This window comes from Moritella sp. 5, from assembly GCF_018219455.1.
Classification (GTDB): Bacteria; Pseudomonadota; Gammaproteobacteria; order Enterobacterales; family Moritellaceae; genus Moritella.
This window is the reverse complement of the sequence record NZ_CP056122.1, coordinates 2,824,596-2,939,938: the sequence shown is the minus strand read 5'-3', so window position 1 is coordinate 2,939,938 and position 115,343 is coordinate 2,824,596. Positions and strand designations below refer to the sequence as shown.

Genomic DNA, 115,343 nt, shown 5'->3' with positions numbered 1-115,343 from the left:
ATAAATAGGCTGTTTAGTCGTGTGGTAATTGAAGAATATTATTAATAAATTCCAACATAGAATGACTGTTATGGAGATGGGTAGATATGAGAAAAGTTAAGTTTAATTGGAGTCTGAGCAAGATATTCCAGCGTCGAATATTAGAAAATAAAGATGACCAGGTACTTGATACAAGTGGCATTGTGGCGGAGTTAAATGATGACCCTCATATCACTCGATATCTCATTACTGTTGATAGTAATGGAACAACTCTGCAGACGATGAATGTAGAGGGTAAGTCGCTAATCGATTCTGAAGCGGCAAGAAACCTTGTGCGGGATATGAATCAAATGACAGGGCGCATGAATGAAATGGTTAGACGTATGGGTGTTTTGAATGGTGCTTGTAATACCGAGCGTTTAGATAAGTCGATTGATTAGACCTGGTGAACAGTTTTAGATGTGTAATAGCAAACCCTCATAACCCAGTTTTGCTATTACAACATTGAAAGCTTCTGCTTAAGTTCTTTCTGCAGACTGGGATCGAGTGATTTCAGCATTTCAAAGGCCAGCTTACCTGAACTTTTTGCTGACGGGCTTAATGTGTGACTAAAGCTTAGGTTCATTACAAATGAATGGCCGCATTCTGGATTAGTACAGCTGCAATATAAATCTGTGTATTCAATCGAAATTCGATTCGTTTTTTGTATACGGCTTTTATCGCCACACTCAGAACAAAGTACTCGCATAAAACATCCACTTAACTAACATACAGGTGTGTAAATTATACAGCATTACACTGTGTTTTTATACAGTTGTATAATGGCGCTATATACTTGCCAAGGTGAAAGCTGTTGATAAATGATTTGGGAGTCGTGGCTGCTAATTTTCTGGCTGGTTATATGGTAGGGATGTCGATAACCTAAGGCAGATTTGCCCCAAAGTGTAGAGTATTTAATCAGACTAATATAGGTTTACCATATATTCTTTCATGTGAGGGATTTGTTACATCACGACAGCACATTCGCTTTTGTCCCTGTAGCGATTTGTATTCTAAGATCAAAAAATCCTCCAGTTAGGAGGACAATTTCAATGAACCACAACAACCACTATAGTAGTGGTCAACTAATTAGTTTATCGATAGTTGTGTTTAGTTTAATTAAGCCAAAAAACTCTACTTACATAGCGCTCTTAACTCACTATCCACTTGATCAAGTCTGTCGTATAATCCCTTAGGTTCAGACATTATTTTTTCTCTATATTGACCTATGGAAATCCGATTAGTTTCATCCCATTTATATGGTCGGCCATCCAATTTAGCCAAATATATGTGCCAATCGGCTAATAAAAAATACACCCTGTTATCGCTATATTTACTCTTTGCTACAAAGCCCACGTTTTTCCATTCACTTTTTTGACCAATTTTATTAATCCAATTACTAATGTGAGTGCTAGTAAATTCGTTTAGTGCAATATCAGTAATATCGCCATCCTTTAATGTAGTAATACAGCTGTCAATTTCATATTCATATTTTTCCAAAGACTCGGTGATACTTTTATTTATTTTACGGCTTATAAAATCAACTAAGTTGGTCTTTGCTTCCACCATAAAATCATACATTTCTTTTTCTTCGTCTAGAGGTAAATTTAAGCTGTAGTCAGATAGGGTCATAATTTTTTTCCACGATTTATTTTTATTTATTTTGCTAATGATTAGCTGATATTCAATAAAAGCATTTTTGACATTCGTTTTATTACAAGAGGCACTACAATTACCAACCCAGGCATCGATCCCTTCTTTAGCGGGAGAAATCGTTGAAAAGTAGGGGTAATGATAGAAGGGGATTTCCACTTTTCCTGATAATGAAAGATTACATTTATGTAAATCCACGTTAGTCTTTTGCCATACCAAAATATCTTTTTCTAACTTAAAACCCTTATAGCTTTGAGGTTGTGGAACAGTATTTTTTTTTGATAAATAGATGACCGAAATTCTAGTACTCATTTCGCTATCAGGAATGTTAAACTTTTCTTTAACTGCGGTGATATAACGAGAAATTTGATGCTTTCCATCTCCCGCATTCAACTTATTTTCTATGATCATAAAATGGTTATTATCATGAATAAGTAAGTCTATATTATCTTTTTCTATTAGCACCTCGGCATCTGTTAGATTAATAAAGCCACATAGTTTCGGGTGTTTAATTAAGTCTAGAAAATGATTAAGGAAAGAATGACCACAATAGTGCAAACTTTTAGGGTTTATCATTGAATAGATAAAGCGAGTATGTAGCCTTACTTCATCATTTACTTTTAGTAGGGAATTAATTAAACTGTAATCATTGGCTCCAAGTCCTTTCAGTTCTTGTCTTTTTTCATTGAACGTCGAATAAATCGCAAGTGACTTTTTCCATCGTTTATTCCTCGTTGTGTCTGTCATACTTTTCCTTTTGATAAGTTTAGAACTGTTGTCTCAAATATGTTGTCTTATGTAAAGCGTAGGATATTATATGTGGCATAGTTTATTTGGTCACAGCTTTGAAATTTCCAATACAAAACCTAATCTGAATAACCATAAATTGAATAGATGATCTAACAAGGTCTTGTCCAAGAATGAACTAGGATGACTAAATAAAGGTTCATTCTCTACTTCCGTTCCACTGCGTATAACGCTCGTTTAAGATTAAGCACAGAAAAAATAGTTCGCTACGTGAAATCTAGTGAGTTAACACCTCCCTCCAATCATTATTTCAGGCGCGTAGCTGTCGACCATCAAACATCCCAATGAGATATTTCGTTGTCACAATAGAATAAACCTGTTGCATACTTCACTATTCCACGACAAGAATCAGTATTTAAAATAAGTATATTCCATATGAATATTTACTTATAAAAAAATTCTATAAATAAATATTTGAAAAAAGATCGCTTTATTATATAAAATAATTCCTAAGAAGAGCGTTTCATTGAAAGGAATAATGTTTCACTGAAAGTCTCTCTTTCAACACCCTGGTTTATTTTATATTGCTTCTTTGGAGGATATATTATGAATACTATCGATTTAACTCCGATTTATCGCAGCACTATTGGCTTTGACAGATTTGCTCCTTTATTTAGTAGTCTATTAGGTGACGATAACAAAGTACCAAATTATCCACCTTATAACATTGAAATTCATGGCGAAGATAAATATTCAATTACTATAGCTGTCGCAGGATTTTCTGAGCATGAACTAGATATTAATGTAGCAAAAGGTGTCCTTACTGTTTCTGGAGATAAAGGATACACAGACGATAATGATAAAGATAAACACAAATTTCTTTATCAAGGCATTGCTAATCGGATGTTTAAACGTAAGTTTAATCTTACCGAAAATGTAGAAGTAACCGGTGCGAGTCTTAATCATGGGTTATTAACGATAAATTTGGTTAAAAAGATACCAGAAGCTATTAAGCCTAAGAAAATAGCCATCAATCAGGAGGTCGAACTTATTAATGATAAAACTAAAAAGGCCGTTTGATTTAGTATAAGGGCAGCTAAGGAGCCCTGTTTATCTAAGATGTTTCGTAAAGCATATGTTCGCTACGTGAAATCTAGCGAACTCATACCCATCAAAAACATGTATTGGCTAGTAGCGTGACACCGTCATGCTACTAGCCAAATTTTTTCTGTCCCATTGTGTCTGTTATGCGCGTTATCACCTTTATATTCAACAGACCGCATATTGACGATTTTATCTTTAGGAAGTTATCTAACGCGCTTCTGTCCAGAAGTAAGATAGAACTGAGTCATCAAGATTGTGATCACCAAGCGACTTTGTCGTTTTTATAATTACCAAGGGAAATTGACGGATCTAATCATTATTTTCTTGTAAAGATGACGAAGAGCGTTCAGCACTTTACTCTCGGTATATCCTGCCAGTTGGTTGTATATTGTGGTGTAAGCATTTTACGTCGCATCGCCCATTTTTTCTCTGTGCCTTGGGCGCCTAAAAATACGGTATTATTGCCATATCTCTGATTGAGCTTATCGAATACCTGCATCAGGTCTTCGTTATTCTGCTCAGAGTTGAACAAATCTTTTTGTTCATGTGTACCATTAACTAAATCAATCAGTCCGACACCTATCTTGTAATACCTTACATCTTTATGGAACAGCTCTTTTGCTAATTGGGTTGCAGCTTTCGTTATTTGATCCACATCTGCAGTCGGGTATGGGAAATGATGAATAGCGCGGTAACTCGCGGGTTTGTCATCAAACGGTGAGCTTGCCGCAAAGCACAGCATTACTTTACACAATGAATGTTGCTTACGTGCTTTTAGCGATGCAATGCCTGCATGCTGGCTTAGCGCTTGTTGTAGTGTACTGAGTTCTGTAATTCGTTCGCCGACACTGCGTGTAGAGTAAATTTGTTTTTTATCAGCCCTGGCTGTATCCCAATTTTTACAAGGTAGCCCATTGAGTTCTCGTATTGTGCGTTCAACTTCAATATTGAACTCTTTGCGCGCTAAACTCGCAGGGTATCCAGCAAGGTCTAATGCGTTATTCAATCCCATCACTGTCATGATCTTTGATAGCTTTCGACCGATTCCCCAAACATCACTGATACTCATTTTTGCAAGTACCTTTAATCGTTCTGCGTCATTGTCGAGTACGCAAACGCCATTATAGTGATGTAATTTCTTTGCTGCTTGGTTAGCTATTTTAGCAAGAGTCAGGGTAGGGCCAATTCCGACACATACAGGTAACCGGCACTCTTTCCATACTGCACGCCGAATCTTAGCACCATGGGTTAGAAGGCAAGGTATTGCGGGATAAGTTTTTTTAAATGACAAGAAAGACTCATCGATACTATAGATGTGCTGTTCAGGTGCAAAACGACCAATGACTTGCATCATCTTTGCCGAGAGGTCTGAATAAAGCTCGTAGTTAGAAGAGAGCGCAATAACGCCTTTTTTTTCACATAAGTTTTTGATCTGGAAATAAGGCTTAAACTTTGGAACACCGGCTTCTTTTGCTTGCCTGTTTGCGGCAACGATACATCCGTCATTATTAGACAAAACCACAATGGGTTTATTACGCCAATCTGGGCGAAACACTTGCTCTGCACTGCAATAGAATGAATTAGCATCAACGAGGGCAAACACTAATTATCATCCAATAGATAGCTAGGGCGATGGCAACGAATAGAGCGTATAACAACCCCTTCAATGCTAAAAGAATCTAAATCATGAATGAACACAGGTTTAATTTTATCATTTGCAGACACTAGCATACGTTGGCGAACATCAAGTAACTTACAAACGAACTCTCCATTTAAATTAGCAACAATAATATCGTGCTGCCTGGGCGTAACATGCCTATCAACAATCAATAAGTCACCATCAAAAATACCAACACCTTCCATTGAATCACCACAGGCTTTACCAATGAAAGTGGAGCTTGGGTGCTCGATAAGAATTTCGTCTAAGGTACATCTAAGCTGGCTATATTCAGCTGCAGGACTTTCAAAACCAGTGATACCAGCACTTGCAGAGATTGGAATTATATTCATAAATAAACACTGTTGTTATATACAGTGTTTATTTTAGGCCAGTTATAAGGAAAACTCAAGAAGTGAGGTTTATTCCACCATTTGATTTGAACTCCTCCTGGGGGAGGGTGAGATTAAATCTTATGGCTAAACTACCGATAAATTCACTCCTCTTCGCCTACCGCGTTTTCGCAATTTTTTCACGTTTTGGACACAACGATGGACACGCTACTATAGCTCAAGCCTTGCCAGTAAAGGATCGAGACGATCATTTAAAGATCGTTAATGTCAAAGTTGTGACACCTTTTGACACAAAGTGACAAGCTTTCAGGATTATCTAAGAGATAAACATCATTCATCCTAATCAGCTAAGTGATGTTAATTTTATGAAGTTTTTAACGAAAGATTTAGAACTAGCATAATGAACGGGTCTGTCTGTTATGAGTGGAGTTATTGAGTTTGAAAGTGAGTATTTTTGTATCTTTTGAGATTAGATCATAAATTTTACTATTAATAAAAAGATAAGTTGTGACGCTTGGTTTTTTCGTGTCTAATTACTTTGATTTCAAATATTTAGGTATTAGTTATGAAGGATTTGTCACCATCAGATTTAAAAAGCATTTTACATTCTAAACGCGCAAATGTGTATTACCTCGAATATTGCCGTGTTATGCAAAAAGACGGTCGGGTTCTGTATTTAACTGAAGCTAAGCATGAGAATAATTATTTCAATATTCCTATCGCTAATACTACGGTTCTTTTATTGGGTAATGGCACTTCTATTACTCAGGCGGCAGTCAGAATGTTAGCTCAAGCTGGCGTACTTATCGGATTTAGTGGCGGTGGTGGTACGCCGCTATATATGGCGAACAATGTTGAGCATGCGATTGAATGGATGACACCGCAAAGTGAATACCGGCCAACCGAATACCTGCAAGGCTGGATGTCATTTTGGTTTGATGATTCTAAGCGGCTGGATGCCGCAAAACAATTTCAGCAAGCGCGTATTGAATATTTGCATCGTATTTGGGGGAAAGACCGAGAGTTACGTCTTGAAGGATTTACCACTGATGATGCAAGTATACAGCAAGCTCTGGAACGGTTTGATGAACGAATGGCTACAGCGTCTAAACCATCTGATTTATTACTGATTGAAGCACAGCTTACTAAGCAACTGTATAAGTTCGCCGCCAATATTACCAAAACGTCCAATTTTACTCGTCAGCATGTATCGACCGACAAAGCTAATGACTTTTTAAATCATGGTAATTACTTGGCCTATGGGTTGGCCGCGACAACGCTGTGGGTATTAGGTATTCCTCATGGTTTTGCAGTGATGCATGGCAAAACTCGCCGTGGTGCATTGGTATTTGATATTGCGGATTTGATCAAAGATGCAATTGTGCTGCCGTGGGCATTTGTGTGCGCCAAAGAAAATATGACCGAACAAGAATTTCGGCAACAGGTACTACAAGCCTTTACCGATCATAAAACGTTAGATTTTATGTTTAATCAAGTTAAGAAAGTCGCATTGCAGGAGAAAGAGAATAAGGGTGATGCAGGTGAAATCACATGATGGTCACTTTTGTTTCTCAGTGTGAGAAGAATTCGTTAAAGAAAACTCGACGTGTACTCGACGCCTTTGCAGATCGTATTGGTGATAATACCTGGCAAACACTCATTACCGATGATGGATTACAAACCGTTAAACGCATGTTGCGTCAAACGGCGAGTAAGAACACTGCGGTAAGTTGTTTTTGGATCCGAAGTCGTTCTCGTAGCCAGTTTTTATGGGTCGTTGGTAACAAAGATAGATTTAATGAAAGAGGGTTAGTGCCAGTTAATCGAACGAGTAAACAGTTAGTGAAAGATGATAATTTTCATTTGAATAAAGAAGTGATTGCGTTGTTATCTTCTTTGGCTGGTTTTTTTCATGATATTGGCAAGGCCATGGTGCTATTTCAAAATAAATTAAAACCTAATTATGATGGAAAACGTTTTGAGCCTTATCGGCATGAATGGGTTTCGTTACGGTTGTTTCAAGCTTTTGTTGATGGAAGAAATGATACAGACTGGTTAAAAGCGCTTGAAAATGTAAATAATCAAACTGAAGAAGATGTTTTAAAAAAACTGGAACACTTAAAAGATGGAATTAGTAGTAATATTGTTAATCCGTTTAAACAATTTCAACCTGTGGCTAAAGTTGTTGCATGGTTAATTGTTTCTCATCATCGTTTACCACAATCTCCAAAAGGGATCGATAATCCACCGTCATTAGATAAAATGAACCTTTGGTTAAGTGAATCGTTTGAAGCAAGTTGGAATTCTCCTCAATGTTGTAATGACGATTGGAATCATGAAACATTAAATAATAATTGGAATTTTGGCGAGCATGGAACTCCTTTTAAAAGTGTACTTTGGCAAACTCAAATAAGTATTATTGCGAGAAGAACGCTTAAACATGATCGTATATTTTTATCTGATTGGTTGGGGCAGCGATTTACATCTCATTTATCTAGATTGTCACTAATGCTTGCGGATCATTATTATTCTTCTAAAAAAGAAGTGACAAAAGAGTGGCAAGATCCAAATTATCAGGCTTATGCAAATACTGATAAAGATAATGAAACTGGTGTTCCATATCTGAAGCAAAAGTTAGATGAACATAATATTGCAGTAGGACTCAACGCTGGTGAAATAGCAAGAAAAATACCTTACCTAAAACAAGATCTACCAAGTCTAACACCGAATAAAAGTTTTACAGATAAAGTTGAAAAAAATGCTCAACCAGATTTTGGTTGGCAAGATCACGCTTTTAAAATGGCAAACGAATTAAAAAAAATAAGTAAAGAATGTGGTTTTTTCGGTATTAACATGGCTTCTACGGGTAAGGGGAAAACACGTGCAAATGCTCGGATAATGTATGGATTATCAGATTATAACCAATGTCGTTTTAGTGTCGCCTTAGGGCTAAGAACTCTGACATTACAGACTGGAAAGGCGTTACATAAGCATCTTAATATTGCTAAGGATGAGTTAGCTGTCTTGATTGGTTCTCAAGCAGTAAAACAATTGCATCAATTGGAGACAATATTAGAACAAACTGAACAAGAAAATTATGGTAGCGAATCGGCTGAGTCTTTACTAAAAGATGACGTGACGTTAGCTCATAATCTTCCTCATTATAGTGGTATTTGTTCTGAGTGGTTTAAACATGATGATAAGATTTTAAAATTACTACAAGCGCCAGTACTTGTCAGTACTATTGATTACCTTATTCCTGCGACGGAAGGTTTACGAGGCGGGCGGCAAATAGCGCCTATGCTGAGGTTATTAACTTCGGACCTTGTACTTGATGAACCTGATGACTTTGGTCTGGAAGATTTGCCCGCATTATGCAGATTGGTTAATTGGGCTGGTATGCTTGGTTCTAGAGTATTGTTATCGACAGCAACAATTTCACCTGAATTAGCGAGTGCCTTATTTGACGCTTATCAACAAGGGCGAAAGCAATATGTCGAGGTAAATGGGGAGGGGAGTAATATAAATAAAATTTGCTGTGCATGGTTTGATGAATTTAAAAAACCAGTTAATCATAGTGTTAATTCATTAGATGAATTTCAACACGTTCATGGTACGTTTGTCGAGAAGCGTATTCGTAAGCTTAAAGAAGATGAACAAGGTTTAAGGAAAGCGAAAATAATACCTGTTCTTAAGAAAGGAATAGACAAGCCGAGTAAGGTTTTTGCTAATGCGATAAATAAGTCGGTTATAGAATTACATCAAACAAACTTTGTTCAGCACCATACTGGAAAGAAAGTATCTATTGGATTAGTTAGAATGGCTAATATTAACCCACTAGTTACAGTGGCCAAACAACTATATTCAATAGATCCTCCAGCTGACACTCAGATTTATTATTGTGTCTATCATAGTCAATATCCATTAGTCATGCGCTCTAATATTGAGGCTAAATTAGATTTAGCTCTTACTCGCCATAATGAAACAAAATGGTGGGAAGATAGTGGTATAAATGAACTGGTTACGAATAGTGATATAAAACATCATCTTTTTGTAGTTTTAGCTACATCTGTTGCTGAAGTCGGACGTGATCATGATTATGACTGGGCCATCGTTGAACCGAGTTCAATGCGTTCGATTATTCAATTAGCCGGACGAATTCAGCGACACAGAAAATGTGTTCCTCAAGATTATAATATTCATATATTAGGCAAAAACTTTAAAGTACTAAAAGGTGAAAAACCTGCTTATTGTCGTCCTGGATTTGAAAGTTTAAAACTACAGTTTAGCGATTATGATTTATCCAGCTTGATTGAGCAACAGGAGCTCTCCTGTATTAATGCAATCCCCAGAATACAAAAAGTGACGGAATGGGGACGGTATTTAGATACTAAAACAAGTCCACCTAAATTTAAATCTTTTAATGCGTTAGAGCATATGGCTCAAGCTATCAGACTTATGGGAAGCCCAAAAGAAAAAGATGCAGCAAATCTTTGGTGGAATAATGATGTGTCTTGGTGTGGTGAAATACAACGAAATCAGCCTTTCCGATATTCGCCGCAGGCAATGGAGGATTACAATATTAACCTGTCATACGATCAACGTATTATTTGGCAAAAGAAAAAGCAAGGAGAGTATCCTGCACAGTTTAATAAAACGAATGATATCGAATTGATCAAAGAGCATGATTTAATTCTAGCTGAAGGTAATTGTTCGTGGTTTGAAATATCAATAACAGACAGTGTTGACCTATTGTCTAGTCGCTTCGCAGAGTCGGTTGATTACACGTACAAAAAATTCACACACTTACAACTAAGACAAAATAACAATAATGATATGTCTCGGTGGTTGTTCCACCCTAATTTAGGTGTATTTAAATATTTGAAAAAGGATAAATATATTGATGGAAAATAGAATCGATGCCGACAGTATGGCTAATGAAATTCGATTTTTTATTTCTTCGCGTAGAGATAAAAAAGAAGAAGTTTTATTAAAAGACAAGCCTAAAAAAGGAGTGGGAGGGATCAATGCCAGGCTACTTTCTTTTGCTGAAAGTCGATTAAGTAAGTCACTTGATGATTTAGATGATATAAAAAAAATTAAGAAAGATAAAAAACAAACAGCACTTAAATTTCAGCAAGATAAATATCAAAAATTTATTAATTTATTAACTGATTATCAGTTAGATAGTCAGTTGTTGGGAATTATCAGCGAATATAAAGAAACTTTGTTGAAGCTTGAAGAAAAGCATAAACCAAACGTTTGGTTAAGTGAACATGCAATTAAAGCAAAAGACATTAGTTTTGCAACACATGTTGGTAAATTAACTCATTCTAGCAGTAAAAGCTCTAGTGTTTATGACAAAACGTCATCAATAAACGACTTATATTTAACAACAAATACCTTGATTGATTTTTTTGTTGATACAGCAGTGTCCAATGCAGCTTCTGCACCAGCAGGTGAAATATTAACAATTAAAGTAGGTACTAAATCATTATTAGATTTTATAAAAAATGATGATTCATCCCCTTTTTCATTATTATCAGATAATTTGGATGAAGTTAATTTTTGGATGACTGGATTTAAACAGGCTTATGATAGTGATAGAAAATCCAGTCATTTTTTAGCTAAGCAAATCTACTACCCAGTTAATAATGATTATCATTTACTAATGCCTTTAGTATCATCGTCAATAGCACATGAGCTATTTTCTAGGTTTAGATTTAGTGAGGATAAAAAATTAATTTATAAGCAAAAAGATGTTGATAAATATCATCCTGATTTATTCATTTTTTATCCAAATAAAGCCACTTTGAATGTTACAGGGAGTAACCATTCAAATGCATCGTCATTGAATGGTAAGCGATTGGGAAAGTTAGCTTTACTTTCTTGTGCCCCACCTAAATGGAAATCAAAAAATAAATTTTCACTCGAACAAGTCAGCTTATTTAATCGTTCTTTAAATTATAAGTTAGCGGACGAGATTAAAAATTTACAACGTTTATTACTTATCATTAAATCAAAAGAAATTAGCCCTAAAAATCCCGATATGCATCGTGCTATTACTAAAAATATAAATGAGCTAGCAGATGCCTTTTTTGATGAAGTGCTGATTATTAACTCTTTAGGCTATGACAAAGGTTGGACGCAACATTCGAGTTTAGATATTCACCAGCAACTCATATTAGAGGTTGATCGCAATGATGAGGAGGCCGTAGCTGAAAAACTCAGTAAACAGTGGTTATTAAAATTAGCAGACGAATTTGCTTATTGGTTGAATGAGAGGTTAAACGAACATCAAAATCTAGATTTAAACACGACACATCAAGCTTTATGGCAAGCTCTCTTTAAAGAGCCATTACGAGAATTTGTAGCGCTACAGGAGGATAACTAAATGAGCCAATATATAGTGCTAAATAAAGTTAAGGTACAAAATGCAAATTGTATTGCAGGCTTTACGTGGGGTTTTCCTGCCATTACAAACTTTCTAGGCTTCACTCATGCTTTACAACGTAAGCTATCAACTGAATATGATATTAAATTAAGCGGTTGTGCTGTTGTTTGCCATGATCATCAATTGCATGTGTATAAGCCCAAAAAAAATGCTGATTTTGAATTTATACAAAGTAAGAACCCACCTGTACTTGCTAAGCATAAAAAATCTTCACCGCCAATTATTGAAGAAGGAAAAATGAATGTAACTCTTTCTATCATTATTGAAGTTGCAACAGTATTAACCGTAACGAATGACGAGTTAAAGCATTTTGAAAAACGTGTATTAGCGACTTGTTTAACTAATCGGCTAGCAGGTGGCACAATACTAGATATTGGTAAAATAAAGCTGCTGTCAGCTTCAACAGATGATCAAGAGCAAGCGTTAAATCGTAAGATTAAAAAGCTAATGATGCCAGGTTTTGTTTTACAAGATCGCTCAGATTACCTTCAAACTCACTTCGAATGCTTAAAAAACAAAGACCCTCAAGCGAAATTGATTGATGCTTGGTTGGATTTTTCAGCCATAAAACATCAAGCGATACCTGTTGAAGAAGATAAAAACACTCCTCTTACTTTCGAAACGAAAGCAAATTGGAATATATTAAAACGCCCTGTATCAAAAGGTTATCTAGTTCCTATTATGACAGGTTATAAAGCGATTAGTGAATTATTTTCAGCTGGTGAAGTTGAAGATACAAGAGATGATTTAACACCAACTCGTTTTGTTGAGGCTGTCCATACAATTGCGGAATGGAAAGGTATACACCGTGTAACAGATATCAATGAAATGATTTGGAGATACCAAGGTAGAAAGAATAATGAAAGTGATTGGTATTTATGTACGCAAACAAAAAATGAAATTAAAGAAGAACAATCAACAAATAGTGAAAATATTATTACTAATTTTGCAAGTGCATTAGCACAATTTTAAGGATTGAATTAAATGACAGAACTAAAAATGCCATCTGTATTATCTTTTGACCGTAAACTCGAACCCTCTGATGCTGTAATGCATTCTGGAAATTGGACTGACATAGATAAAGCTTCGAAATGGTCTGCGATTAAATTATTTGACCGCCGTAATCGTGCAGTATTTAGTAACTTTACTAAAGAAGAACTCGATAATGAAGTATTACTTAAAGATAAAATGGGTAAACCAAACCTGTCTTGGGGTGATGATGCATCATTACCTTTTGATCAAGATACGTTAAAGTTAAGTTTTAGTTTACGTGTTCTTGGCGGTATTAAAGAACCATCAGCTTGTAATAGCAGAGCTTATCAAGATAAGTTTACAGATGTAATTAGTGAGTATATCAGTGAGTTTGGGGCTGCTGAACTAGCTAATCGTTATGCTTATAATATTGCGAATGGACGTTTTTTATGGCGTAATCGTGTTGGAGCACAAGACATAGCCATTTATGTCAAGCATCCGAGTTTAAGTGAAGCGCTGGTGTTTGATGCTTATGATTATCCCTTGAAAAATACGACAGCGGCAAATGAAAACGTAATTATTTTGGCTCAGTTGATTGAACTAGGGCTGACAGATAGAGAAAATGTTTTAATTGAAATTGAAGCGTATGTGAATATCGGGAAAGGGCAGCGTGTATGGCCTTCTCAAGATATGGTGTTAAATATACCAAAAGGTGATAAAAGTCGTCATCTATTTTCGCTAAATGTTAATGGAGAAGCTATTGCCGCAATGCATTGTGAAAAAATTGGTAATGCTTTACGAACGATTGATGATTGGCAAACTGATCTAGAACAACCTATTGCAATTGAAGCTTTTGGTTCGGTAACTCAGCGCGGAGTCGCTTGTCGTTCTAGTCGAAATGACTTTAAAACCCTTATAACTAAGTGGATGACAGATAAAGATATTAGTATTGAAGATAAGCATTTTGTTATTGCGATGATTATTCGTGGTGGAGTATTCAGTGACGGCGATAAATAGGAGTGGGAATGAAATATTATCTCGATATTACCTTATTACCAGATGCTGAAACTAGTTTAGGGTTTCTTTGGCATAAGGTTTATCAACAGGTGCATATAGCGCTTGTTGAAAATAAAGTCGCTAAGAACCAATCTGAAGTTGCGGTATCCTTTCCTGAATATGGAAGTAAGTTTCCGTTAGGGGCTAAGTTACGTTTATTAGCCAACACGAAAGAAAAATTAGAATTATTAAATGTTGGTAAATGGTTGAAGCGATTGACGGATTATGTGCATTGCACATCGATCAAAGATGTTCCTGATACTGTTTCATCGTTTACATGCTTTAATCGTTTTCAAGTTGCACCGAATAAAGAGCGTATAGCGCGTCGTAGAGTTAAGCGTCATGGTGGTACATTGGATGAAGCGCTTGCATATTTTGAAAACTATGAAGAGCATTTATCAAAATTGCCTTTTATTAATATGAATAGTTTGTCTGAAAGTAAAAAGTTTAAACTATTTGTGAATAAGATTGATGTTAGTGGTCAATGTAATGGTGATTTCGATTGTTATGGGTTGAGTAAGGTTGCAACAGTACCTTTATTTTAACCATTTTTACCAATGAAAATTGTTCTTTAACAAGGTGCATTAAAAATCAATAGGTTACAACTTCATTTGAAAACATTGGTAAAAACACCAAAAAGTTATTAAGTGATTGTTGTAACTTATTATTTTACTGATATTCTATTGTTCACTGCCGAATAGGCAGCTTAGAAAAATAAACCGAATACCAAGCGAGAATTTATTAAGTTCACTGCCGAATAGGCAGCTTAGAAATATTGTTAAAACGACTCTAAGCAGTCGATATAGTTCACTGCCGAATAGGCAGCTTAGAAAATGGTGAAAGCGGTTGTTTTGCTCATTACACAGTTCACTGCCGAATAGGCAGCTTAGAAAGAGTCAAAAGCCGATACACACATTTGTTTTTTGTTCACTGCCGAATAGGCAGCTTAGAAAAGGTTATCGAGCGTCACGTCATCACCGATAAAGTTCACTGCCGAATAGGCAGCTTAGAAAATGCAACACAACACATCTAGTCACTAAGATTAGTTCACTGCCGAATAGGCAGCTTAGAAAAGCTTGCGGCTTTGCGTCAAATTCGCGCTGATGTTCACTGCCGAATAGGCAGCTTAGAAAGATAACGGCTTAACGTGGAATTCATTTACTCCGTTCACTGCCGAATAGGCAGCTTAGAAAATGCGGCGAAAGCATCCCGTAAGCAGCTAAGTGTTCACTGCCGAATAGGCAGCTTAGAAATCTGTATGCATAAATCATCACTACAAGCAGCCGTTCACTGCCGAATAGGCAGCTTAGAAATGAAATGATTATCTTTTTAAATCCGTATTTAAGTTCACTGCCGAATAGGCAGCTTAGAAATTATAGTGCCTGTCAGTTGAAACATGCTTTTTGTTCACTGCCGAATAGGCAGCTTAGAAATTCGGTATCATGCAATGTAAACGTCGCTGGGTGTTCACTGCCGAATAGGCAGCTTAGAAAAACGTCATCAACATTTCTACCGTAACCAATTGGTTCACTGCCGAATAGGCAGCTTAGAAATCCACACCGAAATTCCGCACTACAATAAAACGGTTCACTGCCGAATAGGCAGCTTAGAAAGTTAATGGCGCGGGATTCTTCACGAACCAGTGGTTCACTGCCGAATAGGCAGCTTAGAAACAGGTGTAATAAAAGACAACTGGGGTAAATTAGTTCACTGCCGAATAGGCAGCTTAGAAAACCTACAGTTACAGACGTCTCAACCATATAGCGTTCACTGCCGAATAGGCAGCTTAGAAAAGCAGTCAATAGATCAAATCTAAATATACCAAGTTCACTGCCGAATAGGCAGCTTAGAAAGTCAACTGCATTTGTAACTGTCAGTAATTCTTGTTCACTGCCGAATAGGCAGCTTAGAAAGACAACGGCACGAAAAAACAAGAAAGTTGATAGTTCACTGCCGAATAGGCAGCTTAGAAAACTAACACCAGCTAAACCCGCGTACAACCCAAGTTCACTGCCGAATAGGCAGCTTAGAAAGGTGCGAAGAATCCAACGTCACCCACCTTGATGTTCACTGCCGAATAGGCAGCTTAGAAAGTTAATTGTGACGGTACCATCATCTGACATATGTTCACTGCCGAATAGGCAGCTTAGAAATCACCATGATTTGATTACGCTGTGATTGTGATGTTCACTGCCGAATAGGCAGCTTAGAAATTGAATTGCCCAGGACCTTCACATGCCTGGGCGTTCACTGCCGAATAGGCAGCTTAGAAATTATCGTCAGATTTTCGTTTTGAAATTGCTTTGTTCACTGCCGAATAGGCAGCTTAGAAAACTGAAAGACATAGCAAGAATCGACACGACTGGTTCACTGCCGAATAGGCAGCTTAGAAATTCAACAGATAATTCAAGCGATTTAATCAATAGTTCACTGCCGAATAGGCAGCTTAGAAAAGCAATGAAGAGGTTGTAAGCAATTGAACCCAGTTCACTGCCGAATAGGCAGCTTAGAAAGAGAAACAACTGTAAACGCGTCTTAACTGTCTGTTCACTGCCGAATAGGCAGCTTAGAAAGTTGCTGGTGGCACTGCAATCTGACCCCGTTCGTTCACTGCCGAATAGGCAGCTTAGAAATTAGTAGAATGAGGGCTAAAAGTTATCAGTCTGTTCACTGCCGAATAGGCAGCTTAGAAAAGTTGGTGAATATTGGCAAGATGCAGATAACGGTTCACTGCCGAATAGGCAGCTTAGAAAATTAGCGGGCAAATACTCGCGCCAGTGCAAACGTTCACTGCCGAATAGGCAGCTTAGAAAACCGCCAGAAGAGGCAACATCTACTGTAAAAGGTTCACTGCCGAATAGGCAGCTTAGAAATTACGTAAAGGCCGCTGTGTTATTACAAATGTGTTCACTGCCGAATAGGCAGCTTAGAAACGATCATTGTAGAGTCAGTGCTTGTTGTTCGCGTTCACTGCCGAATAGGCAGCTTAGAAAAACTGAAATAATCCTTACTATTAGCGCGATTAGTTCACTGCCGAATAGGCAGCTTAGAAAATCATGATACTTAACCCAGTAGTACGCGAATGGTTCACTGCCGAATAGGCAGCTTAGAAATGTTACATATTTAAACTTACTATCACCACGGTGTTCACTGCCGAATAGGCAGCTTAGAAATATTGGCGTCAACTCTGGTTTTGAGCCTTCTTGTTCACTGCCGAATAGGCAGCTTAGAAATTGTGATTATGCAGGTTACTTACCGGGTAACGGTTCACTGCCGAATAGGCAGCTTAGAAACATAAACATCAGGTTAGAATACTGTAAGGCAGGTTCACTGCCGAATAGGCAGCTTAGAAATGATGGTTCAATCGATGAATTTGAATTAACTAGTTCACTGCCGAATAGGCAGCTTAGAAATTCAGACCTTCCTTGTCTGCCTGGGCTAACATGTTCACTGCCGAATAGGCAGCTTAGAAAAAGAAGGGAAAAAACAGCGAGTTCTACCGATAGTTCACTGCCGAATAGGCAGCTTAGAAAATGAACAACAAATTAGAATACTGTAAGGCAGTGTTCACTGCCGAATAGGCAGCTTAGAAAATTCCGCCAAGTGTGTCACCGCCAAATGAACCGTTCACTGCCGAATAGGCAGCTTAGAAATGACATTATCACGCCGAGATTATCGCCGGATAGTTCACTGCCGAATAGGCAGCTTAGAAAATGACAAACCATTTAATCTGAAGAAAGTATTCGTTCACTGCCGAATAGGCAGCTTAGAAAAGCAGCGTAATCACCAGTGAATCCGGACTCAGGTTCACTGCCGAATAGGCAGCTTAGAAAGCATAGATGGCACTGTTGAAGCTGGTAGGCCTGTTCACTGCCGAATAGGCAGCTTAGAAATGACCATCCACCCAATCAGAGAAATGTTTGTAGTTCACTGCCGAATAGGCAGCTTAGAAAATCAAGTGCGCTCCATTAGGGTACGCACTAATGTTCACTGCCGAATAGGCAGCTTAGAAACACAAGCCCAAATCCAACGCGGAGCCACTCACGTTCACTGCCGAATAGGCAGCTTAGTAATTGTATATTGTGATGAACATATTCAATCCATTTTTCTGAGTCCTATTAATTGGTTTGATTGGCGCTATTCCTGCGTTCCATATTTATAATATAATCGGTATTAGCTCAAGCAATTGCTAATGCAGTTGTTGATGAGATCACTGCTAGTGCGGAAGTTGGCGTGACAGGTGTGAGTTCAAAGGGACTGTATAAGGTAAGTTAAAAGACAGTGTAAACCATCGCCACTCTATCGCCATCTTTAATTTGACTGACTTTAAGTTGTTGATTTTAAGTTGGTTTAATTTGTATTTATATTGAAACCGGTAATATAAACAGTGAAGGGCACTACACTTGGATAGACCTAGAGTTGGCTTGATTATTAGTGTTTGTGCTATTTAAATCAAAAAGCTATTGATAAAATATATTATATTCAGACACTTAATAATTTTATGATGCGTTGTAAAAGTTGGATGACACGATTTTATGGTGTTGGGACTGGCTATATGGAATATTATATTGCTTGGTTTATCTTTATGGAAAACAAAGCGTCTTGCGAAAACAAAACCAGGCTTAATGGAGCTCTTGAATAAACCAACACTAAAAGGGAACAGAGCCGTTTTTATACAGCACTACCGCTGTGATACATCGCCGGCCTCCATGTAATCACTTTGAGGTAACATATAATGTAAAAACATACTTAACCTATTGCAATATAATAACTTATAGTTTAAAGTTCCCTCAAACCAAATCGTTACAATTAAGTCTAATCAACTTAAAATCGCTGCAATTTTTTTATTCAATTGCGGGCTTATTATGAATGCACGTTACAAATTTATACTTGGTTCTGAATTATCCAATGATGAACTAGCGTATAAACAATCCCCTGAAGAAGTCATCAGAACGCTTTCGCGTGAGCGAAATGCAACAGTGTGGCTAAATACCCTTCCTTCACGACTGAAGCGAATTCTTTTGCTCTCAGGTGAAAAGCAGGCGTTAAACACACTCCGTCGATTACTCTCTAATGGACAGTGGGTTGCGGTTAACGCTCAAAATCAGCACGGCCAAAATGAAAACAAACCGACTTTTACAAACGCTTATTATAAGCGCGTTGTCGATGACGTGGTGCTGGCACCTGAATCCACCTACGAGCCTGTTGAGCCAACGGCGGCGTTTGAATATTCCATTGAAATTACATGCGCTCAAGATGAATTAAATAAATATAATGTCGGTGACTTTTCATTACAAAAAACCGAAAAAGAAGTGTCGCGATTGTCATGGAAGCGCTCCCAAACACAAGACGGTTTTACGCTACTCACTGCGAGCGTCAATGTTAATGAGCCGAAAACGCTCGTTAGGGAATTATTCGCATCCTGTGGTGGTGCGTTAATATTTCATGATGTGGAGCCAGTGAATGCGGGCTCAGGCTCTCACGCAGAATCGTTTATCCCTGTTAAACCCGCTGTTCAGGTAGGTGAGCTACTTGGCTGGCCTACTGAAGGGTTCTTTTACCACTTTATCGATGATGCACTGACACATGAATATCAGTTACTGGGCGAGGGAAAGTGGGCATTTCAAGCTACATTATCAGATGCCGACAAGCTCTCCGATGAGTTACTATCAAAGCAAACATACAGTTTTATTCTGTTGCCTTGGAAAATCAACCGCACTGCGGTTGCTCGCCAGCACTTACTTTACCTTCCCCAAAAGATGACTGCGGCGCAATTTGGCGACTTAACACCGGCTTGGCTTGATGAACATGCGTGTTTACTTGATGTCGATTCAATTGCCAAAACAAAGGGAGATGAAAATATCCTCCGTGAAGAAGCGCTTGATGACCAAAGTAATCAACCTGGGGATGCTCAAACAAATGATTCAAGGCATACGGTAAAAACAAGCATTGACACGGGAAAGGCTGAAACGTGGGCTGACATTGCCACGCAGCATGGATTAGCCGACAAGGTCTTGTTAAACCTAAATCCAATACTTGACCAAGCCCCTTGGCTATTGCAGGTCGGTGATGTGCTGTTGGTCAGTAAAGAGAAAGACCAGGCAGCCGTAACAAAGCAAGACTTATTACCGCCGCAGGCAATTGAAAGCGTCGGCCAAGCCATCCGTTTTGCGAATGCTTATGCGAGCCAGGTTAAAGATAGACAATTACGCCATAACATCGTCGCGGTACTGCAAGACAGTGGCATTCCGCAAAGTGCGCCCATTATTAATATTCATAAAGTAAAGCCTGAGCGCACGTTGCGTATTGGTGTATTTTTTGATGGTACAGGGCAAAACAATCCCAATGATGCTTATAAAGAAAGATGGGGTAATAAGTCGCGTACCAATGTTGCGCGATTGTTTGAGGCCTACCCTGAACAAGAAGGTGAGTCATACGCCATTTATGTGTCAGGTGTGGGTACTGTGGATGGTATCCAGCCGGTTCCTGAAGGGGAAGAGAGCCCCGTCATAGATGCAGGTGATGATGAAAAATCATTATCGCAAGCTTTTGGTGTTTTTGATGATACCGGTGCGTTCCGTAAGTGGCAGTCTTTGCTTAAACGTTTAAGCGATATTTTAAAAGATTTAGACGAAAAAGACGTCTACCAAAAAATTGAACACATTGAATTTGATGTATTCGGCTTTAGTCGTGGTGCGGCGTTAGCGCGTCACTTTATCAACGCGGCGCTTGAGGGGATACCGGATTATTCCAATCAAAAAAGAGGGCCTAACACTGTTGATATCTACCCAAATTTATTGGGGAATGAATCGCACCCTATGTTTGATAATGTCTACAAGGATTTCTACCAGAAAGATGAGACCCGCCGTGTCTCTGTGCGTTTTGTTGGATTATTTGATACGGTTGGTTCGTTCTATTGGGCGGGTAATGATGATGAGGGTAACTTCGAGTTGGGGCTTAAGGAGGATGCGGCTAAAGCTGTGTTCCAAATTTGTGCGAGCCATGAATATCGAGATAAATTCCCGCTGACGGCATTGGATGGCGGTGGTGAAATGAAAGCATTTACCGATGGCATCTTCTCTCAGGAAGTATTCCCTGGTTGTCACACGGATATTGGTGGTGGTTACCCATCGAAAAATCAGTATGGGCGTACCGATTTACCTGAGCGACTAAATCAACCTGTTAATTCAACCTATAATCGTAAGCTGATTAAAACTCATGAGTATAATGAACGAGAGTTTCACGGGGATTCGAGGCACTTTGCAAGTTGGCTGAGGGTAAGGTTAAAGGAAGAGCGTGTGGTTTGGGAAGAAGCGTGTAAAGAAGTTCATGGCGAAGTTAAATTAGATAATAATACACTGTACTATTATCATTTCATCCCGATTAGCAATGCCTTATCTGGTTTGACTTTTAAGCGTATGATGCAACAAGGTGAAGCGCACGGTATTGCATGGGATAAAGATAACTTATTACCACTTCTTGATTATGAAGAGAAAGGTAATATAGCGGAATCATTATGGGAAAGTATAAGAGTTAAGAAGCTTGGTGAGATATCTGCGTCTCATTGGAAGAAGGAAGAGACGCAGTTGTTAGAGAGTTACATACACCGCCCCCATGATACGGTAATTAATCCAGGGTATTGGTCACCGATGGAAGCCATGATAAATGGCATTACACGGGATGATGACGACAACCCAAAACGTCAGGTATTTAGTAATGAAAAAAGGTAAATTTGGTCTTTTACTGTTATTGGCATCATCAATGTTTGGCTGTACATCGGAGCCTTACTCAGTAAAAGTCGGTTACAATAATGGCAGTACAACGGGGCGACATATCGTTTCAAGAATGGTGGTGGGAGGCGTTGATTTTTCGATGGGCTCTGTTGGCACCTATCCAGGTAAGGCTTCAACCGGTGGCCGAATGTGGCCGCCCACGCATATTGAGGGTGATTGGGCGAAAGGGAACCCAACTCCAAGCAGTGGGTTAATATCCTACCACCGCATATCGATGGATATACCCAAGGATGCGGAAGCAAAAATGAAGCTTATGGATAATTATTATCAGAATCTTGATAAGGATTATGGCTCTATGCAGGTCATTGTCGATGGTCCTCGGGTGAGGGTGTTTTATACTAAAAATTGTTTTTCTAAATTTGATGATTGTACGCCCAAACAAAGTATTGACCCGAATGGTTGGGTAATAAAATCTCCTAGTGGTACAACTGATGTGGTGAAGCTGTTTGATGGTATTGGTGAGTCATCTAAAACACCTTTTCCTAACACCCGCTTTGCTGAGAGAGAGAGGCTCAAAAAACAGAGGCTCAAAAAAGTGGAATGATTTGTTACCATTAATGACTTTCCTACTCATCATTAGCTCAGAGCAATTTATTACCAGGTTATAAAATGTTCTGAGCGCAAGCCTGTTGCATGCTTCACCATTCACATATGACGCTACGCGAAATCGAACTAAATTACACGTGATAATAACGATAACCCACAACGTCAGGTATTTAGTAATGAAGAAAGGTAAATTTGGTCTTTTATTGTTATTGGCATCATCAATATTGGGCTGCACACCAGAGCCTTATTCAGCAAAAGTTGGTTATAACAATGGCAGTACTTCAGGTGCACATTGGGTGTCTAACATGGTTGTAACAACTGTATCTGGTGGCGCTGTAAGCTTTTCTATGGGGGCTATCGGCACTTATCCTGGTAAAGCCTCATCCGGTGGTCGCATGGATGCTCCTGCTCATGTTGAAGGGCTTTGGGTTAAAGGGTGGGACTATCCATTTGAGTCCTACCACCGCATTTCGATGGATATCCCCAAGGATGCGGAAGCCAAAATGAAGCTCATGGATAATTATTATCAAAATCTTGATAAGGATTATGGCTCTATGCAGGCTATTGTTGATGGCCCTAGGGTGAGGGTGTTTTATACTAAGGGTTGCTATAAACACCGGATGGACTGCACACCGAAAAAAGGCATTGATCCAAATGGTTGGGTGATAAGATCTCCTAGTGGTACAACGGATGTGGTGAAGCTGTTTGATGGTATTGGCGAGTCATCTAAAACACCTTTTGCGGATACCCATTTTGAAGAAATAGATAAGCGCAAGAAAATGGAATAGCATCTTTACAATTAATAACATCGTTACTCATCATTAGCTCAGAACAATTTATTATCAGATCATAAATTGTTCTGAGTGCAAGCTTGCTGTAGTGTACTGAGTTCTGTAATTCGTTCACTGACACTGCGTGTAGAGTAAATTTGTTTTTTATCAGCCCTGGCTGTATTCCAATTTTTACAAGGTAGCCCATTGAGTTCTCGTATTGTGCGTTCAACTTCAATATTGAACTCTTTGGGCGCTAAACCCGCTAGGGAATTCTGCAAGGTCTAATGCATTATTCAGTCCCACCGGCTTTTTTTGTTTGTCTGCTTGCGGCAACGATACACCCGTCATTATTAGACAAAACCACAATGGGTTTATTACGCTAGTCTGGGCGAAACATGCCTATCAACAATCAATAAATCACCATCAAAAATACCAGCACCTTCCGTTGAATCACTACAGGCTTTATCAATGAAAGTGGAGCTCGGGTACTTGATAATAATTTCGTCTAAGATGCACGTAAGTTAGCTATATTCAACTGCAGGACTTTCGAAACCGGTGATACCAGCACTTGCAGAGATTGGAACTATATTTACAAATGGTGTTATATACAGTGTTTATTTTAGGCCAGTTCTAAGGAAGCTTAAGATGTGAGGTTTATTCCACCATTTGATTTGAACTCCTCCTGGGGAGTGTGAGATTAAATCTTACGGCTAAACTACCGGTAAATTCACTCCTCTTCGCCTACCGCGTTTTCGCAATTTTTTCACGTTTTTGACACAACGATGGACACGCTACTATAGCTCAAGCCTTGCCAGTAAAGGATCTCGACGATCATTTAAAGATCGCTAATGTCAAAGTTGTGACACCTTTTGACACAAAGTGGCAAGCTTTCAGGATTATCTAAGATATAAACATCATTCATCCTAATCAGCTAAGTGATGTAAATTTCATGAAATTTTTATCAAAAAGTTTAGAATCATAACTGCGACCCAATCTACTTTTTCAGCTAACTAAAGTTGGCAACGAGAACATTAAATCGCCTTGGTTGAGAACCTCACCAGAAAATAATGCAGTCATGCTCAATGACTAAGCAAACTAACTACATTAAAGGTAATTAGCATTGTTAAGTTGCTCTTTTAATAAAACTTGTTATTATGTGCGCATATATAGTCGGGGGGCCTTTTAGGCTGAGATTGCATTTTGCAAGACCCGTTGAACCTGATTCAGTTAATACTGGCGTAGGGAACTAGTAAGTCTTGCTTTGTATGATTTGATCCGCCAAGTGTCATAAAATTTTAGCTCGATAAAGTTCCTATACGTTAGCCTTAGGAACTTTATGTCAAACATTACCGCAATAAATAAAAACCAAGTTTCATTTACACCTATCGTACTCACGATCGCGGGCTCCGATAGTGGTGGCGGCGCTGGTATTCAAGCCGACATTAAAGCGATGTCTGCAACGGGCAGTTATGCCTGCTCAGTGATCACCGCAATTACTGCTCAAAATACCCTCGGCGTGTCAGCCATTTTCCCAATACCCCTTGAACATGTCGAAAAACAACTTGATGCTGTTTTTACTGATCTGAATATCGTTGCAGTTAAAGTCGGTATGCTGGCCGATGATGACATCATCAAAATAGTCGCGGCCAAAATAAAACAGTATCAACCTGCATTTCTAGTTGTCGATCCCGTCATGGTCGCGACCAGTGGCGACTTATTGATACAAGAATCTGCGATCAGCACGCTCAAAGCGGAATTACTGCCGCTTGCCGATATCATTACGCCAAACTTACCTGAAGGTGCTGCGCTTATTGGTAGTGAAATACCGAGCAGCGAAGCAGACATGATCACCATGATCACTGGCCTTCGGCAACTGGGTGCAAAAACAGTACTACTCAAAGGTGGTCACTTAGAACAAGATGAAAACAGTAACGATCTGCTCATTTTCCCCGAAGATGTCCACCACTTAACAGCAAAACGTATCAACACGCGTAATACTCATGGCACTGGTTGCACGTTATCTTCGGCTATCGCATCCTATCTGGCACAAGGTCATGATCTGTTGCGGGCTGTGCAACTGGGTAAACAGTATATCTCACAGGCCATTGCGCATGCCGATGAATTAGAGATAGGTAAAGGTCATGGACCGGTAAATCATTTCTTCAGTGGTCACGCTAATGTCTGCTAATACATTGGCTATATCTGCCAACAAAAATGCTGTCAGTATCGATATATCAGGTGGCTACCTGCGTTATCACGACAGTACTGAAGTGACTGTAGCTGGACTTGATATGCATATTCCCGCAGGGCAGTGGACATGTATTTTGGGGCGAAGTGGTTGTGGTAAAAGCTCTTTACTGCGCTACCTTGCTAACTTGCTTGACGATAAAGTGGATTGGGCTGGTGAACTCTCCACGCAACCTCAATGTGACATCAAGGATAATATTGCTTATATGGCGCAGCAAGATCTGTTGATGCCTTGGTTGTCGGTGTTAGATAACGTTATGTTAAGCACTCAATTTGGCGGTGCGGATTATCAAACAAAGAAAACACACATTCAGTTTGATAAAGCGCACTCGTTATTACAAAAAGTGGGGCTGGCGGATAAATCAAATTACTTGCCGCAGCAACTATCCGGAGGCATGCGTCAGCGCGTGGCGCTGGCGAGAACGCTCATGCAAGACAAACCCATCGTATTAATGGATGAACCATTCTCTGCGTTAGATGCAGTAACACGCTATCGCCTGCAAAACCTTGCTTACCAATTACTGCAAAATAAAACGGTGGTATTTATCACCCACGATCCACAAGAAGCTATTCGCTTAGCAAACCGACTTTATATTATGCAAGGAAAGCCTGCTTATGCAGAATCGTTGCTCGTTCCCGCCTCAGTGACGCCTCGTGATTTTGATGCAGAGTGTGCTGAACTTCAGCGCACCATTATGGCTCGCTTGGATCAAGATTATGAGTGATTTAAATCAGGTAGACGCAATCCAAGTTAATACAGTCCAAGCAGATTTAATACCATGCAAGGTGAAAAGTAAACCACGTGTAGTTAACCCACTGGTTCGCATGGTGATTAGCGCTGCGGTGATTATCGGCTTGTGGCAAGCTGTCGTGATTATCTTTGAGATGCCCTCATTCATTTTACCCAGCCCTGTGGATGTATTCGAAAGATTGCTTCAAAGACACACTGTCTTACTTAAACACGGTTGGGTCACCGCGCAAGAGATCGTACTTGGTTTACTGTTCGGTTTAACGATGGGGTTGTTATTCGCACTACAAATGCTGCTGTTCAATCCAGTTAAACGTTGGTTATTGCCTATTTTGATTGCCAGCCAAGCCATTCCCGTGTTCGCTATCGCACCGATATTGATGTTGTGGTTAGGTTACGGTATCTCATCCAAAATCGTGATGGCGGCGTTGATCATCTTTTTTCCTGTTACCACCTGTTGTTACGACGGTTTACGAAATACTCCCGTTGGTTATCTTGATCTGGCAAAAACAATGGGCGCGACCAAGTGGCAAATGTTGCGTCATATTCAATTTCCAGCGGCTTTACCAACGCTTGCTTCGGGGATCCGTGTGGCGGTCGTTATTGCGCCAATTGGTGCAGTAGCGGGAGAATGGGTCGGGTCAAGTGAAGGCTTGGGTTATCTTATGTTGCAGGCAAATGCACGCATGATGATAGATGAAATGTTTGCCGCGTTATTTATATTGTCAGCCTTGTCTATCACGCTTTATTTTGTGGCAGATAAATTGTTAAAAAAACTGATCCCTTGGGAAGTTTGATCGGAATTTAAGGATGTTTAATGAAAAAAAATATTATTTTTAGTGCTTTGGCGCTTACTGCGACTCTGTTACCTGACTTTGCTCATGCAGAAACGAAAAAGCTGACCCTGATGCTGGATTGGTTCGTGAATCCGAACCATGGCCCTGTCGTTATTGCGAAAGAGCGTGGTTATTTTAAAGCTCAAGGTCTTAATGTTGACATTCAAGAGCCTGCTGATCCAAGTATGCCACCAAAACTGGTTGCAGCGAAGAAGGTCGATTTAGCGATCTCTTATCAGCCTAATTTGACGATTAATGTCGCTGCTGGTTTACCATTGATCCGGTCGGGAACCTTGATTGCGACACCTTTAAATACCTTGATGGTATTAGACAATAAAAAGATCAATGACTTGTCTGATTTTAAGGGTAAAACAATTGGTATAGCGTTTTCCGGTAATGAAGAAGCAACGATAGGGACTATGCTGAAAACAGGTGGCGTGAGCTATGACGATGTTAAAATTATTAATGTAGGGTGGGCGCTTTCTTCTTCACTGGCATCTGGTCGGGTTGATGCAATCTGGGGTGGATTTCGTAACTTTGAAGGGAATCAACTTGCCCTTGAAGGTTTTAAAGCAAAGGCATTTTTCCCTGAAGAGCACGGTGTACCAGCCTATGACGAGCTGATCTTTGTTGCGAATGCAAATACCTATGACAAAGCAGCGATTACTGGATTTAATAAGGCCATAGAGCAAGCGACGACTTATATTGTTAATCATCCGCAGCAAGCGTGGAAAGAGTTTGCGGCGTACGCACCAGACACATTAAATAATGAGCTTAATAAACGCGCTTGGAACGATACTTTGACACGTTTTGCTATGCGTCCTTCAGCGATCGATCTGAAGCGTTATGATGATTATGCTCAATTCATGTATTCGCAAAATATCATCAAGTCTTTACCGAAAGCAAAAGATTATGTACCTGTGCTGTAATCGGTTGTAATTCTTTTTTTTAATCAATAAAAATAAATTAATGAGTTGTTATATGAATCATCAAGATTTAATCAATGCCTGTCGTCAAGATTGGGATGCATACACCAAACATACTTTTGTTCAACAATTGGCAAAAGGCACGTTAGCACAACCATGTTACTTGCATTACCTAAAGCAAGATTTTTTGTTTCTAAAACAGTATGCGCGCGCTTATGCGTTGGCTATTTACAAAGCGAACACGTTAGCTGATATGCGTCAAGCACTGCCTAGTGTGAATGGATTACTGAGTTCAGAAATTAGCCACCACGTGAGCTATTGTAGTCACTGGGGTATGACTGAATCTGACTTGGAAGCGGAAGACGAAGATTTTGGTACTGTCGCCTATACACGCTATGTACTGGATGCCGGTATGAAAGGAGATATTGTTGATTTATACGTAGCGTTAGCGCCTTGTTCTTTTGGTTATGCAGAAATAGGACGCAACCTTATTGCAGATGAAAATACCAAGCTGGAAGACAATCAATTTAAAGACTGGATCACACTCTATAGTGGTGATGAATTTCAGCAAGGGGCCCTTCGAGGTATGGAACACATCGATGTGTTATTAGCTGAAATTGATTTGCACAGTCAGCGTGGGCGAGACTTGATCACAGTATTTAGAACCGCGACACGAATGGAAATTGCTTTTTGGCAGCAAGGATTAGACATCATCTCTGAGGGCAAAGCATGAATCAACCATTAGGTTTAAATATCAATATGATTGTGACCGCGTTAAATGCACTGCGTGAGCAAAAACCACTGGTGGTGAATATTACTAACTATGTGGTGATGAATAATACCGCAAATGTATTGCTTGCGATTGGTGCGTCGCCAATCATGGCGCATTCCCGTGAAGAAATGGCTGAAATGATGTCTTTTGCTGGTGCGCTCGTTATCAATATTGGCACTTTAGATAGCCAGTGGACACCGCGTATGGTGTTTGCGGTTGAGCAGGCAAATATAAATAACAAGGTGGTGGTACTTGATCCTGTCGGATGCGGTGCTAGTGCATTGCGAACCGAAACATCACGTCAAATAGCGCAAGCCGCGAATAAGTTAATCATTCGTGGTAATGCGTCTGAAATCATCGCGCTGGCTGGCGAAAAAGGCCAGAACAAAGGCGTTGATGCGCTGGATAGCAGCGATACGGCGATTGGTGCTGCGCGTTATTTGGTTAACACTTATCAGTGCAGTGTTGTTATTTCTGGTGCGATTGATTTTGTGATCACAGCAGAGGGGCAAGTTCAGTTGCAAAATGGCCATGCAATGATGCCGTATGTCACCGGTATGGGTTGTTCATTGAGCGCGCTTACCGGTGCCTTTGCCGCGGTAGGCGAAGAAACTGGATTAGCGGCTACCGCGATCTTCGGTGTGGTCGGTGAAATTGCCGCAGAACAATCAAAAGGTCCTGGTAGCTTACAACTTAATTTATTGGATGCCTTGTATCAATTGGATGAAGATACACTGATTCAACGCTTGAAATTATCGTGAGACAACATGAATCCATACCGTTTATATTTAGTTACTGATGATAAACAAGATCTTGCTACATTGACTTATGTGGTTAATGAAGCCGTTGCTGGTGGCGTGAGCATGGTACAAATACGAGAAAAGCAGGGGGATGTGCGCCGTTTTATCGAAAGAGCGCAGGCAGTGAAGGCTATCTTGCAAGGGACAGGCGTGCCATTGATCATTAACGATAGAGTCGATGTTGCGTTGGCTATTGATGCTGATGGCGTACACCTTGGCCAATCGGATATGCCAGCAGCAACAGCGCGTCGATTGATAGGTAAAACTAAATTACTTGGTCTGTCGATTGAAAATGAACAACAACTTATTGAAGCAGAGTCATTGCCTGTGGACTACTTAGGCTTGAGTGCAATTTTTGCTACGCCAACAAAAACCAATATTAAGAAAGAATGGGGCATTGAAGGACTGGCTAAGGCAGTTGCTCAAAGTTCTTTCCCTATTGTGGCGATAGGAGGTATTAATGCTGCCAATCTTGATGCTATTATCGCCACAAATGTGGATGGTGTTGCGTTAGTATCTGCGATTTGTCATGCAACATCCCCCAAAAATGCCGCAAGAGATCTTTGCTCATTGATGACAAGGGATTCATAACGTAAGTTGTCTGTGCGATTATAAGCGATAGTCGCGCAACTGTTTCTTGCGACGACTATCATGCGAGTACCCGTTATCTAAGTTATTTACTTAAGTTAGCTATCGTTGCTATGTTTTATAGGCTAGATGTAATCACACTTTTAATTATATCTTTTAACTGATCATCTTGCGTCAATTCACCATGTGAAGGGATGAGTGTCGTGGGATTATCTTGCTCCAATTGATTTAAAGACCATGTTTTAAAAGCTTGCTTATTATTAATAATTAACCATTTAACAACCTGACTCATCTTCAACCCTGGTGCCGCGCCTAATATTTTTTGTAAAGTACGGGCAATAGGCTGATTAGAGAGTCGTTCATAATTTAAGAAACTGTCACAAGTGATCCAAGTACTCGTATCATCTGAGGTTTGTTTTTTTAACCAAACATCACCAGCGCGGTGTCCAGGTGGAAATAAAAGTTGGTAACATTCTGGTAACGGTGGTTGTTTTTGCTGTAAAGCAACAATATCCTGATTTTCTGAGAATGCTTTTTTCGCAATGAGTTTAGCTTTCGCTAATTCACTGGCGTATAGCGTATGATTATGAAAGGCGGCTTGCCACGCAGATACGCCCATAAAGTGCCAAGCATTAGGCATGATAATATGTATTTTTGTATCAGGTTTGCGCCACTCTTTCGGCCAATTCTCTAGCAGAGATGCTCCAGGGCTGACTAGAATAAATTCATTATCATTAACTTGAATAGCCACAGAATTAGAAACAAAGTTAGGCACTATATATTGCCCAACTAAGAGTTCTGGGTGTGAAGCAACTGGCAACCAGGTGTTTTTTTTCATATCACAAGTATCAAATTAATTAAAGTTAGCTCTATTGTAGGCTGACTTTTATTTTGTAATCAACAACTAAAATTAAATAAGTTGTTACTGATACGTTTAAAAATACAACAATATTATTGAACTGAAGTGGTAGGGTGATTACTCAGTTAAAATTTATCAAATGCTCTTACATATGATTACTTTTGGGGTATTTTGGCGTGGTATTATAGATCACAAAAATAAATTGCTATTCACTGCAGGCCTCTACAATTTACCTCCACTAACGCTTGAGAATTACAGTCAGTATAAGCCATCCTTTGCCTTAGGAGGTCTCGCTAGACTGACCTTACCCACCGGCGAGTACGACGAGGAACAGTCCGCTAACTTAGGCAGTAACCGTTATTCTCTGCAGTTAGGTAGCCTCATTACTTTCGGGTTTGGTGAGAGCTTCTTGGACCCACAGCTTACAACGATCGATTTTCTTCCCAGCATAACCTTCTTTGGTGATAACGATGATGCTTTTAATGCGGACACCATAAAGCAAAAACCCTTATTCAAATTGGAAAGCCATATCACACACAATTTCAATCCTGGCTTATGGTTATCAATTGATGGCGTTTATTCTTACGGTGGCGAGACTAAAACTGATGGCAGATCTAACGATAACACACAACGATCCTTAAATATGGCTGCTACCCTAGGGCTTCAATTTTCGAAATCTCTTGGTCTGAAACTTAGCTATGGTGAAACCATCGAGCGTAACGACGATGGTCTAGATGGTGAATTCACCCGGTTAACATTGATTTATACTCAGCTCTAAAAGGGATGACCAAAGCTGCTGATATTAAGTGGTTAAATTACAATCTTTGTAATCCCTTGTTAATTAGTAATTCATTAATTGTGTATCTAATGTAATGCATCGGTATTAGCTCAAGCGATTGCTAATGCCGTTGTTGATGCTCACGGCAAATGCAGACGTTGGCGTGACAGGGGGGGGTGAACGTGATTATTGTTGGTAACCTAGGTTTTTATCAAGAAAAAAGCGATCATTAACACAGGTTTTACTAAATACATGTCGTTTTGAGGGATAAAAAGAGAAGATTAGCTATAAATATAAATATAAATATAAATATATTTATACTTTATGGTGATTTTTTCAATCAACCGCTTAATTTAATAATGGATAAATAACATGTTATTTAAAATTATCCCGTTTTTATTTTTAACGATACTCTCATTCTCCCTTGCCGCTAATCATGATTTATTCAATGGGATTCCTGCATACAATAAAGATAATGACATTAAAGATAATTACATTGAAGCGATCCCTCTTTTAAAAAAAGCAGCAGAACAAGGAGATGTATATGCACAAGGTAATCTTGGGTTTATGTATGCCAATGGATTAGGTGTCGCCAGAGATGATAAGCAAGCTGCTATCTGGTATAGCAAAGCAGCGGAACAGGGCGATTCAAATGCACAATTTAATCTTGGATTTATGTATGACGAGGGGATAGGTGTAGCTAAAGATGATAAACAAGCTGTTATTTGGTATCTGAAAGCAGCAGAGCAAGGAAATATATATGCACAAGGTAATCTTGGGTTTATGTATGCGAATGGACGAGGTGTAGTTAAAGATGATAAGCAAGCTGTTTTCTGGTATCGAAAAGCAGCAGAACAGGGGAGTGCATATGCACAAGGTAATCTTGGGTTTATGTATGAGAATGGACGAGGTGTAAATAAAAATGAAAAGCAGGCATTAACTTTGTATAAGAAATCAAATACAAGTTGGTCAAAGAAAAAATATCTGACATTAAAAAAGCAATTGGATTGCAAAGCAAATAACAAAACTAAGCTTTTTGGCGTATTCGTAAAATGTACTAATCGTGATACTTTAATGGCTGCAGTTAAACTGGCTGGAGCTAACGTTAAGAGCGAAGATAAACGTAAATGGGTTGATACCTACTACACCAAAAACTTGCTTAAGGGATCGAGTGAATTAAGAATAGACTACACGGTCGATGATTATTTTGCTAAAGCAGCATATACATTTCCAAGTAACATGGATTCAAAGCAAGTGACTCATATTCGTGACCTTGTTGTAAATAAATATGGTGAACCAGATTATTCAAATGGTCGTGCTGCGTTAGGTGATGTGACGTATAAGTGGAACTTAGAAGATGGTATTGAATTAAAAGTGGCACGAGGTTGGCCTAACACAACAACTTATCTTTCTTTTACTTATCCTAAAAATTACCAAGCGATGATGACTGAACAAGAAAAGCAAAAAAAAGCGCGTGAAACAAAACAGTATGAGGCACAAAAGAATGCTTTTTAGTTGACCCTTTAACTAAGGGCCTTAAATAGAATGATGCAAGCAGTCGCTATTTGTCAAAAGACAGTCAGGTTTATCTTGTCTCGCCTGTGTATATTTCTATTTCTTCATGTCATCGAATTCAGTTAAATCGACACCACGTTCAGCAGCAAATGCTCGCATAGCCCGTAGTTTTGTCGCCGTTTCCGACAGATGTCCGGCTACTGAGTGCAGCAAGCTTGTCGCTACCATTGCGTCATTTTCGATCACAGCCCGTAATTCGGCGGCACCAATTCGTAGAAATACACTGTCTTCTATTGCAATTAAGTCTAATAGACGTGGCTCGTTATTGATGAGCGCTAAATCTCCGATCAATCGCCCAGGTAAAATTTCTGATATCAAGTGTTTCTCGCCCTGACTTTCTGGCCAGTATAATCCAGATGAACCCTTAACACACAAATAGGAAGCATCCGCTTCTTGACCCGCTTTAAAAATTACGGTTCCTGCTTTTACTTTGTGCCATTGCGCACTAAATGCGAGTAGGCGTTGTTGTTTTCGATCAAGCCCTGCAAATAAGTCTGCCTGCGCGACCACACGTAATTTGCGGTTCAAATCCTGACGCGTATCTTCATCTTGAAGATCATCTTGACGCGCAATACCATCGATGCGCCCATCCACAATTTCGACGAACAAATCATAACTTTCTGGGCTATGGAACTTGTTTTCAATGAAAATTTGGGTGGTGCTAGGCATCAATTCATTAATACGTTCGCGTGTCAAAGCGCGGGCATCACCATCATGGCTAGCCAATGCATCTCGAAGGATCAGAATGTCAGGTTTCTTGATCCCTGCACGACTGAATGCTAGGCGTTCCCTGAACACTGCTGGCAGGTTTTCCCCTCCCTGGGTCGTCGCTACATCATATAAGGATTGCGCGACCAACCGTCGTAGGCCATGTTCCTTTAGGACTTCAACAACAGTATCTTCAATCAACTTCTCACGGGCACCTGCCAAATTTGAAATACGTCCGAAAATCGCATTGCCAAGCACCGACATAACAGGAAAATATTGTTGTGGGTCAATCGGTTTAAATAAGCCATCTAACTTTGCTACCATATCCGCCGCGTTTTTCATCCGAATTTGCAAAATCCGCGCTTTGAACGAATCAGTGAAAGCGGGTCCTATCTGCTCGGAAGAAAACGCAAAGGGAACTGTCAGCATCAATGCAAAATCGTCGTGTGGCAACTCGCTTTGGCCTATTAAGCGTCTTTTTGCTACGATCACTCTAAGCTGGTGATAAAGATCTTCATCCATATTTAAACGACGAAACAAGGGATGATCGGTACCATCTGTGCCAAATGTTTCTGTCAGCCCTTCGATTAGATTGGCAGACATTTGTGCAAGATATTCTGCAATCCCTTCGTCTTGCAACATCTGTACGAAATTATCCTCTTGTGACAAGGTTACTTGTGTCAGCATTTTTGTAGGAACAGCATAAAGCAAGTTGCTACCCAAGGGAGATACCGGATTGAATTTCTCTGGATGAAAGGCATGCACAATATCATCCACTCCCGCTTTTTCTAGCCGTTTCGCTATTTCGGGGCGTAACCGCACAATCGCTTCTATCAGTTCTTGTTGAGTGTCTGGATCAAGGCGTGATCGTAAACCCCTACGCACCATTATATCATCGGTACCCATTGCTTCAACTAACTGGAACCACCAGTCTTTGATCTCATCACACGATTGAAACCCTGCCATTTGGGGGGATATCCAGTCCGATTCAAATGGATCAACACTGTTACCTGCGCGGGCAGACTCTTGTTGCCAACTCGCCACATCAACCGAAATGTCTGCGCCAAGGACAGGCTCTAAATTAAATGGCATGAATAGGTTTTCACCGAGTGTCCCTTGAAAAATATAAGGTTTGGAACTGGCATATCCTATGCGATTAGCGACAACAGTTTGATGCAAATCATTCATCTCATGCCCGGCAATCTGCACAGAGCCTCTTTGTGGAATAACTTCGCGCGTTAATACATCTGCAAACGCGAGTGCCGAAGCTTCATTATTTGTATGAATTGCAACGCGTGCGCCTTGTGGTATGGTTAAGCTAATATCTTCCAGTATTGCATGCCCATCTTTATCGCGCACGGTCACACTCTTGAATTCGATGTTACCTTTAAGGCTGGTAAGCGTATCAGGGTCGCCATCAAATAAAGCATCTTTCACCAGTGTATTTGGCGCGAAGCGTTCGATTACGACTTCCCAACGCAGTGCCATATCTTGGGTTTGGTTGTAATAAGTCAGTAACTCTTTCCAAGGTGACGACAGATCTTTGTAGGCTGCGAGCGCTGCAACCAAGGCTCCGACAGTTATCTCTCCTTTGATCGCTAAATACCCACCAACAGAATAGAAAAAGAAGGGTGTTAATTGATTGATGAAGTTGTTCAGGAACTTCATGAAGAACTTCTTTTGGTAGATCTGGAAACGAATGCCGAACAGGTTTCCCAAACGATTCGAAAACAATGACAGTCTGTGACGCATCCCGCCATTCATACGAATATCACTGACTCCTGCCGCAGTTTCGCCAATATCAGCAGCTAATTTGCGAATTTCTTGTATTCTCGCTTTATTCAGCAAATTAATCTGACGCTGTAATTTGGGGATGATCCATGCCTGCAACGGGATAAGTGAGATGGACGCGACCCCAAACCAGAAGCTCTGGGCAAATAGAAACGTCAAAATTGTCAACATCTGCCCAGCCTGAAACACTGGCTGTGACAGCATATCGCCCATAAATGAGCCCATCGGCTCAGCTTCAGATGTCACCATCGAAACCAATTCACCTTGGCTTGTGGTGCGGAAATACGAGCGCGGAAATTTCAACATGCGGGTGACAAGTTGAAAGCGAAATCGACGTAGTAAACGCTCCGACAACACACCTTTCATGGTGTTTAGACGCATCTTCAATAAGCCATTAGCCAATACAGCTAATAGAAAACCAGCACAAAGCACCATCAAAAACTGGATCTGACTCAATGTAATACCGAGTAAAGAAACGTCTTCCCCAGTTCCCCCAATCGCATCGTTGATAATGCGTTTAGGTAACTCCAGCGAAATGTACAGAATGGGGAAGGTCAGAAGCGTAATAGCGGTTAGAGCCAACTGATTTTTTTTTGAATATTTCCAGATAAACTGAAAAATGCTCTTTTCCATTTTGCGAGTTCCTTTTGCAGGCTAAGTGATAAAACGCCGTAATTTTAATGGTTCACGTATATCAACTCAATCAAAAACTTCACATAGCTCAATATCAACGCTATGGTTAATTAGAATGAAGTATAGCGGATCGCATAATCAATGTTCGCTTTCGTCATTAGTAAGGAGGTGGTGTAACAACTAAACTGGACAAAAAGTTCGCCTCAACTAAGCTTAATTCAGACATAAAGTCTGCTGAGGAAACATACGTTATGAGTCGAGGTACGGTTAAGTGGTTTAATGCTGACAAAGGGTTTGGATTTATCACCCCTGACGAAGGCGGTAATGACCTGTTTGTGCATCATTCCGAAATTCAAACATCTGGTTATGCCACATTAGAGGATGGCCAGAAAGTTGAATTTGAAGTGGGTAGCGGGCAAAAAGGGCCTTGTGCCACCAATGTAACAGCTATTTAAATTAATTATGCGCTAAAAGGATTAATCATCGAGATGATGACTAATCCTTTTTTACGACCAAAAAACAGCTTACGGGACATTAATTTGCCTTCTTCAGGGAATAAATATACATAAGTTTCAAATATCTCTCGGTTATCGCAATTTATCAACTAGAAACCAAGCCCTATTATGCGCTATAATGCGGCGCTTAAAATACGCACGTTTGTAATAAATTAACAAAACTGGGATTCAAAGGCATATGGCAGTATTAACTATTCTTACGGCACCAAACAAAAAACTAGAGATACCCGCTGAAAAAGTAACAGATGTAAGTACAGTTCAAACATTAATTGATGACATGCTTGATACGATGTATGAAACAGATGACGGTATTGGCCTTGCTTCAACGCAAGTTGGTCGTAAAGAAGCGGTTGTTGTTATTGATATTTCAGAGGGTCGTGATGAACCTATGGTGTTAATCAACCCAGTTGTTGTTGAAGGTGAAAACATCGAATCAGGTCAAGAAGGGTGTTTATCTATTCCTGGCTACTACGCTGATGTTGATCGTTATACAAAAGTGAAAGTAACCGCCTTGGATCGTGAAGGCAACGCAATTGAAATTAATGACGATGGCTTTTTAGCGATTGCAATGCAACACGAGATTGATCATCTTAAAGGTACGCTTTTTATTGATTATCTATCGCCATTGAAAAAGAAAATGGCATTAAAGAAAGTTAAAAAAACAATTAAAGATATGGCCTAATAGGGTCTAGAGCAATGCTGAAGGAGCTAAGTTAAGTGAAAGGAAAAATTATATCGTACATTTCTGCAAAGAAGTTTGGTTTTATTTGTGGCGATGATGGCGAGAGTTATTTCTTACATGTGTCGAGCTTGCTCGATAAAGCCAATGAATCTAAATTGGTGAAGGATGTTGTTGTTGAGTTTGAACCAACAGAAACACCAAAAGGCCTTGCCGCAAAACAAGTACACGTACCGGATGTTAACTTTAAAAAACAGTTAGTTGCTTTTTTCACTGCAAAAAGCAATCAACCAAGATACGGGCATGTTGTTGCAAGACATACACTGAGCACACGTTTTTTTAAAGATCAAAACGAAGGTCGTAGCCATATTAAACAGTTGGCGGCAGATATTGGTTGTAATGCTATTTTAAATACAAATGTGGAAAAGAAGACCTTCTCTGAAGGTGGTGAAGATTTCACTATGTATTCATTTAGCGGTGACTTTGCATTAGTTACAGAAGATGTTCCGTGTAATAACGACGCGCAATGTGATGAGTCTGTAGCAATCATTGATACTAATATTACAGCCGTAGCAGGGCAGTTTCAGCGTGTAAATCGTAAAGAAATTAAAGCGAAAGCAAAACAATTACGCAAGTTTAACCCACTGCTATTACTGGGTGCGGTTGTTATTCTAGGTGTTGTGTTCGCAATTTCGATGTAGCTCGTTGATACAGCTTGATGAAATAGTTCGGTGTTATTGAGCTAAGTCGGTCTTTTTGACATGATTTGAATATAAAGCGGTGGTATTGGGTTAACTCGATATCACCGCTTTTTTGTGTGTGTTTATTACATAAAAGTGTGATGCGTCAGGGCTATTTGATCTTTCACTCTGATTCTACCATCCCTTTGTTGTAATATAACTACAATGTTGTTCGTTGTAATTTCTTGAGGTTGTATGTATAAATTAGTCGCGCTAGATATGGATGGTACTTTACTTAATTCTCAAGGTGCTATTTCACCGCGTAATAAGCAGGCGATCCTTGCTGCAATAGCGCAGGGCACACGTGTTGTTCTTGCTTCGGGTAGACCGTTAGAGGGGATGACCTGGGCGCTAGAAGAACTGGGTATGATAGGCAATGATGATTATGTTGCGTGCTATAATGGTACCTTGGTATATCAAGTGGCAGGTAAGAAACTGTTACGTAGTCAAACGGTGACTGGTGCCGACGCGAAAAGCCTGGCGAGTTTAGCGACTAAGTTGGGTGTTTATGTGCATGCATTCTCATTAAAGCATGGCCTGATTACGCCTAAGCATAATTACTATACAGACCATGAAGCTAAAATTAATGGCTTGACGATCACTGAAGTGGACTTTAGTACCTTGAGTGATGATGAAGAAATACTAAAAGTTATGATGATTGATGAGCCAGAGAAACTGTCTGCGGCTATCGCTCAGCTACCAGCAGAGATTTATCAGCAATATAACATCTTGCAAAGCGCCCCTTTCTTTTTAGAGTTTCTACATACGGACAGTCACAAAGGCATAGGTGTTAAAGCCATTGCTGACCAATTTGGTATTAATGCGGATGAAGTGATCTGTATGGGTGATGCAGGCAACGATAAACAAATGCTGGTATACGCTGGTTTAGGTGTGGCAATGGATAATGCGAGTGATGATATTAAAGCTATTGCGAATCATATTACAGCGAGTAATGATAATGATGGCGTTGCTTTAGCAATTGAAAAGTTTGTTTTAAATAAAGCGTAGATTCACCCAATGTCGTTTATCTTTGATGCTAGCGATATAATAATGTTGTAGTTTAGAAAAACTAAAAGCCGTTAATCAAGCAACCGTTAACGGCTTTTGTTGCACAGAGAAATAATTAATGAGTTAAGTCAGTTCGCTTGTCGCTGATTTACATGCGAATTTTTACTCATGAAGACTAGCAACGCTGCTGGGATATTCATCAGCACGCCATACAATAACGGTGTTAACGCTAATTCAGGCTTTTGCAATAAAACGACCGCTACAAAAATAGCTGTTCCCGCATTTTGTATACCAACTTCGATAGCAAAGGTTTTACTTAGTTGTTTGTCACCATGAATAATTTTCGCGGTTAAAATACCGAGTAACATGGCTAATAAGCACAGTACCAATACTGCCAATGCCGCTATACTAAATAGTTCAGTCATCTTGTTACCGTTGGCGATAACTGTGATTGCAACCATCAAACATAACGCCCAAAGCGATGAACGCTCTGCGATAGCATAAAACCTCTGCATTATTTGCGAGCTAAAATAATGCTTTATCAGCATTGCCAGCACAACAGGCAGAATAGTTACGGCCATAAGTTGTAATACTGCAGTCTTAAGCGGCATATTCAACACAGTATCAGGCATGACAATAGGCAATAATACAGGAATACTGAAAGGCACTATCAAACTACTAAATGCTGTCATGCTAATTGACAACGCGCTGTCACCACGACAAAGATGAGTGATAGCATTTGATGAAGCGCCACCAGGGGCGAGTGCTAATAACCATAAGCCAGCAGCAACAGGTTGTGGTAAGGAAAAACACTGTATTAACAAGAAAGCGATAATCGGCAGACCAACGAGTTGAGCAAGCAACCCTGCTATGATCTTGCCCGGGAAATTAACCGCGTGTTTAAAATCCGCCACCTGTAAAGAAAGACCGACACAAAACATCACCCAAGCAAGTATAATCGGAATACCAACAGTTAACATTATATTTTCCATGAGATATTCCTAATTAAGCATCTTCAAAATCTGAAATCAGTAGATTTTCAGCTGCAAATGCGGCTTGTCCGCGAACAGCGTCAGGGAAATTATTATTTCCAGCAACATCATTCAGCAAATAAAGCGTTTTCATACGCTCACAACAATCAAATACTTTCATCTTTTACTCGTCTAAGGTTGAATAATTAAAGCTAATTCTACCCCTTAGGTTATAGTTGTGTCGAGTGCTATATCTAGCATAACTAAACGGCTAATTTGGATAGAGGTTTTAGATTGAATTTCTGATCATAGGGTTTTATGTGTCTTGAAGCTTGCGTAGGTGTTTAGCTCTAACGGCAATACGTTCATTAATAAATTTGTTCCAATATATGATTAATTTATTGTTATCTATCATATAATGACAGGATTAAACTCTATTATGAAAGATGAAAATGGCAAATTTTAATACACACCTCAACGTTGCAGCCCTATTAACAGGTGTTTCTTCTGCAAGCTTGGTTGCGGCTGGCCACATAGAACTTAATACTGCGATTTGGCTTTGGTTCTTAGGGACGATTGGTGGATTGTTACCAGATATTGATTCGGATAATTCGACCTCTCTTGATACCATATTCAACATCTTTGCGTTTGCTGTTATTTTGATCATTATGCGTTACATGACGAGTACGTATTTTGGTGAGTTGAGTTTCGTGGAAGTTATCGCGATACCTGTGGTGACTTATGGGGTCATGAAGTACGGGCTCAGGACGATTTTTGAACGCTTAACCGTGCATAGAGGAAGCTGTCACTCGTTATTGTTTTTAGTTTTATGTGGACTCATCACGACTCAGGTCATTGCGAATATCGATGGTATCGATTCTGATAAGGCGGATAGTCTTGCTTGGTTGTCTGGTGGTTTTGTATTTCTGGGTGGCTTTATACATTTAGTGTTAGATGAAATGTACAGTGTTGACTTACGGAATATTAAGATAAAGCGTTCATTTGGTACGGCGTTGAAGCTAGTCTATTTGAACAGCAAGTTATTGGCGTTAGGCATGATAATAGCGGTTGGCGTGCTTTGGAAGACGACACCCGAAATTGAGACAACACTCGATATGCTCTGTGATTGGTCGATGTTTTCGTTAGTTTAATACAGATAACGTGCGGGAGGTTAACGGAATAAGTGCTTAACTGGTATCAGATAAGCACTTTCATGTATTACGTATAAATACGAAGAATTAAAGCGCTTCGATATCCACAACTGACTGTGTGAATTCTGCTAGTTCAAGTTCTGCACACTCGCCTTCTGATACCCAGTTAAGACCAACAATCACGTTATCTTCGTTTAGATCTTCAATCCAAAATTCAAGTAGATCAGCTACCGAGATAGCGGTTGGTTTAAACGCTTTCCATTCATCACAGCAATGTTCTTGCGCTAATGCTTGAGTAGACCAAAGCGGCATTGCATCTGTGTTTTCAAAATTAACTGAATCACAAACAACCCAATCTTCACCTGACTTGTCCTGTAAACCCCAAACTTGTTGGCTAGGTTTTACATCAGCAAAGAATTTCGTCAATATTGGATTTGTCTCTTTCATGGGGTTCTCATTGTATTAGGAGTAATGGCGGCATTATACGTTTTTGCTAAACGAATAGACAGTTAATATAGCGTGTTATAGATGTTATGATGTTTGTAAAAATAACAAGTCTTTAATTCGCGGACAATTGTTGAACAGCTAAGTATTGTTGCCATTTTTATGTCCAAGTATAGCGTTGAGTTAGAATTGATCAGCGTAAATGATATTTACCTCTTCATTTGCTACCAGCCCCTTTACGATAAATTATAAAGAAGCTGGCTAGGTACTCGTTACTGTAAATACTGAGGTTGATTTACTCTAAGATAAGGGAGCGTTTTGCAGTACCAGGCTAACCTTATTATTAAAATATAATTGTAACGATTGTGATTTGTTACCATACTTGTCATATAGATAGAATTTATAGGTATCTAGAATGTAACTATCTCCACCTTTCTTACAAAGATTCGCTATATTAGATTGGCCTATTTGACACCACGTTGGGGCGTCCCAATTACTATAAAATGATGTAATACCTAGTGGTTTTTGGTTAACAGGTATACCTCTTGGTATACCTTGTAAACGCGTACTACCTATATCATCATTGTGAACTAGCACAGATGTGCTTGGATCCCACAATACGGCAAAGTCAACGTTCATACTCCCGACCCACGCCGCCACATTGTCTGATCTCCAGAAAAGAATATCACCTTGACCACTTTTTGAACCAAGATCGACTCTTCCTCTATTGCTACTTTTCTTTTCCATATACAGGAAGGGGTAGTTATCATCACTATTTGTAGTGAAAAACTCCCAATTGTATGATTCTCTATAACGTTGGAATCCATCCAGCCAAGAAGCAGCATAAATGGTACTTCGGTTCATAGTAACATTTGTTGCAGAATAAGCTTTGGGCTGGACAGTTGTTAGCCTAATCGGATCTGGTGATGATACGGCACAAGTATCATAATCCTTGCCATTAAGGTTAATTGATGCGCATATTTTATGCGTTATTTTGTCAATATTAGGCTCACTGTATTGAATATAGATGTCCTGAGAGATAGAGTTTTCATTGTGGTTATTTTCCATTAAAGAAAGTGCACATTGTTGTTTCTTATCTCTTAAGTAGTGGGGGTTTTCTTGGAATGTATAAGACAACCCTTCATTCTCAGTGAATTTCCCGACAGTATTTACATAATTTAAAGGTTGGTCGTTATTCCAATTATATATTGTTATTTTTTCTTGTAATTGCTCGTGTGAGAATGGCTTGGAAATAATATTATTATCTTTGTCAAGGACATCAAATTTTAGTATTGCTTTCGCTTGCATACGGCCATTAGCATATATTTCAGCATTACTTCCTGTATCTGATAATTCGGTCCATTGGAATGTTATACCATTTCCGATATGCCAATCACTTTCCGTAGCCTGGCCAGAAAAAATAGCAAACGAGGGTATTATTAGTAGTGCATACTTACTTAGTAATTTAATTTTCATCTGTAACTCCGACTAGATTTTTATCCATGTCAACAATGTATTGATAAGTATATTGATATAAGTCAATGTAATATTCACATCTATTCTATTGCTCTAAGTCTTTTCCGTTCATCGTAAAGCGCAATTTATCTCTGAGAACGATAAAATTATCATTCATAAATACGTCTAAGTGAATCGTCATTGTTTCTGATTTATTACCATACTTATCTATTAGTTTTATCGCTAGTGGATGCTCATGACTAGGATAGTTATAGAGGGGCCATCTATTATCATCCTCACATAGTGGCGTATTACCAACAAGGTACAAACTTGCGACTATACCATTTGGTAGTGGTAATTCTTCTAGTGGCAGAGGGCAGTTCTTATGCTTAAGACCTGCTAGATTGGTTTTTGCGCCACCTCGATAAAGAGAAGCGTATACTGAATTTGGTTGAGTAGTAGGGTTATTCAGGTAGTGAGTACGAATAAATCGATGTCCTTGCTGATCGCTATGTTCGGATGGAAACATCGCATCACTGTATTCAACAATGTCGTAATCCATAAAGGGCTTACTATTTCTATCCGTAAATGTGTAGTTTATTTGCGCATAATATGTGGTATTTGAGCTACTCATCTTAATGTCATCATTGTCATAAGTAACGGGTTTGAACGCAGTAACAGGGAATTTTTGTTCTTTTGTTTTACAGCTATCATAAATGATAGGTAGATCATAGTAATTTGACAGTGTTAAATTTAATGACGTACACATTTGCTGTGATGATGGAGTTGCATTTGTACTTATGTAAAAGGATGCCTTGGCACTTTCTTGTTCAGTAAAACCACCGGAGTGATATTCAGGTACATTTGTCCCACTATTGCAAATATTAGTAGGTAAGTGTCCAACATACTTGCCTCTATTTACTGTCGCATGCCATTTATTAGTATCATTATTATAAATATTATCGGTCTGTTTCCAGTCATGATTTATATAATTTCCTGAACTCTCTTCATAAAAAGAGAAGCCTTCTTTATAATCATTGACAGTAATGTCTAGCAGTTCGGTTTCATTAGTCTCTGAATTTAAATATGTCGCTCTTAATTTAGTGTTAATTTCTATCTGCTGTCTGTTATTAGCAAATAAGCCAGCTGATTCCATGTCGTCTAAACCGAAAACACCGACCTTGTACTCTACATCAATCCCATAGTCCTTAAAGCTATTATAAAGTTCGCTGATCTTTACTTTTTCCGCTTCAATTATTTCTTTTTGTTTTTCCCATTCTACGTCATAACTAGGCTGGTGTAATTCAACGTAATCATTGACATAATCCTCTTCAATATAGCGAAATTGTTCTAACCAAAATTCATTAAACTGTGTTTTTGCCTGGCCAATAGTGTGGGGTGTATTCGCTAATTGCTGTAAAACGAGTATATAGTTATTAAAAATGAGGATCATTCCATCTATTCCTGGCTCGTCATATTCTGTTAGTATATCTATCCCTTCTTCAACTTCTTCAATGGCTATTAACCAAAATTCAGCAGGAACGACCCAATCATCCCAATCGATGCCGTAAGTGTGTGCATCTAATTTTTCCTTCTTTATTATTTTGGCGATCTTTAACTCTAGTTTTGAATTTGCATGAGCGACAGCATAGTTGGAGGGCTTTCTATCAAAATATAAGTATATTAGCTCTAGCAATGCCTCTTTTTCTTCCTCTCCCTCGATAGCTGCAGACCGGCGTGACTCCTCTTTTTCGATATCTTTTTTAGCTAAGGCAGAATCATACCAAGTTTTGTATACATCCTGTTGCTTATTACCAACGCCATAGGTCTCGGTATTGTTATTTTTATGTATGTTGATTTCAGTGGAAAACGCATGTGTTGATATAGATAATAATCCTACAGTAGTAAGTAGGACTTTAGATATCCTGCTGATTTTAATCATGATTCACCTTGTATACTATTTAAAAGTAGAGTTATTTTACACTGCTCAATTATAGGTACATAGAGGCAAGTCGTTAAAGTAGTGTTAAGTTCTGGGTGTAATTGTAATTAACGTTAAGTAACTGTTGTTAATTGTAATTCTTTGTAATTTTATTTAAGTTTTTGTAATTCAAGGGTTTCTTTTTAGTGTTGCTTGTTAGCATGTGTAAGGTGTCTTGTATTTGTTATATGTCAATTAGGGGGGCTGAAATTCAATTTAGAGCAATTGCGGGGAATTTACTCTCAATAGCTATAACCAGAAGAAAAATATACTGGTTAGGATACAAAACTGTGGCCAAAATTGGTTGATCACTTAGTTTTGAATAATTTTAATAAGAACTTTAAAAAAAGGATTTATTGTGAGTGATATTGACAAGATTGTTTCGAATGCATTTAATTTTGCAGACCGTTTAGTATCAGGGCCTAATCCAAAAACTGGTGGATTTGGAGTTCAAGTTAATCTTGGCAGTTTAATCGGTAATTTTACTAAAGGACCTGAGTTTACATTATCAATATCTTATTCTTTTATGAAAAGTAAGACAGAAACTTGGGCTGGAAATGGTTGGGTTGATAATATAGGCAAATATGATTTAAAACATAATATGTTGTTTTTGACCAATGGTCGAAGTTACTCTTTACATAAAAAGGCAAATCCTTATTACAATAAACCAAATGATATTAAAATTATAAAACATACATCTGGTTCTTATGTTTTAACTGTCATTCATAAAGATGGAAAAAAAGAGTATTTTCGAAAAAGTGATGGTTTATTATCAAAGATAACAAATGAACTTGGCGAGTATTTATACTTTAGTTACACAACAGATGGATTAATAAGTTCAATAAGAGATTCGAGTAAAACAAACTCTATAACTATTAAGTACGATAGGTTTCAAGTTGAAGTTATTAGCGCAACGAAAGAGGGAAAAAAATCGAGTGTTTTATTAAAAAAAGAGATTAGTGGAGGGCGATTAAGTACAGTATCTTTACCTGATAATGAAGATCTTTTTTATAAATTTGAATATGATAAATTTTCAGTTAATTTTGATGTGATTAAAACTATTACACACCCTACGTTGTTAATAGAAAAATTAAAATATACTTCATTGTCTTTAATGTCTGGCGCACCTACAAAATATTTACCTCGGGTACTTTATCATACTATTATTAATGGGAGTCATCGAACTGAGGTTCATTTTGATTTTAGTGTTCATAACTATTTAGGTTCTGAATTAAATGGCCAATTTAAACCTTATCTTGATCCCTTGTTAGAAATAAAAAAATCTTATGATTACTCTTCCACAGAAACGGTAATTAATAAGGGGAAAACACATTCAGTTAAACGTACGTACAACCGTTTTCATTTATTAACCGAAGAGATCAATTTTGTTAACAACAATGTGATAAGCAAAGTTAAGTATGAGTACAATGATGATCAAAGGAGAGACTTTACTGGACAAAAAGATAACTATAGCCTGCAGACAAGTGAAAGGAAGCGATACTATTCTGATTCAGGTGAACGCGAATCTGAAATTACAACTGCTTATGATCGATGTGGCAATCTAATACTAGAGGTAAGCCCTAGTGGAGAGGTTGAATATCAATACTATCCCGCTAAAGGAGGAACTGGTCCTCAAGATCCTCACGGATTTATTAATTATGTAGATAAGATAATAGAAAAACCAATTAATAAAGATGTAAACAAAGAAAGAAAGATCACGGATCATACTTACGGTGTTATAGGCGTTAATAAGGGCGGGTATAATATTATTAGGCCTGTTAAAGAAGAAAGCACGCATTCATTTAATACAAGCTACGAATACTATGATGTAAAAAATAATGACATGAATTTTGGTCTTTTACGTAAAGAGGTAAAATCATATGGAACATATTCAGTAAGCGCTGTATATACTTATGAACAGCCTGGTAATGGTACGTTTGTCGTTAATGAATTAAGAAACTACCTAGATAAAGTGGCTGAAAAAGGTAGCAGTATTATACATTCCTATAAAAAAACCGCCTGCTTATTAACAGGACTACCATTAGAAGAGGTCGATCATAGAAATTCAGTGACAAAGACAACCTACAATTCATTAGGGAAAGTACTTAATAAATCAGTCGCTTTTGGCACAAAACATGAGGCTGAATTTAACTGTGAATACTTATTTAAAGTACAAGGGAATGAGTCCAATTCAGTTATATTTATAAATGTAAATGGGAGTGAGTGCAAATATACTTATGATGGACAAGGTAATGAGATTAGTAAGTATATAAAATATACATTAAAATCCGTGTGGAATTTAATAAGAACAAAAGAGTATGATTCATTTGGAAATGTGGTTTCTGAGACTAACTATGATCAAGACATTGAATCTAAGAGTGTAACAACAACAGAGTATAACGAGTTCAACGAAGAAATTAAAGTAATTAATCCTGATGGGACGGTTAAATTTCTAATTAGAGACCCTGTTGCTATGACGTTGACAGAGTGTAATTCTGGAATGTGGTCTGTTAAAACATATTTTGATGAACGAGGTCTTGAAATTCGCCAGGATATTATTAATAATTTAGAAGAGACGCATGAAAAAACAATCAAGAATTATGATGCTTGGGGAAATCTTGAGAATAAAACTAATCATCATGGGCATACAGAATATTATACTTATGATATTTTTGGCCGTTTGAATAAAGTGACAATGGCTAATGGACAAATTATAAAAAATAAATTTAGTAATAATTTTTCGGGAGAGTTCATTCTTGAAAAATCATTAGATGGTGAATTACTAGGAAGTAAATGTTTTGATGCAATAGGCCGCTGCTATAAAAACAAAAACATGTCGGGAGAAACAACCTATGAATATAGTGACAGTAAAGATATAAACCCTGTAGTTAAAATTATGAATGATGGAACTCGGATAAAAATAACGAGTAATATTATATTGGATTGTATCACGGAAACCGGAAAAGAAGGCGGGGGGAATGATGATCATTATTTAAATAATCTAATTTTGACTCACGATGATATAACTGGGGATTTAGATGAAGGTGAAGTCGATGGAATATATACTGAATATAGCTATACACCACGTGGAATATTGTCGAATCATACAACGACAGTTAAAAAGGATGATTATAACAGCGGTGAGATAAAATTTGCTTTGGATTACGATTGTTCAATAGGGAATTATGTACGTAGACAAGAGCTAAAGTTTAATGATGATAATAGTCACCAAATTATTTATAGTCATGATCAACTTGGCCGAGTATGGTTTATTAAATTTTATGGTCTTGCTACATTAGAGATAACTTATAATGATTATGGTCAAATTGAATCTAAAGAACTAAAAGATTTAGGAAGTAGCGACTTATCTAATACAATTACGACATTATTTTCTTATGATGAGGTAGGGCGTGAAAAAGGACGTCGATTTTTTAAAAACGGCGTGTCTATAGAGGACGTTAACCTGTCGTTTGACTGTATAGGCAAGGTTGAAGAGAGAAGTCATATCCGTGGTAAGGATAATGTTCTAACTGAAACATTTACTTATTCTAATATGGGAAGGGTAGAAACTGTAACCAATCGAGGAACGGAACTTCCGTATGATAGCAACAACAACTCAATATTATTTCAGAAGTTTAGCTATGATTATTTAGGTAATATAAGAGAGTGCTCTAGTATTTTGCAGGGGGGGGCGAGTCAAAATACGACAACTTATGAGTACATGATAGACAATCCTTCTCATTTAGAATCTATTTCTCATAGTAATATGGATTATCCGAATATATTATTTAGCTATGATGCGAATGGTAATAGACTTAATGATGAGCATGGATGTGTATATAGTTATGACCATAATAATAAATTGAGAAAAGTAATAAAAGGCGATCAACAGACAATTTATAGTTATGACTGTAATAATAAGCTAACCAGGCAAAAAATAAAGCAAGATAATGGTAATGAAGATAGTTTATTTTATTTTTATGATAACGATGAGGTTATTGCAGAGATAGTCCCTTCTAGTGGAGAAAAAGTTTTATACTTGATACATGACAATCAAAAAATTGGCCGTTTTATTGATGTCAATGGGGGGATATTTATTGAGTATTATATTTGTAATCAAAATGGCTCTGTATTGTCAGTAATTGATTTTGATAATGATGACGTTAATTTAAATTATAATTTATATGGTAGCCGCAATGAGATGAATCATGGCTTAAATAGCGAAGGAGATAAATGATGTCTAAGAATATAAATAATCATTTATTATCTAAAACGGTATTGAACAAGTCGAGTCAACGCAATTTATCATTAGATGATACGCCTAATTTATCAAAGCGTGATTTTATGACCAGAGGTTCAATTCTTATTGCATGCGGTGGTTTAGTTACTTTTGCTCCATCATCATCATCAGCAGTAGGTTTATTTACTGTGGCACGTATACCATTAAGGCCAACTATATCAATTTTAGTTAATCCAATCGGTTTTAATGGGGAACGTATAGACCCTATTACAAAAGGCTATAATTTAGGGGGCGGATATCGTCATTATAAACCATCGTTAATGTGTTTTATGCAGTTCGATTCTGACGCATCTCCCTTTGGTGAAGGGGGGGTTAATGGTTATAGCTATGCTATGGGGGATCCCGTTTTATTTATAGACCCCACTGGACGTTCTATTAGTACATCGGAAGCATTAAGATATACGTTTGCATATCTTATTAATGGTATAACCCTTGTTGCAGGTGTGGCGATGGCGAACCCTGCACTTATCGTTGCTGCTGTAGCCGGAATGACTGGAACAACATTATCTCTAGTTGCCTCAACTCAAGAAGAAGGAACACTTCAGGATGCTCTCAATTATGCGGGACTTGCTTGCAGTGTGGTTTCTACAATAGCTAATTTGGGGGCTGCGACTAATAAACTGAGTACCATAAAGAAGGCTGCCTCAACGGTTGAGAAAGTGAAAGGAGTCTGGAAAGTTGCAAATGAGTCAATATCTATGACAGCTAAAGGCCTCACGGTTGCTGGTACTGTAAGTGATAATGATGAAGTTAAGCGAGTGGCTGCTTTTATTGGTATAGCTGCAAGTATATCTAAAGTTATTTGTAACTTTGAAGCTTACGGGCTTAAGGCAAAGCCACTTCATCCTAAAACAAGGTATGATAACCCCTCATCGACGTTGGGACTTCTGGCAGACTTTAAGGAGCAGACCCGTTGTGCTGATATTATCGTAGCTGGCCTTGATATTGATAAAAAAATTAGGAATGGATATTACTAACGCTATTATCACGCCTTGTTTGGTGTGCTTTATAAACCAGTTGTTGCTAAGGTGAGCGGGGCTGTTGTTTAATGCAATATTTGTATTTACAACCAATCTCTATTTCTATATTATCCCTCACTGCTGCGGAGGGGTGGCAGAGTGGCCGAATGCACTGGTCTTGAAAACCAGCAGGGGTTAATAGCTCCTCGAGAGTTCAAATCTCTCCTCCTCCGCCATCTATTAGAGAAGCCGGTACTTATTCATTTAAGTACCGGCTTTTTGCTTTCTGGGTTTAGCTATGTAATACACAAAGTTGTTGACCTAGAAAGTTGGAATTCCATTTCCAGAAAAGCTAATTTTAATATTATTTATTGTACTCAGGTCGATATTTTCCACGTTATTTAATTTTATGGTCCAAGTTGTAAAAGGAGTTGGCATAAAATAGTTTAACGCATAATCAGATGCGATAGCGCCACTTGTCAGAATATTCACTTCTTGTGTTTGACTATTGACCAAATTGTAAATGATTCTTCTAAACAATGGGATGGCTGTAAAAGTGTAATTATCTTGATGCCTTCTATCTTGATAAGTACCACTCGATAGCAGGTCAATATTATACAAACCTGTCGGTAATTCAGTTCCCTCTATCAATACACTGGCTTCATCTATTCTTACTCTGTCGAAATCTGCAAATATGGTGCTATTTAAGGGTAAGGTGAAATGTAAAATACCGGTATTTTTAAATTCGGCTAACTTATCTATGTCACTAATGTTATGACTAATCGACGAGAAGTCTTGTGGACGAGGGTAAAATCGATCCAAACTTGCCGCTTCCTGCTCACGCATAAATGCAAGATCTCGCGTATAAGCAGCAAATGATTTGTTTAACGACGGCGTGACAACACTCTCTTCTAAAGACCAGTAAGCAAACGCAGACTGGTAATTGGCAAGGGCGATAAACATAGGGCGTTTAAGGTTACTCAAGGTTCTGAAAAATGCGTCTTCTAACGTGTTAACTGCACTGGCATCGTTATCAATTGACTGAATAAGCGCTGATACCCGGTTGATATTCGCCGCATTAACTTGGCTCGCAATTCTTAAATCAATCTGTCTTGATAACTCTTGAGCCAAATTGATTTCTGTTGCTGAAATCGCTTTTGCTTGCGCTGCAAGCCTTTCTAGCTCTGCAAGATATGGCGTAGCTCCTGGAACTCCCGCACTAATCACTGGCGCAAAGTTAGCACGAGCATCAATGAGGAATTCATCCCACACTAGATTCGATGCTTCCAGTGTTGGTACTGTATGCTGGATCGAATTATAGAATTTCGCGATATCATCGACTACTACGTCGTATTTAACATCGTTAGAGAAAGAGTCGACAGCAGCGAGTGATTCTTGAATCTCACGCTGTTTTTTCGCAATATAATCTAATTGTTTCTTTAACAGGATTATTTTTGTGCCTAAGTCAGGTAGAGTCGCTATAAATTTAATTAAACCACTCGGATCACCGCCAGCAGAACCTGCAATCGCGGTACCGGCATTGGCTATTGCACTGACTACATCAAATACGGTTTGTATGGTTGCACGGTCTTCAAAAATCTCTAAACCTTGTCTAAACGCAATTTGAGCTTTAAGTATATTGGTATCTTGGCCTTGATAGTTAGTCGTTTGCTTAATAAGCGACTGTCTTAACTGATTGACTTGGTTAACGGACCTTTCAATAATCGCAAATTCAGCATTATTGACGCTTTGCAAATCTTCAAGCATGAGCTGGGCAAACTGCTTACGATCTGCAAGCACGATATTTCGATCAATATAGTTCTGATATTTGTCTTCATAAGCGCCCATTGCAGCTAAATAACTCGCATAGGTATATTCATACATATCATGGTTTAAGCTCGGCACATAATTAGGATTATTGTAAGAGAGTTGAATGAATTGCTTTAAGTTTGATACTTGTAAATAGAGTGACTTTAATTCTACGTTGTTAGCAATTGTAACCGGCGTGAACCTTAATACGCTTTCAACCCAGTCAAGCATTGCAACGCTAAGTTCTGGTGCGTTATCAAAAATAGATGCTGCCATGTCAAAAGAATGATTAAAAACAGCTAAGTATGGGCTAAGATCAATTGCGATCAAGCTGTCTATTTCATTCTTTATTACGGTCTTGTTATATACTGTTTCTGAGATAGTATAAATTTCACCAAAACCATCCGTTACTGGTTCCACAATATCAAACTCATAACCAGACGGGAGTAGGGTGATCACGTTTATATTATCATTAATGTTTTTTACAAATATTCCCAAGCTGACTGAGTTTGGCGTTCTTGCATCTATATTCAATGTGACGGCTTTATCGCCGGTAATGTTTCTCGCAAATATAAATAATCTCTGATTCGTTAAGTTTGTGATAACACTTTCAGTAACAACCAGTGTATCTGCAACAATTACGATTACATTCGGTTTATTAGTACTAGTCGTTAATGAATAATCATTTAAAATAGTACTTAAATCTAACAACATTCCCGAGGCTAAATAAGTCTGCCCATCATTGGTAATCGTTTTTTCAGTGACGCTATCAGGTAAATTTTTAGGTTGTGCAAGCTTATAATAATCAACCCAGTCAGTGGCGTTAACGGCAAAGCTAAATAATAAACTGAGTGTCATAATAAAAGTGTTTAAAACTTTCATCTTATGTCCTTATGATCATCGAAATATGAATAATATTGATTGAGTCGATATAGGTCGTTACCGCTATTTATCTAACCCCGCATAGCGTTAGATAAATAGAGCCAGACAAATATTAATAAATACTTCTATTCCATGATCACATAAGCGTTCTGCGCAAATTGTCTTGCTTTGTTGCTTATTTCGAGCCATTTAGGCCCTACGGTGCCAGCCAGTGGACTACTTACAATACCAGCGACCACTAAGTTAGCATTACGTAAGGCTTCTTCACTGTCTAATGAATTTAGTGATGTGGTGAGCGAGTCGAAATCACTTTCTAGACCTTGCCAATGCAGTTGCACTTTTTTAAGCTGAGGTAATGCATTTTCAATATGTGTCAGCATATCATTGATGTTTGAATGAGCTAGTTCGTAAGACGCTGCAAGGTTAACCGCATGTTCTAAACTTGCATTTGCCGCATTTATTTGATTGTTTACATCTTCAATCAAATTATCTAACCTGACTTTTCTAGCGCCTTCAATACTGCCACAAATAGTTAAAACAAGCGGACCTCCTATTGCGCAGAGGCCAATATTACGTTTCGCTTCACTTAGATCGCTCCTGTAACCTGCTATTTCATCGTTTAGCAGACGGATGTTCTCTCTTAACGTACTAATAGTAGCGCTGCTTAATAATGTTGAAAAATCGCCTTCAATAACATCAAGTTGTGCTTTTTGTGCTTCAACATCGGCTGCAAACTGCTTTAAATTCTCAACGGCTTTCGTTGTTGCTTGCTGCTGTATATGGGTAAAGTTCTTTAATACATTTAAAAATGAGAGTGCTGCATCGCGATTTGTCGCTGCAGCGGGAAGGTTATACGCGAAGGCGTTTTGTTGTAGCTGGCTAAGTTGATCCATCAAGGGCTGGATAAGTTGTGGGTGTATATCGCCGTAGTTTGCAAGTTGTAACGCTAAATCAACAATACCTGGATAAATGGTTGAATTCCAATCATGACCTGACTGATTAATGTTGATAAATTCAGTTAATAAACTCTGATATTCATAGGTGAAGCTATCATTAGTAGGGAACTTTGTTAATGTGCGTAAAGACGCTTCTGTTTTTGGTAATGCGATGGCCGCCGTTGCATAGGCTTGAATTTGATACCACTCCGTAGTTGAAAGTAAGGATGTATCTGAGCCTGTATCAAGGAATAATGAGTCACCTTCAAAATCACCTTGGATCGTATCATAATCCAGAGGTGGAATTTCAGTGATGGTTTGTGCATGCAATAATGTTGAGCCTACGACAGATAAAGCAAGTAAGCTAATTTTGAAGCCACGTAGTCGTTTATTAGTTGTTTTCACTTTCATTTGTCTGTTCCTCTAGATAAATATCATTTTATTTTTACGGTTTAAGAAATATTAATCCTTTCCGCGATAGGAATATGCCAGAGCGATATGATTATTTTTGGAACACAGATCGAAATTTTATATGTATCAAAATTTCCAATTATATTTATGGTTATTTATGAGTATAAAACCATTGATTTATAAGTGTTTTATTTTCATTTTAAATATGTATAAAACGCAATGTTATTACTAATTAACACAGTTAATCGCATTCTTAATATACAAGCAGGGGGAAGGAAATATAAAATTATCTTTGGCATTGTAGATCACAAAATATCTCCAATTGTAGACACTATTCAAATGTTGATTATTTACATTAGAACATTCACCCCTATTAAACATTCAATAAGAACATTCATCTTTATTAAGTACTCAATAAGAAATATATAGCAATATTTAGCTTTTCAGGTTATATATGCTAATTGGCATATAAGATGTTAATTATTATGATGTTAATTCATTATCCTGATAGAAGGTTCCTTTCATGACATACCAAATTTCAAACAATGTCATTTTTTGTAAAATAAAAGCGAAGCTTAAAAGTCCAGTAAGGACACAGAAATTAAATTCATCAGAAAAAGAAATCATAGACTTGTTATGTATCAAAAGGGGGTCTGTTGTTTCTAAAGAAGATCTGAAAGTAATAGGCTGGCCAGGACTGGAAGTAACCGATCAATCTTTAACACAAGCTATTTATTCGCTAAGAAAAAAATTATCATTATGTGGCGCGAATGATGTTATTGCGACTGTATTCAATCAGGGCTATACCGTTAAAAATGCGGAGCTATTATCGGAAAATGCATTGTCTTTACAAGCGCACTCTACCTATAAGATCAACGCTAAAAATATACTGTTATTTTTCATTTGTTTACTATTTCCCTACATACTTTATGATCAGTTTCTACACAGTGAAAGTAATAATGAAGAATTGGGTTTCTTGTCTCCTCAAACAAACTATATACATAATGGCAACTACCTTACATTTATCTCAAATGAGAATATAAACAAAGATAGAAAAGCTATGATTGAAATGTTCTCTGATAAAATACCAACTATAAGTAAGGTATTTTCTTTTATAACCAATAATAAAACTTATATTCTAGCTTGCCCATTAAGTAATAATGCCATTATATGTGACACTACTGTAAGCAAAGTATTAGAATTACACGCCTATAAAGAGAATATTGCGGCTAATAAAGTGAAAGAGTGGTTCTCATTACAGCAACAAATTAAAGGTGGGCTCCCGCTATTTACAGGGGTGATGATGAGCTCGAGTAACTATATGTTTGTAGATGAACAACTCACGATAACGGATAAAGTGCGCTTTATTTTCGATTTTAACAATCAGGTCAAAAGCGGATTTAAAGAATTCAAGATTAAAGATAAAACATATGAAGGGGAGTATAAAGGCTCCATATTATATTCAAATAAATCAGATACAAAAAATACTTTTATTAGCCGTAGCGGTGATTTTACGCTTAGTTTTGATAACAACGTCGGTACCGCCGCGTTAACTATGCAAAATAGAACGGTAGATATCATCCCTTTTAATCGTATTATGAAAGACAAATTTAGTAAAAAAAGCACAGAAAAACGTGTCATTTGGAAAGTTGAAGAATGGGGGGATCAATCCCTATGGGTATCAACTTCTGCTAATAAGATGTGGTTGTTTGAAGAAACCCCATTATATTAGCTTTACTTTCTGCATTGCGATATCTAAACCACAGTGTTACTAATAGTAACTATATTCCTTCATTGATTATTCAGATCTCTTATGACCACCGCTAAATTTACGCAAGGCTCTACGCTGTCTCATATCATTTATATGAGCTCTACGGGTGCTATTGGTTTAACTTGTCTTTTCCTCGTCGATTTACTCGATCTTTTTTATCTCAGTTTACTTGGTGAGAAACACTTAGCTGCGGCTGTTGGTTATGCGGGTACGGTGGCCTTTTTTACCACCTCAATTTCAATTGGTTTGTCTATTGCGATGGGCGCATTGGTTTCTAAAGCGTTAGGGCAGGGCAAACGTGAGAGTGCAGAGTCTTATGTAACGAATATCAGCATCGTGACTATTTTTGTGTCACTGATCATCATGTTATTGACCTGGTTTAATATTGAAACGCTGTTGAGCTTGTTAGGTGCAAAAGGCGAGACGTTACGTTTAGGTACCGTGTATTTACAAATTTTAGTCCCGTCGATGCCGCTAATGTCTATCGCTATGTCACTCGGTGCGAGTTTACGTGCAGTCGGTGATGGTAAACTATCTATGCTATCAACGATTGGCGGTGGCTTAGTGAATGCGATATTAGATCCTATTTTCATTTTTACGTTAGGCATGGGGATTGAAGGTGCGGCTATCGCGAGTGTGTTGTCCCGCTGCGCTGTATTTGTATTGTCATTTTATGGGGTTTATTCAAAGCACAAGCTATTAGGCCGTTGGCATATCAACCGTTTTAAAGCACAATTGCCCTTTATTATGGCGATCGCGCTACCAGCAATGCTAACGAATATTGCAACGCCAATCGGCAATGCGTTTGTCACGCGTAGTATTGCGGAATTTGGTGATAGCTTTATGGCTGGTTATGCCACCATTAACCGTATTCTACCGGTTGCATTTGGGATGATCTTCGCGTTATCTGGGGCTATTGGCCCGATTTTAGGACAAAACTATGGTGCTAAATTAATCCCACGTGTACGTAAAAGTCTAAAGGATGCGTTATGGTTTTGCGCCGGTTATGTGGTTGTTGTTTCTTTAATTCTTTATTTGCTCGAAGATTACTTGATCAGCGGTTTTAATCTGACCGGTGATGCGGTTGAAGTGGTTACTTTGTTTTGCCGTTTATTAGCGCTAACGTTTGTTTTTAATGGCATGATGTTTATTGCTAATGCAAGTTTTAATAACTTGGGTAAACCTAAATATTCGACTTGGTTTAATATGGGTAAAGCGACACTGGGCACGATCCCATTTGTCCTTGTTGGTGCCGAAATCGCGGGCGTTAAAGGCATATTAATTGGTCAGGCGCTAGGGTCTGTTTTCTTTGGTATTGCTTCTATCATGCTGGCATTTAAGTTAATCAAGCAAAAAGAATGTAAGACGCATCGTGATAGTGAACTGGCAGACAAGTTAGCAGAGGTTGCGACAATATCCACGGTCAATGCGTTGTCTTCTGAATGTTCGCAGTTTGGTATGTACAGCGAAGAATGTGATAGCAAAGGTTGTAACTTGTTGTTAGATGAAAATAAATGTTAACCCTTAACCTGTAAGTGAGTAAAAACAGCTAATAATAAAGTCAAAACTAAATTAGTACTTTAATTTTAACAAAGTGATGTAAACTCGATAATAACGCTTTCGAAAGCGAAACAAGTTCTTAATCGGGTTATTTGAGACTAACAGGGTTAGGCTCGGGTAATAAGTAATACTTGTTTTATGTATGTAAATAAAAAATTAAATGGAGACTTATGCTACATCAAAGCATTATCGAAATACGCGGACAAGTAAATAAGTTAATACCAATCCCGCTACCTAAACTTATTGAAGGTGAAGGCTCTGTTGCACAAACAGCAGTAGCATTAAAAGAACTCGGCGGCGCTAAACCTATGATTGTCACCGATGCGATGCTTGTTAAACTTGGTATTGCAAAACAGTTAACGGATGCGCTAGATATTGCAAGTATTGACTACGTCCTGTTTGATGAAGTAACTCCTGATCCAACATTGCAATTAGTTGCTAATGGCTTGAAGCGTTATAAACAAAACGGCTGTGATAGCGTGATTGCATTAGGTGGCGGTTCTCCGATGGATTGTGCTAAAGGCATTGCTGCCGCGGCGGTTAAGAATGTCGATGCGAGAAAATTAGTTGGGTTGTTACGCGTGCGTAAAGCTTTACCGCCATTTATCGCTATACCAACGACGGCGGGTACAGGATCTGAAGCGACGGTTGTTGCAGTGGTAACAGACCCGGATAAAAAACAAAAATTTACGATTGTTGACCCAAGCTTGGTACCAGCTGTTGCCATACTCGATCCATTATTGATGCTGGGACTACCGCCTAAAATCACCGCTGAAACTGGTATTGATGCATTAACTCATGCGGTTGAATCTTATATTGGTTGTTACGCGACAGAGCAAACGAAAGCGTATGGTTATGATGCGGTAAAACGTATTTTTGCAAACCTACCGAAAGCATATGCAGATGGCGGTGATGTAGAAGCAAGACGCCAAATGTCTATTGCGAGCTTTAATGCCGGTGTTGCCTTTACCCGTGCATCGATTGGTTATGTGCATGCAATTGCGCATCAAATGGGAGGGTATTACCATATTCCTCATGGTCTTGCGAATGCAGTGATCTTAGCACATGTACTTGAATTCTCATTTGAGAGTGCATTATGTCGTTATGCTGAACTGGCTATTGCTGCAGGACTTGCGACGAGCGATGATACTCAAATTGAAGCGGCGCATAAGTTTGTTGCCGGTGTGAAGGCATTGAATAAAACCTTGAATATTCAAGCTGACTTCCCCGATCTTCAAGCTAATGACATCCCTGAACTGGCTAAACGTGCAGTGAGAGAAGCGTATTGTGAATACCCTGTGCCGAAACTGATGAACAGAGCACAATGTGAGAGCTTGTTGAAGAAGTTATTGCCAGCGAGTTAACTACGCTGTTATTGGTGAGCTATTGATACGGTAGAGAGATGTGGCGAGCAATAGTTGGGTGATAATTATATTAAGAAAAGACATTCATAACGATAGCTTTATCGATATGAATGTCTTTTTTTGTATTAGTCGTCGCGAGTAAGCACTTCTAACAATTCAATTTCAAAGCTTAGATCTGAATGCGCAGGGATCACTGAGCCCATTTGACGTTCGCCATAAGCCAGTGCCGATGGGACGAATAGTTTACGTTTACCGCCTACTTTCATACCTAGAATACCTTGATCCCAACCTTTAATAACACGGCCAGTACCAATGACACATTGAAACGGTTTACCTTTGTCGTAAGACGAATCAAATTGGGTTCCGTCATTTAAGAATCCACGGTATTGCGTCATGATTAAAGCGCCTTTCACGGCTTCTTTACCTTCACCAATCACGAGGTCTGTCACTTGTAATTCTGTCATATCATTAATCTCATTAAAATCCATCGAGAGGTCAATCTGGCCTCGTAATACGGGAGATATTATCATTAAATGCTCGCGAGTGTATGCAGGATTATGATCGGCACTATGAAAAACAGGCAGTCAGTTGAACTGATGTATATAATTAGTAGGTAAGGTAGTTGTTAGCCTTATGATAACCACGTGTGTTCCATGGGTGTAGTATGCCAAGATTATTTACTGCTATAGAAGTCTCGAATGATGTAGATCGTGAATTGAATACGCTTGTTCCGACGACAGGGCAGAGCGTCGCTCAGGATACGAAACATATAACGCTGCGATTTATCGGTAATGTCACTGAAGCAGAAGCGACTGCCATTGAACTCGAATTGATATCCGTAAATGTCGACCCCTTTGTGTTGGCGGTTTCTGGTTGTCAATTTTTCAAATCACATGGCGCTAAAACAATTTTTGTCACTAATATTATGCCAAGTGCGGCGCTGACCGACCTTCATCAACTCATCACTGTGGTATTGCTGCATCGGGGAATAAGCGTCGAGGAGCGTAAATACCTGCCGCATATTACGGTGGCTCGTATTCATAGACCCAGTGATGTATTGATTGATTCGCTATTAGAAAAGGGTAAACGTGTCTCAACAGCGTTATTAGTTACCGGGTTTGTATTATATTGTGCTGAACATGATTCAACGCCAAAATACGTTAAGCGCAGGGAATATATATTCACTAAGCCTAACACCTGAACAGTAATTAAGACCGTATTGTTTATGATATTAATGCGCATAAAGCTAACTAACTTTCCTTGTGGCTACGACGTTAAAGCCTGACGTAAAAAACCTTGATTGTCAGCTAACTGTTGAGTTGCGGTATCGTAATCAACGCCGTTTAATTCCATTAAAATAGCCGATTTTACATGCTGGTTGGCTTGAACCAATAATGTTTGTGCTCGTTGACGCTCTACACCTGTTACATCCATAATGATGTTTTCGCTGCGTGTAATCAGTTTCTTATTTGAGGTTTTAACGTCAACCATCAAGTTTTGATAAACTTTACCAGTTCTTACCATCGCGCCAGTACTTAGCATGTTGAGCACTAACTTTTGGGCTGTACCAGCTTTCATTCGACTTGAACCTGTGAGTACTTCAGGACCCACAACAGGCGTAATCGCAATTTTAGCAATGGCCGCTATTGGCGAGTCATTATTACAACTTATTGCAATCGTGTCGCAGCCGAGTTTATTGGCAAAATTTAAACCGCCAATTACATAGGGGGTTCGACCTGATGCGGCGATGCCTACAACAATATCGCGCGGTGTTAATTGGATCTGGTTTAAATCAACTTGCGCGGCATGTAAATCATCTTCTGCCCCTTCTTGTGCTTTAAACATTGCCGCTTCGCCACCCGCTATAATACCTTGTACTTGCTGGCTACCTACACCGAATGTTGGTGGGCATTCCGATGCATCTAATACGCCTAAACGACCGGATGTACCGGCACCAATATAAATCAATCGCCCGTTTTGTTGAAATGCATGCGCAATCATGTCAATTGAAGCTGCAATAAGGGGGAGTTCAAGTTTGATAGCTTGAGTGACTTTTTCGTCTTCACTATTGAATAGCTTAACAAGTTCTAATGTTGAAAGTTGATCTAGGTTAGCACTTGCTAAATTTCTTTGTTCTGAAGTAAGCGATTTTATATCCATAATAACTACACTCATACAATACAGACGCGGGGTCTAGTGAAAGGATTGATAAGCATGAGTTTAAAGCAGAAATGTATAGAATGCTAGGGCGTTTATTTGCATACATGGTCAGCATAATATTGTTGCTTAATGATGTGTATGCAAATGAATTATTGAATGAAAATAATATAAGTTGTATCGGTGAGAATTACTCGATTAGTCAATTACAAGGGGAAGGACATCGCTCTCCTTATGTGATAAAAAAGGGAAGTAAACGATATCGTAGTGATTTATTCTTTACTGTTAGGGGTGTTGTTACCAAGTTGAAACTGGATCGTAATGCGGGTTTTTTCATGCAGCAAATAGATAAATCAACGTTGAGCCTCGCGTCAAAAGGAATTTTTGTCAGAACGACAGACATGACGAATATTAAGCTTGATACAAGTGTATGCGTGACTGGTGTTGTTGAAGAATATTACGGTATGACGCAATTACATCCCACAGCAGAAGTAATCGTGCTTGGCGATGCTAAGGCGGTAGCGCCTACCAATATCATTGTTGCAACAGTTGATGCTAACTTTAGTGAAACCCTTGAACGCTATGAAGGAATGCGTGTACGTTTGGTCAATATGACGGATATGCGCGTGACGAAACCTTTATATTATGATCGACGTTGGCAGCGTTATAATATCATTCTTAGTCATCAGCAGATAAATATTCATCCTAATACGACTGCTTTTCCTAGCAGTATTTTCGCCGACCAGCATGCCCTGAGTAACAAACAGCGGCGCTTATATTTACAGCTAGCTGGTCGACCTACATTAATAACCAAATCTGATTATATACGTGTTAATGACAAGGTTGCTGGCGTTGTGGGTATTTTGCAATTTAGTTATGGCGAATTTAGGTTAGTCACGGATGATCCGGTTTCTAAAATACAATTCACGCATTTAAGTGACCGCGAAACATTACCCCCGCGGACGACGCATCATTTGCGTATTGCTAGCTTCAATTTACTTAATTATTTTAATACCGCCGCTGGTGGGGCCTATAATCCATTAAGGCAAAATAGGGGCGCTACAACACGATTAGCGCTACACCGACAAGAAACGAAATTGGTTAAAACAATCGTCACACTTGATGCTGACTTTATTGGTCTGATGGAAATAGAAAACAATGGTTTTGGTAAAGACTCGGCGATCCAACGGTTATTAAGCTTAGTCAATCGCCAAATAAAGGATCCAGATAAACAGTACAAAATGCTGCAACCTGAGCTGTCAGATTTATATCGAGGGCGTTATTTAGGCTCGGGAGCGATAACCGTTGCTGGCTTTTATCGACCATCTAGACTTAAGCATGTGAGTACCCGTGTAATTGATCTGCCTATACAGCGTAGTATTTTGGGTAATGCTTATCATCGACCAGCATTAACCCCCACCTTTATGAGAAACAGTAGCTATAAAAAAGAAAGTGAACGACTCACGATTAGTGTTAACCATTTCAAATCTAAAGGTTCAAAATGTGTTGCAGATAAGCAACGCTCAGCAATCTTAAAACAATTAAAAAGCAGTAGCAGGAAGAGCAACACTTCGCTGCAGAAATGGCAAAGAACCAAATCAAAATTCAAGCAAGATAGGCAGGGACATTGTGCAGGGTTTCGATCGTTAGCCGCGAGTGTATTGGCGCAGTCATTAGCGAGGCAAGGTGGGGATAAGATTATCTTGGGTGATTTGAATAGTTATCCCAAAGAAGACCCGCTGTTAGTGCTAACTGATTATAAACAAGCGAGCTATGCTTATTATAAGATAAGGGGCAGTACACACAGTTATCTTGGTCAGCATTTAATCGTCCTTAAATTGGATAATGGTTTTGGTTATCATGATCCATTTATAAGTGAAAATACCGATAGCTGGACTTACTCTTTTCAGGCATTGGGTCGTTTGGATTATATATTGGTTAATACTGACCTTTTATCGGATGTAGTGGTAAAAAAAGTATGGCATATTAATGCGGCTGAAAGCCGATTATTAAATAAGGACAAAGATTTTTTAAATGATATAGCATTCTCATCAGATCATGACCCTTTGTTTATTGAGTTAAAATAATACAATTCAATTCAATATAGGGATACCCAATTAATAGAATATCACTGTATAATAAACTACCAATTTCGAGGTGTTCTTATACTGTAATTAGCGGCTGAAATTATTGGTGTATTGTTTCTGATTATTACTTACTTATTATTTGGTGTGCGATGAAAAAAAAATTAACTTACCAAGAATTAGAAGAACAAGTTGTCAAACTAGAAAGTAAATTTGAAAATTTACAGCAACAACTTGATCTCGCTAATCAAATAACAAGTGAATCTTTAAGGTCGAAGAGGTTATTACAGACTTTAGTCGATACTATTCCCAGCCCACTTTTTTATAAAAATACCGACGGTGTATATCAACAGTGTAATGATGCTTTTGCTCAGACTATTTTAGGTATTGATAAAGACAAAATTATAAACAAGTCATTATTTGATTTAAGTGAATATATTCCTCGTGAATTAGCTGAAATTTTTCACGCTAAAGATTTATTATTACTTAACAATCCGGGTCAGCAAGTTTATGAAGCCTCGGTGAAATGTGCCGATGGATCTATTCGCATATTCACTTTTTATAAAGCATCGGTACTCGATGAACAACAACAGATCCTAGGGGTTGTTGGCGTAATGCTTGATGTGACTGAACTGAAGAATAAAAAGCGTGAGTTACTAGAAAATAACCGTCGTTTAGAAATGTGTTCACTCACAGATCCATTGACTGGACTGTACAATCGTCGTAAGTTCAACGATGTGTTTCCAGAGAGCTTACGCGTGGCTAAACGCCACCATCGTTTATTAAACTTCGCTATTATCGATATAGATAACTTCAAAAAATTCAATGATAACTATGGGCATGTAGCCGGTGATAATGCCTTGGTTACTATTTCTAATTTGCTACATAATAAGTTATTACGCGCTGATGATTATATATTCCGCTTAGGTGGTGAAGAATTTGGCTTGTTATTTTATGCCGATGATGAAATAGCCGCATCGCAATTTGTGAACGATATTCGTTTAGCTGTGCAGGGTTTAGGGATCCAGCATAAGGAGAATAATGGTTATTCATGTGTAACAATATCATTAGGCATGGTGACGATTAAATACACTGATAAAGATATGTTAACTTTGTATGAAATGGCAGATAAATTGTTGTACAAAGTGAAAAATTCAGGGAAAAACCAGATATTAGCCAAACTCGTTTAAGATCCCATGCGGGTTACCTTAAACGGGTCTGGTCTAAACTTTATTGATATTTATTATTTATCTTGGTTCTGCATTAGCCTAGATGTTGTCTTATAGTAATGCATCAGCCATTTTCTGACTTAATTCAACATGATGTTGCATGGTTGAAAATTGTCTAGTAATACTCTCAGGTCCAAATGCATAGACAGGTACTGGTGCTGCAGTGTGTGTGCCTGTCCCCCAAACTACATTTTGAGCCGCGCCTAATACACGACCAATTAAGTTAGCGTGGAGCTCATCACCGTATACGTAGAATTCTTTAAAGTCATTTACTTTCGGGAATTCCTTCGCACTTAGGTATTTATGGCCAGCAACGTGATACTCATTCTCTTCACGTAATGTAACTGGTGTCGCTTGCTCAGGTGTTACTTTGAATACACTGTAACTGTTTATTGCATCAGCCCATTGTTGTCCTGTACTATTTTTGAAGTTCCAATCAGCATTGACTTTATTCATCATGGTGTAGAAAGTGCCGCTTTGAGCATATAGCTTATCAAGTTGTGAAAGTGCACCAAAGTTAAAGTTCGGTTTGTATTCTTTGCCTTGCATGCCATTACCGGTTAAGTGCTGTGCTTCAGGTAAGTCATTACGAGAATAACTGAATCCGAAACTACCAGTTTCATGATCGGCGGTGACAATAACGAGGGTGTCGTTACGATCTTTGACCCAGTCATAAACTGCAGCTACAGCTTCATCAAATTTTATTAATTCATGCAGCATCCAGCCCGCATCGTTAACATGGCCTGCCCAGTCTATTTGACCGCCCTCAATCATAAGGAAGAAACCATCTTCATCTTTAGATAATATGTCCAATGCTTTCATGGTCATGTCGCGTAATGATGGTTCTGTACAGCTGTTGTCTTGCTTACATGCGGTATACGCAATACCGTCTGCCATGCCTGAGTTAGCGAATAAGCCTAGCAATTTAGTGCCTTCAGCTGCGGTGAGTTGTTCTTTATCAAAAGCAAGGTTATAGCCGTATTGCTCTTTGGCTTCTAATAATAAATTACGTTGGTCTTTACGTTTCGATTTTTTGTAAATGTTGTCAGGCACACCTAAATCGGCCATTTCTTTTCGGCTAGCTTGATTGGTTTTAATATCTGCTGGCAGGAATACCCGTGCACCGCCTGATAGCATCACATCAACACTACCTGATTCGATTAGCTGTTCTGCGATTTTAGCTTCATAAGAGCGGTGTGGTTGATGAGCTGCGAATGCTGCTGGTGTTGCATGAGTAATACGTGTGTCTGATACCAAGCCCGTTGCTTTACCTTGTGCTTTGGCTTTCTCTAGTATTGTCTCGACCACATTCCCTTGGCTATCTAGACCAATCATTTCAGACCCTGATGCTACGCCTGTCGCGAGTTGTGTCGCAGAACAGGCTGAATCGACAACCAGACTACCGTTATTGCCATAAGGTGCGCTTAACGATAGTCCTACTTGACCTGCATCGGCAAACTTAGATAATGCTGTTTTATTACCTTTATCATTATAAATAGAAAGCGGGGCACGCTGCGCATATTCCTCTAACAGACCCACCTGTTGGGGTCCCATACCATCACCAATCATCAAGATTAGATTTTTAACTTTGGTTGGTTCTGGAGTATTAACAGTAGAAACTGGATAGTTGTTACAAGCACTAAGAAATACGCTTGAAATCGCAAGCATTAGTACACTATTTTTAATCATCATAAATCCCTGTAAATGGTTAATCTAGTTGTTTTTATAGCAGCTAGAGTACAAGAGTTTTGTTACGGTTTTGTTACAGGTCCGTGAATTATGTAATGATATGTAAAGTAACTTGATACGTAGTGGGTTTCGTTATTACGTTAAGCTTTTCGCTTGTCAGACCGGTTTTCTGTGACAATATAAAATACAACAAGGTATATAAACTTGATGGTACCTTGTTGTATTTAAAGCATTAATTATTATTTTGACGCCGTGATAAGCTCGCGCTTAAGTATTTTACCTACGGCACTTTTTGGTAGTGTATCGCGAAACTCAATATTACGTGGTATTTTATAAGCGGTTAAATAACGGCGGCAGAATGTTTGTATGTCTTTGCTCGTCAGTGTTTTATTGGTACTGCATATAAATACTTTAATCTGCTCGCCAGTGATTTGGTGAGGGATGCCAACCGCTGCCGCTTCTTCAATATCAGGATGTAATCGAAGTACTTCTTCAATTTCAGCAGGATAAACATTGAAGCCAGAAACCAAAATCATGTCTTTTTTACGATCTACAATAAAAAAAGCCCCGTCTTTATCCATACGTGCTATATCGCCAGTCGAAAACCAACCGTCACTATCAATTGATTGAGATGTTGCTTCTTCTTGCTTCCAATATCCAGCCATAACTTGAGGCCCTCGAACTTGCAGTTCGCCAACTTCATCGACTCCCTGTGGCTGCTTATCATCATTCACGACACGCATTTCTGTTGATGGTAATGGGACGCCAATACCCGCGGTATATTCTTGCTGAGTGTGTATACCACTACAAACCACAGGTGAACATTCTGTTAGACCATAACCTTCGATGATTGGCATCCCTGTGACTTTTTGCCATTCTTTTGCAACATCTTCCTGGGTTGACATGCCACCTGCGATGGTAAAGCGACAGCTGCTGAAATCTAATGCGCGGAATTTTTCATTCTTTAACATCGCGTTGAACAGAGTATTCAAGCCGAAAAAGGTAGTAAAAGGATAGTTTTTTAGTTCTTTGATAAAACCGTCCATATCTCGAGGGTTAGTAATTAATAAATTACGCCCCCCGATCATCATTATAAACATCAAGCTTACAGAGTTAGCAAAGATATGGTAAAGCGGTAGGGGAGTAACAACATGATCATTAGACATAAGTGTACGCGGAGAGAATTGACCAAAAACTTGTAATACGTTAGCGACAATATTGCGATGCGTTAACATTGCACCTTTTGCTACGCCTGTTGTACCACCTGTATATTGTAGATATGCAATATCTTCAGGCTTACATGCGGGGCGGTGATAAGAACGTTTACGTCCAGTGGCTATGACTTTACGCATTGAAATTGCATTGGAAATGTGAAAGTCGGGGATCATTTTTTTAACGTACTTAATCGTGAAGTTAACCAAGGTACGTTTCGGTTGTGGTAGTTGATCGCCTATACTGGTCATGATCACATGCTTGATACTAGTTTGCGGTAATACCTTTTCTAGATTAGCGCCAAAATTGGTAATAGCAACAATCATTTTTGTGCCTGAATCCGCCAATTGATGCTGTAATTCTCGTTGGGTATAAAGGGGGTTGACGTTAACCGCAATTAGTCCGGCTCGAAGAATACCAAAAAGTGCAATAGGGTACTGCAGTAGGTTTGGCATCATTATTGCGCATCGGTCACCAGGCTGCATCTTAAGATCATGTTGTAGATAGGAAGCAAAAGCTCGACTTTGTTCTTCAAGTTGACGAAAAGTCAGTGTTGCACCCATGTTCAAAAAGGCGATTGAATCTGCATGTTTTTTACAGCTCTGCTCTACGATATCTAAAATACTGTCATATTGTGATGCATCGATGAACTCTGGTACATCGCTAGGGTAGCTGTTTAGCCAAGCTTTTTCCATATTGTCATTCTCTGTAGGTCGAGATGCAGTAGAGTTACTGCTCTAAAATGATGGGTGTTGGCAGATCATAACCCTGTTAGATGAATATGCAAATTATTATTTATTAATTAAATCATAAATTAGTGAAAACAAGCATTGGGTTAAAGCCCTGTTGACGTTATCAACGAGGGCTCTATAGTCTCAGGTGTATAGTTTATCGATTTTCATTTTGACGAAAGAATAACAATGAAGCTAGCGTTAAGAGGAACCATAACGACAATGCACCACCTGAAGATTCATCATCAAGAGTCAACGTCGTATTCGTGATCTTCAGATCAAGAGCTTGTCTTACAACTGTGTGACCGTCGCTGACTGCTAGTTCTATAACAGTATTGGTATCATGACTTACTTCGGGCAATGATAGCTTTATTTTACCTGCGGCTATGTTAGTTAACTGAATATCGATGCTGTCAGGTAAAGTCCATTGGTAAGTCAGTAGATCATTATCAATGTCGCTAGTACTTGACGCATCAATGATGATATTCGTTAGTTCAGATGCAGTACTCGGCGCTGATACAATCACGTTTGGTACGTTATTTTCTATTTCAGGATAAACAGCCGCAGTGATAGAGACGCTATTATTCGTGGCTTTATCTATATCATAATGACCACCGTCTTCGATCTGGATTAATATACATTCATCCCCTTGATTTAAGCCATACACATAGCTTTCATGCATTATCTCGGGGCAATTGCCGTTGAGGTCGAGTGGCGCAGAAGATACATTGTCATGGGTGCCTGCATTGAGTATTGACCAGCCAGATAATTTAGTATGTAAATACAAGAACGAATTGGCAGGTAATGGCTGTGTCGGGACAACAATGAACGCTGATTCACCACTCGGTTTTTTACTTATTCGCACATTGATTAACACACTTGCTAATAGTTGCTCATCAACATGAATTGAATTGGTATTTACCGGAATATCATTGAAATGAATATCTGCAAACTTAGCAGCGCCACCTTTACTTTGTAAGTTAATATCGCCAAGTGATAATTTACTTGAAGCCTTAACAAATAAGGGGAGGTTACTGCTATTTAAGGGTAACTGAGTCGTATTGTTATTGTTATCGAGGTAGTCAACAATACCATCACCATCGGTGTCAGCATAACCTTCATCTTTATCGTTAATACCATCCTTGTCTGTGTCCTCTAGTCCTAACGCTGGTAGCGTATTTGTGACCAAGACTTGGACTGTTAGCTGATTATATAACAGTGCCGCAGTATTCGTTTCTGACACGGTTATATCGACAGAGTAAGTTCCCGTTGGGATCGTCGCTGGGTGCAATTCGATACGGTTACCATTCTGCTGAGTGAGTGCTGCTTCGAATTCACTCGGAAGGTCGAATGAAACTGCATGCTGGTCAGCTGAATTGATATCATTGACTGATACATCAAGGTAAGCTAAACCAAGACTTTTTTGTACTAAAGTCACCGCTTGTTCCGCTTGCTTAATATTAACGCTCAGGTTTGGTGCTTGATTATCGCTAATTAGTGATATTTGACTGGTGCCACTGGCGATGTGTGCATTTACCGCACTGTCTAGACCGACAGTGATACTGTCACCGGAATGGTTCGCTGGAATATTGAATATTAACTCACCAGACATACCATGGTTAATGCTTAACTGCGATTGTATTGGTGTTATTAACCCAGCGACTGTGTAATCAATTTTCACAGGATATTGCGCAGCCTCGCCATTGAGGTAAACGGGCACGATGACTTGATTACCAATTGCAGTTTGGATTTGAGCCGGTATTTCAACCTGTGGATTGATGGCAACAGTAACTTGTGCCGTCGTCGTATTATTTGACTGATCTACGGCCTGAGCGTTAACAAGGTGTAATCCCGACTTTAATAGAGAAGGCGTTGATATTTGTGCATTAATATCACCATCTACAAGATCACTTGCTTGTAGGTTTAACTGCTGAGTTAGATCTGTAAATATACCCTGGCTAGAGACCTGATAGAGTGGAGATAAATCAAATTCTGGTGCAATAGTATCTCTAATTCGTAATATTTGTGTTGCTGTTGCAGTGTTGCCTGAGTGATCCGTTGCAGTCCAGAAAATGTTATGATCACCAATCGCGAGGTTCGCCGTTATATTGTGGTTCACTTGAACAGGTAATCTGCCATTATCACTGACTGTGTTAGGCGGTAAGGTGAGGGAACTAACGTTCGTTAATATCGCTTCTGCTTCAATCTGAATATCAGCAATAGCGCTAAATGTTGGCGCTTGCATCTCACCTACATTGCTATCGCGAGGTGAGCTATCTTCACTGTCTGGCACACCGTCAGCATCTGTATCACTGTTGTTGATGTCAGAATCTATCTGATATTCTACTAAATTAGTAAGACCATCCTGATCAGGGTCAAGTGAGGCATCGGTTGGATCGTTTGGATCCAGACGGTTGTCTAATTCCCACTGGTCAGGCATGCCATCATTGTCACTATCTTGAATAGTTGAATTAAAACTGACGTTGTCGATCCAAGCGCGGTCTTGGCCGGTAGATACACTGCTATCTTTATGGTAAACCCATTTAATGGTGTGATTGCCAGCTGAAATATTGACCGTGTGTGTTAACCAGTTTTGAGCGCCTGAAATATTGGTCATAGCTTGGTCATCAAGATAAACGGTTAAAAAATCCCAGTTTAATTCTGACTCAACTTTATAATCATAGGATAAAACCCCCTCATTAAAATTCCCGAACCAGATGATAGTTGAACTCTGATTATGCTCTATACTTTGAGACGTTAATGAATAGTTGCTATTGTTTGCTTCATCACGACTGACCTTCCAACTTGCGTTGGCATTGACATCACTAATCCAGCCTTGTGGTAATTGAAGGTCTTCGAAATCGAATAAAACATTTTTAATTGATGGTGGCTGCTGATTTGCATCACTTGGGTCCGTTCCTGCTTGAAATTCTGAAAGATTAGAAAAACCATCATTATCTAAGTCATCAGATGCATCAAGATTGTTTAGTGGGTCTAAACCATACGATATTTCCCAGCCATCAGGTATTTGATCGTTATCACTATCTGCGTTGTTGGCTAAAGTCCCGAGTTGAAATTCGGTGATATTATCTAATCCATCGCTGTCTAAATCAGTATTAGCATCGCTTGGATCATTTGGATTAAGGCCATTACTGGTTTCCCATGAATTCGTCATACCATCATTATCACTATCGAGATCAGTCGAGTAGAATGCTATATTATCTAGCCAAGCACGATCTGCGCCTTGTGAGACACTTCCATCTTTACTATAACGGAAACTAAGCGTATGCAGACCAGAAGATAATGTGCGGTTGAAATTTTTCCACTCTTCGGCTCCAGATGCTTGGAGTACCTGCTGATTATCGATATATAGTTCAAAGAAATCATAGTCGAGTTCGCTATCTATTTTATAGTCAAACGAAAATGTACCTTCACTAAATAAAGCACTCCAGAGCAGTTCAGCAGTTTGGGTATCTGCAATGGTTTTATTCGCGAGTGAATACGCGTCTGTTGACGGGATTTCGCTGGTTAATCCCCAGTTGTTATCTACATTAGCTAATTGGTTTGGTATTGTTGCATCTTCAAAATCGAAGAGAGCGTTTGTGACAATTTCAGGCGCAGAATTTGAATCGAAAGGGTCTGTACCTAATAAGTACTCGTCAATATTTATTACGCCATCAGAATCTGAATCGAGTTGTGCATCGTTAGGATCTAATGGGTCGAATCCAATGCTAATTTCCCATTGGTCGGGAAGTTGGTCACCGTCTGTGTCTGTATTATTAGGATCTGTACCATAAATTGATACTTCTTCATTATCTGTTAAACCATCGCCATCAGAGTCTGAAATGGTTGGATTGGTATCTGCAAGGTATTCATCTAAGTTTGATAAACCGTCTTGATCCAGGTCTCCTGAAGCGTCAGCTGGTGTCGTATAATCTAAACCATAGGATTGTTCCCAATAATCAGACATGCCATCATTATCTTGATCACGAAAAGGGAGGTTATCACAAGTAACGCCAACTTGTGTAAAAGCATTGATAACGGCAAAAGTGTCATAACCTTTATCTGCGCTTGCATTGATTGCGCCACACGCGCCATCGACAAAATCGGTTGATTGAGTCCAATAAAAACGGTTAGCATCAAGCATAATCGAGAATGCTTGTTTAATACCCCATCCAGATGTGTTTGAAAGAATATAAAAGGCACGGTTAAATACGCCACTACTATGGTGGACATCGATACCGTCGTAATAATTATCAGCATGACCGATAGACCTGCCATCAAGAGTTGGGTCTTCGAAAAACCGGAAAGCGCCGCCATCTTTGGTAATATCTGCACCCATTAACCAATCATTACTGCCACGTACAAATAACTCTGCAGTTTCACCTGCCATGTCAGAAAACGATTCGTTGATACCGCCAGACTGGCCATTATAAATTAAGTCTGAATTTTGGTCTGTGAAGCCATGGCTGACTTCATGTGCGACAATATCAAGAGAAACCAAAGGATAAATACTACTATCACCATCACCAAAGGTCATGCTCGAACCATCCCAAAAGGCATTGGCATAGTTATTATCGTAATGTACTTTCATGACTAATTGGAATGTTAAAGGTGCTAGGCCATACCAGTCTTTGTACATTTCAAAGACTGCATTACCAAATCCGTGAGCATCGTTAAGCGGGGAGTATGCGCCATTTATTTCTTTATATCCATTACGTGAACAAGTAAAAGCAAAGGTGTCGCTGTTAGTTGAACCGTGTTGTAAATCAATGGTTCGGACGTTTTCATTTTCGAGTAAACAATTGGTACCATCTTGTGTGACATCTAGTGCTGTGTAATCAGTACCGTATTCATATCGACCCACTTTCGCGTTACCGCCTGGCCCCGTTGCAGCTGCGTGTTGTAGGTTATTCCATGAATCGATAATAAATTTGGTATCGGCATCCACTAATAAGATAGGTTGTGCGATGTTACCTTGGTCATCTTCAAGCTTAAATGAGACATACCAAACCAGTATTGCTGTGTTCTGTTCATTTAAGTGAATGTAATTTTTAATTTCAATGTTGGATACTTGGGTGTTTTCACTTAAACCAAATTTTGTTTTTGCTTTAACGATGAGCGTTGTTTGTAACTCTTCACTTGGTTTAGTGTTTGCTAATGCAGAGGCCGAAAGCTTAACATCTAATTCAATGTTCTTTAATTGTTTGCCATTTAATGCATAAATTTGACTCTTAGCATTACGATGAACGGCTATTTGATAACCCCAAACAGGAATACCTAAGAAATTTTGTTGATACTTATTGTGAGTTCTGTCTGCATTTTTTGTTTTGCTTTGGCCTGTAAACGTTTGAGAGGAGGTTTTTGGTAATAGCTGAAAGCTGTGGGGACTGCTTTGAGTGCCACTGAGCGAAAGTTGACTCGCTAAATTAAGGTGACTTTCGATATTTTCTGCATCTTTTAAATTGAGCCGATGAGATTCAGCTGCTTGGGCAATAAAGCTCACTGATGACAAGCAAAGCAGTAAGTATATTTTGGTGATATGCTGCATTTATTTAATATCCTTATTTATTCGGTACTCTGTCATGACATGTGCTCGAATATAATGCTGCGTACTTTAAACTTCCATATTACTTAAGATACTGATTAAAAATAATTACTACTGTTTAATTTTATATTTTGGGGTGGTTTTATTGTTAATTAATATTTATTAATGTAGTTAGTCTTTTATTTTATGGCGAGATAGTATTTTCCAAAATTAGATGTAAGACGTATATAAAGAGTAAATAAGGTATTAGTATGAAAATTAACTTAGATAAAATCATTTGAAGTCGAAAATACAGACTTTATCAAGAAAAAACCAAGTTTTCTCCAGTTAAACGGTTATAGACCGTAATGAGCGTTATAATCACACCTTAACTTTCAGTTTAAATATTAGTTTAATTTAGGCCACAACATGAGCTTAACAGCTGAGAGTTTCTTACTTTAAGAGTGATTAATCGCGGGTTAAATATAGGGCAGGTAGAAAAGTTGAAGATTGAAGAGAACTACTGGAATATTTGTACTGAATGTAAGGGCCGCGGGAAAATAAGTAAGCGGCTCCGTAAGAAAGTAAGACTTCGCTACCAGCGAGAACTTGCGCTATTTGAAAAAAACAACTGCGAAGGGGCTGCTCCGCTTCGCCCTAAGCCTCATCTTGATGCCTGCTCGAATTGTAAAGGTTCAGGTCTGATTCGTTCCGCTATCCAAACCTTCGTTGATGGACCAGATATAGAAAACTATCCACACATAGCTATCGTTGGTGGAGGCATCGGTGGCGTGGCCCTTGCTGTTGCTTGCCTGCACCGTGGCATTCCTTTTACGCTTTATGAGCGCGATAGTGGCTTCGACGCAAGGTCTCAAGGTTATGGACTTACGCTGCAACAAGCAAGTCGTGCGATCGAAGGTTTGGGTGTTGTCTCGTTAGACGATGGTATCGTTTCAACCCGACATGTGGTTCATACGACTGAAGGAAAAGTGCTGGGTGAATGGGGTATCCGCAAGTGGGTTCCGTCAGACGAGAGAAAACTACCCAAGCGTACCAATGTCCATATCGCGAGGCAGTCGTTACGTTTAGCCTTGCTTGAGCAGCTAGGTGGGCATGATGCAGTGCAGTGGGGACATCAGTTAGTTGATTTTAAACAATCTGACAGTGAAGGTGTTGATTTAAGCTTTCAGGTTGATGGTGAGATAAAGCACGCCCATGCCGATCTTATCGTTGGTGCAGACGGTATTCGTAGTTCGGTTCGTAAATTGTTGATAGGTGATGACGCTTCGCCATTAAATTATTTAGGCTGTATCGCGATTTTGGGTATTTGTCCTCTGTCTGCTATCGGAAGTGCTATTGAAGGTAATAATGAAGGCGAAGATTTCGACCGTACTTTACTGGACTCGGCCACGGTATTCCAAACTGCGAATGGGCATGAGCGGATCTACATCATGCCTTATGACGCGGACTCGGTAATGTGGCAGCTTAGCTTTCCAATGTCTGAAGAAGAGGCCAAAATATTGAGTGCGCTAGGCCCTAAAGCATTGAAGGAAGACGCGATTCGTCGGTGTCAGTGGCACGCGCCTATTCCGCAGATTTTAACGGCGACGCCGGAAGTGCTAGTTTCAGGTTACCCTGTGTATGACCGAACGCTACTCGAATCTGAATTATTGGTAAAAGGGGCTAACGTGACGTTAATCGGCGATGCCGCTCATCCTATGAGTCCATTCAAAGGACAGGGTGCTAACCAAGCACTGTTGGATGCGCTGTCGCTGGCGAGGGAAATTACAAAAGAATGTAGGCCCTTGTCGAAATGGCGAGAAGCAGGTGTGAGGGATAGTGTGTTAAATACGTTTGAAGCCGAAATGTTGGAACGCAGTGCGAAGAAAGTGAAAGAGTCGGCGGAGGCTGCTGAGTTTTTACATACAGATATCGTACTGCATGAGGGCAACGAACCGAGAGGGCGTTGTCTAGACAGAAAAGCGGAAAATTAAGACGAACACAAATAAGGTCATATAACATGACGCTTGTTGTGGCTTAATGATCTTGTATACTGAAGTAGGTGTCTTGTAATAGACACCTATCTTTTAGTGCTTGTATCTAAAGATATTACTATCATCCAGAATTTCTATTCTGACAGGAACGACGCCTTGATTTTTACTGCCTATTTTTTCAAATGCTTTTTGAGAAAGGTCAATGACTCTTCCTCTGACAAATGGTCCTCTATCATTAATTTTGACATCGACAGACTTGTTGTTAGCCGTATTAATAACCCTAACGACTGTACCAAATGGTAGGGTTTTATGCGCGGCAGTATATGCTCTCATATTGTATTTTTCGCCACTGGCAGTCAGCTTGCCGTGGAATCTTTTACCATACCAAGACGCTTGACCGACAAGATCGTGAGATCTTGAGTATGCAATTGTTTTAGGTGACGCGCTTGTCGATACGGGTGTAGATGAACAAGCTGTCAGCAAGGAAAGGACTAGCATTGTAAATATAAGGCTTAACTTTTTCATGTTATTTTAATACCGCTTTCTTTAAGTGATGTTGCATATTTTACCTCTCTTTTAATATCATGAATAATTCATCGCGGTGTGAGACATCAACATTTTAGTTTTGTTCCAAAATCCCCGCCAGTTTGCTATACAGTTGAGCTTGGCTTTATATTTTTAAGGAAATTTTATGATCTATTCAACCACAGAATCAATTCCAGGCAAGGAAATCGAAGAAATAGTCGGTGTAGTGACTGGTAACGTTGTTCAGGCAAAGCATATAGGACGTGACATTATGGCGAGTTTAAAAAGTATTGTCGGTGGTGAAATTCGAGGTTACACAGAAATGTTAACGGAGGCTAGGGATATAGCGGTTCAACGTCTCATTGCAAATGCGCATGAAAAAGGGGCTGATGCTGTTGTAGGTATTCGTTTTACTACAAGCGCAATTATGGATGGCTCATCTGAAATTATGGTCTTTGGAACGGCTGTTAAATTAAAAAAATAATGAGTCCTTAAAAATAAAAAAACAGTTGCCTCTGCTCGTTATTTACAATTTTCAGTCCATTTTATTTGGTCGCCCGTGGCCTTGGTGAAAAGACGTAGTAAATCAAGACGGCGTATACTTACAAATGTTAACATACGCCGTAAATTTACAGGCATTGTCATCTTCTAGTGACGTTAGGTAGAGAACTATAATGGTTTCGGAATACGAGAAAATAAAATTATTGTTAAAAAACAAGAGTAAGAACAATAATAAAGAGGACCTTGCACGCCTGCGCAAAGAGATCCCGACGTTTGAATGTACGCCGGGTTGCCACGATTGCTGCGGACCAGTAACTACGTCTTCGGAAGAAATGTCGCGCCTGCCATATAAAACGGATGCCGAGCATGCAGCTGCATTAAATGAATATAACTGTGTACATTTAGGCCCTAAAGGTTGCACTGTCTACGAGGAGCGGCCGTTGATCTGCCGACTGTTTGGTACAACACCGAAAATGCCTTGTCCTAATGATCGCAGACCAGATGAAATGATTGACGTTAAAGTCGAGGGACAGATCCATCACTACATCAGAAATACACGACAAGTGTTGGTGTAACTAAAAAATTAATCAATTAAAGCGTTACGGAGATAAAATGGAATTTATTCTGAATAAGTCGCAACATTAAACTCGGTTCAATCCTTAGAGCTTGTCTGGTATTAACCAAAGCATAGGCCGCCGAGTTGTGATAACAAAATAGAGGTAATGGTGTTAAAGGTAACGGGTATTAAAGAGAGTAATAGAAGTCAATTGAATAGCGAATATGACGAGCAAGGTTACTTTGTAATAAGAAATTATTTTAGTGCGGCTGAGATTTCAGCATTGAGAGAGGTCGTATTGAAATTCCATGAATCGTGGAAAGAAGACAATATACAGTTTTATCGAGATGAAGCGTTCAATTCTTCTGTCATTACCGGTATTGACTACTTAGAATGCGACGACCGACTGAAGCTTTTCAATTTTATCAGTTCAAAAAAAATGATGGATGTTGTTGAATCGGTTATACCTGCTAATGCTGCATTCATGAACACCCAATTATTTTTCAATCCTGTTAACCCTAAACAAAAAGATTTCTGGCATCGCGACTGCCAATACGACCATGAGGTTGAACAGCAAAAAATAGCCGTGCAAGAGACGCAAGTCGTACATCTTCGTGTGCCTTTGTTTGATGAGCTTGGCATGGAACTTATCCCGGGCACGCATAAGCGCTGGGATAATGAAGAAGAATTTAATGTGCGACAAGAAATAAACGGCAAAGTGAGCAGTGATAGCATCTCTGGCGGAAAGGTTATTAACTTAGCTGCTGGCGACTTACTGGTGTTTTCAGCTGATATGATCCACCGCGGTCTATACGGCATGGACCGATTAGCGCTGGATATCTTAGTCTTCGATCCTGATGGGGACTTTGCCGACTATGTTGATGATGAATGTTTACCGAGTATTGAAATGTTGGATAAGATTGATGACCCGAGATTATTCATGAGCACGCTCGATTTAAAAGCACTGTGTGCTTAATACGCACTTAATATCAATAGACGATTATTTCAAAGGAATGTTATGTTTATCCCGATTTTGTTTAGAAGACAGATGAAAGTCACTTTAGGCGCACTCTTGTATAGCTGTATGATGGTGAGTAATGCCAATGCATGGTCTGAACACAGCCTCATTACTTATCCAATATTGAACACGATGCCAGAAGTGGCAGCGCAAGCGCCGATTAAGGTCGAAACCTTAGCAGAGTTTGTGACAGCAGAAGCGCAAGGGTTAGAAACGTTATTAGCAACCAATGAAGACTGGTTACGCCAAAACTTTCCGTATTATAAGCCGCGTCCTGATACATTAGCATTTGACGCCGCTGGCCAAGACTTACAAACAAGTTTTATTCATGCCATACGTATCAACCCTAATGCACGTGTTAACCCGTATATTCAGCTATTACCAGGGCAGGATAAACAAGGTCGTCGTCGAATGGATTCGTCAGAGGTTAGCGTATTTAAAAGCCTAGACCATTACAACACCATGACCTTTGTTGAAGTGAAAAGTGGTGAAATGGTAACGCCAATCGAGGTGTTAGTATCGGCTAATGATGATCCTGATAATGGCTTAGATATTGGTTTGTTTGAAGACAGTAATACTGATGCGGGTAAACTGTATGGTTTTGGTAAACAAGCCTTTGGTAATCCAGCATTAGAATACAGCTCGCAAGCACCTTTCCATATGGGCTTCTATCATGAATCAAGTGTGCTCTTCACGCTCGCGCCGTTCTTACGTGATACTTTCCCTGACTATCGTGTGCATATGTACAAAGCGTTATCTGAATATGCCTTTCGTACTGGCCATGATTATTGGGGCTGGCGATTTATGGGTTGGGGCATGCATTACATTGGAGATATCGCGCAGTCATATCATTCAACGTTACAACCGGGTGTAAGTACGGCATCGAGTATCTGGACAAATGCCAAAGATATGATGGGCTTCCCACAAGCGAAAATAGATGCGATTCAACTGCTCTCTAACCGTCATTTGGTATTCGAAAAATTTCAAGAAATTATTACTAAGCAGGCTTATGAAAACAATGATTTTAGTAGCGTTTTATTTAAAGCGTTAGAACAAGATACTCCTGTTATTGAATACACGAATACGACATTTGTAGAGGCATACGCCAAAAAATCATATGAGAAATCGCAGAAATTGGCTGATTACCTTGAACGCTGGGTACCTGAACAGCTAGTAAGTGACCCAAGCTTTGAAGTCGATGGTAGTAAAGAAGTCGACATGATTGTTGACATGATCCGAGAGCAGCATGGCGAGGAGGGCATAACTAAAATGACCAACTTACTTGCTGAGTTTATGTTAGATCATAATGCCAATACCCGCAGTTATGTGCGTTCAATTTTACGTCATAAACCTTAATGTAATTGGGTAGTAAGTCATCATTTTAGTCTCGTAATGGCTTACTGCTTTATTGAATATTGATTTTTGTATACACTGCCTTAATTAAACATCAATGACGATGTTTATTCTTGTTATAACGTAGTCACACGGATCGGACATTACTAGGTACTTCTCAATTGATCCAAGATCGCGCTAGCCAAATGGCACTCTTCCATACCCTGGTACAAACCGGTAGCTTTACTGCAGCAGCGCATACGTTAAGTGTGTCGGTATCTCATGTCAGTAAACAGCTCAAGTGCCTAGAAGCCGCTCTAAACGTCAAACTTGTTCAGCGTTCAACGCGCAGTTTCACTTTAACCGATGCGGGCCAACAGTTTGCCCGTTATTGTGCTGACGTGGTAAGCAGTGTACAAGACGCTGATGTCATGATGGCTAATCTGCAAGATGAAGTGACGGGTATTCTGCGTTTAGGTGTTTCGCAGTCATTTGGTACCATCCATATTATCCCGGCAATTGAACAATTTCGTAAACTGCACCCCGACTTGCATGTTGAAGTGTGTCTGTTCGATTATAAAACCAATATGATTGATGACGGTTTAGATCTCTGGTTGACCAACATTGAAGATATACCCGAAGGTTATGTGGCTCAGCATCTGGCTGATACCCGCTTTGTGGTTGCTGCGTCACCCGATTATTTGATACATCACTCAGCGCCATTGCATCCGCAAGACCTTGAGAACCATAATTGCCTGATTTATCAAAGCCGTGAGCGTAGCTATGGCTTATGGTCATTTAAGCAAGGCGATGACACGTTATACATCAATGTTAATGGTGATTATCGTGTTGATTTAGCTGAGGCGATCCGCGATGCTGCGATATCAGGGTGGGGAATTGCCTACTTAGCTACGTATTTATTAACGGATGAGTTTAGAACGGGCAAGTTGATACAACTATTACCAAAGTGGCAGGCGAGTCAAAGTATGCAGTTCTATGCTGTATACCCCAGCCGTAAGCATTTACCGAAGAAAATTAGCGCTGCGATCACCTTTTTCAAAGAATATATTGGTCAGCCTTCATACTGGGATCGGCAATTAAAGTCACAGATTAAAATCTAACCTCCAAGAACTTATCTTCTCATGGATAAATATCTTTTCCATATGGAAATAATACCCCAAATATCATTATTGAATTGTTATAAAACAATAAGCTAGCTATCACAACAAGACGTTTTAATTTAATTGTAACAAGCAGGTAACTTATTGGACTTGCTGTAAAAATGATGCGGACTACAATACGCGTCTTTATAATTTTAATCATTAAACAGGTTTGTTCCATGATATCTATTTTAGGCATAATAGTGATCCTATTAACTGCGTTTCTTTTTTCAAAAGATCGTCGTAATATCCCACTCAGAACTGTCTCGCTAGCGTTTACATTACAGATCACGTTTGCTTTTATCGTATTATATTTTCCAGCAGGCAAAGACGCATTAAGTGGTTTTAGTGTTGGCGTATCAAAAGTGATTAATTATGGTCAAGAAGGTATTAATTTTATATTTGGTGACCTGACATCTGGTGGCTTTGTATTTGCGATTAATGTATTAGGTATTGTTGTGTTCTTCTCTGCGTTAATTTCAGCGCTGTATCATATTGGTTTAATGCCGAAGGTGATTAATATTGTTGGTGGTGGCTTACAGAAATTGTTAGGCACTGGCCGCGCGGAATCGTTAGCGGCAACGGCAAACATTTTTGTTGGTATGGTTGAAGCGCCTTTAGTTGTTAAACCGTATTTAAAAGGCATGAGTGATTCACAGTTTTTTGCTGTGATGACCTGTGGTCTTGCGTCAGTTGCTGGTGGCACCTTAGTGGGTTATGCCATGATTGGTGTTGAAATCAAATTTTTAGTTGCTGCGTCATTCATGTCTGCGCCAGCTGGGTTATTAATGGCTAAATTATTGTTCCCACCATCAAAAGATGAACTGGTTGCAGATGAAATCACTAAAGTGGAATTACCACGTGCGACAAACGTTGTTGAAGCGCTTGCAGACGGCGCTATGGCTGGTTTAAGTATTGCGACTGCGATTGGTGCTACGCTACTTGCATTTGTTGGTGTTATTGCATTACTTAATGGCATGCTGGCAGGGATAGGCAGTTGGTTTGATATGACTATAAGCTTTGAAATTATCTTAGGTTATTTATTTGCACCTGTAGCTTGGTTAATTGGTGTGCCATGGAATGAAGCGATTATTGCTGGTTCGTTAATTGGTAATAAGATCGTGGTTAATGAGTTTGTTGCTTTTATTCAGCTGATGGAAGTAAAAGATCAGTTAAGTGAACATTCACAAGCAATTATTACCTTTGCACTGTGTGGTTTCGCCAATATTGGCACGATGGCCGTTTTGATTGGTGGTTTAGGCAGTATGCTCCCTGAACGTCGTCAATTTATTGCCCGTTATGGTTTCCGCGCTATTTTCGCTGGTGTGCTGGCTAACTTGATGAGTGCCGCAATTGCTGGTGTGATGTTAAGCTTATAATTCATCGTTAATAATTAAAAGTATAGATACAATAATTAACTTGAATTACAGATTTAAAAAAGGCTAACGAGTGATAACTTGTTAGCCTTTTTTAATCGTTAGACTTTATGCTCGTCAACGGAACATATTAATTAAGAGTCACTTCAACTGTTTGTGCTACTTCTTTGGCTTTATCAATCGCATCTATGCTGTTAATACCACGAGCCAGAGCTACGCCTAAGCGACGCTGGCCTGCGATCTCTGGTTTGCCGAAGAGACGGATTTGACTGCCTGGTACACAAGCCAATGCCGGTGCTAATTGATTAAAACCAATATTAGTCGAATAACCTTCTGCGAGAATAACGGCAGAGGCTGATGGACCATACTGTTGGATTTGGGTGATCGGTAGCCCTAAAACAGCGCGTACATGCAAAGCAAATTCAGACAAGTCTTGTGAGATTAGTGTCACCATACCTGTGTCGTGCGGGCGCGGTGAAACTTCACTAAAAAATACGTCTTTACCTCGAATGAAGAGTTCGACACCAAAGAGGCCATAACCGCCTAATTCTTTAACTACCGCTGCAGATATTTCTTGTGCTTTGACAAGCACATCATCACACATTATTTGTGGTTGCCATGACTCACGGTAATCCCCAGCTTGCTGACGGTGACCAATAGGATCGCAGAAATGGATACCATCTATCGCACTGATCGTAAGCATGGTGATCTCGAAGTCAAATTTAACAAAGCCTTCAATGATGATACGTCCAGCACCTGCTCGGCCACCTTCTTGTGCATAATGCCAAGCTTGCTCGATGTCATCTTTATCACGAATAATACTTTGGCCTTTGCCTGATGAACTCATTACTGGTTTTATCACACATGGAATGCCGATTTCTGCAACAGCGGCTTCATACTCTGTTTTATTATCAGTGAAGATGTAAGGTGAAGTCGGTAAATTAAGGGTTTCTGCGGCAAGAAGACGAATACCTTCACGATCCATTGTTAGCTTGGTTGCGCGAGCTGTCGGTATGATATTGACACCTTCTTGCTCTAATTCAAGCAGGGTATCTGTCGCGATTGCTTCTATTTCTGGAATAACATAATGCGGTTGTTCAAGTTCAATCACATGTCTCATGGCATTACCATCAAGCATATCAATGGTGTGACTGCGATGCGCGACTTGCATCGCGGGCGCATTGTCATACCGATCAACGGCAATGACTTCTACCCCTAAACGCTGAAACTCAATAGCCACTTCTTTTCCAAGCTCTCCTGAGCCTAATAGTAATACACGTGTTGCATTTTTGCTGTTGGCGGTACCTAACATAACAGTTCCCTATTAATTGATTATAAATTTGGTGGTCAAACAAATGATAATTCACTAACTTGTTGTATTTTAAGTACTATAGCTTATTTGGCTAAGTTATTAAGCTGCATGATATAGATATTTTGTTGGAAATGGAAGTTTTAAGTGATAAGTAGGTTATAACACCTAAAAGTTGACGTTTTGTTTTTGTGCTGAAATGTAACTAATAGCAAAAATAGAACTGTATAAATAGACCATAAAAATGAGGGCTATAATACCACGTCGGGGGTTGGTAAGATCCGTAGATTAGGGCTGAAAAATTAATAGAGCTAAATTAATACCTATTTATGACTAAGAACAACGAATCATCATTATTTATTAAGCATAATGGTTGTACATCATAACTACTTATTTTAAAAAGGCTTTATTATGACTACCTTGATTGAACGTTTTTTACGTTATGTAAGTTTTGATACCCAATCTGATTATACGTTTGATGCATGCCCAAGTACGCATGGGCAAACAGTTTTTGCTGCGCAGTTAAAGCAAGAGCTGGTGGCATTAAAACTAAAGAATGTAAAACTAGATAACAATGGTTATTTAACTGCAACGCTACCCAGTAATATTAGCACAACAGTACCAACTGTAGGGTTAATTGCGCATATGGATACAGCACCTGATGCATCTGGGAAGGGGGTTAAACCGCAAATAGTGAAGGACTATCAAGGTGGTGATATAAGTTTAGGAAATGGCGAAGTTTTATCACCTTCGATGTACCCAGATTTGAATAATCTACATGGCGATACGCTAATAACGACTGATGGTACAACCTTATTGGGTGCTGATAACAAAGCCGGTATTGCTGAAATCATAACCGCGATAGCGTATCTTCAAGCTAATCCTGAAATCAAACATGGTGATATTCGTATCGGCTTTACGCCCGATGAAGAAATTGGTCGTGGTGCGAATTTATTTGATGTTAAAGATTTTGATGCAGAGTGGGCTTATACTATTGATGGCGGCCCAGTTGGTGAACTCGAGTTTGAAAACTTTAATGCGAGCACTGCTGAAATAATTTGTCACGGGGTAAATGTGCACCCAGGTTCAGCGAAAAATAAGATGGTTAATAGCATGGGGATAGCTGCTAAATTTCAAAACATGATGCCTGCAGACGAAACACCAGAATGCACGGAAGGGTATGAAGGTTTTTACCATTTGAATTCAATGCAAACTAGTGTGGCAAAAACCACATTGAATTATATCATCCGCGATTTTGATACGATGGGATTAGCGCATCGAAAAGCATTTATACAGAAAAAAGTCTTAGAATTAAATGAAGAACTTGGTTGTGAACGGGTAGACCTGAAAATAATAGATAGTTATAACAATATGCGTGAGATGGTCGAGCCTCATGTGCATATCATTGAGATTGCGAAACAAGCGATGATTGATTGTGATGTACAGCCTGATATTAAACCTATCCGTGGAGGCACTGATGGTGCTCGATTATCTTTCATGGGATTACCTTGTCCTAATATTTTTACAGGTGGTTATAACTTTCATGGTATCCATGAGTTTATTACGGTTGCAGGGATGGAAAAATCAGTGCGTGTTATTGTTCGGTTGGCTGAATTAACGGCGAAAAAATACGTATAAATTGGATGAGTAATATTAACTAATGGCCTATATGATATTAACTTACAAATCATTGCTGTATTTGATATCGCTTATTAAGCGTAATTAGGCCTAACACCAATACAGCCTTTAGGCATTTCAAGCTCATCTTGTAAAAACAAGATGCAGTGATGTAATTTAAAATTAAGGTCTTTATCATGCAATAAAGACGTTTCATCTTGAAATTGTAGTTCAAATACTAAGAACCAAAAAACCATTTCTTTTTGACTTGATATTCTGTTGTCCACAATATTTAAACGTTGCCAGTCTTGTAATATTTCCCAAATATAATCACATAGCATGGCGTAACTCAGTTTATTATTCATGAACTGCTGAGTATGCTGGATTAATAGTGCTGATTTTAATGCGACAAAGTTACCTTCAAGCATAAGTCGGTCTCCAATTGCAAATCACAGGAATATTAATCAGTAGATGCATACAGCCTCGTATCCTAATTAGCTCAAACTAATGTAAGCATAAGTGATGATCTTTGATTTGTATATTTATCATCTTTGACGAAAAACACTGTCCTTTAGGGCGGTGATGTAAGTCATTGTTGCGTAGCAATAAGCACTCTGTGTTGTTATTAATTGGATATTGATGCTTACGTAGCAGGTCTTTGGTCGGTTAATCGCTAATGGAAAATATTTAAAATTTAGCTAAACTTCCGCTATGGTGTTGTTAATTTACAGCAGTAGGAAATGGCTATGATGAGATATAATTCTTTATTGATGCCTGGATTATTTATCTGTTTATTTCTTTTTAATTCAGCTTTGAGTTTGGATGTTAAAGCTGCAAAAGATGTTGGGAGTGAACATTCAGATATTTCACTCTATGACCGACTCGGAGGACTAGTGCCGATGACAGTTGTTGTGAGTGATTTTGTTGATACGGTTATAACCGACGAAAGCCGATATTGTATCTGCAAAATAACATTAGGCTTCACCAGTTGTGATAACACAGCCAATGAAGCCTATTTTCATATAACGCTATTACGTAATAACGTTACTTAACGACAAGCGTCAATGTTGTTTGTGTACTTTCTGATGGGACATTGCTTTGATGGCTTAATAGAAAGACACGGCCAGCGTCAACTTTACTGACATCTAGTAAATGAGTTTTAATCGCTCTAGCTCGCGACTTAGCTAATTTTCTTAGTACTTTATCCGAGATAGCTTGTTGTTTACTTACTTTTGTATATAAACTACGAAGCCAAATTTGTTCTAACTCTGGTTTAGCTAATGCGGGTTGTTGCGCTGTAATTGCGTTGCGTAGCGCATCTGCTTTACCTTTGGTTTCTTGCTCATATAACGCGATAAGTGCATTTCTCATATCACCTGATGCTGGTATATTCGTTGCGTTAATCGTTTCCGAAACATTGGTGTTTGTTAATTGACTTAGTTTCGCATTCACCGCTCGATTTTGAAGCGCTTGTTTGTCCATGTTTACATCATAACTGCCTTTTATGTTCAATTTGATCTCTGGACGTTGTGCTAATGCTTTCGCTAATGTATCTAGCTTAGTTTGCTCTGCTTTGGCAAGTATTGCTGAGCCATTAGCAAAACTGACTTTATCTAAATCGTCGGTTGTATCAACAAGACTTGCCAATAACGTAAATGGTGAGGTAACCGCTTTAAGAATAATGTTGCTTAATGATTTTAGTACAATTTCACCAACATTAAAACTTGGGTCGTTAATATCACCAGATACATTTACTCCTAAATCAATCGCACCATTACTGTCTTTTAGTAGAGGAATAGCTAAGGTGATCGGTAGTATTGTTCCTGCGTCACTGTCTTTGGTATCGTTCATATCCAGTTGGTCAATAAAGATATGGTTACTGCCCTCTAAATGATTCTTATCTAGTTTGTATTTTAGGGCTAGAGATAACTGACCTTCATCAATATCTAAACCAGCATATGTACCCGAGTAGGGAGTCATTGAGGGCAACTCGAAATTATCGAACACGAATTCCACATCAACGAAAGGTTCTGGAGTTAATGGATTAATCACACCTCTTAAGGTCATAGGGGCGTATTTATTGACAATAGCTTTAATATCAATTTCTGCATTTTTGGTTGTTGTAGATGAGAGCTTACCAACATGGCCTTCTATATTTTCGATGACAGCTTCAAAGCTAGGTTTAAGCACGTTATCGATATAGTCAACTTTACCTTGTGCGAGTGTGATCTTGTTAATTTCAATCAGCATTGCATCTTCTGCCGTTTGAGCTTTTTGAGTCTCTGAGTTGACTTGGGGCTTAACTTGTTCAACTGCCGCATCTTTTGTCTCGTCTTTGGTTTTGACAACAAGATCTGACACATTAGAGCTTTTATCTGCTGCGACAATCATCTGAGCATATGGCTGTACAAAAGAAACATGGTCGATAAGTAAACTGTTTGCTTCTTTATCAAATTTAAGACTATTGATATTGAAGTCTTGCCACTTGATGAGTGTTTTATTTAATTTATTGTCATTAATTACTAGTGCTTCCAGTTTTATTGAACCATCAAATCGAGCTGCACCTTTGGCATTCGCATAAAGGTTACCTTGCGTTGTGAATTCACCACTTTGGATTGTGATGTTCACGTAAGGTTTAAGATAAGGTTGAAATTGTGCGAGGTTCAATTTATCTAAATTGATAGTAGCATCAAGCGATTGTTCTTTTACATCTGCGCTACCTTGAGAAGCGAAGGTGCCTTTATCATTAATCGTGAAGCCTAAGTCATATTCAATGGGAGTATCAAGACGGCTGGTCAATGATTTGGTACTGACGTTAATTGGGAATACACGCCATGCAGTTGCATTCGTCATCATAGATTCAATGACATTGATATCGTAGTTGGTTAAATTAAATTCGCCAAGGGTGAGGAGCCATTCTTGTGTTTCTGGATTTTCAGTTGCTTGAGTCTCATTGCTTTCAGGTTGCGTTGCCTGCGATTCCGATTTAGCTGTTATTTTGGTATCTGATGATGTGCTAGTTGGTTCTGTATGTTTTGGTGTAAAAGCGTTTGCTAGGTTAACAACACCGTCCTTGTTTACAACTGCATTAACTTTTAATCCATCGGTACTGATATTATCTAAACCAATTTGTTGTTGTAATAAGTCAACTTTGATGCCTGCAACTGTGAGTAACGGTAGGTTGACTAGTTCTTTTTCTGGGTCAGTGAATACCAGTGTACGTAATGAAAATTGACCGGCATTAGTGATCAACTGCGGAGATTCATCACCACTAATGAATTGATAGTCAGTTGTAAAGTCAATAACGCCTGACGCGAGTTTAGCCGTTAATTGTTCTGCTATGAATGGCCAGAATGTCACTAATTTTATGTGCTTAAGGGCCAAGTTACCTTGCGCTTCCAATGGCGTTAACTGGAATCGACCTACCGTGGTCACTGCGCTATTGTCGGCGCCTTCAATGCTCAAATCATAACTGTTGTAAGTTGAGGATGGCGCGTTACTGCGTTTTTTACTATTCAACATTGCCAGACTATTAAATTTGGTCAGTACAATATTGATTGCTGGGTAGTCGAGTTCAGCACCTGTAGGGAGGTCTTTAAAATTAAATTTGGTGTTGGTGATGCTGATATTAGCGATTTGAATATGTGGTAACTCATTGCTTTCACTTGTGTCTTCGCTAACGGGTGCTGGTGTTTCTGTTTCTGAGTGCAACGATTGTGCCGAAATGTGCGCTGGAATATCAGAGAAGTTAAATTGACTCTCATCTAATTTTTCAATATTAGCAAAGGCTTGGTCAATTTCGATAGTCTCAATATTGATACTGCCATTGAATAAACTTTTCCATAAGTTAATTTGCAATGTGAGTCGACCAATGCCTGTAAAATCTTGCTGATCTTGGGTTTGAATTTCAAACCCTTTGATCTCAAATTTGAGGGTTAAAGGGTTAATACTGACATCTTGCAGTTGTACTGGGCGGCCAAGTAACGCACTGATTTTTTCTGGTGCGATATTTTTAGCGAGGTAGGGGGCGAGTAAGCCTAACAGCAAGGCATATATTAGGTAGATAACCAGCGTATAACTTAATATACGTTGATAACGTGGCGCACGTGAGAATCGTTGACGAAAATTTGAAAATGTAGCAGCCATTAGTGATGTAAATCCTTTTAAATACAATCAATAGAACTAATTATAGAATATCAATGGCTAGCATAACAGTTATTATTCTAACCATTGCTGATGTAACTGGTCACTATCCCCTAAATAATCAAGTAACCATTGAACTGCAGGGCTCATTCGTTTGGTATTCCAAGCAAGACAGCAGTCACTGACAGGTAAACTTGTGATGAGTTCTTTCTCTATTAACTCTCCAGTAATTAACAGTTTATTTGCCATATGTGCAGGCATGATAGCAATACCTAAGCCGCCTTTGAGTAATTGGGTTGCGCTATGCCAGTTTGGTACTACAAGACGACGTTGATTATCAAGTAACCAGGTGGTACGTTTCGGTAGTTTACGTGCCGTATCTTCTAAACAAATGACGGGGTATTTAGCGAGTTCTTCGTTACTGATTGCCTGCTCTGCATTGGCGAGAGGGTGGGTAGGACTAATGACAAATGTCCATTTTAGTTCACCCATTCCGCGATAATCAAAGCCGCCACTCACCGGGATTGATGCGGTTGCACCAATAGCTATATCGGCGCGTGAATCAACTAAGGCATCCCAAACACCGTTATATACTTCCATTGTAAGTAACAGTTCTACATCCGGAAATGCGTTGTAGAAGTCTCCAACCATAGTGTTAATACGGCCTTCATGTACCACGTTGTCTAAAGCTAGGGACACACTTTGGTTCCAACCGTTAGCGACGCGCTGGGTTTGAAACTTCATATGTGCCATTTGCTTGAGCAATTTACGAGATTCAATCACAAAATATTCACCCGCGGGTGTGAGTTGTACTTTACGGTGTAGGCGGATAAATAATTTGACCGCTAACCGTTCTTCAATATTACGTACCGTGTAGCTAATCGCACTTGGTACTTTACATAATTCATCAGCCGCCGAGGTGAAACTTCCGCGTCTGGCAACTGCGTCGATAACTTGCAGATCTTGTTGGGAAAACATACACATCAATTTTTTTGAAAGCAATAGTGAAATATTAGCGTTTCTCAAACATAATCTCCAGTATTAAACTAGTAACATCATCATTAGTCTATGTAGTTTAAGTAATGAACAATATTGAAAATAACACTAAAAATAAAATCCCAATGAGCACGATGATCTGGTTTTCTGGATTAAGTATGTTGGGTTTCCTCGCTACGGATATGTATTTACCGGCATTCGAAACTATTCGTCACGAATTTGGTACATCTCAGACATTAATTAGTTTGTCGCTCAGTATTTTTTTATTGGGTATGGCACTTGGTCAATTAGTTTATGGTCCACTGTCTGATCGTGTTGGCCGTAAAAAGATGCTGTTTGTTGGCATGGCTATCTTTGTTATATCAACTGCTGTTATCTCACTATCTAACAGTATTGAGTTATTTCTTCTTGCACGTTTTGGTCAAGCATTAGGGGCATGTTGCGGCACTGTTATTTGGCAGGCTGTTGTTATTGACCGTTATCAAGGTAAAGCGTCAGAACGTGTCTTTGCGACGATAATGCCATTGGTTGCGCTGTCTCCCGCGTTAGCACCTTTACTTGGCGCAGCTTTAGAAGTGTTTTTTGGCTGGCGTAGTATTTTTGTTGTGCTTGTGGTGATTGGTTTAGCGTTGGCATTTGCAACAAGTAGTGAAAAAGAAAGTGCACCTTTAGATAAAAAACAAGAAAAATTGTCATCGCAATTGGCGCGTGATTATAAGCAAATTGTAAAATCAAAAATATTCATGGGTAATATGTTGATGTTTGCGGCGTGTTCCGCTGCATTCTTCGCGTATTTAACTGGTTCACCATTCATTATGACTGCTATGGGCTATTCGGGTTCGGATATTGGTCTAAGTTATCTACCTCAGACAGCAGCTTTTCTTGTTGGTGGCTATGGTTGTCGTAGCCTGTTAACACGCTTTAGTGCGAAACAATTATTGCCTTGGTTAATGACTTTGTTTATCACAACGGTTGTGACTATGTTTGTGATTGCGTTTGTAACATCACCAGCGACTATTTGGCCTATTTTGATCCCATTCTGTTTCTTAGCGGTTGCTAATGGTGCTATTTACCCATTGGTGATTAATGCTGCTCTCGCTGACTTTAAGAACTGTAGTGCAACTGCTGCGGGATTACTTAACTTTTTACAGACTATGTTTTGTTTCTTAGCGAGCAGTGTGGTATCTGCATTTTCTGAAGATGGTCTTTATACAGTGACTGCTGTGATGTTGTTCCAAGGTTTGCTTATTGTGGTTGGTTATGTATTAGCTAAACATAAAACAACGAATATATCAGCAAGTGATGCTGTAGTGGTTTAATTTATTACAAGCTAAAATTTGAATAAAAAAACGGGAAAGACAGCAATTGTCTTTCCCGTTTTTTTATTGATAATATTTATTTAATCGTATGCTAGCGCAGTTTACTAGAGACTCTACTAGTGATAGTTTAGTGGGTTAATTCACCACGAATGTTTTGTTGCATTAGTACTTTAATTTCTTCACTTGATAGCTTTTTACTGATGAGATAATGCAACTTAGTTAATGCAGCTTCGGTCGTCATATCATAACCCGAGATAACACCAACTTGCGCCAGAGCATCGCCTGTCGCATAACCGCCCATGTTAACTTTACCTTTAATGCATTGGGTAAGATTCACCACAACGATACCACGCTGGTTAGCGGCTTCAAGCGCATTCAAAAGTGCTTCACTTTGCGGAGCATTACCTACGCCATAACTTAGCAAGATTAACGCTTTAACTGGTTGTAGCAGAATATTAAAGATAACTTCTGTTGAAATTCCAGGGTAAAGTGTCACGATCGCAATAGGCTGTGGTGTAATGTTACTAACGGTAAGTGTTTTTTCAGTAATAGGTTTTACATCACCGAGCATTATTTCAATGTTAATACCCACTTTTAATAGCGTTTCGCAGTTTGGTGTCGCAAACGCGCTAAAGCCATCTGCATGGACTTTTGTGGTTCTGTTGCCACGTAATAATTGGTTATTAAAGAATAAACAGACTTCATGAACAGGGTAGTTCGCTGCTAGGTAAAGCGAGTTCAGTAAGTTGCTTTGGCCATCTGAACGGATCTCAGCCAGTGGGATCTGTGAACCTGTAACAATAACCGGTTTGCCAAGATCTTCTAACATAAATGATAATGCTGATGCTGTGTACGCCATGGTATCAGTACCATGTAAGATCACAAAGCCATCGTAGTCGTCATAATTGCTTTGGATATCTTCTGCGATCTGCTGCCAATCAGAAGGTGACATGTTAGAGGAGTCGATTAACGGCGAATACTCGTGAAGGGTGAAATCAGGCATTTCTTCGCGGTGGAATTCAGGTAGACGTGCTAAGCAATCCGTCATGAATCCTTCCATCGGTACATAACCGTGTTCTGAATGTTGCATACCGATCGTGCCACCAGTATATGCGATGTAGATTGATTTCTTAGCCATTAATAAATTCCCTGTGCGTTTTTAAAGAGGATTATAGTGCTGAAATTAATTAATGGAATAGCTTGATACTAGATTGCTTAATAAAGCTGCAATTTAATAGGGTAATTAAGGTATAAATTTGAATTGAGCGATAAATGGATTCGTTTACCGCTCAATTCAATGACTCACTGGGTTCAGTTAATCTAGAGGGTTATTTAATTTCGCACACTAAACATTCCACATATAGTCCTTGTGGATCTGAGTAGTTAGTGAGCTGTCCGGCTTGTAGGCTCATCGTTGCTAACCAAGTAGCGATACGACCATTAGGACTAATGTTGAGTTCTGTTAATACTTGCTTTGCAACAGATTGAGTGAACATAGACAGTAATCTATCGCGCTCACTACGGGGTGTTTGAATTAAAATTAATGAATCACTCGATACACCCGCTTTTTTAGCGGCAGACGCAATTGCATCATCAAGGCTGCCAAGGTTATCAATAAGACCAAGATTAAGCGCATCGCTACCAGTCCAAACACGACCTTGAGCAACCTTATCAACTTCTTCTGTTGTCATATCGCGACCTTCAGCAACGACAGTTAAGAAGTTGCTATAGCCATTTTCAACCGTCATTTGGATAATTTTAGCCATGTGCTCAGGTAGTTCTCGATTTACAGACAGTCCTGTGTAATCGGTTGTCCCGACACCATCACTGTAAATGCCCATTTTAGCGAGTAATTTTTCAGTTGTCGCAAATAGACCAAAGATACCAATTGAACCGGTGATAGTGGTTGGTTTAGCCCAAATTTCATCAGCTGCAGAGGCTATCCAATAACCACCAGATGCGGCGACGCTGCCCATCGAAACAATAACGGGTTTACCCGATTCTTTTACTTCTAATAATGCGGTTCGGATTTGTTCTGACGCAAATGCACTACCGCCTGGACTGTCGATTCGTAGAACTAAGGCTTTAATTTGTTCATCGTCTTTCGCTTGTAGTAACAGCTTAGTTAGCGATTTTCCGCCAATCGCACCAGAAGGTTGAGTACCATCTAAGATCTGGCCATTAGCAAAAATGATACCGACACCAGGTTTACTCGCAAAACCTTGTTCTTCAAACTGTGTCGGAAGAAGTTTAAGGTAATCTAAAAACTCAACTTTTTCATATTTATCTGATTCACTGTTTAGCTTTTTAGCCAGATAACGAGAAATTTGTTCACGTGTTAATAGTTGGTCTACAAGTTTTTGTTTTAAAGCATATTGCGCAATGTTGCCATTGACTGATTGCAATTGTGCAATAAATATATCTGCTTTAGGCGCTACGTCGTCAGCGTTAATTAAGCGATTATTAGCAACGGTGCTGGTGTAGGTATCCCAAAGTTGATTTAACCAGTTTAATTTGGCTTCTTTACTTTCTGCTGACATGTCACTACGTGTAAAGGGTTCAACAAATGATTTATAAGTGCCTACACGGAACACATGTGATGATAGATTTAGCTTATCAATGGCATCTTTGAAATAAAGACTATAACTACCATAACCTTGTAGTAACACACCACCTGCAGGATTTAACAGAATTTCATCCGCAAATGAAGCAAGGAAGTATTGTTCTTGGCTAAAGTAATCACCGTAAGCGTAAATTGGCTTGTTACTTTTTTTGAATTCAACTAATGCATCCGAAATATCCGTTAATTTCGTTAAACTCGCTGGTTTTAGCTGTGCGAGATCTAAGATTAGTGCGCTAATGGCATTGTCTGTCTTCGCGCTGTTAATGACGCTAACAACGTCTGAAATAGCAATTTCATTAATGACATTTTGAGAATCAACAAGCTCACCAATAACTTGGTCGAATGGATCAACTAATTTTGGTTGATCAACCAAGACTCCGTTTAAGTTGAGAACCAAAGCGGTATTATCTGCGAATGTGACTGGTGCTTCTTTTTGCTGCTGCAAAGCAAGAATAATAATTGCTATAAAAGAAATGAAAAACAGGTTCAAGATTAAATTACGCGTGAATGTAATCGAGCGACCTATTTTAGAAAGAATGAATCCGAGTAGTGAGAATAATTTTCTCATTATTATATTCCTAGTAAACCCAATGGGATTAGACTGTTATGGATGTTATTTTGTATATTAAGCCATAAATCTAGTTTAGATTAAAGCACTTAGAATACGGAGGTGTGACAATACGTAGCGGATCTAGTTCTCATTAATAATAAATAATGACAAATTAAGCTTAGTGTAAACACGACGAAATGTGTTGTTAAGTGTTGAAATTCAACGAAATCATTAATTTATGACTACACTTGTACGCTCTATTAGCTAAAATAGCGTTTGAAATGAACGATTAAATTAATTACTCTAAAATGAAAATAGATAACAATTATATAGCAATTGTGTAACCACTGGGAGTGGAGTTATGTCTGCAAGCAATTATCCGAATATGTTGGCACCGTTAGATCTGGGCTTTACAACATTAAAAAACCGAGTCTTGATGGGTTCGATGCATACTGGCTTAGAAGAAGAAAAAAATGGATTTCAAAAACTGGCTGCTTTTTATGCTGAACGTGCTAAAGGTGGTGTTGGTTTAATTGTGACGGGCGGTATTTCACCAAACCTACGTGGTCGCCTCATGCCACACGGTATGCAACTGTCTTATAAATGGCAAGCGAAGAAACACCAAGTCGTTACACAAGCGGTTCATGATAATGGCAGTAAAATTGCGCTACAAATTCTGCATGCGGGTCGTTATGCTTATCATCCATTTAGTGTGAGCGCGAGTAAAAAGAAAGCCCCGATTAACCCATTTACACCAAGAGCGATGTCAAAACGTTCTATCCGTTGTACTATTTATGATTTTGCCAAAACCGCAGAACTGGCCAAGTTTGCCGGTTATGATGGTGTGGAAGTGATGGGTTCTGAGGGGTACCTTATCAATCAATTTATTTGTCGACGGAGTAATAAGCGTACTGATGAATGGGGTGGTAGTTATCAAAACCGAATGCGTTTTCCTATTGAAATTGTAAAAGCGATTCGTCAGCGTGTCGGTAATGACTTTATTATTATTTTCCGCCTTTCAATGCTTGATCTTGTTGAAGATGGTAGTACGTTCGAAGAAGCGGTTGAGCTTGCGAAAGAACTTGAAAAAGCCGGTGTGACGATTATTAATACGGGTATTGGCTGGCATGAAGCGCGTGTACCAACCATTGTAACCAGTGTACCTCGTGCCGCATTTAGCTGGGTAACAGAGAAAATGAAGGAGCACGTCAATGTTCCTTTAGTGACAACTAACCGTATTAATACACCAGAGGTTGCAGAACAAATTTTAGCTTCTGGGCAAGCGGATATGGTGTCGATGGCGCGCCCAATGTTGGCAGACCCTAACTTTGTAGAGAAAGCCATAGCGGGTAAAGCAGATGAGATCAATACTTGTATCGCCTGTAACCAAGCATGTTTAGACCATGTATTTAAAGCGAAACGTGCATCTTGTTTGGTTAATCCACAAGCTTGTTTTGAAACAGAGCTAAAATTTGAAACTGCCTCAATATCAAAACGAATTGCGGTTGTTGGCGCGGGCCCGGCGGGTTTAGCATTTGCTTGTTATGCTGCTGAGCGTGGTCATAAAATTGATATTTTCGATAGCCGTTCAGAAATTGGTGGTCAGTTCAACTATGCGAAACAGATCCCGGGTAAAGAAGAGTTTTACGAAACACTGCGTTATTATATGAAACAAATTGAAGTACTGGGTATTAACTTATATTTGAATGAGTTAGTGACGGTTAAGACCCTGCAAGGTAAAGGGTATGATGATGTCGTTGTGGCTACGGGTATCAAACCAAGAACACCAGCCATTCCTGGTATTAAACATGAAAAAGTATTAAGTTACATTGAAGTGTTACGTGATCATAAGCCGGTTGGTAAACGTGTTGCTGTTATTGGTGCAGGTGGTATTGGCTTTGATGTTTCAGAGTTCCTTGTTGAGGAAGAAGGCGCTTCACCATCGACTAATACTAAACAGTGGTTAAGCGAGTGGGGCGTAACAGAAGATAGCCAAACTGTCGGTGGTCTAACAGCTGCTAAAAATACTGCGCCAGCGCGTGAAGTATTCTTATTACAACGAAAAGATACTAAAGTTGGTGCTGGCCTAGGTAAAACGAGTGGCTGGGTACACAGAGCAACACTGCAGAAGAAAAATGTAGAAATGATCAAAGGCGCTTCTTATGACCTTATTGATGATCAAGGTTTACATATTACCGTTGATGGTGTGAAAAAAGTATTAGACGTTGATAATGTGATCTTATGTGCTGGACAAGAACCTTTTAGAGAATTGTTTGAGCAACTGCAATCTGAGAAAGTGAAAACACACCTTATTGGTGGCGCATTTGAAGCGGGAGAGCTTGATGCAAAACGTGCAATTCGTCAAGGTGCTGAACTTGCCGCGTCGATTTAACGTTAGTTTCATACCAATATAAGACAATCAAAGTTGCTATTGTAGCGACTGTTATTATTAAAAGAAGCCCATCTATGCATGGGCTTTTTTGATCTTAATAAATTAATCACTTGATATTTTATTGACTACATTGAATACTTTAGATATCACTCATTGTTCAAAGTAGTAAATAATGAACGCAATTGACCTATTAATAAATCGCCATTCTTGTAATCAGCTTTCTGCACCAGCACCTAGTGGTGAGACGTTAGATAATATTATTAATGCTGGGTTACGGGTGCCTGATCACGGTGGGTTAACCCCTTGGCGTTTTATTATCACTGAAGGTGAAGGTTTAAACACGCTGTCTCGCTATTTCAAAGATGCGGCATTTAATCTCGGGAAAGCGGAGAAAGATGTATTAAAGGCGGCAAATGCACCGTTTCGAGCCCCGCAAATTATTACTGTTATTGCTAAAGTTGAAAATCATCCAAAGATCCCAGAGTCGGAGCAGTTAATGTCAGCTGGTTGTGTGGTCATGGCAATGCAAATGGCAGCGCAAGCACAAGGTTTTAATGGTATTTGGCGTACGGGTTGGTTTGCTTATGATAGCCATATAAAACAAAAGCTTGAGCTAGAAGAAAAAGATGAAATTGTTGGTTTTTTATATTTAGGTACTCCCGACGTATCATGCAAAAAAATTCGTCATTTAAACACTGATAATTTTGTTACGCGAATGGATAATTAACGCTATTGAATTTGGAATTAGCACTTAAATAAAAACTGAGGAATTAAGATGACAACACACTATCCGAAAGGACATTTACTCAGTGTACAATTTCCACTTTACCATCATGTTGGTATCTCGGATGGTTGTGGTCATGTTTATGAAAACTCGCGTGCGCGATCTGGGAGAGGCTTGGTTAGCTTGCTTGATTTTTCTGATGATAAAGACATTATCGACCATGGCTTTTTACCTGGGAGTTTACCTGCCAGTGAGATCATTAAAAATGCCAAGCAATTGATTGCAGATAAGAAGCGTTATCATCTGCTGAAAAACAATTGTGAACATTTCGTACATGAGGTTTGCGGTGTTAAAATCACTAGCCCGCAGTTACGTCGAGCCTTAATTTTAATTGCTACCTTGCTAGTTGATCGCTACTCAAGTGGTCGACTACGTTCTGCACTACTGTGGGGTATCGCCTCGCAATTATCGTATTTAAATGAGGCGTCACTGTCCTGGTGGAAGCATGCTATTTTTACGTCAACGGGATTTTGGTTAGTGTTATTAACGAATAGCAATCAAGATATTGAAGATAAAACCCCCTGATTAATACCTATTTATATCTAGTTCCTGTCCTTTAAGCGCTTACTTCTTTAGTAAGCGCTTTCTAGTTATTTTATCTATAATATCGGCCATTAGACTTAACACTCGTCAGGGTTCTAACTTAGCGAGTAAGGTGAATTGTGGGTAACATTGAAATCATTCGCGGTCATAGTTTGCCACATCAGCAAATTATCTGTATCGCAGACAAAGTTATGCTTGATATAGCAGAAGAGTATGACCTTAAACTTAAGTGGCAAGGTGATAAACTTCATATTAAACATGCACATACCAGAGGGTATTTACATGCTGATTCCGAACGTATCAAAATTAAATTAAAATTGGGAATACTGTTATTTCCTGTTAGTTTTGTTTTAAAACAAAGCATTGAAGAAACGCTTGATGAACTGCTGCCAAGTGCTGCGTGCTCAGATAAATAAAGTATGATTAAGGCTTGATATTATGGAACAATTATCACTGGTTGAAACCTCATTTTTATTAAGTGAGAGTACAGCAAGTCCTAAGCATTTTTCAGGACTGCAAATATTTGAACCACCAAAGGACTATGAAGGTAATTTCGCGCGCGATCTTTTTCAAAAATTGATTATGGATCCGGCTGTTGCGACCCCGTTTAACTTTAAGCTTAAAAAAAGCATTGGTGGCTTGTATTATTGGGTTCATGATAGCCAATTTGATTTTAATTATCATATCCGCATGTCAATGTTACCGGGTGATGGTTCTGATGAACAATTACGTGATCTAGTAGAACGTTTACATTCACATCTAATCGATCGTTCGCGACCGTTATGGGAGGTTTATCTTATTGAAGGCCTGTCAGACGATCGCTTTGCTATCTTCACCAAAATCCATTATGCAATGGCTGATGGTAAAATGGCAAATAGTTGGCTGTCTGGGTATTTACAAAGTGATCAATCAGTAAATGACTACCGTCCATTTTGGCAGATCCCATCTTTCCGTCCTGGTTATAAAGAATCTGCGGGTGTGATTGAAAGTACGTTATCAGCTTATGTGAGCGGACTAAAGCAGCTGAAATCAATCCCAGGCCTTGTCAAACTAGGTACACGTATGGGACTAAAATTTCTACACTTACGTGACAAAGGACCTGCATTACCATTTTGTGCACCAAGGACACCATTTTCTGTCCCTGCGACGCGATCTCGTATTGTTTCTTTTGGTCGCTTACCTTTTGAAAAAATGCGTTCAATTAGTAAGATAACAGGGGTTACGTTGAATGACGTGATCTTATGCTGTGTTGATATCGGTCTTAACCGTTATTTAAAAGAAAAGGGTATCTTATTACGCAAGCCGTTAGTTGCTCAGGTTCCAGTTCGTATTGGTAATGGGCGTAGAAATGCATTAACAGGCGTTGAATTGGGTAATATTGATGCTGATGCATTAGATCATTTAGAAACCATTTTTAAACGTACGAGCAGTGTGAAAGAAGATTTATTCAGTTTACCTGCTGAATCTGTGGTTAATTTCTCATTACTGATTCAAGCAACAGCGTCTATTTCTGAATGGTTGGGTATATCAAAGTTCTTACCTCCTCTAGGTTCAGTGCTTGTATCGAATGTGCGTGGTCAGCAAGAGTTTGCTTATCTAGCTGGCGCTAAATTAACAGAAGTGTACCCTGTGTCAGTACTCTCTGCTGGTACGGCATTAAACATTACGCTATATAGCTATCATGAAAAAGTTTTCTTTGGTCTAGTCGGTTGTAAGAATGAATTACCTGATTTAGATATGCTATCTCGTCATGTTGAAGCTGCCTGTGACATTCTATCCGATGAAATTCTCGACAATGCCAAGCAACAATCAGTGCTAATCTCTTCACGGTAAATATAAAGATGGTGACCAGGTTGCCATCTTTATCTATCCCTTCTGCTTATTTCATGCTACTTTCATAAGTTACATATTTGTTACGTAAAGATGTAACTTATAAAATATAAATTCCATTGTTAGTTCTATGTCTTAGGAAAAGTACCTAATTTGTATTGCTATATTTTTACACGTATATATTTTGTTCGAGGTTATTTTGATTAGTTGGCAAGCTAAGGCGCTGAATTTATTTTTGAAACAAACAGTGAAGCGTTCGATTGAAAATACCAAAGACGTGCATAAATTACGTTTTCAGATGCGAGCATTAGACAAATTTGTATTCGGAACGAGTTCTAAAATTGAACGTTCACAATCAATGCGTGCTGGCACTTTGTGTGATGAGATCAAAGTTAAGTTCTCTACGAGTAAGAAAAAACTATTATATGTACATGGTGGCGCTTTTGTATTTAAAACACCTGCATTACATAATAATTTTATCGCACGTTTAGCTGAGCCATTAGATTTACTTGCCATTGTTCCAGATTACCCACTTGCCCCCGAATTTCCTTTTCCTGCTGGACTCGACAGTTGTTATGCTGTTTACCAGTCATTATTAGATGAAGGTACCTTACCCGAAGACATCGTTGTCGCGGGGGATTCTGCGGGTGGTAATATTGCGCTATCTTTATTGTTACGCGCTAGACGTAATGGTTTACCCATGCCGAGTTGCTGCGTTTTATTATCACCGGTGGCGGATATGACTCAAAGTGGTTTGTCTTCTGTAGAGAATCGCTATAGTGATGCGTTATTTAGTTTGGAAGTCATGTTGCATTGTCGTAATTTATATTTAGAGGGGAATAGTACGGACCTGCATAATGATGAAATTTCCCCTTTATTTGGTGATTTCACTGGATTTCCTCCTTTTATGTTCCATGCTGGAAGTGCAGAGCTAATGCGCGATGATTCAACGCGACTTGCTGACTTTATGCAGACCAAGGGCGTTGATGCTCATTTACAAATATGGCACCAAATGCCGCATGTCTTTCCATTATTTGAACAACTTCCTGAAAGTAAGGCGGCACTAATTCAAATTGTAGACTTTATAAAGAAGCATCTAAATAAATCTTAAGTAGGAGTTGTTTCATAAAGTCTGCAAGCTAAATAATTGAATTATTAAAGAAGGTTGCTCTTTAACGAATGTAACCAAGATTGCGAAAATTAATGTTATATACCCAGCATCTTGAAGTAACTTGGGTATAACAGTCAAAAAAAAGGCTGGTAAGATAAATAATTATCTCACCAGCCTTTTTGTTTTAAGCGGTTAGCTTTCTATTTTAAAAACTAACTGTACACTTAAATTAGAATTCAGCTGTACGTGGTGCACGCGGGAAAGGAATTACGTCACGGATATTTTGCATACCAGTTACATAAGACACTAAGCGTTCGAAACCTAGACCAAAGCCAGAGTGTGGCACTGTACCGAAACGACGTAGGTCGCGGTACCACCAGTAATCTTCTTTGTTTAAGCCCATTTCTTCCATACGCTTATCAAGCATATCTAAACGTTCTTCACGTTGGCTACCGCCGATGATTTCGCCAATACCTGGTGCAAGTACGTCCATTGCCGCAACAGTTTTACCGTCTTCATTCATACGCATGTAGAATGATTTAATATCTTTCGGGTAGTTTTTAACAACAACAGGTGCTTTGAAGTGTTCTTCAGCAAGGTAACGTTCGTGCTCAGAAGACATATCGATACCCCAAGAAACTGGGAATTCGAATTCTTTACCACATTCTTCTAAGATCTTAATTGCGTCAGTGTAATCAATTTGTGCAAAGTCAGAATCTACAAAGCTTTCCAAACGAGTAATCGCTTCTTTGTTGATACGTTGTGCAAAGAACTGCATGTCATCCATACGCTCTTCTAGTACTGCTCTAAAGCAATATTTAAGCATATCTTCAGCTAGTTTTGCAGCATCGTCTAAATCAGCAAATGCAATCTCAGGTTCAACCATCCAGAATTCTGCAAGGTGACGCGTTGTGTTTGAGTTTTCAGCACGGAAAGTTGGACCGAAAGTATAAACTTTACCAATTGCACAAGCATACGTTTCAGCGTTAAGTTGACCAGATACCGTTAGGAAGGTTTCTTTACCAAAGAAGTCTTCTTTGTAATCAACGTCACCTTTATCAGTTAAAGGCAGGTTATTCATATCCAGTGTACTCACACGGAACATTTCACCAGCACCTTCACAATCACTACCAGTGATAAGTGGTGTGCTTAACCAGTTATAACCATTTTCATGGTAAAAGCGGTGAATAGCTTGTGATAAACAGTTACGAACACGCATAACCGCACCCATAACGTTAGTACGACCACGTAGGTGTGCGTGTTCACGAAGGTATTCGATGCTGTGGCGTTTAGCTGACATAGGGTAAGTGTCAGGGTCTTCAACTAAACCAAGTACAATAACTTCTGTTGCTTGGATTTCGAATGCTTGACCTTTACCAGGTGATTCAACCACCACACCCGTAACTTCAACTGAACAACTTGCAGTAAGGTTTAAAACGTCTGCTTCGTAGTTCGGTAAATCTTTACTTACAACTGCTTGGATCGGATCGAAGCACGAACCATCGTAAATAGCTAAGAAAGAAATACCAGCTTTAGAATCACGACGTGTGCGGATCCAGCCTTTCGTTGTTACTGTGCTGCCTACCGGGAATTTACCGGCAAAAATATCTTTAACTGACGTATGCGTCATAGGATTATTGCTCTCCAGCATAAAAGCTCTTGCTGAGCGAATGATGATTATTTAAGTAAGGATATATTACCTTTGCAGTTGTAGGATACAAGTAAAAACAATGAAAAATCATTTTGTTTGCTTATTATTTAGTAAATTAACACGGATAATCGCAAATGGTTGAGGATTCTAATGGTAATTAATTTGTTTTTTCTTTTGTTGCAGTAAACGGACTTGGTTTAAAATGCTGCGATTCAATTTCATGGGGGGATTGCCTGCAGGGCTGATTTCGCGTTTTTTTAACGTTTGTTGTAATTGATCAAAATAACTTGATTCACTAATATTATTATCGAGCATCAAGTTGTAGCGCTCTGATAACCCTTGTGTACCGGTTGCATGCTCAAGTTTATTGATGATGTTATGCTCAAATTGAGCTTCCTGGATATAGCCTTTGATACTGCTAAGGGGCTCAATGATTTTAATATAAATAATATACGAGATAGTGCAAAAGCTAATTAGACTTAAACTGAATATCAATAAATTATTGAGCATAAATGACCCCACAAACTAAGATTAAATTAATGTAACAAACATAATATTCCGTTTGTTACATTAACGAAAATAAAGTACGCAGGTCATAAAACAGACTTGGTACTCATAGTTTAGCAAAGACTATTTTTATTATATTGCAAGTGAAAACAAGAGAAAGCTAAATACATATTGGTTAATATGTTATTCAGCCCAAATGTCAGCATCAAGTACTTGTTTGATCACATGACATAATTTGGTGAGCTCTGAATCTGAAATGATGTAAGGGGGCATAATATACAAGAGTTTCCCAAAAGGCCTGATCCATACACCTAGCTCAACAAATAATACTTGTGCTTTAGCCAGGTCAATCGATGTTGTGGTTTCAATCACGCCAATACTGCCTAATACGCGTGCATCAGCAACATTTTTATGTGTGACGAGCGGGAGTAATGCTTGTTGTAACTGGTCTTCTATTCCTTTAACTTGTCGCTGCCAATCACTTGCCATTAATAAATCGATACTGGCATTTGCCACTGCGCAGGCTAATGGGTTACCCATGAATGTAGGCCCGTGCATTAATACGCCACTTGGCCCATTACTGATTGTTTCTGCAACATGGCGAGTGGTTAATGTTGCTGCTAGTGTCATGTAACCGCCTGTGATGCCTTTACCCAAACACATAATGTCAGGTGTGATGTCAGCATGTTCACAAGCAAATAACTTTCCTGTTCGGCCAAAACCTGTCGCAATTTCATCGGCAATCAATAACACTTCATAACGCTCGCAGAGTAATTTTGCTTGGCGTAAAAACTCGGGATGATAGAACTTCATACCGCCAGCGCCCTGCACGATAGGTTCTAAAATAAGCGCCGCTATGTGTTGATGGTTTTCTACTAATGTTTGCTCTAGATCTTGCATGGCACTCTGCTGCCATTGTTCGTAAAATTTGATGCTTGGTGCGTTAATAAAGTATTGCGGCGCCAAGAAACCAGTAAACAATTCGTGCATGCCATTATCTGGATCACAAACTGACATCGCGCCAAATGTATCCCCGTGATAACCATTACGTATGGTGACAAACTTCTTCTTCGTCGGTTGTTGATGGTGCCAATATTGAATTGCCATTTTCATTGCGACTTCAACACTGACAGATCCTGAATCGGACAAGAACACACATTCGAGACCGTCGGGTGTAATATCGACTAATTTTTGGCATAAATTAATTGCCGGTTCATGAGTGATGCCACCAAACATCACATGTGACATTTTACTTGCTTGTTTTTGCATTGCTTGATTTAGCGCTGGTACGTTATAGCCATGAATTGATGCCCACCAAGAAGACATGCCATCGATTAATCGTGTACCGTCATTTAACGTGAGATAAACCCCTTCAGCACTATCAACATGGTAACAAGGCAGGGGTTTTGTCATCGATGTGTAAGGGTGCCAGATGTGCTGCTGGTCGAACTTCATTAAATTACTGTCTGTTTTTTGAGTCATTGTAAACCTTGATTTTAGCATTTGGTTGACCTTGCGGCTATGCTGGATAGACTAATCGAGTTTAAGAATAAATTCAAATAAAGGATTTTAGATGACTAATAGCGTTCGCCATGATTGGCAACTTGATGAGATTGAAGCACTATTTAACCAACCGTTTAACGATTTGATGTTTCAGGCTCAAACGGTTCATCGTCAGAATTTTGATCCAAACAGTGTACAAATCAGCACGCTGTTATCAATCAAGACTGGCGCTTGCCCTGAAGATTGTAAGTATTGCCCACAGAGTGCACGCTATACAACGGGTATTGAGAAAGAACGCTTGATGCAAGTAGAAACAGTGCTTAAACGTGCAGCTGAAGCAAGAGATAATGGTGCGAGTCGTTTCTGTATGGGTGCGGCTTGGAAAAACCCACATAAGCGTGATATGCCGTATTTAATTGATATGGTTAAAGGCGTTAAAGCAATGGGACTTGAAACTTGCATGACGTTAGGCATGTTAGCGCCGGAACAAGCGCAATCTCTTTCTGCTGCGGGCTTAGACTATTACAACCATAATTTAGATACGTCAGAAGAGTACTACGAACAGATTATTACCACGCGTACATACCAAGATCGTTTAAATACCTTAGACCATGTTCGTGACGCGGGTATGAAAGTATGTTCTGGTGGCATTGTCGGAATGGGCGAGCAACAACTCGATCGTATTGGTTTGCTTAAATCATTGGCTAATTTATCGCACCACCCTGAAAGTGTACCAATTAACATGTTAGTTAAAGTGGCGGGAACACCGCTTGAAGATACGCCTGATTTAGACGAATTAGAGTTTGTACGTACCATTGCTACGGCACGTATCTTAATGCCTAAATCTTATGTTCGTTTATCGGCTGGTCGTGAAGCGATGAGTGAACAAACGCAAACGTTATGTTTCATGGCGGGTGCAAATTCTATTTTCTACGGTTGCAAGTTGTTAACAACGGACAATCCAGATGAAGACAGCGATAAGCGTCTGTTTAGAAAACTTGGCTTACAACCTGCGCGTATTCGAGAAGCAAGTGATGAAGCGCAATCTGCGCAGTTATTGGATGAAATCGCAGAGCAGGCGTCACCGTCATTGTTTTATGATGCGACAGCTGTTGATACAAAAAATGTTGACGCGACGAGTGCTACACATTAATGGCTTTCGAATTCATTGCACAAGCATTACGACAGCAGCAAGCAAATTCCTTGTTACGCACACGGGCGATCAGTAATTGCGCTATTAATTTTTCTGCTAATGATTACTTGGGGTTATCGACACATCCGGAACTAATTAGTGCTTGGCAGAGTGGGGCAAACGAATATGGCGTTGGTAGTGGTGGCTCTTTTTTGGTCACGGGTTATACCAATGCTCATGCCGCACTGGAAGACAAATTAGCTGAAATCACAGGCTATGAATCGAGTTTGCTCTTTAATTCAGGCTACAGTGCCAACCAAGCATTAATTAAAGTCTTGTTAGATAAACATGATTTATTGGTTCAAGATAAGCTTAATCATGCTTCGTTAATTGAAGCGGGTGTTTATTCGTCTGCGACCATGAAACGTTTTAAGCATAATGACAGTGAGCATCTTGCACAAATTCTGACTCAAAACCGCCATCGACATACGAATTCACTCGTCGTGACTGAAGGTGTGTTTAGCATGGATGGCGATACGTCTGACTTACAGGCAATTAGTCAGCAGTGTAAAGCGCATGACAGCTGGTTGTTGGTGGATGATGCTCATGGCTTTGGTGTTCTTCCAAAGGGACTAAATAGCCTAAAGCAGCATAGTTTATTAGCCCGTGATGTTGATTTGTATATGGCGACGTTTGGAAAGGCTGTTGGTGTATCGGGTGCATTCGTTGCTGCTCCCAAAGACGTTATCGAATATCTGGTTAATTTTTCAAAGCCTTATATTTACTCAACAGCGATGCCAGCTGCTATGGCGGTATGTATTGATAAAGCCTTGACGATTATGGCAACAGAAACATGGCGTGTCGCGCATTTAAGTCAACTTATTACTTATTTTAAGCAGCAATGTTCTTTACGTAATATCACTTTAATGCCGTCTGATACCGCCATTCAACCACTTATTATTGGTGATGCAAATAAGGCAATGAAGATCAGTCAATATCTAGCGAGTAAAGGTTTGTTAGTAAAAGCCATTCGTCCGCCGACGGTGCCACAAGGCTCATCACGTTTGCGCATTACCTTATCAGCCAGTCATAATATTGAAGATATTGATTTATTATTGACCCGTCTAAAGGATGCGCTAGATGGTAGTACAGGAGGCTCTGTATGATTGATAAAAATGCCGTTGCACGTTGTTTTGGTAAAGCGGCTGCGAGTTATGACCAACATGCACTCTTGCAGCGATTATCCAGCGATAAGTTATTACAGTATTTACCTGCGTTACCAGATATGAGGAGTCCCTATGTGACGACCGTCGATCTTGGCTGTGGTAGCGGGGCATTACTACCAACATTAGCGAAGTGTAGTGAAAAATTGATTGCGGTTGATTTATCTTTTGGCATGCTTTCTCACGCCCAAGAGCATCATCAATTAACCACACCTACTTATTGGCTTAATGGCGATGCGGAGTCGCTACCATTACAGTCTAATAGCATTGACTTGTGTGTCTCTAATTTAGCATTGCAGTGGTGTGATGATTTAGCTACCCCGTTACTTGAAACATCGCGTTGCTTAAAACGTGGAGGCTTGATGTTATTCAGTACCTTGGTTGCTGGTAGTCTTGATGAACTGAGGCAATCATGGGCAACTGTTAATACGCATAGCCATGTAAATCGTTTTTTGTCTGAAGGTGAAATTAAAGCTGCGTTATTAAAATCGGGTTTGAGTGTAGAGAGTTTTCAAATTGAAATTCAAGCGATGCATTACTCAAGTGTTAAAGATGTCATGTTAAGTCTAAAAGGCATTGGCGCCAATCATGTACATAACAAAGACGCGAAACCTACAACGCAGGCTGAATTAAGGGCATTCAAAGCCAATTATGAAAAGCGACGTGATAATCAAGGTTTGCTGCCACTTAGCTATAAACTGGCTTACTGCTTATTGCGTAAACGTTAATACACCTGAACTAAAGACATTTTAATTTAAGATACACTAATTTAAAGCAAAGAAATAAAGGCATCAATGATAAATCATAGAAAAAAAGTATTTATTACCGGTACTGACACAGACGTTGGTAAGACGGTGATTAGTTGTGCGATTCTTGAATACGCCAATAATTTAGGTTTTAAAACTGTGGGGTTAAAGCCTATTTCTGCCGGTTGTGAATTAACGCCTGCGGGTTTACGTAATGAAGATGCCTTGTTATTACAGCAATATGCATCGCATAATCTAGATTACGACATCATCAATCCCATTGCTTATCTGGAACCGATTGCACCGCATATCGCCGCAAAGAAAAAAGGCGAATTTATTGATCTTACGTTAGTAGATATCGCTCTCACTAAGGTGCCGGATGATATCGACTTTACTGTTGTTGAAGGTGCTGGAGGCTGGCATCTTCCTATTGATAACAATCACTATTTTTCATCTTGGGTAGCTGAAAATAAGTTAGATGTTATTCTTGTAGTAGGGGTTAAGTTAGGCTGCTTGAATCATGCGATACTATCAGCGCAAGCTATTCAACATTCAGGCGCTAATCTGATTGGTTGGGTTGCGAACAGTTTAACGATCGATATTGCTAATTATGATGAAATGATAGAAACATTAACGGTGGCATTACCTGCACCACTCATGGGAAAAATGCCTTATTTGTCATTAAATGAGGATAAACAGGAAAAACCAGCTAACTATTTGGATTTAACTTCTTATTTAGCGTTGTAAAGGATAATATACTTAGCCATAAATACCCCATTAAATTTTAATGCAAACGTTATGTTTCTCTGGGGATACTTCTATCGTGCGTTCTATGTAAAGTGGGGCAAGGAGTACGTGTAATAATTAAAGGATGTACAACGCGTGGCTAAGATTGTTTTAAAGCAAGAAGATAAATTATCATTTAAACTGAATCACCTGATCCCGCAAGGTGGTTATCGTCGTATTGATGTGTATTTTTTATTACCCAATGAGATGGGGATCAATCCGCAGACATTGACGGAAGAAGATTATTTCTATCGTGGCATTCAAGGTAAGCGCGCATATTATTCTGAAGGTTTACACCTCCCGTTAGTACAAAGCCGTTTTGCAAGTCGAATGAAACGTTCTCCAGACGAATACCGTGTTAACTTAAATCTGTTTGCTTATCAATTTGCTAAAGCCTTCGAAAAAGATATCAGCAATATTCAACAGCAAATCGAACCGCAATTATTCTATTCTGCGCTAATAGAGCTTAATGATGTCGCAAAATCGATTATTAAGAAGTTTCGTCGTAATGCCCCGGCAGATGAAAAATTAAAAGCTTATTTTAATAATGTGGATAATTATCTGTCATGGTTTAGTGAGCAATGCTGTTATAAAGCGTTATCAAAGCGGAAAAAAAGCAATGAATTTCTTGATGAGCGGGCTGAAATTATAGGTTTTTGTCGTGGTGAAGCTAAGTATCGTTTAGAAAATGGCTATAATTCACCAAGAACCTTATTAGACCCGAATCGAATTGCGAATAAAATGCGTTTATTGCGTCGTTTAATCGAGCATGGTGTGATCTTTAAAGAACAAACTCAGCAATTGGGTAAACACCAGAAAAAAATTGTAAAAGGTACTGCAACGTCACTTGTGATGGTGATTGTATTAAGTATGATCTTTTTTGCTCAAGGTGAGTTAAAAGGTTTAACCTATGCTTTAATTGCTGTGTTATCGGTTATTTATGGCTTCAGGGAGATCTTTAAAGATGAATTTAATAACACTTTATGGCGTTGGATCCGTAAGGGGCGCCCAAAGTGGTCAAGAAATCTAATCGACACATCAAATAAACAAATTATTTCCAAGCAGCGTATATGGCTGGACTACATTAAACAGAGTAAATTACCAATCGTTGTACGTGACGTATTATATCGCCGTCGTCCGCAAAACAAGCAAGAATCAATTCTATTACACTATCGCCTTGATACTCGAGTGAGTAATAAAGGTTTTCAAGCGGGCTATGATCGTATGCAAGAGCAGATCTATTTTAGTGTGCGTCCATTTATTCGTTATTTGGAACGTGGAACCGGTGCTGTCTATGCAGAACATGATAGTAAAATAAGTAAAGAAGCGATTGAAAGACGTTACCAAGTTAACGTGGTGGTTGGATTAAAAGATGATAGTGCTAAAGTCGTTTATCAGCGTCATAAAATAACAGTTAATCGATCAGGTATTCTTGATATTGAAGCTGCTGATATATTTAGCGAGATTCTTTAACCCTTAAATTATATCTATTTAGGCATTAAATCTATCGATAATCTAATGCCTTTATGATCATTTAATCAAACGTTTGAATTATTATGATACTAATCTCTTATTTTTGAATTAACCTTGTTGCGAATATGTTGCCTGTGTGGAATATTTATTGTATGTATTCGTGTATTTTTGATCGATAGTCTATCTGTAAACCATCTATTATCAATAAAGCGACAATAAATATAAGCAAAGGAGTGCTGGTAATGGACGGACAAGGAGATGTTATTGGTGGTTGGCTTGTTGCGCTCTCTAAAGCCTTGCAATGGAAAGGTATAGAGCCTCTTGAACTGCTGTCTAAATCAGACATTAACATGAATGAAATTACACATGTAGGCAGTCGTGTGCCGATTAGTCTGTGTAATAAACTTTTCGAGCAATCTGTTGTGTTAACAGATGACCCACTCTTACCAATTAAAATTAGTCAATGTATTGTTGCGACAACGTTTCACGCGCTTGGTTATGCATTACAAGCATCCTCGTCTTTACAAGATGCATTTACCCGTTTAGTTCATTATGATCGTGTTTTGAGTAGTACATGCCGCATTAATCTAAGCGAAGATGAAACGTATTGTTATCTCGCGTTAAACCTAAATGAGACCGCAAGCGATATTAATCGTATCGGTGCCCAACTTGAATTAACAATGCTGCTGTCCATCATCAAAATATGTCGTGATCTTTCTAATCCTGGCTTTGCACCAATTAAGATATATACGACTGTCGACAGTCGTTGTCGCGAGCAATTTGAAGCCCATACTGGATGTTCGATTGAGTTTAGTTCAAGTAAATCTATGCTGGTAATGGATCGTGAATTGTTATCAAAACGCCTTCCTAATTCTGCGCCTGATCTCATGTTATTAAGTGATCGGGCGGCAGATGATTATCTCGCAGGGCTGACGAGTAATAATGTTGTAAGTAAAGTACGTTCAGAAGTCGTTTCACGGATGGCGACAGGTATACCTAATATTGATCTGGTGGCTGAAAAATTAAATTTCAGTCAGCGTAGCTTACAGCGAAAATTAAATGATTCAGGGACGAGTTATAAAGATTTAGTTGAAAATATTCGTCAAACAATAGCCGAGCAACACCTCAATCAAAACCTTTTATCTTTGGGGGAAATAAGTTACTTATTGGGCTTTTCTAATGTGGCCAATTTTTCTCGTGCTTTTAAGCGCTGGAAAGGGATCACACCAGGTGCATATCGAGGAGAACATTACCATTCGTAAATAGTTGTTGGTTGGTTCACAACTGTTGAATTTTTACATCAAATGACGGCTATATAACCATTTGATGAAAATTGGGGGTCTTAGTGAAAAGACGCCGTAAACTTAAGGGATTAGGGAGTACAAATGCCAAGTATGGACAAAAAATTGTTGGCGCTGTTATGTACATTAAGTTTACCTGTACACAGTGCAAGCGAGGAACAAGCGCTAAACACAGCAAACGGTTATGTAGAGAATAATGTTCTACTGGTCGCGGCTGAAATGAATAGCCTTGTAGAGAAAAGTGTTTTTTTAGAAATTGATAATTATGCTAAGCGACAAATATTGGTTGGTGAGTACGGCCGTATTTTGGTTCGAGATGATAGTAACTCCGCTTGGCTTCAGGCTAACGTGCCAGTGCAAACAACGATAACCGCAGTTGATTTTATTGATGAGAAAGTGGCTTGGGCTGTGGGTCATCAAGGTGTAATATTAAAAACAACGGATGGTGGTCATAATTGGAATAAGGTTTTTGATGGTCTTCAATTAACAAACCTACTTAAATCAAGTTTAGAGACTCAAGTTGTATTGTTAACAGCTGCATTTGAACGGGCCGAAGTTGCGGGTATCGATGAAGATATGCTGGATGAAATTGAAATGCAACTTGATGATGCATCGTATAAATTAGAAGATTTAACGGTTAATTCTGGCATTGAAATTTCATTCTTTGATGTGCTATTTAGTACAGCAGATTATGGCCTTGTTATTGGCGCTTATGGTGCAATGTTAGAGACTAAAGATGGTGGTAATAGCTGGGAATATATCGGTTTTAAAGTGCCGAATCCTGAAGGTTTCCATCTTAATGCATTAACAACAGATGCAGAAAAGAATATTTATGTTATTGGTGAGGCTGGTTTCGGTATTGCAACGTCAGATCAAGGTCAAACTTGGCGTTCGTTAGATATTGATTACTCGGGGTCATTATTTGGTATCGAAGTGCAAGGAAATACACTCTACAGCTATGGATTACGTGGCAACATGTTTACGTCGAAAAACCAAGGCGATACTTGGCAGCGCTTGGATACAGGCGTGACAAATCATATATTTTCTGCTGACTGGCTAAATAGCAAGGAGTTGTTATTAGTGGGGGCTGGTGGTCTAAAACTCGTTTATGATGGGCATGTCTTTAATGATATTTCAAAATCGAATCAACGTATTGATATCACATCAGTTAAAGTAATTGATGGTAATGTTGTTACAACGGGTCTCCGTGGTTGGCAAAGCAGTCTGAAAAATGAATTAGTACAGGGAGGTCTAAAATAACATGGAAAAACTAACTATTTGGATCGAAAAACAATTATTTGGTTTTAAATATGTGGTGTTTGCATTCATCGTATTGCTCACTGCTTTTTTAGCTTATAACGCAAGTTTAGTGAGGCCGAGCGCATCATTCGAAAAGATGATCCCAGTACAGCATGAATATATTCAAAACTACTTAAATTATAAACAAGAGTTGGCCAGTTTAGGCAATAGCGTCCGCGTTGTTATTGAAAATGAAAAAGGCGATATCTTTAATGCGGATTTTCAAGAACGGATGCGCGCATTGAATGATGAATTGTTTTTTATTTCGGGTGTTGATCGCTCTGGGATGAAATCAATTTGGACCTCAAATGTGACTTGGGCTGAGGTAACAGAAGATGGTTTTGTTGGTGGTACTGTTATACCAAGTGATTATGATGGTAGCCAGCGCACGCTAGACCGATTACGCCGTAACGTTATGTTATCTGGGCAAGTTGGTTATTTAGTTGGTGATGATTTTAAGTCAGCGGTTTTCTTATTACCGTTAATGAGCATAAACCCGGATACAGGCAAGCCATTAGATTACGATCAATTATCAAATACGTTAGAAGACATACGCAGTAAATATGAAGTAGACGGCGTTAAAGTGCATATTACTGGATTTGCTAAGGTTGTTGGTGATCTTATTGCTGGTGCATCTGAAGTAGTTATCTTCTTTATCACTGCTATTATCATTACTTTCGCTTTACTATATCTTTATAGTCGTTGCTTAAGAAGCACGATAGTGACAGTTACTTGTGCACTGGTTGCGGTTATTTGGCAATTAGGATTACTTAACTTATTAGGGCAGGGCCTAGACCCTTACTCTATGTTAGTGCCATTTTTAGTATTTGCGATTGCGGTAAGTCATGGTGTTCAGTTAATTAGTTCAATCGGTCAACATATGGCTGCTGGCAATAAAGCAGAACAAGCTGCGCGTCTTGCGTTTAGAGCTCTCGCAATTCCAGGTCTAATTGCATTGTTAAGTGATGGTCTTGGTTTTATTACCTTGAATGTGATTGAAATTCAGGTTATTCAAGATTTGGCCACTGCAGCGAGTGTGGGTGTTGCGGTTATTTTGTTAACTAACTTAGTGCTGTTACCCATTTTAATGTCTTGGACAGGAGTGTCTCCTGCGGGCATTAAATATTTGCTAGCTGAACAATCAAAGACGCCGCTAATTGTCACTGTGTTTAGCCGTTTTGCTGATGCAAAATGGGCCAAGTCTGCATTAATATTTGGTGTGGTTTGTCTTGCTGTTGGTTTGTATCAAGGACAAGCGTTAAAAATTGGTGATCTCGACGCGGGTGCGCCTGAATTACGCGCAGACAGTCGCTATAATTTAGATAATGCGTATGTTGCAAATAATTACCAAGCGAGCACTGACATCATGGTGTTAATGGTCGAGACCCCCGCAGAACAATGTAGTAGTTACCATACATTGAATGCAGTAAACCAATTACAAGCACATGTTGAAGGTATACCTGGTGTGCAATCAACGCTTTCCGTGGCGACGATTGCTAAAAAAGCCATTGTGGGCATGAATGAAGGTAATCCAAAATGGCAAGGATTAAGTCCTAATCAATTAGTACTTAATGCTGCTGTAGGTCGTGCACCTGCTGCGTTTATGAATAATACGTGTAGCATGTTACCGCTTATTATTTATCTTGATGATCATAAAGCGAATACACTCGAAACTGTGATTGCTGATATCACTGCTTACACAGCAGCGAATAAAACTGAAGGTGTTAATTTTGCGCTTGCGGCTGGCAATGCGGGTATTGAAGCGGCGACAAACAGCGTGATTGAGAAAGCACAATATCAAATGTTGATGTGGGTATATGGCGTAGTTGGGCTGCTTTGCTTCCTGACATTCCGTTCAGTCAAAACACTCATATGTATTATTTTGCCTTTAGCGCTGACCTCTATCTTAGGCCAAGCGCTAATGGCTACATTAGGTATTGGCGTTAAAGTGGCCACATTACCTGTCATTGCATTAGGTGTGGGCATTGGTGTGGATTATGGCATCTACATTTATAGTCAGTTATCAGCCCGTTTAAAAATGGGAGATAACTTACAAGACGCTTATAAGTACGCATTATCCAGCACAGGTAAA

Annotated in this window: 85 protein-coding genes, 1 tRNA gene, 2 pseudogenes, 1 CRISPR repeat array and 1 riboswitch (1 of these 90 only partly in view); of the genes and pseudogenes, 58 read left to right on the top strand and 30 right to left on the bottom strand. The window is 39.1% G+C overall.

Annotated elements, in window-relative coordinates:
- Nucleotides 1-86: 86 nt before the first annotated feature.
- The gene (locus tag HWV01_RS13040; RefSeq protein WP_211671964.1) at nucleotides 87-419 is read left to right on the top strand and encodes a hypothetical protein; all 333 of its coding nucleotides are present in this window, start codon (nucleotides 87-89) and stop codon (nucleotides 417-419) included.
- A gap of 56 nt (nucleotides 420-475) precedes the next feature.
- Here the strand turns inward: HWV01_RS13040 and HWV01_RS13035 are convergent, their stop codons facing one another.
- The gene (locus HWV01_RS13035; protein WP_211671963.1) at nucleotides 476-727 is read right to left on the bottom strand and encodes an ogr/Delta-like zinc finger family protein; all 252 of its coding nucleotides are present in this window, start codon (nucleotides 725-727) and stop codon (nucleotides 476-478) included.
- A 425-nt stretch (nucleotides 728-1,152) separates the two neighbouring features.
- A complete protein-coding gene (locus HWV01_RS13030) occupies nucleotides 1,153-2,418 on the bottom strand; it encodes a PD-(D/E)XK nuclease family protein (RefSeq protein WP_211671962.1) in 1,266 nt (421 codons plus the stop codon).
- 606 nt (nucleotides 2,419-3,024) lie between these two features.
- Here HWV01_RS13030 and HWV01_RS13025 point away from each other — a divergent pair.
- Nucleotides 3,025-3,498 carry an Hsp20 family protein gene (locus tag HWV01_RS13025; protein WP_211671961.1) on the top strand — a complete coding sequence of 158 codons (474 nt, stop codon included), beginning with the start codon at nucleotides 3,025-3,027 and terminating at the stop codon, nucleotides 3,496-3,498.
- 370 nt (nucleotides 3,499-3,868) lie between these two features.
- Here HWV01_RS13025 and HWV01_RS13020 read toward each other — a convergent pair whose 3' ends face one another.
- On the bottom strand, nucleotides 3,869-5,125 hold the full coding sequence (locus tag HWV01_RS13020; protein WP_211671960.1) for a Y-family DNA polymerase: 1,257 nt from the start codon (nucleotides 5,123-5,125) through the stop codon (nucleotides 3,869-3,871).
- Nucleotides 5,125-5,532 (bottom strand): LexA family transcriptional regulator, encoded by a 408-nt coding sequence (locus HWV01_RS13015; protein WP_211671959.1) that lies wholly within the window; start codon nucleotides 5,530-5,532, stop codon nucleotides 5,125-5,127. Before HWV01_RS13015 ends, HWV01_RS13020 begins: the two co-directional genes overlap by 1 nt.
- Nucleotides 5,533-6,097: 565 nt before the next feature.
- Between HWV01_RS13015 and cas1f the strand changes: the two genes are divergently transcribed.
- The 9 genes from cas1f to HWV01_RS12970 all read left to right on the top strand — a co-directional run bounded on the left by cas1f (nucleotide 6,098) and on the right by HWV01_RS12970 (nucleotide 23,141).
- Nucleotides 6,098-7,087, top strand: coding sequence for a type I-F CRISPR-associated endonuclease Cas1f (gene cas1f / locus HWV01_RS13010; RefSeq protein WP_211671958.1), 990 nt, complete (start codon nucleotides 6,098-6,100; stop codon nucleotides 7,085-7,087).
- The gene (gene cas3f / locus HWV01_RS13005) at nucleotides 7,084-10,446 is read left to right on the top strand and encodes a type I-F CRISPR-associated helicase Cas3f (protein WP_211671957.1); all 3,363 of its coding nucleotides are present in this window, start codon (nucleotides 7,084-7,086) and stop codon (nucleotides 10,444-10,446) included. Before cas1f ends, cas3f begins: the two co-directional genes overlap by 4 nt.
- Nucleotides 10,436-11,926, top strand: coding sequence for a type I-F CRISPR-associated protein Csy1 (csy1, locus tag HWV01_RS13000; protein ID WP_211671956.1), 1,491 nt, complete (start codon nucleotides 10,436-10,438; stop codon nucleotides 11,924-11,926). Before cas3f ends, csy1 begins: the two co-directional genes overlap by 11 nt.
- On the top strand, nucleotides 11,927-12,958 hold the full coding sequence (gene csy2, locus HWV01_RS12995; RefSeq protein ID WP_211671955.1) for a type I-F CRISPR-associated protein Csy2: 1,032 nt from the start codon (nucleotides 11,927-11,929) through the stop codon (nucleotides 12,956-12,958).
- A gap of 12 nt (nucleotides 12,959-12,970) precedes the next feature.
- Nucleotides 12,971-13,975 carry a type I-F CRISPR-associated protein Csy3 gene (gene csy3, locus HWV01_RS12990; RefSeq protein ID WP_211671954.1) on the top strand — a complete coding sequence of 335 codons (1,005 nt, stop codon included), beginning with the start codon at nucleotides 12,971-12,973 and terminating at the stop codon, nucleotides 13,973-13,975.
- 8 nt (nucleotides 13,976-13,983) lie between these two features.
- On the top strand, nucleotides 13,984-14,559 hold the full coding sequence (cas6f, locus tag HWV01_RS12985) for a type I-F CRISPR-associated endoribonuclease Cas6/Csy4 (RefSeq protein WP_211671953.1): 576 nt from the start codon (nucleotides 13,984-13,986) through the stop codon (nucleotides 14,557-14,559).
- Between the two features lie 140 nt (nucleotides 14,560-14,699).
- Nucleotides 14,700-18,087: direct repeats of the CRISPR family, unit length 28 nt; unit sequence GTTCACTGCCGAATAGGCAGCTTAGAAA.
- Between the two features lie 792 nt (nucleotides 18,088-18,879).
- Nucleotides 18,880-21,744, top strand: coding sequence for a phospholipase effector Tle1 domain-containing protein (locus HWV01_RS12980; protein WP_211671952.1), 2,865 nt, complete (start codon nucleotides 18,880-18,882; stop codon nucleotides 21,742-21,744).
- Nucleotides 21,731-22,351, top strand: coding sequence for a hypothetical protein (locus HWV01_RS12975; RefSeq protein WP_211671951.1), 621 nt, complete (start codon nucleotides 21,731-21,733; stop codon nucleotides 22,349-22,351). The genes HWV01_RS12980 and HWV01_RS12975 overlap by 14 nt, the downstream gene beginning before the upstream one ends.
- A 178-nt stretch (nucleotides 22,352-22,529) precedes the next feature.
- Complete coding sequence (locus HWV01_RS12970) at nucleotides 22,530-23,141, top strand: hypothetical protein (protein WP_211671950.1); 612 nt, start codon at nucleotides 22,530-22,532, stop codon at nucleotides 23,139-23,141.
- Between the two features lie 68 nt (nucleotides 23,142-23,209).
- On the opposite strand, the pseudogene HWV01_RS22400 reads toward HWV01_RS12970, so the two are convergent.
- Nucleotides 23,210-23,414: pseudogene (locus HWV01_RS22400) on the bottom strand (DNA polymerase V subunit UmuC); the annotation flags it as partial.
- Between the two features lie 95 nt (nucleotides 23,415-23,509).
- Nucleotides 23,510-23,731 (bottom strand): annotated as a pseudogene (locus HWV01_RS22395) (S24 family peptidase); the annotation flags it as partial.
- Nucleotides 23,732-24,287: 556 nt separating this feature from the next.
- A riboswitch (TPP riboswitch) is annotated at nucleotides 24,288-24,388 on the top strand.
- Nucleotides 24,389-24,462: 74 nt separating this feature from the next.
- Here HWV01_RS22395 and thiD point away from each other — a divergent pair.
- The 7 genes from thiD to thiE are packed head-to-tail and all read left to right on the top strand — an operon-like array spanning nucleotide 24,463 to nucleotide 30,046.
- A complete protein-coding gene (gene thiD / locus HWV01_RS12965; protein ID WP_211671949.1) occupies nucleotides 24,463-25,314 on the top strand; it encodes a bifunctional hydroxymethylpyrimidine kinase/phosphomethylpyrimidine kinase in 852 nt (283 codons plus the stop codon).
- Nucleotides 25,304-26,098 (top strand): ABC transporter ATP-binding protein, encoded by a 795-nt coding sequence (locus HWV01_RS12960; protein ID WP_211671948.1) that lies wholly within the window; start codon nucleotides 25,304-25,306, stop codon nucleotides 26,096-26,098. The genes thiD and HWV01_RS12960 overlap by 11 nt, the downstream gene beginning before the upstream one ends.
- Nucleotides 26,091-26,918, top strand: coding sequence for an ABC transporter permease (locus HWV01_RS12955; protein WP_211671947.1), 828 nt, complete (start codon nucleotides 26,091-26,093; stop codon nucleotides 26,916-26,918). Before HWV01_RS12960 ends, HWV01_RS12955 begins: the two co-directional genes overlap by 8 nt.
- Nucleotides 26,919-26,938: 20 nt before the next feature.
- A complete protein-coding gene (locus HWV01_RS12950) occupies nucleotides 26,939-27,886 on the top strand; it encodes an ABC transporter substrate-binding protein (protein WP_211671946.1) in 948 nt (315 codons plus the stop codon).
- Nucleotides 27,887-27,938: 52 nt separating this feature from the next.
- The gene (gene tenA / locus HWV01_RS12945; RefSeq protein ID WP_211671945.1) at nucleotides 27,939-28,616 is read left to right on the top strand and encodes a thiaminase II; all 678 of its coding nucleotides are present in this window, start codon (nucleotides 27,939-27,941) and stop codon (nucleotides 28,614-28,616) included.
- Nucleotides 28,613-29,416, top strand: a complete 804-nt coding sequence (thiM, locus tag HWV01_RS12940) for a hydroxyethylthiazole kinase (RefSeq protein ID WP_211671944.1) — start codon at nucleotides 28,613-28,615, stop codon at nucleotides 29,414-29,416. Before tenA ends, thiM begins: the two co-directional genes overlap by 4 nt.
- Before the next feature lie 6 nt (nucleotides 29,417-29,422).
- A complete protein-coding gene (thiE, locus tag HWV01_RS12935) occupies nucleotides 29,423-30,046 on the top strand; it encodes a thiamine phosphate synthase (RefSeq protein ID WP_211671943.1) in 624 nt (207 codons plus the stop codon).
- Between the two features lie 115 nt (nucleotides 30,047-30,161).
- Here the strand turns inward: thiE and HWV01_RS12930 are convergent, their stop codons facing one another.
- A complete protein-coding gene (locus HWV01_RS12930; RefSeq protein ID WP_211671942.1) occupies nucleotides 30,162-30,881 on the bottom strand; it encodes a hypothetical protein in 720 nt (239 codons plus the stop codon).
- A gap of 160 nt (nucleotides 30,882-31,041) precedes the next feature.
- Here HWV01_RS12930 and HWV01_RS12925 point away from each other — a divergent pair, with 160 nt between their 5' ends.
- Nucleotides 31,042-31,680 carry a transporter gene (locus HWV01_RS12925; protein ID WP_211671941.1) on the top strand — a complete coding sequence of 213 codons (639 nt, stop codon included), beginning with the start codon at nucleotides 31,042-31,044 and terminating at the stop codon, nucleotides 31,678-31,680.
- A 372-nt stretch (nucleotides 31,681-32,052) separates the two neighbouring features.
- Nucleotides 32,053-33,195, top strand: coding sequence for a tetratricopeptide repeat protein (locus tag HWV01_RS12920; RefSeq protein WP_211671940.1), 1,143 nt, complete (start codon nucleotides 32,053-32,055; stop codon nucleotides 33,193-33,195).
- Nucleotides 33,196-33,291: 96 nt separating this feature from the next.
- On the opposite strand, the gene HWV01_RS12915 is transcribed toward HWV01_RS12920, so the two are convergent.
- Complete coding sequence (locus tag HWV01_RS12915; protein WP_211671939.1) at nucleotides 33,292-36,387, bottom strand: ABC transporter transmembrane domain-containing protein; 3,096 nt, start codon at nucleotides 36,385-36,387, stop codon at nucleotides 33,292-33,294.
- A 251-nt stretch (nucleotides 36,388-36,638) separates the two neighbouring features.
- Between HWV01_RS12915 and HWV01_RS12910 the strand changes: the two genes are divergently transcribed.
- The 4 genes from HWV01_RS12910 to HWV01_RS12895 all read left to right on the top strand — a co-directional run bounded on the left by HWV01_RS12910 (nucleotide 36,639) and on the right by HWV01_RS12895 (nucleotide 39,329).
- Nucleotides 36,639-36,842: a cold-shock protein gene (locus HWV01_RS12910; RefSeq protein WP_006033612.1), complete on the top strand. Its 204-nt coding sequence runs from the start codon at nucleotides 36,639-36,641 to the stop codon at nucleotides 36,840-36,842.
- 238 nt (nucleotides 36,843-37,080) lie between these two features.
- Nucleotides 37,081-37,584: a peptide deformylase gene (def, locus tag HWV01_RS12905; RefSeq protein ID WP_211671938.1), complete on the top strand. Its 504-nt coding sequence runs from the start codon at nucleotides 37,081-37,083 to the stop codon at nucleotides 37,582-37,584.
- 35 nt (nucleotides 37,585-37,619) lie between these two features.
- Nucleotides 37,620-38,282: a cold-shock protein gene (locus HWV01_RS12900; RefSeq protein ID WP_211671937.1), complete on the top strand. Its 663-nt coding sequence runs from the start codon at nucleotides 37,620-37,622 to the stop codon at nucleotides 38,280-38,282.
- A gap of 234 nt (nucleotides 38,283-38,516) precedes the next feature.
- A complete protein-coding gene (locus HWV01_RS12895) occupies nucleotides 38,517-39,329 on the top strand; it encodes a Cof-type HAD-IIB family hydrolase (RefSeq protein ID WP_211671936.1) in 813 nt (270 codons plus the stop codon).
- A gap of 128 nt (nucleotides 39,330-39,457) precedes the next feature.
- Here the strand turns inward: HWV01_RS12895 and HWV01_RS12890 are convergent, their stop codons facing one another.
- The gene (locus HWV01_RS12890) at nucleotides 39,458-40,321 is read right to left on the bottom strand and encodes a bile acid:sodium symporter family protein (protein ID WP_211671935.1); all 864 of its coding nucleotides are present in this window, start codon (nucleotides 40,319-40,321) and stop codon (nucleotides 39,458-39,460) included.
- A gap of 13 nt (nucleotides 40,322-40,334) precedes the next feature.
- Nucleotides 40,335-40,481 (bottom strand): YaeP family protein, encoded by a 147-nt coding sequence (locus HWV01_RS12885; protein WP_211671934.1) that lies wholly within the window; start codon nucleotides 40,479-40,481, stop codon nucleotides 40,335-40,337.
- Nucleotides 40,482-40,752: 271 nt separating this feature from the next.
- On the opposite strand from HWV01_RS12885, the gene HWV01_RS12880 reads away from it, so the two are divergent.
- The gene (locus tag HWV01_RS12880; RefSeq protein WP_211671933.1) at nucleotides 40,753-41,451 is read left to right on the top strand and encodes a metal-dependent hydrolase; all 699 of its coding nucleotides are present in this window, start codon (nucleotides 40,753-40,755) and stop codon (nucleotides 41,449-41,451) included.
- An 87-nt stretch (nucleotides 41,452-41,538) separates the two neighbouring features.
- Here the strand turns inward: HWV01_RS12880 and HWV01_RS12875 are convergent, their stop codons facing one another.
- The 3 genes from HWV01_RS12875 to HWV01_RS12865 form a co-directional block, all read right to left on the bottom strand.
- Complete coding sequence (locus HWV01_RS12875) at nucleotides 41,539-41,898, bottom strand: DUF2750 domain-containing protein (protein WP_211671932.1); 360 nt, start codon at nucleotides 41,896-41,898, stop codon at nucleotides 41,539-41,541.
- A 297-nt stretch (nucleotides 41,899-42,195) separates the two neighbouring features.
- Complete coding sequence (locus tag HWV01_RS12870; RefSeq protein ID WP_211671931.1) at nucleotides 42,196-43,371, bottom strand: hypothetical protein; 1,176 nt, start codon at nucleotides 43,369-43,371, stop codon at nucleotides 42,196-42,198.
- Between the two features lie 85 nt (nucleotides 43,372-43,456).
- Nucleotides 43,457-45,292: a hypothetical protein gene (locus HWV01_RS12865; protein ID WP_211671930.1), complete on the bottom strand. Its 1,836-nt coding sequence runs from the start codon at nucleotides 45,290-45,292 to the stop codon at nucleotides 43,457-43,459.
- A gap of 397 nt (nucleotides 45,293-45,689) precedes the next feature.
- Between HWV01_RS12865 and HWV01_RS12860 the strand changes: the two genes are divergently transcribed.
- From HWV01_RS12860 to HWV01_RS12850, 3 genes are all read left to right on the top strand, one after another.
- Complete coding sequence (locus HWV01_RS12860) at nucleotides 45,690-49,568, top strand: RHS repeat domain-containing protein (RefSeq protein WP_211671929.1); 3,879 nt, start codon at nucleotides 45,690-45,692, stop codon at nucleotides 49,566-49,568.
- On the top strand, nucleotides 49,565-50,608 hold the full coding sequence (locus HWV01_RS12855; protein ID WP_211671928.1) for an RHS repeat-associated core domain-containing protein: 1,044 nt from the start codon (nucleotides 49,565-49,567) through the stop codon (nucleotides 50,606-50,608). Before HWV01_RS12860 ends, HWV01_RS12855 begins: the two co-directional genes overlap by 4 nt.
- A 127-nt stretch (nucleotides 50,609-50,735) precedes the next feature.
- A tRNA-Ser gene (locus HWV01_RS12850) sits at nucleotides 50,736-50,826 on the top strand.
- Between the two features lie 85 nt (nucleotides 50,827-50,911).
- On the opposite strand, the gene HWV01_RS12845 is transcribed toward HWV01_RS12850, so the two are convergent.
- Nucleotides 50,912-53,281: a hypothetical protein gene (locus HWV01_RS12845; protein WP_211671927.1), complete on the bottom strand. Its 2,370-nt coding sequence runs from the start codon at nucleotides 53,279-53,281 to the stop codon at nucleotides 50,912-50,914.
- 125 nt (nucleotides 53,282-53,406) lie between these two features.
- Nucleotides 53,407-54,627, bottom strand: coding sequence for an alpha-xenorhabdolysin family binary toxin subunit A (locus tag HWV01_RS12840; protein ID WP_211671926.1), 1,221 nt, complete (start codon nucleotides 54,625-54,627; stop codon nucleotides 53,407-53,409).
- A gap of 523 nt (nucleotides 54,628-55,150) precedes the next feature.
- On the opposite strand from HWV01_RS12840, the gene HWV01_RS12835 reads away from it, so the two are divergent.
- The 3 genes from HWV01_RS12835 (at nucleotide 55,151) to HWV01_RS12825 (ending at nucleotide 59,322) form a co-directional block, all read left to right on the top strand.
- Nucleotides 55,151-56,359, top strand: a complete 1,209-nt coding sequence (locus tag HWV01_RS12835) for a helix-turn-helix domain-containing protein (RefSeq protein WP_211671925.1) — start codon at nucleotides 55,151-55,153, stop codon at nucleotides 56,357-56,359.
- Between the two features lie 81 nt (nucleotides 56,360-56,440).
- Complete coding sequence (locus tag HWV01_RS12830; protein WP_211671924.1) at nucleotides 56,441-57,919, top strand: MATE family efflux transporter; 1,479 nt, start codon at nucleotides 56,441-56,443, stop codon at nucleotides 57,917-57,919.
- A 209-nt stretch (nucleotides 57,920-58,128) separates the two neighbouring features.
- Complete coding sequence (locus tag HWV01_RS12825) at nucleotides 58,129-59,322, top strand: iron-containing alcohol dehydrogenase (protein ID WP_211671923.1); 1,194 nt, start codon at nucleotides 58,129-58,131, stop codon at nucleotides 59,320-59,322.
- A gap of 125 nt (nucleotides 59,323-59,447) precedes the next feature.
- Here the strand turns inward: HWV01_RS12825 and HWV01_RS12820 are convergent, their stop codons facing one another.
- The gene (locus HWV01_RS12820) at nucleotides 59,448-59,786 is read right to left on the bottom strand and encodes an FKBP-type peptidyl-prolyl cis-trans isomerase (RefSeq protein ID WP_211675848.1); all 339 of its coding nucleotides are present in this window, start codon (nucleotides 59,784-59,786) and stop codon (nucleotides 59,448-59,450) included.
- A 200-nt stretch (nucleotides 59,787-59,986) separates the two neighbouring features.
- Here HWV01_RS12820 and thpR point away from each other — a divergent pair, with 200 nt between their 5' ends.
- The gene (gene thpR, locus HWV01_RS12815; RefSeq protein ID WP_211671922.1) at nucleotides 59,987-60,523 is read left to right on the top strand and encodes an RNA 2',3'-cyclic phosphodiesterase; all 537 of its coding nucleotides are present in this window, start codon (nucleotides 59,987-59,989) and stop codon (nucleotides 60,521-60,523) included.
- Between the two features lie 65 nt (nucleotides 60,524-60,588).
- Here the strand turns inward: thpR and murQ are convergent, their stop codons facing one another.
- Entirely contained in the window at nucleotides 60,589-61,482 is an 894-nt protein-coding gene (gene murQ, locus HWV01_RS12810; RefSeq protein ID WP_211671921.1) for an N-acetylmuramic acid 6-phosphate etherase, read from the bottom strand.
- A gap of 104 nt (nucleotides 61,483-61,586) precedes the next feature.
- On the opposite strand from murQ, the gene HWV01_RS12805 reads away from it, so the two are divergent.
- The gene (locus HWV01_RS12805; protein WP_249185298.1) at nucleotides 61,587-63,566 is read left to right on the top strand and encodes an ExeM/NucH family extracellular endonuclease; all 1,980 of its coding nucleotides are present in this window, start codon (nucleotides 61,587-61,589) and stop codon (nucleotides 63,564-63,566) included.
- Between the two features lie 149 nt (nucleotides 63,567-63,715).
- On the top strand, nucleotides 63,716-64,753 hold the full coding sequence (locus HWV01_RS12800) for a GGDEF domain-containing protein (RefSeq protein WP_211671920.1): 1,038 nt from the start codon (nucleotides 63,716-63,718) through the stop codon (nucleotides 64,751-64,753).
- Between the two features lie 90 nt (nucleotides 64,754-64,843).
- Here the strand turns inward: HWV01_RS12800 and HWV01_RS12795 are convergent, their stop codons facing one another.
- The 3 genes from HWV01_RS12795 to HWV01_RS12785 all read right to left on the bottom strand — a co-directional run bounded on the left by HWV01_RS12795 (nucleotide 64,844) and on the right by HWV01_RS12785 (nucleotide 73,975).
- Nucleotides 64,844-66,481: an alkaline phosphatase gene (locus tag HWV01_RS12795; RefSeq protein ID WP_211675846.1), complete on the bottom strand. Its 1,638-nt coding sequence runs from the start codon at nucleotides 66,479-66,481 to the stop codon at nucleotides 64,844-64,846.
- Between the two features lie 239 nt (nucleotides 66,482-66,720).
- A complete protein-coding gene (locus HWV01_RS12790) occupies nucleotides 66,721-68,388 on the bottom strand; it encodes an AMP-binding protein (protein WP_211671919.1) in 1,668 nt (555 codons plus the stop codon).
- A gap of 193 nt (nucleotides 68,389-68,581) precedes the next feature.
- A complete protein-coding gene (locus tag HWV01_RS12785; protein ID WP_211671918.1) occupies nucleotides 68,582-73,975 on the bottom strand; it encodes a M4 family metallopeptidase in 5,394 nt (1,797 codons plus the stop codon).
- A gap of 479 nt (nucleotides 73,976-74,454) precedes the next feature.
- Between HWV01_RS12785 and HWV01_RS12780 the strand changes: the two genes are divergently transcribed.
- Complete coding sequence (locus tag HWV01_RS12780; protein WP_211671917.1) at nucleotides 74,455-75,945, top strand: NAD(P)/FAD-dependent oxidoreductase; 1,491 nt, start codon at nucleotides 74,455-74,457, stop codon at nucleotides 75,943-75,945.
- Nucleotides 75,946-76,038: 93 nt separating this feature from the next.
- On the opposite strand, the gene HWV01_RS12775 is transcribed toward HWV01_RS12780, so the two are convergent.
- Nucleotides 76,039-76,470, bottom strand: coding sequence for a septal ring lytic transglycosylase RlpA family protein (locus tag HWV01_RS12775; RefSeq protein ID WP_211671916.1), 432 nt, complete (start codon nucleotides 76,468-76,470; stop codon nucleotides 76,039-76,041).
- Nucleotides 76,471-76,636: 166 nt separating this feature from the next.
- Between HWV01_RS12775 and HWV01_RS12770 the strand changes: the two genes are divergently transcribed.
- The 6 genes from HWV01_RS12770 (at nucleotide 76,637) to HWV01_RS12745 (ending at nucleotide 82,416) form a co-directional block, all read left to right on the top strand.
- Nucleotides 76,637-76,954 carry a heavy metal-binding domain-containing protein gene (locus HWV01_RS12770; protein ID WP_067043534.1) on the top strand — a complete coding sequence of 106 codons (318 nt, stop codon included), beginning with the start codon at nucleotides 76,637-76,639 and terminating at the stop codon, nucleotides 76,952-76,954.
- A 190-nt stretch (nucleotides 76,955-77,144) separates the two neighbouring features.
- Nucleotides 77,145-77,546: a YkgJ family cysteine cluster protein gene (locus HWV01_RS12765; protein ID WP_211671915.1), complete on the top strand. Its 402-nt coding sequence runs from the start codon at nucleotides 77,145-77,147 to the stop codon at nucleotides 77,544-77,546.
- Nucleotides 77,547-77,693: 147 nt separating this feature from the next.
- Nucleotides 77,694-78,503 (top strand): phytanoyl-CoA dioxygenase family protein, encoded by an 810-nt coding sequence (locus tag HWV01_RS12760; protein ID WP_211671914.1) that lies wholly within the window; start codon nucleotides 77,694-77,696, stop codon nucleotides 78,501-78,503.
- 42 nt (nucleotides 78,504-78,545) lie between these two features.
- Nucleotides 78,546-79,901, top strand: a complete 1,356-nt coding sequence (locus tag HWV01_RS12755) for a hypothetical protein (RefSeq protein ID WP_211671913.1) — start codon at nucleotides 78,546-78,548, stop codon at nucleotides 79,899-79,901.
- 158 nt (nucleotides 79,902-80,059) lie between these two features.
- Nucleotides 80,060-80,998 carry a LysR family transcriptional regulator gene (locus tag HWV01_RS12750; protein ID WP_211671912.1) on the top strand — a complete coding sequence of 313 codons (939 nt, stop codon included), beginning with the start codon at nucleotides 80,060-80,062 and terminating at the stop codon, nucleotides 80,996-80,998.
- Nucleotides 80,999-81,216: 218 nt separating this feature from the next.
- Complete coding sequence (locus HWV01_RS12745) at nucleotides 81,217-82,416, top strand: NupC/NupG family nucleoside CNT transporter (RefSeq protein WP_211671911.1); 1,200 nt, start codon at nucleotides 81,217-81,219, stop codon at nucleotides 82,414-82,416.
- A 127-nt stretch (nucleotides 82,417-82,543) separates the two neighbouring features.
- On the opposite strand, the gene purT is transcribed toward HWV01_RS12745, so the two are convergent.
- Entirely contained in the window at nucleotides 82,544-83,725 is a 1,182-nt protein-coding gene (gene purT, locus HWV01_RS12740; RefSeq protein ID WP_211671910.1) for a formate-dependent phosphoribosylglycinamide formyltransferase, read from the bottom strand.
- Between the two features lie 408 nt (nucleotides 83,726-84,133).
- Here purT and pepT point away from each other — a divergent pair, with 408 nt between their 5' ends.
- Complete coding sequence (gene pepT / locus HWV01_RS12735) at nucleotides 84,134-85,360, top strand: peptidase T (RefSeq protein ID WP_211671909.1); 1,227 nt, start codon at nucleotides 84,134-84,136, stop codon at nucleotides 85,358-85,360.
- Between the two features lie 74 nt (nucleotides 85,361-85,434).
- Here the strand turns inward: pepT and HWV01_RS12730 are convergent, their stop codons facing one another.
- Nucleotides 85,435-85,767 carry a hypothetical protein gene (locus HWV01_RS12730; protein ID WP_211671908.1) on the bottom strand — a complete coding sequence of 111 codons (333 nt, stop codon included), beginning with the start codon at nucleotides 85,765-85,767 and terminating at the stop codon, nucleotides 85,435-85,437.
- Nucleotides 85,768-86,085: 318 nt separating this feature from the next.
- Between HWV01_RS12730 and HWV01_RS12725 the strand changes: the two genes are divergently transcribed.
- A complete protein-coding gene (locus tag HWV01_RS12725; RefSeq protein ID WP_211671907.1) occupies nucleotides 86,086-86,391 on the top strand; it encodes a hypothetical protein in 306 nt (101 codons plus the stop codon).
- Here the strand turns inward: HWV01_RS12725 and HWV01_RS12720 are convergent.
- A complete protein-coding gene (locus HWV01_RS12720; RefSeq protein WP_211671906.1) occupies nucleotides 86,384-89,485 on the bottom strand; it encodes a DUF748 domain-containing protein in 3,102 nt (1,033 codons plus the stop codon). The two genes, HWV01_RS12725 and HWV01_RS12720, sit on opposite strands and share 8 nt — an antisense overlap.
- A gap of 72 nt (nucleotides 89,486-89,557) precedes the next feature.
- Entirely contained in the window at nucleotides 89,558-90,460 is a 903-nt protein-coding gene (gene punR, locus HWV01_RS12715; protein ID WP_211671905.1) for a DNA-binding transcriptional activator PunR, read from the bottom strand.
- Nucleotides 90,461-90,564: 104 nt separating this feature from the next.
- On the opposite strand from punR, the gene punC reads away from it, so the two are divergent.
- Nucleotides 90,565-91,797 carry a purine nucleoside transporter PunC gene (gene punC, locus HWV01_RS12710; protein WP_211671904.1) on the top strand — a complete coding sequence of 411 codons (1,233 nt, stop codon included), beginning with the start codon at nucleotides 90,565-90,567 and terminating at the stop codon, nucleotides 91,795-91,797.
- A gap of 127 nt (nucleotides 91,798-91,924) precedes the next feature.
- Here punC and ansA read toward each other — a convergent pair whose 3' ends face one another.
- Both ansA and sppA read right to left on the bottom strand, forming a co-directional pair.
- The gene (gene ansA, locus HWV01_RS12705) at nucleotides 91,925-92,935 is read right to left on the bottom strand and encodes an asparaginase (RefSeq protein ID WP_211671903.1); all 1,011 of its coding nucleotides are present in this window, start codon (nucleotides 92,933-92,935) and stop codon (nucleotides 91,925-91,927) included.
- Nucleotides 92,936-93,125: 190 nt separating this feature from the next.
- Nucleotides 93,126-94,988 (bottom strand): signal peptide peptidase SppA, encoded by a 1,863-nt coding sequence (sppA, locus tag HWV01_RS12700; protein ID WP_211671902.1) that lies wholly within the window; start codon nucleotides 94,986-94,988, stop codon nucleotides 93,126-93,128.
- 343 nt (nucleotides 94,989-95,331) lie between these two features.
- Between sppA and HWV01_RS12695 the strand changes: the two genes are divergently transcribed.
- The 6 genes from HWV01_RS12695 to HWV01_RS12670 all read left to right on the top strand — a co-directional run bounded on the left by HWV01_RS12695 (nucleotide 95,332) and on the right by HWV01_RS12670 (nucleotide 101,630).
- Complete coding sequence (locus HWV01_RS12695) at nucleotides 95,332-97,362, top strand: NADPH-dependent 2,4-dienoyl-CoA reductase (RefSeq protein ID WP_211671901.1); 2,031 nt, start codon at nucleotides 95,332-95,334, stop codon at nucleotides 97,360-97,362.
- 172 nt (nucleotides 97,363-97,534) lie between these two features.
- A complete protein-coding gene (locus HWV01_RS12690; RefSeq protein WP_211671900.1) occupies nucleotides 97,535-98,089 on the top strand; it encodes an NAD(P)H nitroreductase in 555 nt (184 codons plus the stop codon).
- Between the two features lie 48 nt (nucleotides 98,090-98,137).
- Nucleotides 98,138-98,671 (top strand): lecithin retinol acyltransferase family protein, encoded by a 534-nt coding sequence (locus HWV01_RS12685; RefSeq protein WP_211671899.1) that lies wholly within the window; start codon nucleotides 98,138-98,140, stop codon nucleotides 98,669-98,671.
- Between the two features lie 137 nt (nucleotides 98,672-98,808).
- Nucleotides 98,809-99,105, top strand: coding sequence for a polyhydroxyalkanoic acid system family protein (locus HWV01_RS12680; RefSeq protein ID WP_211671898.1), 297 nt, complete (start codon nucleotides 98,809-98,811; stop codon nucleotides 99,103-99,105).
- Nucleotides 99,106-99,127: 22 nt separating this feature from the next.
- Nucleotides 99,128-100,522 (top strand): wax ester/triacylglycerol synthase domain-containing protein, encoded by a 1,395-nt coding sequence (locus HWV01_RS12675; RefSeq protein WP_211671897.1) that lies wholly within the window; start codon nucleotides 99,128-99,130, stop codon nucleotides 100,520-100,522.
- Between the two features lie 196 nt (nucleotides 100,523-100,718).
- Nucleotides 100,719-101,630 carry an alpha/beta hydrolase gene (locus tag HWV01_RS12670; RefSeq protein WP_211671896.1) on the top strand — a complete coding sequence of 304 codons (912 nt, stop codon included), beginning with the start codon at nucleotides 100,719-100,721 and terminating at the stop codon, nucleotides 101,628-101,630.
- A 229-nt stretch (nucleotides 101,631-101,859) separates the two neighbouring features.
- Here HWV01_RS12670 and asnS read toward each other — a convergent pair whose 3' ends face one another.
- The 3 genes from asnS to bioA all read right to left on the bottom strand — a co-directional run bounded on the left by asnS (nucleotide 101,860) and on the right by bioA (nucleotide 105,270).
- The gene (gene asnS / locus HWV01_RS12665; protein WP_045112504.1) at nucleotides 101,860-103,260 is read right to left on the bottom strand and encodes an asparagine--tRNA ligase; all 1,401 of its coding nucleotides are present in this window, start codon (nucleotides 103,258-103,260) and stop codon (nucleotides 101,860-101,862) included.
- Nucleotides 103,261-103,428: 168 nt separating this feature from the next.
- Nucleotides 103,429-103,791, bottom strand: coding sequence for a hypothetical protein (locus HWV01_RS12660; protein WP_211671895.1), 363 nt, complete (start codon nucleotides 103,789-103,791; stop codon nucleotides 103,429-103,431).
- 180 nt (nucleotides 103,792-103,971) lie between these two features.
- Nucleotides 103,972-105,270 carry an adenosylmethionine--8-amino-7-oxononanoate transaminase gene (bioA, locus tag HWV01_RS12655; protein WP_211671894.1) on the bottom strand — a complete coding sequence of 433 codons (1,299 nt, stop codon included), beginning with the start codon at nucleotides 105,268-105,270 and terminating at the stop codon, nucleotides 103,972-103,974.
- 91 nt (nucleotides 105,271-105,361) lie between these two features.
- On the opposite strand from bioA, the gene bioB reads away from it, so the two are divergent.
- The 8 genes from bioB to HWV01_RS12615 form a co-directional block, all read left to right on the top strand.
- A complete protein-coding gene (gene bioB, locus HWV01_RS12650) occupies nucleotides 105,362-106,444 on the top strand; it encodes a biotin synthase BioB (protein WP_211671893.1) in 1,083 nt (360 codons plus the stop codon).
- The gene (gene bioF / locus HWV01_RS12645) at nucleotides 106,444-107,589 is read left to right on the top strand and encodes an 8-amino-7-oxononanoate synthase (RefSeq protein WP_211671892.1); all 1,146 of its coding nucleotides are present in this window, start codon (nucleotides 106,444-106,446) and stop codon (nucleotides 107,587-107,589) included. The genes bioB and bioF overlap by 1 nt, the downstream gene beginning before the upstream one ends.
- Entirely contained in the window at nucleotides 107,586-108,374 is a 789-nt protein-coding gene (bioC, locus tag HWV01_RS12640; RefSeq protein WP_211671891.1) for a malonyl-ACP O-methyltransferase BioC, read from the top strand. Before bioF ends, bioC begins: the two co-directional genes overlap by 4 nt.
- Nucleotides 108,375-108,440: 66 nt before the next feature.
- Entirely contained in the window at nucleotides 108,441-109,139 is a 699-nt protein-coding gene (gene bioD, locus HWV01_RS12635) for a dethiobiotin synthase (protein WP_211671890.1), read from the top strand.
- 135 nt (nucleotides 109,140-109,274) lie between these two features.
- Nucleotides 109,275-110,651 carry a hypothetical protein gene (locus HWV01_RS12630; RefSeq protein ID WP_211671889.1) on the top strand — a complete coding sequence of 459 codons (1,377 nt, stop codon included), beginning with the start codon at nucleotides 109,275-109,277 and terminating at the stop codon, nucleotides 110,649-110,651.
- Nucleotides 110,652-110,893: 242 nt separating this feature from the next.
- Nucleotides 110,894-111,913 carry an AraC family transcriptional regulator gene (locus HWV01_RS12625; protein ID WP_211671888.1) on the top strand — a complete coding sequence of 340 codons (1,020 nt, stop codon included), beginning with the start codon at nucleotides 110,894-110,896 and terminating at the stop codon, nucleotides 111,911-111,913.
- A 123-nt stretch (nucleotides 111,914-112,036) separates the two neighbouring features.
- Nucleotides 112,037-113,212, top strand: coding sequence for a YCF48-related protein (locus HWV01_RS12620; protein ID WP_211671887.1), 1,176 nt, complete (start codon nucleotides 112,037-112,039; stop codon nucleotides 113,210-113,212).
- Between the two features lies 1 nt (nucleotide 113,213).
- On the top strand, nucleotides 113,214-115,343 hold the 5' portion of the coding sequence (locus HWV01_RS12615) for an RND family transporter (protein WP_211671886.1). The gene runs 237 nt beyond the window's last position; 2,130 of the gene's 2,367 nt are visible here — the first part of the coding sequence; it begins with the start codon at nucleotides 113,214-113,216; the stop codon falls past the right edge of the window.

Excerpts from the sequence above, each read along its gene's own strand:
- HWV01_RS13040 (WP_211671964.1), top strand. The coding sequence starts at position 87 with ATGAGAAAAGTTAAGTTTAATTGGAGTCTGAGCAAGATATTCCAGCGT.
- HWV01_RS13035 (WP_211671963.1), bottom strand. The coding sequence starts at position 727 with ATGCGAGTACTTTGTTCTGAGTGTGGCGATAAAAGCCGTATACAAAAA.
- HWV01_RS13030 (WP_211671962.1), bottom strand. The coding sequence starts at position 2,418 with ATGACAGACACAACGAGGAATAAACGATGGAAAAAGTCACTTGCGATT.
- HWV01_RS13025 (WP_211671961.1), top strand. The coding sequence starts at position 3,025 with ATGAATACTATCGATTTAACTCCGATTTATCGCAGCACTATTGGCTTT.
- HWV01_RS13015 (WP_211671959.1), bottom strand. The coding sequence starts at position 5,532 with ATGAATATAATTCCAATCTCTGCAAGTGCTGGTATCACTGGTTTTGAA.
- cas1f (WP_211671958.1), top strand. The coding sequence starts at position 6,098 with ATGAAGGATTTGTCACCATCAGATTTAAAAAGCATTTTACATTCTAAA.
- cas3f (WP_211671957.1), top strand. The coding sequence starts at position 7,084 with ATGATGGTCACTTTTGTTTCTCAGTGTGAGAAGAATTCGTTAAAGAAA.
- csy1 (WP_211671956.1), top strand. The coding sequence starts at position 10,436 with ATGGAAAATAGAATCGATGCCGACAGTATGGCTAATGAAATTCGATTT.
- csy2 (WP_211671955.1), top strand. The coding sequence starts at position 11,927 with ATGAGCCAATATATAGTGCTAAATAAAGTTAAGGTACAAAATGCAAAT.
- csy3 (WP_211671954.1), top strand. The coding sequence starts at position 12,971 with ATGACAGAACTAAAAATGCCATCTGTATTATCTTTTGACCGTAAACTC.
- cas6f (WP_211671953.1), top strand. The coding sequence starts at position 13,984 with ATGAAATATTATCTCGATATTACCTTATTACCAGATGCTGAAACTAGT.
- HWV01_RS12980 (WP_211671952.1), top strand. The coding sequence starts at position 18,880 with ATGAATGCACGTTACAAATTTATACTTGGTTCTGAATTATCCAATGAT.
- HWV01_RS12975 (WP_211671951.1), top strand. The coding sequence starts at position 21,731 with ATGAAAAAAGGTAAATTTGGTCTTTTACTGTTATTGGCATCATCAATG.
- HWV01_RS12970 (WP_211671950.1), top strand. The coding sequence starts at position 22,530 with ATGAAGAAAGGTAAATTTGGTCTTTTATTGTTATTGGCATCATCAATA.
- thiD (WP_211671949.1), top strand. The coding sequence starts at position 24,463 with ATGTCAAACATTACCGCAATAAATAAAAACCAAGTTTCATTTACACCT.
- HWV01_RS12960 (WP_211671948.1), top strand. The coding sequence starts at position 25,304 with ATGTCTGCTAATACATTGGCTATATCTGCCAACAAAAATGCTGTCAGT.
- HWV01_RS12955 (WP_211671947.1), top strand. The coding sequence starts at position 26,091 with ATGAGTGATTTAAATCAGGTAGACGCAATCCAAGTTAATACAGTCCAA.
- HWV01_RS12950 (WP_211671946.1), top strand. The coding sequence starts at position 26,939 with ATGAAAAAAAATATTATTTTTAGTGCTTTGGCGCTTACTGCGACTCTG.
- tenA (WP_211671945.1), top strand. The coding sequence starts at position 27,939 with ATGAATCATCAAGATTTAATCAATGCCTGTCGTCAAGATTGGGATGCA.
- thiM (WP_211671944.1), top strand. The coding sequence starts at position 28,613 with ATGAATCAACCATTAGGTTTAAATATCAATATGATTGTGACCGCGTTA.
- thiE (WP_211671943.1), top strand. The coding sequence starts at position 29,423 with ATGAATCCATACCGTTTATATTTAGTTACTGATGATAAACAAGATCTT.
- HWV01_RS12930 (WP_211671942.1), bottom strand. The coding sequence starts at position 30,881 with ATGAAAAAAAACACCTGGTTGCCAGTTGCTTCACACCCAGAACTCTTA.
- HWV01_RS12925 (WP_211671941.1), top strand. The coding sequence starts at position 31,042 with ATGCTCTTACATATGATTACTTTTGGGGTATTTTGGCGTGGTATTATA.
- HWV01_RS12920 (WP_211671940.1), top strand. The coding sequence starts at position 32,053 with ATGTTATTTAAAATTATCCCGTTTTTATTTTTAACGATACTCTCATTC.
- HWV01_RS12915 (WP_211671939.1), bottom strand. The coding sequence starts at position 36,387 with ATGGAAAAGAGCATTTTTCAGTTTATCTGGAAATATTCAAAAAAAAAT.
- HWV01_RS12910 (WP_006033612.1), top strand. The coding sequence starts at position 36,639 with ATGAGTCGAGGTACGGTTAAGTGGTTTAATGCTGACAAAGGGTTTGGA.
- def (WP_211671938.1), top strand. The coding sequence starts at position 37,081 with ATGGCAGTATTAACTATTCTTACGGCACCAAACAAAAAACTAGAGATA.
- HWV01_RS12895 (WP_211671936.1), top strand. The coding sequence starts at position 38,517 with ATGTATAAATTAGTCGCGCTAGATATGGATGGTACTTTACTTAATTCT.
- HWV01_RS12890 (WP_211671935.1), bottom strand. The coding sequence starts at position 40,321 with ATGGAAAATATAATGTTAACTGTTGGTATTCCGATTATACTTGCTTGG.
- HWV01_RS12885 (WP_211671934.1), bottom strand. The coding sequence starts at position 40,481 with ATGAAAGTATTTGATTGTTGTGAGCGTATGAAAACGCTTTATTTGCTG.
- HWV01_RS12880 (WP_211671933.1), top strand. The coding sequence starts at position 40,753 with ATGGCAAATTTTAATACACACCTCAACGTTGCAGCCCTATTAACAGGT.
- HWV01_RS12875 (WP_211671932.1), bottom strand. The coding sequence starts at position 41,898 with ATGAAAGAGACAAATCCAATATTGACGAAATTCTTTGCTGATGTAAAA.
- HWV01_RS12870 (WP_211671931.1), bottom strand. The coding sequence starts at position 43,371 with ATGAAAATTAAATTACTAAGTAAGTATGCACTACTAATAATACCCTCG.
- HWV01_RS12865 (WP_211671930.1), bottom strand. The coding sequence starts at position 45,292 with ATGATTAAAATCAGCAGGATATCTAAAGTCCTACTTACTACTGTAGGA.
- HWV01_RS12855 (WP_211671928.1), top strand. The coding sequence starts at position 49,565 with ATGATGTCTAAGAATATAAATAATCATTTATTATCTAAAACGGTATTG.
- HWV01_RS12845 (WP_211671927.1), bottom strand. The coding sequence starts at position 53,281 with ATGAAAGTTTTAAACACTTTTATTATGACACTCAGTTTATTATTTAGC.
- HWV01_RS12840 (WP_211671926.1), bottom strand. The coding sequence starts at position 54,627 with ATGAAAGTGAAAACAACTAATAAACGACTACGTGGCTTCAAAATTAGC.
- HWV01_RS12835 (WP_211671925.1), top strand. The coding sequence starts at position 55,151 with ATGACATACCAAATTTCAAACAATGTCATTTTTTGTAAAATAAAAGCG.
- HWV01_RS12830 (WP_211671924.1), top strand. The coding sequence starts at position 56,441 with ATGACCACCGCTAAATTTACGCAAGGCTCTACGCTGTCTCATATCATT.
- HWV01_RS12825 (WP_211671923.1), top strand. The coding sequence starts at position 58,129 with ATGCTACATCAAAGCATTATCGAAATACGCGGACAAGTAAATAAGTTA.
- HWV01_RS12820 (WP_211675848.1), bottom strand. The coding sequence starts at position 59,786 with ATGACAGAATTACAAGTGACAGACCTCGTGATTGGTGAAGGTAAAGAA.
- thpR (WP_211671922.1), top strand. The coding sequence starts at position 59,987 with ATGCCAAGATTATTTACTGCTATAGAAGTCTCGAATGATGTAGATCGT.
- murQ (WP_211671921.1), bottom strand. The coding sequence starts at position 61,482 with ATGGATATAAAATCGCTTACTTCAGAACAAAGAAATTTAGCAAGTGCT.
- HWV01_RS12805 (WP_249185298.1), top strand. The coding sequence starts at position 61,587 with ATGGTCAGCATAATATTGTTGCTTAATGATGTGTATGCAAATGAATTA.
- HWV01_RS12800 (WP_211671920.1), top strand. The coding sequence starts at position 63,716 with ATGAAAAAAAAATTAACTTACCAAGAATTAGAAGAACAAGTTGTCAAA.
- HWV01_RS12795 (WP_211675846.1), bottom strand. The coding sequence starts at position 66,481 with ATGATTAAAAATAGTGTACTAATGCTTGCGATTTCAAGCGTATTTCTT.
- HWV01_RS12790 (WP_211671919.1), bottom strand. The coding sequence starts at position 68,388 with ATGGAAAAAGCTTGGCTAAACAGCTACCCTAGCGATGTACCAGAGTTC.
- HWV01_RS12785 (WP_211671918.1), bottom strand. The coding sequence starts at position 73,975 with ATGCAGCATATCACCAAAATATACTTACTGCTTTGCTTGTCATCAGTG.
- HWV01_RS12775 (WP_211671916.1), bottom strand. The coding sequence starts at position 76,470 with ATGAAAAAGTTAAGCCTTATATTTACAATGCTAGTCCTTTCCTTGCTG.
- HWV01_RS12770 (WP_067043534.1), top strand. The coding sequence starts at position 76,637 with ATGATCTATTCAACCACAGAATCAATTCCAGGCAAGGAAATCGAAGAA.
- HWV01_RS12765 (WP_211671915.1), top strand. The coding sequence starts at position 77,145 with ATGGTTTCGGAATACGAGAAAATAAAATTATTGTTAAAAAACAAGAGT.
- HWV01_RS12760 (WP_211671914.1), top strand. The coding sequence starts at position 77,694 with ATGGTGTTAAAGGTAACGGGTATTAAAGAGAGTAATAGAAGTCAATTG.
- HWV01_RS12755 (WP_211671913.1), top strand. The coding sequence starts at position 78,546 with ATGTTTATCCCGATTTTGTTTAGAAGACAGATGAAAGTCACTTTAGGC.
- HWV01_RS12745 (WP_211671911.1), top strand. The coding sequence starts at position 81,217 with ATGATATCTATTTTAGGCATAATAGTGATCCTATTAACTGCGTTTCTT.
- purT (WP_211671910.1), bottom strand. The coding sequence starts at position 83,725 with ATGTTAGGTACCGCCAACAGCAAAAATGCAACACGTGTATTACTATTA.
- pepT (WP_211671909.1), top strand. The coding sequence starts at position 84,134 with ATGACTACCTTGATTGAACGTTTTTTACGTTATGTAAGTTTTGATACC.
- HWV01_RS12730 (WP_211671908.1), bottom strand. The coding sequence starts at position 85,767 with ATGCTTGAAGGTAACTTTGTCGCATTAAAATCAGCACTATTAATCCAG.
- HWV01_RS12725 (WP_211671907.1), top strand. The coding sequence starts at position 86,086 with ATGATGAGATATAATTCTTTATTGATGCCTGGATTATTTATCTGTTTA.
- HWV01_RS12720 (WP_211671906.1), bottom strand. The coding sequence starts at position 89,485 with ATGGCTGCTACATTTTCAAATTTTCGTCAACGATTCTCACGTGCGCCA.
- punR (WP_211671905.1), bottom strand. The coding sequence starts at position 90,460 with ATGTTTTCCCAACAAGATCTGCAAGTTATCGACGCAGTTGCCAGACGC.
- punC (WP_211671904.1), top strand. The coding sequence starts at position 90,565 with ATGAACAATATTGAAAATAACACTAAAAATAAAATCCCAATGAGCACG.
- ansA (WP_211671903.1), bottom strand. The coding sequence starts at position 92,935 with ATGGCTAAGAAATCAATCTACATCGCATATACTGGTGGCACGATCGGT.
- sppA (WP_211671902.1), bottom strand. The coding sequence starts at position 94,988 with ATGAGAAAATTATTCTCACTACTCGGATTCATTCTTTCTAAAATAGGT.
- HWV01_RS12695 (WP_211671901.1), top strand. The coding sequence starts at position 95,332 with ATGTCTGCAAGCAATTATCCGAATATGTTGGCACCGTTAGATCTGGGC.
- HWV01_RS12690 (WP_211671900.1), top strand. The coding sequence starts at position 97,535 with ATGAACGCAATTGACCTATTAATAAATCGCCATTCTTGTAATCAGCTT.
- HWV01_RS12685 (WP_211671899.1), top strand. The coding sequence starts at position 98,138 with ATGACAACACACTATCCGAAAGGACATTTACTCAGTGTACAATTTCCA.
- HWV01_RS12675 (WP_211671897.1), top strand. The coding sequence starts at position 99,128 with ATGGAACAATTATCACTGGTTGAAACCTCATTTTTATTAAGTGAGAGT.
- asnS (WP_045112504.1), bottom strand. The coding sequence starts at position 103,260 with ATGACGCATACGTCAGTTAAAGATATTTTTGCCGGTAAATTCCCGGTA.
- HWV01_RS12660 (WP_211671895.1), bottom strand. The coding sequence starts at position 103,791 with ATGCTCAATAATTTATTGATATTCAGTTTAAGTCTAATTAGCTTTTGC.
- bioA (WP_211671894.1), bottom strand. The coding sequence starts at position 105,270 with ATGACTCAAAAAACAGACAGTAATTTAATGAAGTTCGACCAGCAGCAC.
- bioB (WP_211671893.1), top strand. The coding sequence starts at position 105,362 with ATGACTAATAGCGTTCGCCATGATTGGCAACTTGATGAGATTGAAGCA.
- bioF (WP_211671892.1), top strand. The coding sequence starts at position 106,444 with ATGGCTTTCGAATTCATTGCACAAGCATTACGACAGCAGCAAGCAAAT.
- bioC (WP_211671891.1), top strand. The coding sequence starts at position 107,586 with ATGATTGATAAAAATGCCGTTGCACGTTGTTTTGGTAAAGCGGCTGCG.
- bioD (WP_211671890.1), top strand. The coding sequence starts at position 108,441 with ATGATAAATCATAGAAAAAAAGTATTTATTACCGGTACTGACACAGAC.
- HWV01_RS12625 (WP_211671888.1), top strand. The coding sequence starts at position 110,894 with ATGGACGGACAAGGAGATGTTATTGGTGGTTGGCTTGTTGCGCTCTCT.
- HWV01_RS12620 (WP_211671887.1), top strand. The coding sequence starts at position 112,037 with ATGCCAAGTATGGACAAAAAATTGTTGGCGCTGTTATGTACATTAAGT.